This window comes from Methylobacterium sp. WSM2598 (assembly GCF_000379105.1).
Lineage (GTDB): Bacteria > Pseudomonadota > Alphaproteobacteria > Rhizobiales > Beijerinckiaceae > Methylobacterium.
Genome location: NZ_KB900609.1, coordinates 4897102 through 5009729, shown reverse-complemented (window position 1 = coordinate 5009729; position 112628 = coordinate 4897102). Strand labels below are relative to the sequence as shown.

The following is a 112628-nucleotide window of genomic DNA, read 5'->3' as shown; positions in this document are numbered from 1 at the left end:
CGAGCAGCGCGGCCGCATCCGCGACCGCCATCGCGCGGGTCCCGAGCCGGATCATGCCCCCGAGGGCGAGCGTCACCGTCAGCGCCGGGCCTTCGGAAGCGTCATGCATATTGAGACCGCCAGAACGGTGGTATACTGCCGATGCGCCCGGCGACGGGCGGCGCTGCGGACCGTGATGCCGGTGTCAAACGCGATCCCTCCCTCGCTCGATCAGGCCGCGGCGCCCGGGCCGTCATCCTTCGCAGCATCGCGGCGGGGTGGCCAGATCCGGGCGATTTCGTATGGCGGGGCCCCGGCGGAGGCGGGGCGGGACTCCTCGCGGCTGCCCTGCGGCTGGGTGCTCGACGGGGGCCTTCGCCTGTTCCGGGGCGACGGGGCGCGGGTCGGCCGCTCGGCGGCGGCGCTCAAGCTCCTCCTCGCCCTGGCCGTGACCGCGGAGGAGGACGGCTCGGCCCTGCTCTCCTGCGCGCAGCTCGCCGCTCTGGCGGGGCTCACGCAATCGCTGATCGTCTCGGGCAAGCGCCTCCTCGCGGATTACGGCCTCGTGCGCGTCGAGGCCGAGGGCCGGCGGACCCGCCTCGCCCTGACGCGCTACGGGCCGGACCATAGGGCCGCCCGCATCCGCCACGATCCCGCCTATCGGGCCAACCCGGCGGCCGAGATCCGGGGCCTGCGCGCCCTCTCCTGCCGCCGGAGCGGCCATCTCGACGCGCTCAAGCTCTACATCCTGCTCTGCGCCCTCGCGGGCGAGGAGGGCGCCCGCGAGGGCGCGCAGGGCGGCCCGGTCGCCCTGCCGGCCGGCCTCGCGGCGGACCTCCTGAACCTGACGATCCTGCGGCTCTCGGCGGCCCTCGCCCTGCTCCGGGACCAGGGGCTCGCGGAGCTCGGGGACGCGCGACCGGACATGCTCCTCGCGCGCCCGCTGCCGCTGCCGTGAGCCGGAGTCGCGCGGGCCCGGGAGGCCGGTCGTGATCGCGGCCGAGCGGCGGCTGCTGCGCCACCTCGCGCGGGCGGAGGGCTGGGTCGGCCTCGCGGACCTGAAGCGCCAGCGCCTCCTCGACGACGGCACCGGTCTCCTGGTACCCAATTTAATGGCGCGCGGCCTCGTGGATTACCGGGCGGACAGCCAGGACCTGCGCCTCACCGCGGCCGGCCGCGCGGCCGCCGCGGCGGCGTCCCCGGGCAGGGGCTGAGGACTGCCCCCGGGCGGGGCGAGCGCGCGACGGTCACAGGCCGGGCAAAGATCCGGCGCGAAGGAGGGGAGACGACCTGATGGATGCCGAGCTTGCCGAGTCGCTGCCGCGCCCGGGCGCGGCGCCGGGCCCGCTGTCGCGGGAGGCCATCGTCGCGCGGGCGGGATTCAACCGCTGGCTCGTGCCGCCGGCGGCGCTCGCGATCCACCTCTGCATCGGCATGTCCTACGGGCTGTCGGTGTTCTGGCTGCCGCTGTCGCGGGCGCTGAGCACCGGCCAGCCGGCCCCGGCGGCCTGCCCGGAGATGAGCCTGCTCGGCGCCCTCGTCACCACCACCTGCGACTGGCGCGTCAGCGACCTCGTGGTGGTGTTCTCGATCGGCATCGTGATGCTCGGCCTCTCGGCGGCCCGCCGGACATCGAAAGGGGCTCCGCCTCTCGGGAGGGGCCGGGCCACCGGTCGACGCCGACGCGGCAGAGCCCGGGCTCCGGCCCGCGCCGGCCCGGGCGCCCCTGCGGAACAGCGCCGGCCCCGGTCCGTTGGTCCGGCAGCATCCCCGCGGCGATCCCGGCGGGGACCCCGATTCCGGACCGAGGAGATTCCGCCATGCGCGCCCGCGCGGTCGGCCTTGTGCTCGCCCCCCTCCTGCTCGCGGCCGGTGCGGCGCTCGCGCAGCCGTCGGGGCCCTTCTTCGACGAGGACGGCCCCGCCGTCACCGGCAGCCTGCGGGGGGAACCCGGCTGGGGCTACTACCCGCCCCGCACGGGTCCGCGCGTCTGCCAGAAATGGTGCGAGGCCGACCTCGTGCCCTGCGACCCGCCGAACTTCAAGATCGCCGACGGCCGCTGCCGGCCGAATTCCGGCGGGCGGTTCTGAAGCCTGCATCCCCGGCCGCGGCCCGCCCGCCGCGGGCCCTCCCGCGTCGCGTCAGGAGCTGACCCCGCAATGATCGATTTCCCGAAGCCGCCCTTCAGCCGCCAGAAGCCGATCCCGATGCCCGGCCGCGACGCCGAGATGGATCCGAGGCCCGATTACGGCGAGGGCCACTATCGCGGCTCGGGCCGGCTGGCGGACCGCAAGGCCATCATCACCGGGGCGGATAGCGGGATCGGCAAGGCCGTGGCCCTCGCCTTCGCCCGCGAGGGCGCCGACGTGCTGATCAGCTACTACGACGAGCACGACGACGCCCGCGAGGCGGCGCGGCTCGTCGAGGAGGCCGGCCGCAAGGCGGTGCTGGTGCCGGGCGACATCAAGGACCCGGCCCATTGCCGGGCGATCGTCGAGAAGGCGGTGGCGGCCTTCGGCCGGGTCGACGTGCTCGTCAACAACGCCGCCCATCAGGCGACCGTGCAATCGGTCGAGGACCTCAGCGACGAGGAATGGGACGTCACCTTCCGCACCAACATCCACGCGATGTTCTACCTCGTGAAGGCGGCCCTTCCCCACATGCGGCCGGGCAGCGCGATCGTGAACACGACCTCGATCAACGCCGACACGCCGAGCCCGCAGCTCCTCGCCTACGCGACGACCAAGGGCGCGATCCAGAACTTCACCGGCGGCCTGGCCCAGCTCCTGGCCGAGAGGAACATCCGGGTGAATTGCGTCGCCCCCGGCCCGGTCTGGACGCCGCTGATTCCCTCGACGATGCCCAGGGAGAAGTTCGAGCAGTTCGGCAAGCAGGTGCCGATGCAGCGGCCGGCCCAGCCCTGCGAGCTCGCGCCGATCTACGTCATGCTGGCGGCCGAGGAGGCGAGCTACGTCTCGGGCGCCACGGTCGCCGTCACGGGCGGCAAGCCGCTGATCTGACCGCGGGAGGCGGCCCGTCGACAAGTCTCTCCGAGCCGCCGGGACGCCTCACGACTTGTGAGGAATTTGGCCTCTACCTCATCTGGATGATGACGGCCGGGGATGGATGCGGCGTCATCTGAGGGTTGCAACGAGAGTTCGTCGCGGGCGCGGCCCGATCAGGCGAACCGGCGGCGGGACCGCGCTCGCGACGGGCGCGGATCCGGCCGGCACCCACAGGAGAGGACACCCGATGCGCCTGATCCGCCTCGCTCCGCTCGCGCTGCTCGCGACCGCCCTCGCCGCCCCGGCCGGCGCCGAGGACCTGCCCCGGGAAGCGAGCTTCCGCATCACCTACACCTCCACCAACCCGGTCCCGGGCAAGCCGGTCCAGCTCGGGCCGACCCGCAGCCACGCGGTCGGCGTGAGCATCATGGCGGCGGTGAACCAATCCGGCGGCAAGCTCCTCCACAACATGGCCGGGCGCTGCAGCAGCAGCGCGATGTTCGACAGCGATGCCAAGACGTTCGAGAACCAGGGCTACTGCGACTACGTCGATGCCGACGGCGACCACGTCTACGAGCGCTACGCCTTCGCGCCGCAGCCGATGAGCGCGCGGCTGAAGGGGACCGGCGAGTGGATCGGCGGCACCGGCAAGTTCACGGGCCTGTCGGGCAGCTTCGACATCCAGGCGAGCCGCCTCTCGCCCCTCGCCGAGGGCGTCGCCCAGAGCGTGGGCGAGAAGACCGGCACCTACGTGATCCGGGACAAGGTCGCGGACGCCAAGTAGCGGACCTCAAGGAGCGGACGCCAAGGAGCGGACCTTGGGCGGCGCTCCCCCGAGAAGCGCACCCCTTCCGATACGCGAAGCGGCGCCGCAGCGATGCGGCGCCGCTTCGCGCGCGCTCAGGCGCGCAGGATCAGGACAGCAGGCCCCGCGCGTTCGCCGCCTCGGCCCGCGCGATGCTGCCGAGGGCGAGGCGCATCACGGTCTGGCCGGTCTCGTCGCGCACCTTCAGGGCGAGGTCGGCGGCCTGCCCGCAGGGGAGCGGGCCGCTCGCGCAGGAGCGCAGGGCCAGCATCGCCTCGGCATGCGCCGCCCGCACGTCCGCCAGGACGACCCCGACATCGTCCCGGGCGTCGAAACCCTCGGCTTCCAGGTCGAAGAAGTAGCGGTGCACGGCCATCCCCCAATTCGCGCTGCCATGGAAGCCCGGAGCGGCGGCCCTTCGCCTTCGCACAGGCTGACCTGCGCTGCGATGCAAGAGCCGTTCCGCGGCGCATCAATTGCTTAGGTAGCACGGCCGGGCGCCTCGGCGAGGGGCAGATAACCCCATCTTACCCGCGCCCAGTGAACCGCCCCGGCACCTCGCGGGCGCGGCCCTTTGCGGTAAGGTGGGGTTCGGCAGGAGGAGATCCCGGATGGTCTATCGCCACGTCGTCGGCCCTCGGACCTGGCTGTTCGCCGACCTCGCCGAGCTGATGGCGAAGGCGAGCCCAATCCGCTCCGGCGACCGCCTCGCCGGCCTCGCGGCGGGGAGCGCCGAGGAGAGCGTGGCGGCCCGCTGGTGCCTCGCCGAGGTGCCGCTCGCCGACCTGATCAACCGCCCGCTGATCCCCTACGAGGCGGACGACGTCACGCGCCTCATCCTCGACAGCCACGACGCGGCGGCCTTCGCGGCGATCGCCCACCTGACCGTCGGGGATTTCCGCGAGTTCCTGCTCACGGCGGACGCGGCCGCGCTGGCGCGGATCGCCCCCGGCATCACGCCGGAGATCGCCGCGGCGGTGTCGAAGATCATGCGCAACCAGGACCTGATCCTGGTCGCCCGCAAGTGCCGGGTGGTCACGCGCTTCCGCAACACGATCGGCCTGCCCGGCACCATGGCGGTGCGCCTCCAGCCCAACCACCCGGGCGACGATCCGGCCGGCATCACCGCGGCGATCCTCGACGGGCTCGCCTATGGCTGCGGCGACGCGGTGATCGGCATCAACCCGGTCTCGGATTCGGTGCAGGCGATCAGCCGCCTGCTCCACCTCCTCGACGACCTCATCGCCCGCCTGGAGATCCCGACCCAGGGCTGCGTGCTCACCCACGTCACCACGACCCTGGAGGCGATTCGGCGGGGCGTGCCGGTCGACCTCGTCTTCCAGTCGATCGCCGGCACGCAGGCGGCGAATGCCTCCTTCGGCGTCACCCTGCCGCTGCTTGCCGAGGCACGGGAGGCGGCGCTCTCGCTCAAGCGGGGCACGCTCGGCGAGGACGTGATGTATTTCGAGACCGGCCAGGGCTCCGCCCTCTCGGCCGACGCCCATCACGGCATCGACCAGCAGACCCTGGAGGCGCGGGCCTACGCGGTGGCGCGCGCCTTCCGGCCGCTCCTCGTCAACACGGTGGTGGGCTTCATCGGGCCCGAATACCTCTACGACGGCAAGGAGATCATCCGGGCCGGGCTGGAGGATCACTTCTGCGGCAAGCTGATGGGCGTGCCGCTCGGCTGCGACGTCTGCTACACGAACCACGCCGAGGCCGACCAGGACGACATGGACACGCTCCTGACCCTGCTCGGCGCGGCGGGCGTGAGCTACGTCATGGGCGTGCCGGGGGCCGACGACGTGATGCTGAACTACCAATCGACGTCGTTCCACGACCAGCTCTACCTGCGCGAGGTGCTCGGCCTGAAGCGGGCGCCGGAATTCGCCGCCTGGCTCGCGCGGATCGGGCTGGCGGACGCGGCCGGGGCGCTCCTGCCCGGGGGCGCCAGGCCGCTCCTCGCCGCCGCCCCGGGGCTCGCCGCGTGAGCGCCGACGAGACCGTGCGCCCCGCGCAGGCCAAGCCCCCGGAAGAGGCCGTGCCCCCGGAGGAGGCCAAGCCCCCGGAGGAGGCCCTGACCGCGGAGGAGGCCTGGGGCCGGCTCAAGGCCCTCACCCCCGCCCGGATCGGGCTCGGCCGCGCCGGTTCCGGCCTGCCGACCCGGGAGGTGCTCGCCTTCGCGCTCGCCCACGCGCAGGCGCGCGACGCGGTCCACGCGCCCCTCGACGCGGCGGCCCTGCGCGCCGGGATCGAGGGGCTGGGGCTGCCGGTGCTGGCGATCGCCTCGCGGGCGCCCGACCGCGCCACCTACCTGCGCCGGCCGGATCTCGGGCGGCAGCCCGACCCGGAGGACCTCGCGCGGCTCGCCGCCGCGGCCGGGGATCCGGTCGACCTCGCGATCGTGGTGGCGGACGGGCTCTCGGCCCGGGCGGTGCACGAGGGGGCGGTGCCGCTCCTCGCCGCCCTCGCCCCGGCCATCGCCGGCTCGGGCTGGAGCCTCGCGCCGATCGTGCTGGCCGAGCAGGCCCGGGTCGCGCTCGGCGACGCGGTCGGCGCGGCGCTCAGGGCCCGGGCCGTCGCGGTGCTGATCGGCGAGCGGCCCGGCCTCTCCTCCCCGGACAGTCTCGGGATCTACCTCACCCTCGATCCCCGCCCCGGCCGCACCGATGCGGAGCGCAACTGCCTCTCGAATGTCCGCGCCGCCGGCCTGAGGCCGGACCTCGCCGCCTTCAAGCTGCACTGGCTCCTCGGCGAGGCGTTCCGGCGCGGGCTCACCGGCGTGGCCCTCAAGGACGAGAGCGACCGGCTCCTCGGGAGCGACGCCGCCGCCCCGCTCACGGCGCCGCCTTGAACTCCCCTTCGAGCCGCAGGCTCACCTCGTCGCCGAGGGCCGGAAGGAAGGCCGTCATGCCGAATTCGGAGCGGCGGAGCACCGCCCGCCCGTCGAACCCCACCGTGTAGGTCTTGTCGACCGGGTGGATGCCGGCTTGGTTGAAGGTCACGTCGAGGACGATGGGCTTCGTCGTGCCCCGCAGGGTGAGGTCGCCCGTCACCCGCGCGGTGGTGGGGCCGGTCGGCTCCACGGCCCGGCTCTCGAAGGTGGCGGTCGGGAACCGCTCCGCGTCGAAGAAGTCCGGCCCGCGCAGGTGGGCGTTCAGCGCCTCGTGAAGCGCGTTCACGCTCGCGGTCGCGACCCGCACGCTGAGCCGGCTCTGGGCGGGCGCCTTCGGGTCGAGGCTGAGATCCCCGGCCACGTCGGTGATCTGGCCGTAATAGGTCGAGTAGCCGAGATGGCTCAGCGACCACGTGATCTTGCCGTGGGCGGCGTCGAGCCGGTAGTGCCCCGCCCGCACCTGGGTCGGGTCGGCGGAGGGCGGAGCGACGGCCTCCTCGGCCGCCGCCGGCAGCGCGAGCGCGACGAGGAGGCAGGCGAGCACGGTCGCACGCTTCATGCGGTCACCTTGTGGGTTCGGGCGGGGTCGCCGATATGGCCCGGATCCCATCCCACGAACAGGCCGGCGGCTCAAGGACGGGCCGCCCCCAACGGAACCCCATGATCGGCAAGCTGAAGGGTGTGGTCGATTCCTACGGCGAGGATTTCGTGATCCTCGACGTGCACGGCGTCGGCTACGAGGTACATTGCTCGGCGCGCACGCTGCAGCGGCTGCCGCCGGCCGGCGAGGCGACGGACCTCGCCATCGAGACGGTGGTCCGCGAGGACATGATCCGGCTCTACGGCTTCCGATCGGACGCGGAGCGGGAATGGTTCCGCCTGCTCCAGACCGTGCAGGGGGTCGGCACCCGGGTGGCGCTCGGCCTGCTCTCGGTGCTGGAGCCGGCCGAGCTCGCCACCGCCATCGCCACCGGCGACAAGGGCGCGGTCGCCCGCGCCCCGGGCGTCGGGCCGCGGCTCGCCGCCCGCCTGGTCGCCGAATTGAAGGACAAGGCGCCGGCCTTCGCCCCGGTCGATCCGGCGCTCGTGCGCCTCGCGGGCGCGGTCGAGGCGCGCACCGCGCCCCAGCCGGTGGCGGACGCGATCTCCGCCCTCGTCAATCTCGGCTACCCGCAGGCCCAGGCCTCGGCCGCCGTCGCGGCGGCCCTCCAGAGCGCGGGGGCCGAGGCGGAGGCCAAGACGCTGATCCGCCTCGGCCTGCGCGAACTCGCCCGGTAGCCGCCGTCGCGGGCCCGCCCGGACACGACAAGCCTCGCGGGGGGAGCCGGAATCAGGCCGCCTGCGCGGGCGCCTGCCGGGGCACGCCGGCCGCGGCGCGGGGGAGTTCCAGGCGCGCGGCGAGGCCCCGCGGGCTGCGATTGGCGAGGGTCAGGCGCCCGCCGTGGGATTGCGCGATCGCGTGCGCGATCGCCAGGCCGAGGCCGAAGCCGCCGGCCTCGTTGAGGGTGCGCGCCCGGTCGCCGCGCACGAAGGGCTCCAGCATCGCGGCCTGCTCCTCCTCCGGGATGCCCGGCCCCTCGTCCAGCACCTCCACGGCCACGGCCTGCGGCCCCGCCGGGACGAGGCGCACGGTCGCCCCGCCGCCGTACTTCACCGCGTTGTCAACGAGGTTCGTGAGCGCCCGCTGCAATTCGTCGGGGGCGCCCTTGACCAGGCTCGGCCGGAGCCCCTCCGCCCGCACCTCCTGGCCCACATCCGCGAAGCCGTCGCAGACCGTCTGCACCACCGAGGCGAGGTCGACGAGGGCGAGCCCCTCCCGGCTGCGCCCGTCGCGCACGAAGGAGAGCGCCGCCTCCACCAGCGCGTTCATCTGGTCGAGGTCGCGCAGGAACTGCGCCCGCAGGGTCTCGTCCTCCAGGAACTCGGCGCGCAGGCGCAGCCGGGTGATCGGCGTGCGCAGGTCGTGGCTGATCGCCGCCAGCATGTGGGTGCGGTCGTCGACCAGGCGCTTGACCCGGGCGCGCATGCGGTCGAGGGCCCGCGACACCGCCAGCACCTCCTCGGGACCCGCCTGCGGCAGGGGCGCGAGGTCCATGTCGGTCCCGAAGGCCTCCGCGGCGCCGGCGAGGCGCTGGAGCGGGGCGGCGAGCGCCCGCGCGGCCCAGACCGACAGCAGGGTGAGGCTGAGCGCCAGGAAGACCAGGGTGGCGATGATCGCCCCGGTGAGCGGCGTGCGCCGCTCGTAGCGGGGCGGCAGGTCGGCCGCGGCCACGAGGCCGCGGCCGCGGATCACGAGCTGGCGCGGGCGGTCGTCCCCGGGGACGATGCGCCCGACGCTCTCGACCCGCCACGCCTCCCCGAGGGCGCGCTGCAATTCCTCGGCCTCGGTGCTGTCGTGCGTCCGCGCCGGGGCGGCCTCGTCCGGCAGCACGGTCAGGCGCAGGCCGGTCGGGCCGCGGCCGGCCGCCTGCGCGATGGCGGGCCGCTCGCCCGGGCTCGCCGCGGCGAGCATCCGCACCACCAGGGCGAGGCGGTTCGCCAGCGCCCCCGGATGCTCCTCCAGCCGCCGCAGCTCGGGCCGCATCAGCAGGAAGGCCACCATCAGCACCACGTGCGTGACCACGATGGCGGCGACGACCAGGATGGCGATCTGCCCGGCGATGCGCCGGGTGAGGCGCACGGGCTCGCTCACGGCCGCCCCCTCACGCCCGCACCACGTCGGGCGTGAAGACGTAGCCGCCCGAGCGGATGGTCTTGATCATCTCCGGGTTGCGCGGGTCGCGCTCGATCTTCTGACGGATGCGGCTCACCAGCACGTCGATGCTGCGCTCGAAGGGGCCCGGCGCGCGGCCCTGGGTCAGGTCGAGGAGCTGGTCGCGGGAGAGCACCCGGCCCGGGCGCAGGCACATGGCGTGCAGGAGGTCGAACTCCGCCGCGGTGAGCGCCACCTGGGCGCCGTCCGGGTTGAGGAGTTGGCGCAGGCCGGCGTCGAGCACGAAGCCCGCGAAGGAGAGCCGGCGCACCTCCTCGTCCCGGGCCGCGCCGCCGTTGGCGCCGCCCCGGCGCAGCACCGCCCGGATGCGGGCGAGGAGTTCGCGCGGGTTGAAGGGCTTGGCGAGGTAATCGTCCGCCCCGAGTTCGAGCCCGACGATGCGGTCGATCTCCTCGCTCTTGGCGGTGAGCATCAGGATCGGCACGGACGAGTGCGCCCGCAGGCGCCGGCAGACCGAGAGCCCGTCCTCCCCCGGCAGCATCAGGTCGAGGACGATGAGGTCGACCCGCGAATCGGCCAGCAGCCTGTCCATCTCGCGGGCGTCGCCCGCGAGGGAGACGCGCAGGTCGTTGCCGCGCAGGTAGCGGGCGACGAGCTGGCTGATCTCGCGGTCGTCCTCGACGAGGAGAATATGCGGCGTGCTGGTCACGCCCACCTTATGCCCGAGGCGGATCCCGGCTTGAAGCAGCGGAATTGCGTCGGAGTGTTTCTGCGGCCTGCGCCGGACACAGAGCGAAAGAATCGGCCCGCCAAGTGGGCGATTAGGCCCGCCAAGCGGGCGATTCGGCCCGCCGAGCGGGCGATTCGGCCCGGGCGGATTGCGGGGCGGGCCGGTTTGTCCCATCTGCCGGGGACGGCCCGCGAGCCCAGGAGATCACCGTGCAGTCCCAGAACCGCTTGCTCGACGATTTCGCCCGCCTGATGACCGACGCCGCCGGGGCGGCCCAGGGCGTCCGCCGCGAGGCCGAATCGGTGGTGCGCGCTCAAGTTGAGCGCTTCCTGCGCGACATGGACGTGGCCTCCCGCGAGGAGGTCGAGGTGCTGCGCGACCTCGTGACGGCCCTGCGCGGGCAGAACGACGCGCTCGCCGCCCGCGTGGCGGTGCTGGAGGCGAGGGCCGGGATCGGCGCCGCCGAGGCGCCCTCCGCCGGCCCCTCCGCCGATCCCTCCACCAAGCCCCCCGGCGCCGCGCCCACCGCGTGAGCCCGGCTTATTCACAGAAAGCTTCGGTGGATGGCGTCGTGACGCCCCGCCTCCCCCGGAGTTTTCGCTTTGAGTCTGCCGAGTCCGCCGGGCTATAGTGGCCTCACGCCTGATTCGCCGTCGCCAAGGGGAGACAAGTCGGCCGTTAAGCTCATCGCCTGCGGGCCAATACGTGCCGGGGATGCGATCTGCTTTCACCTCGACGTCGCTGTCCGCGTCCCGTGACGCCCCTCCCGCTCGGACGAGCCAAGAACCGGATCGCCATGACCCAATTGCACATCGTCGACCTTGAGCGCGCCGAGCACCCGCTCGATGTCGTCGAACGCCTCGCCTCCCTGCGCGACTGGATCTTCGACCGGGCCGAGACCGACGAGATGTCGGTGGCGGTCGCGGGCAAGTGGGCGGAGTACCACGTGGCCTATACGTGGATCGAGGACGTGGAGGCGCTGCACGTCGCCTGCGCCTTCGACCTCAAGGTCCCGCCCCGGCGCCGGTCGGAGGTGCTGCAGCTGGTCTCGATGGTCAACGAGCAGCTCTGGGTCGGGCATTTCGACCTCTGGAGCGGCGAGGACGTGGTGATGTACCGCCACGCCCTGCTCCTCACCGGCGGCGCCGAGCCGACGCACCGCCAGTGCGAGATGATGCTCAAGACGGCCATCGACGCCTGCGAGCGCTACTTCCAGGCCTTCCAGTTCGTGGTCTGGGCCGGCAAGACCGGCCGCGAGGCCCTCGACGCCGTGCTGTTCGAGACCGAGGGCGAGGCCTGAGACGGGCCCGCCGCCCGGACCATCGATGCTTCGGTCGGACGCGCCGGAACCCGAAAGATCCTCGCCCTACCGGAAGGCCAGCGGCACCGAGAAGCTCTGCTGGGCCACGCTCACGCCGGCCGGCGCGGCCGGGACCGCGCTGCCCGGGGCGGCCGCCGCCAGGGCGGCGGCGTCGAGGCTGCTGTTGCCGCTGCTGCTCATCAGCGACGCGCCGACGATCCGGCCCGCGCGCGAGACCGTGAAGCGGATCGTCACCGTGCCGGTGCCGGCCCCGGCCCGCGCCCGGGCCTGGATCGCCCCGCGGATCTGCGCCCCCCAGGCGCGGAGCGCGCCCGGATCCGAGGCCGCCGCGGCCGCCTGCCCGCCCATCGGCACCCGCGCGCTGGTCGCGGCCGCCCGCTGACGGCGCTCCGGCTCGGTGGCGCGCTCGGCGGCCCGGGGCCGGGGCGCCTCGCGGGTCACCTCCCGGATCGGCTTCGGCGGCGGCTTGCGCGCCTGCTCGACGGGTTTCGGCATCTCCACCGGTCTGGCCACGGGTTTCGGGGGCACCGGCTTGGGCGGTACCGGCTTGGGCGGCACCGGCTTGGGCGGCACCGGCTTGGGCGGCATCGGCGGCTCGACCGGGCGCGCCACCACGGCGGGCGGGGCCGGGGCGAGCGGCGCCTGCTCGTTCGTCGAGGTGATGACCTGCTCCTCGGGCGGCTTCACCGCCTGGACCGCCTCCGGGGGCCGCGCCTCGGTCACCGCCTCGGGCGGCGGCGCCTCGGTCACGGCCTCGGCGGGCGCGGCCTCGGTCATCGGCTGGGGTGCCGCGAGCGCGGTCTCCGGCGGGGTCACCGCCTGGATCTCGGGCGGCGCCTCGGCCGTCGGGGGTTCGGCGGGCGGCTCGACGGGCTTCTGCTCCGCCGGCAGGTCGGCCGGGGGCGGCGTCGTCACGACGTCGTTGGCCTCGGTCGGCACCTCGACGGGCGCGGGACTCGGGGCGAGGTCGATGGTGATCTCGCTCTCGCCGGGCGGCGCCCCGCCGCGCCACGCCATCATCGCGCCGAGCGCCCCCGCGTGCAGGGCGAGCGCCACCAGGAAGGCGAGGGCGAGGCCGGGACCCGGCTCGTCGGGTCCCCGCGTGGTCGCGTGGCTGCTCATGCGGCTACCGGGCGGCGGGCGCCGGAGCGGCCGCCAGGGGAGCCCCGTTGGGGGCGTTGGCGATCAGCGAGACCTTGGCGAAGCCCGCCTGGCCGACGAGGCCCATCACCTCCATGACCTTGCCGTAGGGCACGTCCTTGTCGCCGCGCACCAGCACGGTCTGGCCGGGATCCTCGGCGGCGGCGGCCCTCAGCCGGGCGAGCGCCCCCTCGGGCGGCAGCGGCTCCTTGGCCAGGAAGGCGTTGCCGTCCTTGTCGACCGAGACCACCACCGGCTTCTTGGGCTCGGAGGTCCTGGCGGCGGCGGTCTTGGGCAGCTGCACCGGCACGCCGACCGTCATCAGCGGGGCGGCCACCATGAAGATGATCAGCAGCACCAGCATCACGTCGACCATCGGCGTGACGTTGATCTCGGAGAGCGGGGCGGCCTCGAAGCCGTCCTCGTCGGCGGCGCCGGACTGGAGCGGGCCCATGCCCATGGGGCGGCCTCCCTACTCTGCGGCGCTGCGGGCGGCGTGGGGGCCGCGGTCGCGGGCGAGCCGGTTGCCCAGGGTGCCGATCGCCGCCGCGAAGGTGGATTGCAGCTTGGCGAGGTCGCCCGAGAGCTTGTTGTAGGCGACGACGGCGGGGATCGCGACCACGAGGCCGATCGCGGTGGCGAAGAGCGCCTCCGCGATGCCCGGCGCCACCACGGCGAGGCTGGTGTCCTGGCTCTTCGCGATCGACGCGAAGGAATTCATGATGCCCCAGACGGTGCCGAACAGCCCGACGAAGGGCGCGGCCGAGCCGGAGGTGGCGAGGAGCGGCAGGCCGACCTGCAGGCGCTTGAGGTCGAGGGCCAGCGCCGCCCGCATGGCGCGCTCGATGCGCTCGCGCCGCTCGGCCCGCGTCTCGGAGGGATCCTGGTCGCGCCACGCCTCCTGGGCCGCCGCGACGACCCGGGCGGCGATGCCGCGGCCCGCCTCGAGCGGCCCGCCGGTCGCCACCATGCGGGCGAAGGCCCGCGCCTGGCGGCGCGCCGCGGCCAGCCGGATCGCCTTCTCGACGATCACCGTCCAGCACGCCACCGAGGCCAGCACGAGGAGGATCATCACCCCCTTCACGATCGGGTCGGCCTGCAGGAACAGGCCGAGGAAGCTGAAATCGTGGGCGGCCGGTGCGGCGGCGGTCGGATCCATCGCGGATCTCCCTGGTGTGCGGGGCGGGCAGGGCGGGCTCAGCGCAGGAAGGGGGCGGCCCCCTTGGCGGAGGCGGGCTCGATGCGCTCCAGGCAGGTCTCGCGGGTCAGGTCGCCGCCCTCGCAGGCCACCACGTCGTTGAGCAGCAGGCGCCCGACCTGGGCGCAGGGCGCGGCGGCGATGTCGAACTGGCGCAGCACGGTCTTGCGGGCGGCGACCGGCCCGAGCTCCACCAGCACCCGCTTCTGCGCCACGCCGTCCGTGTCGAAGGCGTAGAGGTCGAGCTTGAGCGACCTGATCGGCGCGCCCTTGCCGTTGTCGACGAGGAGCGTCGCCCGGCAGGCCTCCCCGACCGTGTCGAGCTTGTTGAGCTCGATCCGCATCGGCGTCTCGGGCGCCTGCGCCAGGGCGGAGGCGAGCATCACCCCCGACAGGACGAGGCAGAACAGCAGATCGAGCGCGAGATGCCCGAGGCGGGCGCGGAACCACGGCAGACCCTGCGTCGACACGACTAACTCCCCCTGCGGCACGGTTGGCGGAGGCGCGATCGGACGCGCCCCGCGTCGCGCCCCGGAGGGCCGCAGGTCCGCCCGCCGGTCGCCCGCCGGCCGATGTGATGGTCCGCTCCCGTTCCGGTCAGCCGCCTCGTGCCGCGGCGGGCCGGCCGGGATGCACTATCCCGGATGACGCCGCGGGATCAAGCCTTGCCGGGAAACTCAGAGGAATTCCAGACTGTTATTCGGACCAAAGGCCGACTCAGCCGCGCGCCGCCGGGCCCTCCCGGTTGCTGAAGCGGGCATTGCCGAGGCCGGTCCCGATGGTGAGCACGCCCCAGCGGGCGAGGTCGCGCTGGAAGGGCACCTCGCTCAGGCCCTGCACGACGGCGTCGTTGTGCACGACCACCATGGTCGGATGGCCACCGACCGAGGGCAAGGCATCGCGCAGGGCGCGCGGCAGATTGAAGCGGCTGCTCTCCCAATTGCCGGGGAGGTTCTGGCCGCCGCGGCTGATGCGGCCGTCCGGCTCGATCACGCCCGGGCAGCCGACCCCGACGAAGGGCGCGAGCCTGAGGTCGGCCCGCGCGGCCCGGGCCACGAGGTCCTCCAGCATGGCGGCGATGCGGGCCACGGCGGCGTCGCGGGTGGGGGGCGGGTCCTCGTCGCGGTGGCGCCACAGCTCGGCCCGCCAGATCGCCGCGCGGGAGAGGTCGGGCGCCTTGCGCAGGTTCGTCGCCACGATGCCGGCCCGGATGTTGGTGCCGCCGATGTCGATGGCGAGCAGGCTGTCGTGGCCGGAGAAGATCCAGGCGGGGGCGAGGTGGGCGGCACCGATCAGTCCGCCCTCGTCGTGATGGTGGCGGATCGGCACCAGCGAGAGGTCGAGCCCGGCGGCGCGCAGGAGCACGCCCGCCCGCCCGATCACGAGGCGCCCGACGTAGGAATCGCTCAGGCCCCCGCCGACCACGATCCGCTCGGTGTCGCGCCAGCCCTTCTGGCGCAGGAAGCGGCGCACCACGGTGGCGAGCTCCTGGGAGAAATCCTCGACGGCGCCCTGGATCACCCCGGCGGCCTCGGGCGGGCCCTCGCGCAGGAGGCGGTCGAGCCGCTTCTTCGGCAGGTCCCGGCTCGGCGTGTCGCCGAGGGGATCCTCCCCGAGCTTGCGCAGGCGCTCGCGCCAATCCTCGATCAGGTCCCGGAAGGCCCCCTTGGTGACCCGGTCGCCGAGGAAGCCCTCCTCGTCCGGCTGGCGCAGTTCGATGTTGTAGCTGTCGACCGTCACCGCCGGGAGCGTGACGGCGGCGTGCGGGATGTCGGAGACGCTCGGGGCGGGGCTCGTCGCCATGCGGGGAGACCTTCGGGGTGCGGAGGCGCGGATCCCGAGACAACGGCGAGGAGGGGGTTACGGTTCAGCTTCGACCGGCGGTCGATGCGGGGCGCCGTTCGGGGCGGGGCGGGCCCGGCTCCGGATGCCAAGCGCCGCCGCGGCCGCCCCCGCACGGCCCGGGCAGGACGGCGTGCCGCCGCCGAACCGGTGCCCCCCGGCGCACGACGCTCAGCGCCGTGCCCCCTTCGGCGTGCGCGCCTCCTCGACCGCCTCGGCCTTCTCCTCGTCGGTGTCGCCGCCCCGGCCGATCGTCCTGCGCGGATCGGCCAGCAATTCCCCCAGGATCGCGCTCAGCCGCGCGCAATCGGGCCCGTACCCGTAGGCGTCGAGGACGATCGCGGCGTCGCGCAGGGTGCGCAGGTCCCGCACGGTCTGCAGGTTGGCGGCCTCGCGCAGGGCCGGGGTCTTGGCGATCTCCTCCTCCAGCCGCAGCGTCAGGGCCGGGCAGCCGGCCGGCGCCTCGGCCGCCCGGGACGGACCGGCCGCGAGGAGGGCGACGGACAAGAGGATCGCGCGCATCATCATGCGGGGGCTCCGAACGCCGCGTCAGGAATGCCCGAGGATCCGGTTGGCCAGCGCCACCACGTCGCTCGGGTAGTAGGGCTTGGGGACGAAGACCGAATCGGCGACGGCCTCGCCCTCGGCCAGCCTATGCCGCCCTCCCGACGTGTAGACAACCGGGAGATCCGGGCAGCGATGCCGCGCCGCGCGGGCGAGCGTCACCCCGTCGGTGTTGCGCGCGAGGTCGATGTCCGTGAACAGCATGTCCACGTGCTCGCGCTGCAGGATGCGGCCGGCCTCCTCGGCGTCGGCCGCGGTGAGCACGCGGTATCCCTCGTCCGCGAAGGCGGCCGCGGTCATCTCGCAGATCAGCGCCTCGTCCTCCACCACCAGGACCGTGTCCGGCAGCAGCAGGCCCGAGGGCGGGAGGGCGGCGAAGGCAGGCTGGATCATGACGCAACTCCGAACCCAGGCGGCGACGAACGCCTCGACCGTCGCCTTATCGAGAACGGCCGCGCTCGGCGGTCGTTCGGGGCCGATCCGGCGAATTGCGCGGGTTTGGTGAGCGAAGCATTAACCCTGCCAGCCCGGCGGTGAATCACCGGGTCCCGCCCTCGCCCTTGCCAGCGGCGGACCCATGTGAGACGCGGTCTCCTCCTCCGCCTCCCGCAGGGTGTCATCCGCATGAGCGCCACCGCCGCCCCGTCCCTGACCCAGGCCGTCACCGGGATCGCGGCGGGCGCGCACGTGACCGCCGTGCACTGGCTCGGCCCCCGGGCCGCCTTCGCGCTCGGGGACGGGACCGTGATGCTCGCCGCCCCGGACGGGGACGCGGCCCGGGTCGCGGCCCATCCGGAGGCCGGCATCCTGGTGGCGGCGGGCGACGGGCGGCGCCTCGTCACCGGCGGCGACGACGGGCGCGTCGCCGCGACCGGGCCGGACGGGACCACCGAGACCCTCGCCAGCGCGAGGAACGGCGCCTGGATCGACGCGCTCGCCCTGCACCCGGACGGGGCCCTGGCCTTCGCGGCGGGCAGGCGGGTCGTCGCCCGCGACGCCAAGGGCCGCGAGCGGACGACCGAGGGACCCACGACCGTGCGCGGCCTCGCCTTCGCGCCGAAGGGCTACCGGCTCGCCCTCGCGCATTACAACGGCGCCACGCTCTGGTACCCGAACCTCGACGCCGCGCCGGAGGTGCTGGCCTGGAAGGGCTCGCATCTCGACGTGACGTGGTCGCCCGACGGCCGCTTCCTGGTGACTAGCATGCAGGAGAACGCCCTGCACGGCTGGCGCCTCCAGCCCGACCGCGGGCACATGCGCATGAGCGGCTACCCGGCCAAGGTGCGCTCGGTCTCCTGGTCGGCGGACGGGCACTGGCTGGCGACGAGCGGCGCCGAGGCCGCCATCGTGTGGCCCTTCGACAGCAAGGAGGGGCCGACCGGCAAGCAGCCGCGCGAGTGCGGGGTGCGCCCCGCCCGGGTCTCGCAGGTGGCCTTCCACCCGAAGGCGCCGGTGCTCGCCTGCGCGTACGAGGACGGCTGCCTGCTCCTGGTGCGCTTCACGGACGGGTCGGAGCTGCTGGTGCGCCCGGCCGTGAAGGGCAGCGCCGTGACGGCGCTCGCCTGGGACCGGACGGGCGAGCACCTCGCCTTCGGGGCCGCGGACGGGGCGGCCGGGATCCTCTCCCTGCCGCGCTGAAGCGATGGGCCTCCTCTCCGCCTTCCGCCGCCCGCGGCCGGATGCCGGCCGGCGCGAGCAGGTCGCCGCCTGGGCGCGCCGGCTCGGCGGCTTCGGGCCAGAGGTCGCGCTCACGGTGAGCGAGATCGTCTGCCCGGACCCCGCCTGCCCGGGAACCGAGACGGTGATCCTGATCATGGCGCCGGGCGCCCGGGCGCGGGCCGTAACATGCGCCAAGCCCGTCGAGGCCGTGACCGAGGCGGACGTGGCGGCGGCCCTGGGCTGAGACGGGATCCGCTTGATCGAAGCGGCTCCCGGATCGCGAGCCTGCGCGGCGCCTGAGCGCGGCACCTGAGCGGAGCCGACATCCGCATGGCCGAAATCGGAGAGGGCGAAGCTATCGACCGGATGTCGGATGAGACGGGTCCGGCATCCCCGCGCCGGGACGCCCGCCCGGCCGTCGCGGCGGGCCGCCCGGCCCGGAGTGTTGCATCGCATCTACAGCGCTGTGGCGTCCGGCTCACTAACCAGGAACGGAACGCGCGCCCCGCGCGCCCGAAGGCCCCCGCCCATGCCCCGCGCGGCTCCCTCCTCGCCCGATCCCGCCGTCGACGCGGCGGCGCTGCTGCGCCGCATCGGCTTCATCGGCCTCGTGGTGGCGGTGCCGCTCGCCGCGCTGGTGTCGCGCCGCGCCATCGTCATCCTGGTGCCGATCGCCGTCGTCATCCTGTGCCTCGCCACCGCCCTCGACGGGGCGGGGCGGCCGGTCGGGGCGGGGCTGCGGCGCGTGCTGCGCACCCGGGCCATGGCGGCGGGGGCACTGCTGGCGGGCTGGACGGCCCTGTCGATCGTGTGGTCGCCCTTCCCCGGCACCGCCTCCGAGCGGCTCCTCAACGTGGCGATCACCGTGGGGCTGACGCTCGCGGGCTACCTCGCCCTGCCGGACCGGATGCGCGCCGCCAACGCCTACCTGCTGCCGGTCGGCGTCGGCGCGGCGGCCCTGGCCGCGGTGGCGCTGGGGCTGTTCAGCGGCGCGGCCCTGCGCTTCGGCCTGGAGGACGATTCGACCCTGGAGCGCGGCGCCATGCTGCTCGCGCTGCTGGTCTGGCCGGCCGTGACGTGGCTGCGCTCGCGCCGCCGCGACGTCGAGGGCCTCGGCGTCGCGGTCGCGGTGGCGCTCGCCCTGGTGCTGGCGCCGAGCCCGATTCCCCTGCTGGCCCTGGCGGCGGGCGCGGTCGCCTTCGCGCTCGCGGCCTGGCGCCAGCAGCTCGGCGTGCGGATCGCGGCCGGCGTCGCGGCCGGCCTCGTGGCCCTCGGCCCCCTCGTGCCCTTCCTGCTGCGGCCGATCGTGGCGCCGCTGCTGGGGCCGCTCCACCCCCTGTCGCAGGCGCTGAAGACCTGGACCCGGGTGGTGACGAGCGAGCCGCTGCGCCTCCTCACCGGCCACGGCTTCGAGACGGCCCTGCGCGGGCGGATCGTCGGGATGCTGCCGCCGAGCGCCCCGACCTCGCTCCTGTTCGAGATCTGGTACGAGCTCGGCGTGGTCGGCGCCCTCGCGGCGGCCTTCGTGCTGTGGTCGGCGGTGCTGCAATCGGGCCGCGACCACCCGAGCCTCACCCCGGGCGCGATGGCGACCGCCATGACCGCCTTCGCCTCGGCCTGCCTCGGGATGAGCGTCACGGTGGTGTGGTGGCTGACCAGCGTGGCGGTGGCGGTGCTGGCCTTCATCGCGATCGAGCGCGGCCAGTTCCGCACCAGCCGGCCCAAGGCGAGCGCGCTGCCGGGGATCAAGGGGTAGCGGGGCGCCGGCCGCGCCCTACTCCGCCTGCGCCTCGATCCGGGCCATGTCGTCGTCCGACAGCCCGACATGGTGGCCGATCTCGTGCACCAGCACGTGGGTGACGAGGTGGCCGAGCGTCTCGTCGTGCTCGGCCCAGTAATCCAGGAGCGGGCGGCGGTAGAGCCAGACCATGTTGGGGAACTGGCCCGTCGCGAGGCTCGCCGCGCCCCCGCCCTGGGCGAGCCCGGTGCCGCGGAACAGCCCGAGCAGGTCGAACTCGCTCTCGCAGCCCATCTCGTCGAGGGTGTCCTCGTCGGGAAAATCCTCGACGCGGATCACCACCCCCTCGCAGAGCCGGCGGAAGCTCTCGGGCAGCCGCGCGAAGGCCGCCTCGGCCAGGGCTTCGAAGGCCGCGAGGTCGGGGGCGCGGGCGGCGCTCCAGTCGGGTCCGTCGCTCATCCCCACAGCCTCAGTTGCACGCCGAGCCACCACGCCATCGCCACGAGGGCGACGAGGCCGAGGCCGCGGCCGATGCGCCGGCCCCAGACCTCGATCGGGTCCGTCTCGGGATTCATCGGCGGGCGCTCACCGCGGCAGCGCCGGGGCGACCCGCTCGCTCAGGAAGCCCGCGAGGTCGTTGGTGATGTGGTCGATGTGCGGGGCCCGCACCGCCTCCTGCTCGGACGCGTCCCGGAACGGATCGACCGTGCGCGGCACCACCAGCACCGTCGCCATGCCGAGGTCGTGGGGCACGACGAGGTTCTTGGCGATGTCCTCGAACAGGGCCGCGCGGGTCGGATCGACCGCGTGCCGGTCGAGGAAGGTCTCGTAGGCCCGCCGCTCGGGCTTGGGCACGAAGTCGGAGGCCGCGATGTCGAACACGTCCTCGAAATGGTCGAGGATGCCGAGCTTGCGCGCCACGTTCTCGGCGTGCCGGCGCGAGCCGTTGGTGAGGATGAGCTTGCGGCCCGGCAGGGCCTCGATCGCCCGGCCGAGGGCCGGGTTGAGGGCGATGCCCGAATGGTCGATGTCGTGGGCGAAGTCGAGGAAGTCGTAGGGATCGACCGCCTCCTCCTGCATCAGCGCCCGCAGGGTCGTCCCGTAGCGGTGGTAGAAGTGCTTCTGCAGGGCGCGCGCCGAGAGCCCGTCGAGCCCGAACAGCTCCATCACGTAGAGGGTGATGCGCTCGTCGACCTGGGGCCAGACGCGGGCCTCGTGCGGGTAGAGCGTGTTGTCGAGGTCGAAGACCCAGGTCTCGACACCGGAAAAGCCGCGGGCGTCCGGGGCGGTGAGGTGGCTCTCGCTCGGAAGGAACACGGAAGCTCGGCCCATTCGACGCGAAGGGGGCCCCGCGGCCCCCGGGCGTCCAAGATAAGCATCTGGCTCCGGAAAGGAAGCGCCGATCGCCGTCAGGGTGCGCTGCGGCGGATCAGCGTGCCGGCGCCGTAATCGGTGAACAGCTCCAGCAGCACCGCGTGCGGGACCTTGCCGTCGAGGATGACCACCGCCTCGACGCCCTGCTCGATGGCGTAGATGCAGGTCTCGATCTTCGGGATCATGCCGCCCGTGATGGTCCCGTCGGCGACGAGCCGGCGGCAATCCTCGACCGAGAGTTCCGGGATCAGCTTCTTGTTCTTGTCGAGCACGCCCGGCACGTCGGTGAGGAGGAGGAGGCGCTTGGCCCGCAGGGCCCCCGCGATGGCGCCCGCGAAGGTGTCGGCGTTGACGTTGTAGGTCTGGCCGTCGCTGCCGACCGCCACCGGGGCGAGCACCGGGATCAGCTCGGCCTTCAGCACCGCGTCGAGCACCGCGCGGTTGACCCGCTCCGGCTCGCCGACGAGGCCGAGATCGACCTCCCGCTCCAGGTTGGAATCGGGATCGACGACGGTGCGGGTGGCGCGCCGCGCCTGCACCATGTTGCCGTCCTTGCCGCACAGGCCGATGGCCTTGCCGCCCTCGGCCGAGATCCAGCCGACGATCTGCTTGTTGATCGAGCCGGCGAGCACCATCTCGACCACCTCGACGGTGGCCGCATCGGTGACGCGCAGGCCCTCGCGGAACTCCGACTTGATGCCGAGCCGGTCGAGCATGCGGCCGATCTGCGGCCCGCCGCCGTGCACGATCACGGGCTTGAGGCCCGACTGCTCCAGCAGGACCACGTCCTCGGCGAAATCCTCCGCCGCCGCCCGGTCGCCCATGGCGTGGCCGCCGTACTTGATGACGACGATCTCCTCGTCGTAGCGCTGCATGTGGGGCAGCGCCTGCACCAGCACCTCGGCGCGCACGTGCACGTTGGGCAGCGCGTCCGTCTCGGATTGGCTCATCGTGACGAGGTCCTCTCGATCGGGCCCGGTCGCCCGCGGCGGCGGGTTCTAGCGCAGGATCCCGGCCGCCGGAAGGCGCGGCCGGAGGCCGGCCTTGGAGACGGTGCTCGTGCATCGCCGCGGTGTCGGGCACCAGGTGCACGTCGAGGTCGGCCGGCACCGCCGCCTCGATCTCGTCCGGGCAGCGGCGGAACGCGCCGGCGCGGTGACGCGGCCCGTTCACCGTCCCGGCCTTCACGTCGAGCGCGGCGAACAGGCTGGCGGTGCGGTGCCGGGCGTCGTCGTGGCTGCGCCGCTCGGCCGGCTGGCGCGGGGTGACCGGCGCGGCGACGGCGCCGGGCGGGACCTTCCAGGCCCGGCGCTCCCCCCTCGGATTCGGCACCGCGCTGGTCGGTTCTCGGTCCCGTGATCGGTCCTCGGGCGAGCGTGATCCTCGTCGACCATCACGTCCAACGGCCAGCGCAGGTGGCTCTCGATCTCCCCGTGCGCCCGAACAGGCTCCGCAAAGCGCGCCGGCGCCAGCGCGCCTGACCCGCTCGCCGCCGCACCGCCGTCTGCGACGCCGCGGCATCGGCCGGCCGCCGGAGGCGGAGGGGGACGAGCCGGAGCGTCCTCGCTTCAAGGCCTCTCCGCTCCGCCGCATCCGCATCGACATCGCCGCGGCGCACGGCCGGCTGTCCCCGTTCGCGGCGGCCGGAGACTTCCTCACACGCGTTCGCCCGCGAGACGGTTCGACACCATCTCGACAAACAGCTGCGTCCGCGCGGGCGTCTCCAAGCTCCCCGGCCACACAGCGCTGACGCGTATGGGAGGAGGCTCACACTGGGGAAGCACGAGTTCGAGGCGACCCTCGTCGAGGTCCTGTCTGACTTGCCAGAGCGGCGCGAGGCCGATCCCGGCTCCGAGGATCGTGGCCGCGTTGGCTCCGGCCGCGTCGCTGCACCGGAAGGCACCCTTCACCTGTGTTCGCACCACGACACCGTCGACCGACAAGGGCCACGCGTCGCCCTCCGGCCCGAAGGTGCGGACCACGCAGAGATGCGATGCAAGATCGTCGGGATCACGCGGCACACCATGGCGAGCAAGATAGGATGGCGCGGCGACCAGGACGCGGCGCAGCTCCGCGATCTTCTTCGACCGCAGGCTGATGGCGCCGAGATCTCCTATGCGAATCGCAACATCGAGCCGATGTTCGATGAGATCAACGACAGCATCATTCAATACCAAGTCTATACTTACTTCAGGAAACCTATTCATGAATGCCGTTGCGCATGGAACCACAAATTTCGGCGCAAATAGTACAGATGCGCCGATCCTAAATAGACCGTTTATTTTGGTTTTTTCGCTCTTCACCTGCAGGCGCGCATCTCCTATTTCTTTCAACGCTGTTCTCAGTCGCTCGTACAATATCATTCCCGCGGGGGTCGGCTGCAACCGCCGGGTCGTACGCCGGATGAGTTCGGTTCCCAGATCGGTCTCGAGTGCGGTCAGCGCACGGCTGACGGACTGCAGGGACCGGTTCAGCCTCTTGGCAGCGGCGCTCAGGCTTCCTCGCTCGATGATCGCGACGAGGACCTCGTACTGCTCCAAGCTCGCCATATCGTTTCGCCCACAGGAAGAGACATTCTCGATCAACGCCGATTATCACGGCTGCCCCAATGGTGCAGGACGGCGTGAGGTCAACGCAGTGAACACAAGGGCCGCCATGCACACCCACGCCCGAATGACCAGCGCGCCACCGCCCATCAGCCGATCGAACACAATGTCCGCCGGACTAACTGTCCTGTTCGCATGCGCCGTTGGCGTCGTCGTACTGAGCCTGTATGCGTCGCAGCCCCTGATCGGCTTGATCGGATCGTCATTTTCGTTAAGCACATCCGAAGCCAGTCTTGTATCGACACTTACTCTGCTCGGCTATGCGAGCGGCCTGTTCCTGCTCGTCCCACTGACGGATCTCGTCGAGAACCGGACGGTGATCGTTGTGACTTTGCTGGTTGACGTTGCTGCCCTGGCGGCGATCGCGCTTGCCCCGACGCCATTTCTCTTCCTACTGGCGTCGTACGTCGCCGGTGTGACCACCAGCGCGATTCAAATGCTCGTACCGGTGGCGGCTCAACTCTCTCCTGAAGCACATCGCGGTCGTGTCGTCGGCAACGTGATGAGCGGCCTCATGCTCGGCATCCTTCTTTCGCGGCCAGCCGCGAGTTGGGTTGCGGAGTTCGTCGGTTGGCGCTGGTTCTACGGTGGGCTCTCCTTGATCATCGCAGCCCTGAGCATGATCCTGGCCACCGTCTTACCGGTCCGCAAGCCCGCGACCGGCACGAATTATTCGGCGCTCATCGGATCGATGCTGACGATCCTGCGGGAGGAGCCCGTCCTTCGGCGCCGGGCCAGTTACCAGGCCCTGTGCATGGGCGCATTCGGGGTGTTCTGGACGTCGGTCGCCTTGCGCCTTTCCGATCAGCCATTCTCCCTCGGTCAGACCGGAATCGGCCTTTTCGCCCTGGCCGGAGCCGCCGGGGCGGTCATCGCCCCGATCGCCGGGCGAGCGGGCGACCGGGGCTGGACGCGCAGCGCAACGCGACTCGCCCACCTCGCGGTCATCGCCGCGATGATCCTCGCCGGCATCGGCGGCGACGTCCTGGTCGGCACGCCTTTCGCCCCGAGTTGGGCTCCTCTCGCGATCCTGGTCGCCAGCGCCGTCCTGCTCGATCTGGGGGTGATCGGCGATCAGACGCTGGGACGGCGCGCAATCAACCTGTTGCGCCCCGAAGCAAGAGGCCGTGTGAACGGGCTGTTCACAGGCCTGTTCTTCCTCGGCGCCGCGGCCGGGTCGGCCTTATCCGGATTGGCATGGGTCAGCTTCGGCTGGTTGGGTGTCTGCTCAGTCGGACTCGCGTTCGGATGCGTCACCCTCGTGCTTTCATCGTCTCAGCCGCAGGCAGCGGCGCGCTGACCGATCCAACGAATCGCGGCGGCCCTCGTCGGCGGCGAGCGCGGCGAAGGCTTTCGGGACAGCCTGTCACGTCGAGACATGAGCCGCGCAGTCTCGCCGGATCGAGGCGCGGCGTTCCCTACCTGTCGCGCGCGGAGCTTCGGATCGAGGCCGCGCCCCGCTATCAGCCAACCTTCTTGAATGCCGAACAGATAACACGCCTCCGTCTCAAGGCCGGGACCGGAACATTGGATTTCATGACCGATCTCTGGCCGCTCATCGCCAAGGAGGTGGGTTGGGTCTACCATCGTGGCTCGAGGGGCGGCTGCGCGACGGGACGATGGCGGGCGCCCCCGGCTCAGCGCAGCATCGCGAGCAGCCCCGCGAAGAGCCGCGCCCGGCTCACCAGGCTCGCCTCGTCGATCTGCTCCTCGAGGGTGTGGTAGCCGCGCCCGATCGCCCCGAGCCCGTCGAGGGTCGGGATGCCCATCGCCCCGGTGAAGTTGCCGTCCGAGCCGCCCCCGGCGCTGCGATGCGGCAGGGCCAGCCCCTCGGCCGCCGCGAGGGCGCGGGCGGTCTCGTAGAGGGCGAGGGTCTCGGCGTCCGGCTCCCAGACCGGGCGGGTGACCCCGCGCGTCACCGTGAAGGCGACGTCGTCCTCCGTGCCCGAGAGGGCGAGCATGCGCGCCACGCCCCGGTCGAGGTCGGCCTGGCGCTTGGCCATGCTGAGCGCCTCGCCCCGGCACCGCGTCGGCACGCAGTTCACCCACTGGCCACCCTGCACGATGCCGACGCTGAAGGTGCAATCCTCCCCCGACATCGCCTCGATCGCCAGGATCTTGCGGGCGAAGGCGCGCACCGCCGAGCGCCCCTCGCCGAGCCGCGCCCCGGCATGGCTCGGCCGGCCCGTGGCCTCCAGGACGAAGCGCGCGATCGCGTAGCGGCCCGTCACCACGCCGTTGTCCTCGTGGCCCGGTTCCGGCACCAGGACGTAGCGGTGGCGCGAGGCCTCCGCCTCGATCAGGTCGCGGGTCGAGGGACTGCCGATCTCCTCGTCGCCGGTGAGCAGCACCGTGACCGGCAGCGGCGTCGCGATCCCGGCCCGCCCGAGCGCCCGGATCGCCTCCAGGGCGAGGAGGTTGCCGCCCTTCATGTCGAGGATGCCGGGGCCGTGGACGCGCCCGCCCTCGCGGCGCCAGGGCAGGACCTCCAGCGTGCCCACGGGATGCACCGTGTCCATGTGGCCGAGCACCAGGATGCCGGGCGTCTCGGGCCGCGGGTGGGGGAAGCGGGCGCGCACGCAGTCGCCGAGGCCCATCCGGCCGGGCACGACCTCGATGCGCGCCCCCGCCACCGCGAGGTCGCGGGCGGCGAGCGCCATCATGCGGTTGACGGCCGGCGTGGCGAAGGTCGGGCTCTCGCATTCCACCCAGGGGCGGAGCGTCGCCAGCATCGCGTCGAGGTCGAGGGGCAGCCCGGAGGGAATCATGCGGCACCGAAGGGGTTGGGGTCGCGGGGCCACCAGGGCCCGGCCTTCTTGGTGAGGGGCAGGGCGGCGAAGTCCGGCGGCACCGCGCCCGGGGCCGCCACGTAGAGCACCGCGCTCGCGAGGCCCGCGAAGGCGGCGTGGAAGTGCTGCATCGACTTCACGACGACGAGGCGCTTGTCGTGCAGGGTGAGGCCGAGGCCCGTGAAGGCGTCCGGGTCGAAGGGCTGCTGGCGCTGGCTCGTCAGCACGAGGTGGATCCCGTCCGCCTCGACCCAGGCGCTCGGGCCGAGCAGCGCCCGCCCGCCGCTCAGGCCCGCCTGGCTGTGGTCGTCCGCCAGGCCGCGCACCGTGACGGCGAGATCGACGGGGTCGCCGGAGGTCACGCCGCACTTGCCGCCGACCCGCAGGGTGAAGCGCGCGCCGATCCCGGCCTCCCGGCAGATGCCGACCGCCCCCGGATCCCAGTAGAGGCCGCTCGCCGCGTCCCGGACGCCGCGCGCGACGAGGCGGCGCAGGATCGCCGTGTTGTCGGAGGGGGCGCCCGCCCCGGCATTGTCGGCGACGTCGGCGAGCACCATCGGGCGGGGATCGTCGCAGGCGAGCGCCCGGTCGATCGCCGCGTCGATGGTGACGTAGGGGGTCGCGGCCTCCTCGCGCATGGCCCAGACCTCGGCGGCGAGGCTGCGCGCGAGCGCCGCCGCCGCGGCCTCGTCGCCGTCGGCCACGACCAGCATCTTGGCGCCGACATCGGCGACGTCCGCCCAGGGGAAGCCGTGGCCGAAGGAGACCGACAGGATCCCGTCGCGGCCCTCCGCGGCGCTCATGCGGTCGACGAAGCGGCGCACGGGCGGGTCGGAGGTGCGCCAGAGGCTCACCATCCGGCAATCCGCGTAGGCCATCACCGGCCGGATCCGCCCCTCGGCGGCGGCGATCACCAGCGGGTAGAGGTCGCGGGCGCGCGCGACGATGTCGGTGTGGGGATATTCCTTGTAGATCACCATGACGTCGGCGGCCTGCCGCATCGTCTCGGTGAGGTGGCAGTGCAGGTCGAGCTCGACGCCGACCGGCACGCCCGGCCCGACGATGCCGCGCACCCGGGCGAGGGTGTCGCCCTCGCAATCGTCGTAGCCCTCGGCCACCATGGCGCCGTGCATGAAGAGCAGCACGGCGTCGACCGGCCCGGCGGCCTTGAGGTCGGCCAGGAGCGCGTCGCGCAGGTCCTCGTAGACGGCCCGCAGGGTGATCCCGCCGGGCTGGGCGAAGGTCGAGAGGCTCTCGACCACCTCGTGCCCGTCCGCCTCGGCGAGGCGGCGCCACGCGATCAGCCCGATATTGCTCAGGCGCGGCGGGTTGCGGCTGCCATCGCGACGGGCGTAGTCCGCCAGGAAGGCGGGCCGCCCGGTCGGCAGCGGCGCGAAGGTGTTGGTCTCGGTCGCCAGGGAGGCGATGAACAGCTTCATGCGGGGGGATCCTCCCGTGGCGGCCGGCGTGACGGTGTGGCCCGGGCCGCCCGCCGCGCGCAAGGGGCGCACCGGGCCGGGCCCTCAGGCCCCCGCCGCCTCGGCGAGCCGCTTCCTCTGCACCTTGCCGTTCGGCGTGCGCGGCAGCGCCTCCAGGAACACGATCTCGCGCGGGCACTTGTAGGCTGCGAGGCGCGCGCGGCACCACGCGAGCAGATCCTCCGCCTCCGGCGCGGCCCCGGGCCTCGGCACCACGTAGGCGGCGACGACCCGCACGTCCGCCCGCACGGCCCGCTCGGCGACCGCCACCTCCTGCACCTCCGGGTGGCCGATCAGCGCCGCCTCGACCTCGTTCGGCGAGACCCGGTAGCCGAAGGCGTTCATCAGGTCGTCGTGGCGGCCCTCGAACCAGACGTAGCCGTCCGCGTCGAGCCGGGCGAGGTCGCCGCCCGCGAACCACTCGCCCCGGATCACCGCCGCCTCCTCGTCGGGGCGGTTCCAGTAGCCGAGCATCAGCCCGGGATCGGAGCGGTGCACGGCGAGGAGCCCGGTCTCGCCCGCCGGCAGCGGCACGGGCTCGCCCTCGGGCGGGAGGATGGCGACGCGCCGCCCGGGCTGGGGCCGGCCCGGCGAGCCCGGCCGCACCGGCACGGTCGGGCCGGTCGAGACGTAGGTCGAGACCTCGCTCATGCCGAGCGCCTCGTAGAGGGGCTTGCCGGTCGCCGCCGTCCAGGCGGCGAGGAGCTCGGGGGAGAGCGCCTCGCCCGCCGTGATGCCGTGGCGCAGGCGCGACAGGTCGTGGGCGGACAAATCGGCGTATTTCAGGATCTGCCGGTAGAGGCTCGGCACCGCGGCGAACAGGGTGGCGCGCGTGCGGGCGATCAGGGCGGGCCACAGGGCCGGGTCGCGCGGGCCGGTGTAGAGCACCGCCGTCGCCCCGCGCGCCCAGGGATCCTGGATCCCGACGCCCAGCGTGTAGGTCCAGTTCATGGTGCCGGCATGCAGCACGACGTCGTCCCCGGTGAGCCCGAGCCAGTGGTCGTGCATCGGGCGCCGGCCCCAGACGGCGCGGTGGGCGTGCAGCACGCCCTTCGGCCGGCGCGTCGTGCCCGAGGTGTAGACGAGGGAGGCCGGGTCCTCGGCCGCGGTGTCGGCGTAGGCGGCGAGCGGCGTCCCGGCCCGCAGGCGCGCCACGTCGGCGGGCCGCAGCAGCGCGCGGCCGCGCAGGGAGGCGGGATCGAGGGGGCAATCCTCCGCCGCCACCACCGCGGCGGCTCCCGAATCCTCCAGCAGGAAGGCCGCCTCGGCGGGGGTGAGCTGGGGCGAGGAGGGCTGCGCCACCAGCCCGGCGGCCAGCGCCGCGAAGTACACGATCGCGTAATCGGCGTCGTTGCCCATGCGGATCATCACCCGGCTGCCCGGCGCGAGGCCGAGGGCGAGCAGGCCCGCCGCGACGGCGCGCACCGCCCGGTCGATCTCGCCGTAGCTCAGCACCTGCGCGGCCCCGCCCTCCCCCGCGAGGATCAGGGCGGGCTTGTCGGGATGACGGCGCGCCTGCGCCTCCAGGCAGTGGCGCGCGGCGTTGAAGCGGGTCGGGGGCGGGTCGGAGGACGGGCTGGAAGCGGACGGGGCGAGCACGGCGATCTCCGGGCCGGGGCGGATCCGCCGTCTTACGCATCCGCACGGCGGCCGTCATCCATCCGACAAACCGCCCCGCTTGCGCCCGCAGGGCTCCTTTTCGTGAGAAATCATCCCCCGGCTCGCCCATTCTTTCGCCTCCCCTGCGTCAGTCGCGCGGCGCCAGATCGGCGCCATGACGGCGATCAGATCCGGCACATCGATTCACGATGATTTTACTTCCTCGGTAGAAATCTGCCCGCATCCCGCATCAGGGGCAGGGTCATGGCGGTGTTCGCAAGTCTCCGGGCTCGTCTTCCGGCCATGACGGTCGGCCTCGCGCTCCTCAGCGCCGGCGCCATGGGGAGCCTGAGCTGGTACGCGGCCCGGGCGGGGCTGGTGGACTCCGCCCAGGAGCGCCTCGCCTTCGCGGCGACGGCCCGCAAGACCGGGATCGAGCTGGCGGCGGCGCGCCTCGTCGACGAGGTGCAGGCCCTGGCGAGCCTGCCGCAGGTCGCCGCGAACCTGCCGGACCTGATCGAGACCCTGGACCCCGGCAAGCCCGACTTCGACGCGGTGGTGAGGGCCTTCACCGCCCCCGCGACGGTCGAGGAGCGCCTCGCCCTCGACGGCGCCGGCACCGGGACGATGTACGGGCGCCGCCACGCCAAGGTGCAGGAGGCCGCCCGCCGCGTCGCGGCGCGCCCGGGCATCGCCGACGTGCTCTTCGTCGAGGAGGGCGGGCGGGTCGTCTACACGGCCGCCAAGGGCGCGGATTTCGCCAAGACGGTCTCCGACCCGTCCCTCGCCGGCACGGCGCTCGCGGGCCTCGTCGCGCGGCCGAGGGCGACCGGATGATGGCCGACACCATGCGCCGCTGGGGGCCGGTCCGGGGCGGCGGCGGGCGCCCGAACCCCTCCGGCAACCCGTCCAACGACGGCTACGATTACGGCAGGGGACAATCCGCCCCGACACTCTACAGCCCCCACCACAATGACAGCCCCTATTGAGGAAGTAAGCCCGCCGGCCTGCTCCCGCCCGGTGCGGGCGGAAGACCTGTCCCGGCCGGGGCCTGGGCCCGCCGCGCGGGCCCGCAGCCAGCCGGCGGGGCGCCGGGACTTGTCGGATTGCCGCCATTCCGCCGCTCCGCCGCGGCCCGGGCGAGAACAGCGCTTGAAGCGCGGCCGGTTCTCGCCAAAAGTTCCCTCCTCCGCTCGGATGCGCGAATGGCCGGCTGCGGGAGGGGGGGCCATGCAGGTTCGGTTCTTCGGGACACGGGGCTCCCTGCCGATCCCAGGTCCGCGCACGATCCGCTACGGCGGCAACACCTCCTGCGTGGCGGTGCGCACGGCGCGCGGCACGCTCGTGATCCTCGACATGGGCACGGGCGCCTACGCCCTCGGCCAGGAACTCGCCGCGGCGGGCCGGCCCCTGCGCGGCCACGTCCTCATCACCCACACGCACTGGGACCACATCCAGGGCGTGCCGTTCTTCGCGCCCTTCTTCGCGCCGGGCAACGAGTGGGACATCTACGCGCCGCGCGGCCTCGGGGCCTCCCTGCGCGAGACCCTCTCGGGACAGATGCAGTACAGCTACTTCCCGGTCTCCCTGGAGCAGCTCGGCGCCACCATCCGCTACCACGAACTCGTCGAGGGCGAATTGTCCCTCGGCGAGGGCGACGACGTCGCGGTCGAGACCCACTACCTCAACCACCCGGCCCTGACGCTCGGCTACCGCCTCACCGCCGACGGGGCGACGCTGGTCTACGCCCTCGACCACGAGCCCTTCTGCACCGCCGCCGCGGACGGCACCGCCCCGCCCGAGGGGCTCGACCGCCGCCACGCCGAGTTCCTGCGCGGGGCCGACCTCGTGATCCACGACGCGCAATACACCGCCGCCGAGTACCAGGCGAAGCTCGGCTGGGGCCACAGCACCGTCGAGTACGCCCGCCGCGTCGCCCGGGAGGCGGGGGCGGCGCGGCTCGCCCTGATGCACCACGACCCCCAGCGCGACGACGACAGCCTGGACGCCCTGGTGGCGCGGTACCGCGTCGAGGATCTCGACCTCTTCGCCGCCGCCGAGGGGCAGGCGATCGACCTCGCGGCGGCCCGGCAATCCGCGCCGGCGGCGGCCCGCGCCCGCTCGGCGCGCGAGGCGGTGGGCTCGGCGCTCGCGGCGCAGTCGGTGGTGATCGCCGCCGCCGACCCGGGCGAGGCCGAGCGCCTCGCCGCCCTCCTGCGCGGCGACGGCGTCGCCGTGCACGAGACGGCGCTCACCGCCGAGGCCGTGGCGCGGGCCGTCCGCCAGCACCGGCCGGCCCTGGCGGTGATCGAGAACGGGGCCGAGCCGGCCGAGCGCCTCGCCGCGCTCTGCGCGGCCGTGCGGGCCCTCGGCCCGGCCGGGCAGGACCTGCCGATCGTGCTGGTGAGCCGGTCGGGCGACCGGCGCGGCGACGAGGCGATCGGCATCAGCGACCGGCTCGTCACGCCCTTCACCCCGAGCTACGCCCGCACCCGCCTGCGGGCCTGGCTGATGCGCACCGCCTGCCGCTGGGCGCGCGCCGCCAAGCCGCCGCGGGAGGCCGAGCGGCTCGCCGCCCTGCACGGCCTCGGCCTCCTCGACACGCCGCCCGAGGAGCGGTTCGACCGGCTGGTGACCCTGGCCGCCCAGAGCCTCGCGACGCCCTTCGCGGCCCTCAGCCTCGTCGACCGGGACCGGCAATGGTTCAAGGCGAAGGCCGGCTTCCCCTTTCGCGAGACGCCCCGCGACGCCTCGCTCTGCGCCCACGCGGTGGCGGCCTCGGACGGGAGCGGCGCCCGCCTGCCCCTCGTGGTCCCCGACACGCTCCTGGACAGCCGCTTCGCCGACAACCCGGCGGTGGTCGGCCCGCCCTACCTGCGCTTCTACGCCGGGCAGCCGCTGATCCTGGCCCAGGGCCACTGCATCGGCACGCTCTGCGTCGCCGACACGCGGCCGCGCTTCCTCGACGCGGACGGGGAGACGCTCCTGCGCTGGCTCGCCGATCTCGCGCTTCGCGAGATCGAGCGGTCCCCGCCGGTCTGACGCCGTGGGCCTCCCCTCCGACCCCGCCGCGCGGCCGGCCCCGCCCCTGTCGGGCCTGCTGCCGCGCCGGCCGCCCCGGCGCGCGCGGCTCCGCGCCGGATGGGACGCCCTGCGCCGGCTGCCGCGGCGCTCCGCCTTCGTGCTGACCGCGCTGCTGCCGAGCCTCCTCATCCTGGCGGCGGCGGGCGGCCTCGTGCTGGAGATGCGCCAGCGCGCCCTCGACGACGCGCAGCGCGAACTCGCGACCCTGAACACGGTCCTGGCCGAGGACGCGGCGCGCACGCTCCAGAGCGTCAACCTCGTGCTCCAGAGCGTGATCGACCTCTACGCCGCCGAGGGCATCGCCACGCCGGAGGAGTTCGCCCGCCTCAAGGCCGGGCGCGACACGCACGATCTGCTGCGGGGCAAGCTCGCCGGGGTGCCGCAGCTCGACGCGGTGACCCTCGTGGCGGCGGACGGGCACCTGATCAACTTCTCCCGCGGCTACCCGATCCCGCCGATCAACCTCTCGGACCGGGACTACTTCGCGCACCTGCGCGACACGCCGCTGAGCGAGCCCTACGTCACCGAGCCGGTGCAGAACCGGGGCAACGGCACCTGGACCTTCTACCTCGCCCGGCGCCTCGCCGCGGCGGACGGGCGCTTCATGGGCCTCGTCCTCGGGGCGATCGACCTCAGCTACTTCGACCGCTTCTACCGCTCCCTCAACCTCGGCGGCCAGGCCGCGATCAGCCTGTGGCGGCGCGACGGCGTGCTGATGACCCGCGAGCCGCCGGTGCCGGGGGTGGGGCGCCAGTTCCGCATCCGGGCCTTCGAGGCCCCCTTCCTGGAGGCGCGGTCGGGCTTCTACGAGATATCCGACTCGATGGACGGGCTGTGGCGCCTCGTCTCGACCCGCTCGACCCGCGACTACGCCCTCGTGGTCAACGTCACCCGCACCCGCGACGAGGTGCTGGCCGGCTGGCACCGCGAGGCGATCCTGGTCGCGAGCGCGGCGCTCGCCTGCGTGGCGGCGGTGATCCTGATCGTGCTCGCCCTCAAGCGCCAGATGCGGGCGGACGCCGCCGCGGCGCTCGCCGCGACCGAGCGGGCGCGGGCGGTCACGGCCCGCGAGGAGGCGGAGGCGCAGCTGCGCCAAGCCCAGAAGATGGAGGCGGTGGGCCAGCTCACCGGCGGCATCGCCCACGACTTCAACAACCTCCTCACCGGCATCATCGGCTCCCTCGACATGATGCAGACGCGCCTCGCCCAGGGGCGGATCGACACGCTGGAGCGCTACGCGCGCACGGCGATGACCTCGGCGAACCGCGCCGCGGCGCTGACCCACCGGCTCCTCGCCTTCGCCCGCCGCCAGCCCCTGGACCCGAAGCCCGTGGAGGCGGGCGGCCTCGTCGCCGGCATGGAGGACCTCCTGCGGCGCAGCATCGGCGAGGCGGTGCGGCTGGAGATCGTCACCCCGGCGCATCTCTGGGTGACGCTCTGCGACCCGCCCCAGCTGGAGAGCGCGATCCTGAACCTCGCGATCAACGCCCGCGACGCGATGCCGGAGGGCGGGCGGCTCACGATCGAGACCGCCAACGCGGTGCTGGGCGCGGCGGAGGCCTCCCCCTGCGAGGTCCCGCCGGGCGAGTACGTCTGCATCCGGGTCGCCGATACGGGCACCGGCATGCCGCCCGAGGTGATGGCGCGGGCGGTGGAGCCCTTCTTCACCACCAAGCCGATCGGCCAGGGCACCGGCCTCGGCCTCTCGATGGTCTACGGCTTCGCCCGCCAGTCGGAGGGCTGCGTGGCGATGCGCTCGGAGGTGGGGCGCGGGACCGAGATCCGCCTCTACCTGCCCCGCTACCAGGGGCCCGACCTCGCGGAGGCCGGCGAGCGGGCCGCCGGCGCGATCCGCCGCGGGCGCGGGGAGACGGTGCTTATCGTGGACGACGAGACGGCGGTGCGCGGGCTGATCGTCGAGGTGCTGGAGGATCTCGGCTACCGGGCGCTGGAGGCCGCGGACGGCCCGGGCGGGCTCGCCATCCTGACCTCGGAGACGCCGATCGACCTCCTCGTCACCGATATCGGGCTGCCCGGCCTCGACGGGCGCCGCCTCGCCGACCTCGCCCGGGCGGCCCGGCCCGGGCTCAAGGTGCTGTTCATCACCGGCTATGCCGAGACCGCGGCCCGCGCCGGCGGCATGCTGGCGCCCGGCATGGAACTGCTCACCAAGCCCTTCCCGATCGAGACCATCGCGACCCGCATCCGGACGATGATCGAGGGCTGAGACGGGATCCGGTTGATCACGGCGGCTCCCGGATCGCGCGCCCGCGCGGCGCCTGAGCGAAGCCCGCCGGGCCATCCTGCGGCCACAATCGGCATCATACCGCACTGCCTCTCATTGCCTCAGTTGGTATGTTGCATACCAGGAATTTTAGTGCATTCTCCGCGCCGCGGGCGCCGAGCCCGACCAACAAGGGGAATCAGGGATGGAACGTCAGGACGCCTCGTCCGCGAAGTGGTGGCAGCTCGCGTTCGGCATCGTGTGCATGGCGATGATCGCCAACCTCCAGTACGGATGGACCCTCTTCGTCGACCCGATCGATGCCAAGTTCCACTGGGGGCGCACGGCCATTCAGTTCGCCTTCACGATCTTCGTGGCGACCGAGACGTGGCTGGTGCCGGTCGAGGCGTGGTTCGTGGACCGCTACGGCCCGCAGGTCGTGGTCTTCTTCGGGGGCGTGATGATCGCGCTGGCCTGGGTCCTCGACGCCTACGCGGAATCGCTCCCGCTCCTCTACGCCGGGGCGGTGATCGGCGGCATCGGCGCCGGCGCGGTCTACGGCACCTGCGTGGGCAACGCCCTGAAATGGTTCCCGGACCGCCGCGGCCTCGCCGCGGGCGCGACCGCCGCCGGGTTCGGGGCGGGCGCCGCCCTCACCGTGGTGCCGATCGCCAAGATGATCGCGACGAGCGGCTACCAGCAGGCCTTCCTGACCTTCGGGCTGATCCAGGGCGCCGTGGTGGTCGTGCTCTCCTTCCTGCTGCGCAAGCCCGGCGTCGCCGTCCCGGTCAAGCGCAAGAGCCTGCGCCTGCCGCAATCGCAGGTCGACCGCACCCCGGGCGAGGCGGTGCGCACGCCGGTCTTCTGGGTGATGTACGCGATGTTCGTCATGGTGGCCTCGGGCGGCCTGATGACGGCGGCCCAGATCGCCCCGATCGCCCACGACTTCAAGGTCGCGGACGTGCCGGTGAGCATGCTCGGCCTGCAGATGGTGGCGCTCACCTTCGCGATCTCGCTCGACCGCATCTTCGACGGCTTCGGGCGGCCCTTCTTCGGCTGGGTCTCGGACAATATCGGCCGCGAGAACACCATGTTCATGGCATTCGCGACCGCCGCCGCCGCCGTGATCGTGCTGCTTCTCTTCGGCCGGAACCCGATCGTCTTCGTCTTCGCGACGGCGGTCTATTTCGGGGTGTTCGGCGAGATCTACTCGCTGTTCCCGGCCACCTGCGGCGACACGTTCGGCTCGAAGTACGCCACGAGCAATGCGGGCCTGCTCTACACCGCCAAGGGCTCGGCGGCCTTCCTGGTGCCCTTCGCCAGCATGGTCTCGGCGGCCTATGGCTGGTCGGCGGTGTTCGCGCTGATCATCGGGCTCAACGTCACCGCGGCGGCGCTCGCCCTGTTCGTCCTCAAGCCCCTGCGGATGCGCTACCTCTCGAGCGCGGCGAGCACCGCGACCGCCGAGGCCCGGGCCGTCCAGATGGCCTGATCGCGCCGGGTCCGCCTCGCGCCGAAGCGGGCGGCGACGGGTTCCCCCGTCGCCGCCCGCTTTCGTTCGCGCCGGGCCGACCGGGCCATGCGGACCGGGCCATGCGGACCGGGCCATGACCGGCCGGGCCATGCCGAGGGCACATGCCCTCCCCCGTCCGGGCGCCGGGACCGGCCCCTGCCGTCCCTCGCCGTCCCCCGCTAGGGAGAAGGCTGGACAGGGAGACACGGACGATGCCGGCCGAGGTGCGGGACGCCCCCTTCACGCGCGAGACGCTCGACATCGGCGATCCGTCGGGCGGGCGCGTCGCGGCCCTCGCCTTCGGCCCCCCGGGCCGGCCGCCCGACGCCCTGCTGCTGCACGCCAACGGCTTCACGGCCCGCACCTACCGCAGCCTGCTCGCGCCGCTGGCCGGGGAGATGCGCCTCCTCGCCTACGACCAGCGCGGCCACGGCGCCACGACGCTGCCGGCCGAGCCGCGCGGCCGCCGCGGCTGGGACGACCTCGCGGCGGATCTCGTGGCCGTGCTCGACCGGCTCGGCGGAAAGCCGCTCACGCTGGTCGGCCACTCGATGGGCGGCGCCGCCGCCCTGCTGGCGACCGCGCGCCGGCCGGACCGGGTGCGCAACCTCGTGCTCCTCGATCCGGTGATCCTGCGGCGGCGCGACGCGCTCGTCGCCCGCCTGCCGGTGCTGCGCCGGCTGATCCGGCGCCACTCGCCGCTCGCCGACATGGCGCTGCGCCGGCGCCCGGTCTTCCCGTCGCGGGCGGCGGCGCAGGCCGCCTATCGCGGGCGGGGCGCCTTCCGCACCTGGCCGGACGCGGCGCTCGCCGATTACGTGGCGGACGGGTTCCGCGACCGGCCGGACGGCACGGTGGAGCTCGCCTGCGCGCCCGCCTGGGAGGCCTCGAACTTCCTCGCCCTCGGCCACGACATCTGGGGCGCCCTCGCCCGCCTCGCCCGGCCGGCCCTGATCCTGCGCGCCGCCCAGGACAGCACCTGCGCCCTCGACCGGGACCGCCCGCCCGGCCTCACGGTCGAGACCCTGCCCGGCACGACGCATTTCCTGCCCTTCGAGGCGCCCGAGCGGGTGCGCGCGGCGATCCGGGCGGCGGTCGGCTGAAGGCGGGAAGGGCGCGGCGCGGGAGGCTGGTCGCGCGGCCCGGTTCGGGATAGGTCTGCCTCGCGCCGAACCACCCGGATTTCACCCTCGAGGCTGGTATGGACCGGTTCCCCATGAACGCCTCCGATCTCCCCGCCTCCCTGATCCTCGTCGGCGCCGGCAAGATGGGCGGGGCGATGCTGGAGGGCTGGCTCGCGGGCGGGCTCGACGGGTCGCGCATCGCGGTCGTGGATCCCGGCGCCTCCGCCGACCTCGCGGATCTCTGCGCCCGGCGCGGCATCGCCCTCAACCCGCAGGGGCTGACGCCCCCCGAGGCGCTCGTGCTCGCCATCAAGCCGCAGGGGCTGGAGGCGGCCGCCCCCGCGGTCGCGCCCCTGGCCGGTCCCGACACGCTCGTGCTCTCGGTGCTGGCGGGCAAGACGGTGGCGAACCTCAAGGCCCGCCTGCCCGCGGCGCGGGCCGTGGTGCGGGCGATGCCCAACCTGCCGGCGAGCATCGGCAAGGGGGCCACCGGCGCGGCGGCGAGCCCCGAGACCAGCGCCCGGCAGCGCCGCATGGCCGACGCGCTCCTCTCCGGGATCGGCCTCGTCGAGTGGCTCGCCGACGAGAGCCTGATCGACGCCGTCACGGCGGTCTCGGGCTCCGGCCCGGCCTACGTCTTCCTGCTCGCCGAGGCGCTGGCCGAGGCCGGGGCGGCCGCGGGCCTGCCGCCGGAGGTCGCCGCCCGCCTCGCCCGCCAGACCGTCGCGGGGGCGGGCGCGCTCCTCGCCGAGAGCCCCCTCGATCCCGGCACCCTGCGCCGGAACGTGACCTCGCCGGGCGGCACCACGGCGGCGGCGCTCGCCGTGCTGATGGGGGCGGGCGGGCTGCCGGACCGCCTGCGCGAGGCGGTGGCGGCGGCCAGGACCCGCTCGGCGGACCTGTCGGGCTGACCCGCTACGACAGCCCGCCGCAGCGCCCCACCCTGCCGCCGCGCGCGGAACCCCCTACATGGAGGGGGAACCCGCATCGGAGCATCGCATGGCCCGCAAGCCCCTTTCCGACGACGCGCCGGCGGCCGCGCCCGCCAATCCGCGGGAGGCGATCGTCGAGGCGCTGATGCGGCTCGCCGCCGAGCAGCCCTGGAGCGACATCGAAATCACCGACATCGCCCGCGAGGCGGGGGTGAGCCTCGCGCAGTTCCGCGACCTCTTCCCCTCCAAGGGCGCGGTGCTCGGCGGCTTCTCGCGCATGATCGACAAGCAGGTGCTGGAGGGCACGGGCGACGACCTCGCCGAGGAGCCCGCCCGCGAGCGGCTCTTCGACGTGCTGATGCGCCGCCTCGACGCGATGACGCCCTACAAGCCGGCCCTGCGCCGCATCGCCTTCGCGCTGCGCGGCGACCCGCTCTCGCTCGCCGCCCTCAACGGCGTCGCCCTGAACTCGCAGCGCTTCATGCTGGCCGCGGCCGGGATCGACACCGAGGGGCCGCTCGGCCGCCTCAAGCTCCAGGGCGTGGTGATCGCCTTCGCCCGCACCCTGGAGACTTGGCTCGAGGACGACGACCCGTCGCTCGCCCGCACCATGGCCCGCCTCGACCGCGAGATCCGCAACGGCGAGCGGCTGATGGAGCGGGCCGAGGACCTGCGCCGCCTCACGGCCCCGTTCCGGGCGCTCGGCCGCTCGCTGGTCGAGCGCGGCCGCGGCCGCACCCGCCGGCCGCCCCGCGACGAGGCCGACGACGACCGGCTGGATACCGACCCGGTCGCGATCTGAGCCCGGCGCGGCCTCCGGTGACGGATCCGACACCGCGCGTTGTATAGGGGTGTCATAACAACCGGAGGAAACGCCATGGTCATGCTGGACCGCCGCACGCTGATCGGCGCCGCGGGCGTCGCGCTCGCGGGCTCCGCCGCGCGGGCCGCGCCCGAGCCGGCCGCGCCGCAACCGGCCGCGCCCCGCGACGTCACCCGCGCGCTGGCCCGCTACGTGACCACGGCGCGCTACGAGGACCTGCCCGAACCGGTCCGGCGCGAGGGCACCCGCACCTTCCTGAACTGGGTGGGCGTCGCCATCGGCGGCTCGCACCACGAGACGCTCGACGTCGCGGTCGCGGCCCTGCAGCCCTTCTCCGGCCCGCCCCAGGCCGGGCTGTTCGGGCGCGCGGAGCGCTTCGACATCATGAACGCCGCCTTCCTGAACGGCGTGTCGAGCCACATCTTCGATTACGACGACACGCACCTGAAGACCGTGATCCATCCGGCCGGCCCGGTCGCCTCGGCGATCCTGGCCCTGGCCGAGATGCGCCCGGTCCCGGGCCGGGACTTCCTCAACGCGCTGGTGCTCGGCATCGAGACCGAGTGCCGGATCGGCAACGCGGTCTATCCCAACCACTACGACGTCGGCTGGCACATCACCGGCACCGCGGGCGTGTTCGGGGCCGCGGCCGCCGCGGGCCGGCTGATGGGGCTCAGCGAGCAGCAGATGGTCTGGGCGCTCGGCCTCGCCGCCTCGCAGCCGGTGGGCCTGCGCGAATCCTTCGGCTCGATGAACAAGAGCTTCAATCCGGGCCGCGCCGCCGCCAACGGGCTCTTCGCGGCCATCCTGGCGTCGAAGAACTACACGAGTTCGGACGCGATGATCGAGGCCAAGCGCGGCTGGGCCAACACGATCTCGACCAAGCAGGATTACCGGGAGATCACCGAGGGGCTGGGGAGCCGCTACGAGGCACTGCTCAACACCTACAAGCCCTTCGCCTGCGGCATCGTCATGCATCCGGCCATCGACGCCGCGGTGCAGCTGCGCAACGAGAACCGCCTGACCCCCGGCCAGATCGCCCGCGTCGACCTCAAGGTCCACCCGCTGGTGCTTGAACTGACCGGCAAGACCGCGCCGCGCTCCGGGCTCGAGGGCAAGTTCAGCATCTCCCACGCGGTCGCGGTGGCGCTGGCCGAGGGGGCGGGCGGCGAGAAGCAGTTCAGCGACCGGGCGGTGCGCGACCCCGAGATCGCTTCCCTGCGGGCCAAGGTCGTCCCGACCGTGACGCCCGGAATCAGGCCCGAGCAGGTCGACATGACGGTGACGCTCACGGACGGCCGCACCCTGACCCGGCACATCGAGCACGCGATCGGCAGCGTCGAGAATCCGATGAGCGACGCGGATCTGGAGCGGAAATTCAACGACCTCGCGGAGGGCATCCTGCCGGAGGCGCAGGTCCGGCGGGTGATGGCCCTGGCCTGGGACGTGGCCAACCTGAAGGACGCGGGCGACGTGGCCCGGGCGGGGGTCCAGGCCTGAGGCGGGCACGGCGGGGGCGCTCCTGCGCCCGCCGCAGGGCTGCCCTGCGCGGCCCCCGCCGGGCCCTTGTCGTGGCACGCCAGTGGGTTAGCTCAGCCGCGAAGCGGGCGGCCGACGCGGCCCGCCGATCGGATCCGTCATGCCAGCACTCCCGACGACCCGCCGCCCCCTCGTGATCGCGGCGGTGATGGCCTCCATGTTCATGGTCGCCATCGAGGCCACCATCGTGTCGACCGCGATGCCCCAGATCGTCGGGGACCTCGGCGGGCTCGCCCTCTATTCCTGGGTGTTCTCCTCCTTCCTGCTCACCCAGACCGCCGCGACGGTGGTGTTCGGCAAGCTCTCGGACGTCTACGGCCGCAAGCCCGTGATGCTCGCGGGCATCGCCGTCTTCCTCGTCGGCTCGCTGCTCTGCGGCTTCGCCCGCTCGATGCCGGCGATGATCGCCTTCCGGCTGCTCCAGGGCGTCGGGGCGGGGGCGATCCAGCCGATCGCGCTCACCATCGTGGGCGACCTCTACAGCGCCCAGGAGCGCGGGCGCATCCAGGGCTTCCTGGCGAGCGTCTGGGCGACCTCCGCGGTGCTCGGGCCGCTCGCGGGCGGCTTCATCATCGAGCACGCCTCCTGGGCCTGGATCTTCTGGCTCAACATCCCGGTCGGGCTCCTGGCGGCGACGGGCTTCGCGACCTTCCTGCACGAGGGCGTGACCCGGGCCGAGCGCCGGATCGACGCGGCGGGCGCCGCCCTGTTCACGGTGGCGATCGGCGCCCTGATGGTGGCGCTCACCGAGGCCGGCTCCTCCGACAGCTGGGGCGCCATGACGGCGGCCTGCGTCGCGCTCGTCGGCGCGACCCTGTTCGTGCTGCAGGAGCGGCTGGCGCCCGAGCCGGTGATCGCCTTCTCGGTCTGGAGCCGCCGGCCGATCGCCGCCTCGAACGGCTGCTCGCTCCTCGCCGGCATGGCGCTGATCGGCCTCACCACCTTCCTGCCGATGTACGTGCAGGGCGTGCTCGGCCAGACGCCCCTGGTGGCGGGCCTCGCCCTGACCGTGATGGTGCTCGGCTGGCCGATCGGCGCCACGCTCGCGGCCCGCACCCTGACCCGGTTCGGCCTGCGGCCGATCCTCCTCACCGGGAGCCTGCTGCTGCCGCTCGGGGCGAGCGTGCTCCTGACCCTCGGCCCCGGCTCCGCCCCGGTCACGGCCGGCCTCGCCTCGCTGGTGATGGGCTTCGGGATGGGGCTCCTCAGCACCGCCGCCCTGGTGCTGATCCAGGAGATCGTGCCCTGGTCGCAGCGCGGCAGCGCCACGGCCTCGAACGTCTTCTCGCGCAACCTCGGCAGCACGCTCGGGGCGACGCTGTTCGGGGCGGTGCTCAATCACGGCCTCGCCCGGGCCGGAACCGGGGTGCATGCCGACCAGCTCCAGCACCTGCTCGCCAGCGGCGGCGGGGCGGGCCTGACCGAGATCCGCGCGACGCTGCAACAGGCGCTGCACCTCACCTTCTGGGCGATGTTCGGCATCGCCGCGGCGGCGGTGCTGCTCGCGCTCCTGGTGCCGCACGTGCCCCTCGGCCGGGCGCGCGAGACCCCGGCCGAGTAGCCGGTCAGGCGGCCTTCGGGGAGGCCTCGGGCGCCGCGAGGGCCGCCTCGCGGGCGAAGACCGCCTCGCGGGCGAAGACCGCCTCGAAGGCGCCGAAGGCGTCGAGGGCGCCGCGGATCACGGCGGCGCGCTCGCCCGGATGGCGGGCCCCGAAGGCGTCGAGGGCGGCCCGCAGCTCGGCCCAGAGCCGGCCCGTCGCCCTTCCGTGGCCGGCGAAGAACCGGGTGGCGGTGCCGAGGTCGAGGTCCGGGCGCCGCCGCAGCTCGGCCAGGATGAGCCGCCCGCCGAGCGCGGAGCCTTCGAGCACGTAGAGCCGCCCGAGGGCCTCCGCCAGGGACGCGCTCGGGGCGACCGGCGCGGCCGGGACCGGGGCGGCGGCCGCCGAGTCGGCGAGCAAGTCGGCGAGATCCCGTTCGAGCAGCGGGACGCGGGCGCGGGCGGCGGGGTCGAGCGCGAGCGCCTCCCAGCCCTCCTGCCGGGCGAGGTCGCGCTCGATCGGGCCCCAGACCGTGTGCATGGCGGCGAGGCAGGCCGCGTAGCCGCCCCGGTCCCGGATCGTCCCCGGCAGCCCGCTGAGCGCCTCCACCCGCGCGTGGGCCGCCTGCGTCTGCGCGCGCAGGACCAGCGACAGGGCTGCGTCGGGGTGGGGATCGGTCACGGGCGGCTCCAAGGGTGACGGGCTGGCGACGGGGGCACAGGATCAGGATCGCGGCAAGGCCCGATCCGTTCCCGGGGACGAAGCGCTCTCCGCCCCCGGGGCCATTCGGCCCCTTGTCCCGCGCGGGCGAAGGAGGCAAGTGCTGCGCATGAGCGAGGCATCCGCGTCCCCGACCCGCCGCCGCGACTGGCCCGGCCTCTTCCTGCGCGCCGTGCTGTCGCTGTTCCTCGGCCTGCCGATCGGCGGCGTGCTCTACGCCCTCGGGCTGGCGGCGCAGGCGTGGTACCTGCAGGATCCGATCCTGCAGCATCCCTGGCTGCTCCTCTTCCGCAGCCTCGGCGTCGCGGTGGGCTACGTGTTCATGGGCGGCTTCGCCTGGGCGCCCGAGACCGGCTACGAGAGCCTGCACGTCTGGTACGCGGCGGGCGTCCTCCTCGCCTTCGTGCTCCTGAGCCGGCCCTGGCGGCGCGAGCGCCCGCGGACGGAACCCTGGCCGCGGATGTCGTGATCCGGCGGATGGCGCGCGCCCGGTCCCATCGTGCGCGCTCGCGCCGCGGACGGGAACGGCTCCCATCAGGCTCGGTTGACCGGGCGATCCTCGGGCGCGGCCTGCCGCGCGGCGCGGCCTGCCGCGCGGCGCGGGCGCTCCTGCCGATCCGGCCGGAAACCTCGGGCAAATCCTCCTCGGCCGCCTCGCCGGCCGCGACCCTGCCGCCGCCCGCCCTCAGGCGCGGGGGAACGCCTCGCGAAGCTCGCTCAGCCCCTCCCGGATCGACTTCATGCCGAGCTTGGTCCCGACCGTGGCCAGGTAGTGCTGGGCCGGATAGCTCGACAGCCATCCGGCATAGCCGAGATCGATGACCTCCGGCAGGTCGTGGCGCAGCAGGGCACCGGCCACGGCCGAGAGCCGCGCCTGGAGCCGGTCGCCGATCCGATCGAGATCCACCGCATCCGGATCCGGGAGATCGGGCGCCGGGATCTCGATGGGCGTGAGCATCCGCGGGGTCAGGGGGATGATCGGGAAGGCCGGCTCCGTCCCCAGCCCGTCCACCGTCGAGGCGACGACGGCGTTGCGGGCCTGCGCGTCGGCACCGGGCGCGATGCTGCCCCGGCTGTCCGGCGGCTCCTTGACGTACCAAGCCTGCGCCGCCGCGCCGCGCCGCGCCCTGAACTCCTCGAACAGCGGGTTGCTCTCGGCGAGCATGAAGCTCCAGCGCAGGAAGGCCTGGGCGTTGCGCCGTCCGAGCAGGTAATCGTGCCGTCGGAAGGATTCGTGCAGGAAGCCGCCGAACCCGCCCAGGATGCCGCAGGCGATCGGATGTTTCGGGGTCGGATCCCCCGCGACCGGGCGGCTCGGGACCACGGCGAAGCGCGAGAACACGCGATCGTTCTGGGCGAGCGCGAGCTCCTCCGGCTTGAAGCGGGCTTGATCGATCAGGGTGCGGAGGAAGGCCGGTACGACGCTGAGGAGGCGCAGATCCCCCGGCGCGGGCCCGTCCGGCAGGGCGGCGTGGTTCGGAAAGGGATCGACCAGGATCATCGCCCGGGTCGCCCTGCTGGCATCGCGCCGGTTCGACGCGAGGCCCCCGGCGAGGTAGCGCCGCGCGATCTCGAAGGGCTCGTTGTCGATCACGCCGCCGTCCACGGCGACGAAGCCGAAGGGAACCGGAGGCGTGGCGACGTGCGGCGGGACCGTGCAGGTCTGGCCGGTCCCGTCCTGGTAGGTGACGCTCGGCACCGCGGTGTAGTCGGAGAAATCGCGCTGCAGCTGCCGGGCCTGCAGGCCGATCGGGAAGGCGCCGGTCGCCAGGGCGGCCTGCTTCAGCGCGAACCAGCGGTCCGACGCGTCGGGCGGGATCCGCAGGGGCAGGTCGTCGGTGTCGAGCCCGACGAAGCCCGGCACCGGCCGGGGTCTGCTGCCGACCATGAACCGCATGGCGTCGCCATGGTTCAGCATGCCGTAGAACTCGCTCTTGTCCTGGCCGAACAGCTGGAAGGCGTAGGGCACGCCCCGCAGGTTCGAGGCCGTCATGATCAGCGCGACATCCTGCGAGTCGCCGCGACCGAGCCAGGTCCGGCGGCGGGTGCGGCGCTGGGCCGTGAGGGTGTCGTCGACGATCCGTTCGAGGATGGCGCAGTTGAGCACCGAGAGCACGCCGCGGTTGAGCCCGCCCGGGTCGAGCAGCGGCGCGACGTCGATCTCCCGCACCCAGCTCGCGTAGAGGCGGTTCGCCTCCGGTCCCGGCGGTTCCCCGGGACCGACATGGGAGAGGTCCGTGAACCAGCACAGGCTGGTGATCGCGGCCGTCATGCCGCCCGCCGAGGCGCCCGCGATCACCGGGACGCGCACCCGGTGCGTCGGTCCGCTCCAGCCTTCCGTCTCGCGGACCGCCTCGTAGGCATCGATCGCCTCGGTGATGAAATCCATCACGCCGGCCGAATAGGCTCCCGCCGAGATCGCACCCGCCATGACGAAGCCGATCTCGAAATCCATGCCCATCGCGATCCTCCCCGATCACGGACAGATCGAGAGGATGCAGCATGTTCTCGTCACATGGCAATCTCTATCTGGTGTAGGCGTCTTATCTTCCCTGTACCGGATATTTTATCGTTCATTTGAAGATGAATACCTGGTCTGAGATGGCGGATGACAGAATGTCAGAAAGGACCAGGGATGTGCCGAGACAGGGATAATCAACTCTATAGCGCAATCATCGGCGATCATCTCAAACGGAAGTTGTGTGACGGGAACGCCTCGGCCCCCGGGGGGCACGGGAGACCGCGACAGCCTGGTCGGGCGTCCCGCGCTCAGGCCGCCGCCGCCTCCTCCCATTCCGGCCCCCAGACCTGGACCACGTGGCCGGGGGAGACCTCCCGGTAGGCCCGCTCCGGGGGGACGAAGTCCACGGCGCGGATCGGGCTGCGGATCTCGTCGGCGGAGAGGCCGTGGCGGGCGCGCCGGCGGGAGGGATCCGGCACCGGCACGGCGGCGAGGAGGCGCTTGGTGTAGGGGTGCTGCGGCGCATCGAAGATCGCTGCGCGCGGACCGATCTCCACGATCTCGCCCAGATACATCACGGCCACGCGGTGGCTGACGCGCTCCACCACCGCCATGTCGTGGGAGATGAACAGGTAGGCGAGGCGCAGGGATTCCTGCAGGTCGAGGAGCAGGTTCACCACCTGCGCCTTCACCGAGACGTCGAGGGCCGAGACGGATTCGTCCGCCACGATCAGGCGCGGCTCCAGGGCGAGCGCCCGGGCGATGCAGATGCGCTGGCGCTGGCCGCCGGAGAATTCGTGCGGGAAGCGGCCCGCCATCTCGGGCTTGAGCCCGACGCGCCCGAGCAGGTCCGCCGCGCGGGCCTCGGCCTCGCGCCGCGAGGCGAGGCGGTTGATCAGGAGCGGCTCGGCGATCGCCGCCCCGACGCTCATGCGCGGATCGAGGCTGGCGAAGGGGTCCTGGAAGATCATCTGCATGCGCCGCCGCCGCTGCCGCAGGGCCTCGGGCGAGAGCGCCAGGATGTCCTCGCCGTCGAGGAGCACGGAGCCGGCGAGCGGCTCGATCAGACGCAGGACCGAGCGGCCGGTGGTGGACTTGCCGCAGCCCGATTCGCCGACGAGCGCCAGCGTCTCCCCGGCCCGCAGGTCGAAGGACACGGTCTCGACCGCGTGCACGCGGCCCCGCACCCGCCCGAGCAGGCCGCCGCGGATGTCGAAGCGGGTGGTGAGCCCCTTCACCTCCAGCACCGGCCGCTCCGCCGCGGCGGGCCCCGCCGCGGCGGCCTCCTCGGGCGCCGGCACGGTCTCGCCGGTGGTGCGGTCCACGACGGGGAAGCGGGCCGGCCGCGCCCGGCCCCGCATGGCGCCGAGGGCCGGCACCGCGGCGAGGAGCGCCCGGCTGTAGGGGTGGGTCGGGCGGTGGAAGATGTCCTCCGTCGGCCCGCTCTCCACCGCCCGGCCGTCGAGCATCACCACGGTGCGGTCGGCGATCTCCGCCACCACGCCCATGTCGTGGGTGATGAACAGGACCGACATCCCCTCCTCGTCCTGCAGGGCCTTGATGAGGTCGAGGATCTGGGCCTGGATGGTGACGTCGAGGGCGGTGGTCGGCTCGTCCGCGATCAGGAGCTTCGGCCGGCAGGCGAGCGCCATGGCGATCATCACCCGCTGGCGCATGCCGCCCGAGAAGCGGTGGGGGTGGTCGTGCACCCGCGAGGCCGCCGCCGGGATGCGGACCTTGTCGAAGAGCCGCACGGTCTCGGCCTCGGCCTCGGCCCGGGAGAGGCCGCGATGGGCCATCAGCGCCTCGGCGATCTGGAAGCCGACCGTGAGCACCGGGTTCAGGCTCGTCATCGGCTCCTGGAAGATCATCGCCACGTCGCCGCCGCGGACCTTGCGCATCTCGGATTCCGGCAGGGTGAGGAGGTCGCGGCCCTGGAGGACCACCTCGCCGGTGATGCGGCTCGCGTCGCGGGGGGTGAGGCGCATGGTCGAGAGCGCGGTCACGCTCTTGCCGGAGCCCGACTCGCCGACCAGCGCGACGGTCTCCCGCGGGCCGATCTCGAAGGAGACCCCGTGCACCACCGGGCGCCAGCGCCCGTCCACCCGGAAGGCGGTGGCGAGGTTCCGGACGGAGAGGATCGGCGTCATGGGGGCTCCGGGTGGGGAGGGGGTGCGTCGTCAGGGGCGAGGGCCCGGCGCGCGGCCTCGGGCTCCCGCTCGATGATGCGCAAAGCCTGCATGGCGGCGTCGGGACGGCGGCGGCCCTGCTCGTCGGCCTCCATCGTCCGGGCGGAGGTCACGTCACAGCACCCGCCGCGGGTCGAGCGCGTCCCTGAGGCCGTCGCCGATGAAGTTGATCGACAGGACGGTCAGGAAGATCGCCGCGCCCGGGAACAGCGCCCAGTGCGGGGCGACGTCGAGGTGGTCCTTGGCGTCGAACAGGAGGCGGCCCCAGGTCGGGATGTCGGGCGGGAAGCCGAGGCCCAGGAAGGAGAGGGTCGATTCGGCGATGATCGCCGCCGAGACCTCGATCGTGGCCGCCACGATCACGGGTCCGAGCGCGTTCGGCAGGATGTGGCGCGTCACCTGGTGCAGCGGCCCCGCCCCCTGCGCGCGCGCCGCCTCCACGAATTCCTTCTCGCGCAGGGACAGGAACTGCGCCCGCACCAGCCGCGCCACCGGCATCCAGCGCAAGCCCCCGATCACCGCGACCACCATCACGAAGATGCCGCCCTCGATCCCGAAGACCTGCTTGAGCTGGTCGCGGAACAGATAGATCACGAGCAGCAGCAGCGGCAGCTGCGGCAGGGACAGGAACAGGTCGGTCACCCACATCAGGACGGGATCGAGCAGGCGGCGGGACATGCCGGCGATCGATCCCACCACCACGCCGACGAGGGTCGCCACCAGCATCGCCGCGAAGCCGACCGCGAGCGAGATCCGCCCGCCGTAGATCATGCGGGCGAGCAGGTCCTGGCCGAGATCGTCCGTGCCGAAGGGGTGCTGGGCGGAGGGGCCCTGCAGCATGGCCGAGAAGTCGATGTCGTCGATGGCGACCGGCCAGAGCAGCCCGCCGAACACGACCCCCAGCACCAGCACCGCCAGGATCACGCTCGACGCCACCGCCAGCCGGTGGCGGCGGAAGCGCCGCCACGTGTCCCGGCCGGAGGCGGCGGGCGCGGGCGCCGCCTCAGCCGAAGGAGATGCGAGGGTCGAGCCAGCCATACAGGAGGTCCGCGACGAGGTTGAACAGGACGACGAGGCAGGCGAACACGAAGGTCACGGCCATCACGACCGGCGTGTCGTTGGCGAGCATCGCGTTGATGAGGAGCGAGCCGATCCCCGGCACCCGGAAGATCTGCTCGGTGACGATGGCGCCGCCGAACACCGCCGGGATCTGGAGCGCCACGAGCGTCACCACCGGGATGAGCGCGTTGCGGGCGATGTGGCGCAGCGTCACCACCGGCTCGCTCAGGCCCTTGGCGCGGGCCGTCGTGACGTAGTCGAGCCGCGCCACGTCGAGGACCGAGGCCCGGACGTAGCGGGTGTAGGAGGCGGCCTGGAACAGCCCCAGCACCGCGATCGGCATGATCGCCTGCCGGAGATGCTCCCAGTACCATTGCCAGCCCGTCGCCGCGATGTCGGCGTTGTAGACGAAGGGCAGCCAGTCGAGCTTGAGGCTGAACAGCAGGATGAACAGCAGGCCGGTGAAGAAGGTCGGCAGCGAGAAGCCCACGAAGGCGAGCGTGTTCGCCACCTGGTCGAGGAGCGAGTAGGGCCGCAGGGCCGCCAGGATCCCGACCGGGAGCGCGATCAGCAGCGCCAGCACCTGCGAGGAGCCGACCACGAACAAGGTGGTCGGCAGGCGCTGCAGGATCAGGTCGTCGACGTTGACCCGGCTCGCGAAGGAGAAGCCCCAATCGCCCTGCAGCATGGCGAGGAACCAGTGCAGGTAGCGCACCAGGATCGGGTCATCGAGGCCGAATTTGGCCCGGAGCGCCGCCCGCACCTCGGGCGGCACGTTGGGGTTGGTGGCGAGCTCCCCGAAAGGATCGCCGGGCGCGAGCGCCAGCACGGTGAACAGGATCAGGCTGATCCCGACCAGGCTCGGGATCGCGATCAGCAGGCGGCGGAGGAGGTAGGCGCCCATGCGCGGCGCGTCAGCTCGGGGAGAACCGGCTCACGCCTCCTTGTACCAGTCGAACAGGAAGGCGAGCGAATTGTCCCAGCCGCTCGACGGCGCCTGGAGCTTGGCCCCGACCGCCGAGACCTGGGCCCGGTGGAGGAGCGGCATGACGTATTCGGAGGCCACGATGTCGTTCATCTTGATGAAGAGGGCCGCGCGCTTGACCGCGTCGAGTTCGCCCTGCGCCGCGCGGTAGCAGGCATCGGCCTCGTCGTTGCGCATCCGGCAGATGTTGCGGCCCTGCCACTTGTTCTCCTTGGTGGCCGCCTCCCAGGACACGTATTGCAGCATGAACACGCCCGGATCGGCCTGCGCCATGTTCCAGGTGTACATCTCCATGTCGGCGTAGAAGTGCGGGTAGGTGTCCGGGTTGGCGACGTCCGAGGAGAAGAACACGGAGCCGGGAATCGATTTCAGTTCCATGTCGATGCCGGCCTTTTGGGCAGCCTGCTTGACGATGGCCTGGGTCTTCTGGCGGGGGGCGTTGATGGAGGTCTGGTAGACGAATTTGAGTTTCTTTCCGTCCTTGGCGCGGATGCCGTCGCCGCCCTTCTTCCAGCCGGCCTCCTCCAGGATCTGCGCGGCCTTGTCGGTGTCGAAGGCGAAGCTGGTGTTCTTCGAGCGGAAGCGCTCGGGGCCGTTGAGCACGTTGGCGGTCGCCCGGCCGGTGCGGCCGTAGATGAATTGCTGCACCGCCGCCCGGTTGACGATCAGGTTCATGGCCTTGCGCACCGCCGGGTCCGAGAAGGCCGGGTGCTTGGTCTTGAGCGAGGCGCGCTCGCCGTCGACCTCGGTCCAGGGATCGGTGGCGTTGAGCAGGATGAATTCGAGGTTGCCGCCGTAGACGATCTCGACGCGGCCCCTGCCCTCGGCCTCGAGGCGCTTGAGGATCTCGTCCTCGACCTGCATGTTCCAGGCGTAGTCGTACTCGCCGGTCTGCAGCACGGCGCGGGCCGCCGAGACCGCGTCGCCGCCGCCCTTCATCTCGATCGTGTCGAAGGAGGGCCGGTTCGGCATATGGTAGTCGGGGTTGCGCACGCCGCGCACGATGTCGCCGGGGCGGAACTCCGCGAACTTGTAGGGGCCGGTGCCGACCGGCGCGAGGTTGGCGGGCGCGTCGCGCGACTTGTCGCCGATATAGGCCTCGAAATGGTGCTTGGGGATGATCATCCCGGCCGAGGACACGAAGGCATCGGCCCAGAACGGCGTCGGCTTGTCGAACAGAACCTTGACGGTGAGGTCGTCGACCTTCTCGACCTTGATGTCCTTGTAGCTGCCGGAGGTCACCGCCGCGGTGGCGGGGTTGGCGGCGTATTGCCAGGTGAAGACGACGTCGTCGGCCGAGAAGGGCTTGCCGTCGTGCCACGTCACGCCGGGTTTGAGCTTCCAGGTCACCGAGCGGCCATCCTCGGCGACGCCGCCGTTCTGGCGGCTCGGGATCGCGGCGGCGAGCACCGGGAACAGGTTGCCCTCGGCGTCCCAGGCGGCGAGGGGCTCGTAGAAGATGCGCGAGCCCTCCTGGTCCTTGGTGCCGACCGCGAAATGCGGGTTGATCAGGGTCGCGGCCTGCCAGAACAGCAGCTTGAGCGCCCCCCCGCCCCCGGCCTTGGCGGGCTTGTAGGCGGATGTCCCCTCGGCGGTCTGGGCGACGCCCTCCTGCGCCAGCATCATGCCGGCCATGGGGGCGGTGAGGCCGAGCGCGATCATCCGCTGCACGAAGTGCCGCCGGGAGAGCCGTCCGTCCTTCACCGCGCCGATCAGCGTCCGCAGGTCACGTTCGTTCATCAGCCTCGCCCCTTCCGTGCAGTGCCGGCAGCATGCACCAGACGCCCGCATCCGCAAGCGGCCCGCGGCCGCGGGCCACCGCTTTACAAGTCTCGCGCCACTTTGCCCGGTCGGGTATCCGCCGGGCGCCGGGGAGCCGTGCAGCGGGAGCGGTTCGCCGGCCGCTCCCGGGCCGGCATACCGGGCGGATGCGCGCAGCGACCGGGAGGCATCCATGGACAACCGCAACGCCGTGTGGCGGCAGGTCGACCTCCACAAGGACCGGTTGATCGCACTGAGCGACGCGGTCTGGGCCACGCCGGAGGTCTGCTACACGGAGGCGCGCTCGGCCGAGGCCCACGCCGCGGAGCTGCGCCACCAGGGCTTCCGGGTCGTGCAGGGCGTGGCCGAGATTCCGACCGCGCTCGTCGGCGAGGCCGGCGCGGGCGGGCCGGTGATCGCCTTCCTGGGCGAGTACGACGCGCTGCCGGCCCTGAGCCAGGAGGCGGGGGTGGCGGAGCCGCGGCCGCTGGTGCCGGGCGGGCCGGGCCACGGCTGCGGGCACAACCTGCTCGGCTCGGCGGCGCTGCTGGCCGCGACCGCCCTCAAGGACTGGCTCGCCGAGACCGGCCGGCCGGGCCGCGTGCGCTACTACGGCTGCCCGGCCGAGGAGGGCGGGGCCGCCAAGGCCTTCATGGTGCGGGCCGGCGCCTTCGCGGACGCGGATGCGGCGATCACCTGGCACCCGGCGAGCTTCTGGGAGGTGGCGCCCCCGCTGGCGCTGGCCAACACCCGGGCCGACTTCGTCTTCACCGGCCGGGCGAGCCACGCGGCGGCCGCGCCGCATCTCGGCCGCAGCGCCCTCGACGCGGTCGAGCTGATGAATGTCGGCGTCAACTACATGCGCGAGCACATGCCGAGCGACGCGCGGGTCCACTACGCGCTCCTCGACGCGGGCGGCATCGCCCCCAACGTGGTCCAGGCCCACGCGCGGGTGCGCTACTCGATCCGGGCCCGGGACCTCGCCGGCATGCGCGAGCTGGTGGCGCGGGTGCGCAGGATCGCCGAGGGCGCGGCCCTGATGACCGAGACCGCCGTCGAGATGCGCATCGTCAGCGCGGTCTCGGACCTCGTCGGCAACGCGCCGCTGGAGGAGACCCTGCACGCGGTGATGGAGGAGCTGGGCCCCCCGCCCTTCGACGAGGAGGACCGGGCCTTCGCCCGCGCGATCCGGGCGACGCTCGCGCCCGGCGACATTGCCGCGGTCTGGCGGGCGATCGGGATGCCGCCCACCGAGGCGCCGCTCGCCGACTTCCTCGTGCCCCTCGACGCCAAGCGCAACCCGGCGATCGGCTCGACGGATGTGGGCGACGTGAGCTGGGTGGTGCCCACCGTGCAGGCCCACGCCCCGACGGTCGCGATCGGCACGCCCTTCCACACCTGGCAGGTGGTCGCGCAGGGCAAGAGCCCGGCGGCCCACAAGGCCATGGTGCAGGTGGCCAAGGCCATGGCGGCGGCCGGCGCGGCCCTGATCGCCGACCCGGCCCTGCGGGAGGCCGCCTGGGCGGAACTGCGGGCGCGCACGCGGGACGGCTACGCCTCGCCGCTGCCGCCCGAGGTCGCCCCGCCCCTCGACATGTCGCGGGGCTGAGCGTCGCTCGCCGAAGCGGTCGCCGCTTCGGCGGCAGGAATGATGCGGGAACGAGAATCCGGGCGGACGCGCCCGACGCTATCCTGGCTGGGGCCGCGGGTCGCGGCCGGCGCCTAGGGGTTGCCGCGCAGGCCGCTCGCGAGTTCGCGGTTGATCCGGATCAGCGCGGTCAGCTTCTCGGCGTGGGGCTCGATCATCGCGTCGAAGGTGCGCGTGAACACGAAGGCGCCGAGCTGCGCCATGGACTGCTTCAGGTCGGCGGGGAGCGGCGCGTCGGGCTCGGTCGCGGCCGTGGAGAGGAGCGTCCAGACCTTCTGGTTGAAGGTGAGCGCCTCGTTCAATCCCGCCTGCTGGTCGGTCCAGTTGTCCTGGATCGCCTGGAGCCGTGCCGCCGCCTTGATGAGCACGGCCGCCTCGGCCTCCCGCGGCGTCAGGGCCGCCTGCGCAACCTTGGCGTAAGCGTTCGCTCCGTAACTCATCGGATGCAACTCCTCCGACCCTGCACAAGGGCGGTCGGCGGAGGCTCGCACCAGAGCGTTAAGCTTGGGTTGTGAGTGTCGCGGCGAGGAGGGGGCGCGGGGCGATTCGGCGCCCTGCCCTGAAACCGCTACGATGTCGGCTCATCCGTCGCCCGCTATGCTGAATTTCGTCCTCGGCGCCGTCGCGGGCGCCCTCATGGCCACCGTGGCGACGATCGCGGCCGTCCGGAACCCGGACGTCCAGGTCCGGATGGGGCTGGTGCGGCCCCAGCTGCCGGCGGTCGCGCTGCGCCGGCCGGAGCCCGTCTGCCCACCCCCCGCCGCGCCGCCGAGCCTCGCGGGCGTCGCCCCGGTGGGGCAGCCCGACATGCTGTTCGCCCGCCGCCGCTTCTGGTCGGTGGCGCCGCCCTGAGCGCGGCGCGTCCCGGCCCTCGTGTCCGGCGGCCTTCGGGTCCGCTCGCGCCGCCATCGCCGGTCCGGGGCGTCCGCATCGGGGAATCCGGTCTCATGCGCTGTCCGGACGATCACGTCCGGCCGGACGATCACGTCCGGACAGCGCATGGCAAGCCCGCGCGGCGCGGGAGCGAAGCCGACATCCGCCTCGCGACGCAATCCGTCGGATTTCGCATCAGAGCGTGCTGAGCAGGACCATCACGACCGTGGTGGCCGCCGTCGAGCCGAGGAAGCCGCAGAGCGCGGCCGCGAAGGAATGCGCGCCCGGGATGGCGGCATCGACGCGGGGGGCGGACTCGGTGCGGGCGGACTCGGTGAGCATGACGGTCTCCAGTGGCAAGCGGACTTCGTTGAGAGAGGGGATGCCCTCGCGCGGACGTGGCCGTCCGTGCGGGGACGCACCCGGGGGAGCGCTCAGTCGCAGCGGAAGGCCCGCTTCTCCAGGCGCACGCTGCGCAGTGCCCCGCGCAGGTCGATCGACGCGAGGCCCGCACCGCACGCCTCGAAGCGGTCCTGCGCGTCCTCGTAGCGGTCCTCGATGTCGCCCAGCGCGTCGCAGACCCGGTCGCGGTCGCCGATCCGGGCCTCCTGGCGGGCCTGGAAGCGCAGGGCATCGGCCTCCTGGAGCTTGCGGTGGGCCGGCGCGCAGGTGGCCGGCTGCGCGAGGGCGGAGCCGGCCGCGACGAGAAGCGCGGCCGTGAGCGGGAACAGGGCAGGGCGAAGCGGTCGGGTCATCGCTGAACTCGGTCGGGATGGTCGGCACCCCCTGCGGCGATAAGCCTCAGATCAGGAGGCTTGTCGCATGGCGCGGAGAGGCATCCCAGAAACGGCGACGCCCGGCCAGGGTTCCGGATTTTCCCGACCCCGAATTGTCCCGGCCCCGATGCGGGTCAGGCCGGCGCGGCGGCGCGGCGGCGCGAGGCCAGGATGGTGGCGAGCGTCACGGGCCGGTACGGGAAGGCGTCGACCCCGACGTCGAATTGCCGGGTCATCGGCTTCAGCCGGCCGTGGGAATGGCCGTGCAGGTCGATCACCCCGCGCCCCATGCGGTTCCAGGTGCGGAAGGCGTAGTGGCACAGGACCAGGCGGTGGCCGCCCTCGTCGATCTCGGCGTAGTGGGCGACCGAGGCCCAGCCCGGCGCGCCGAGCGTCGCCGGGCCGTCGTTGTTGCCGACGATCAGGTGCTTCTCGCCGTGGAGTCCCGCCAGGAGAGCGGCGACCCGCTCCGGCGGGGGCCCGAGGGCGAAGTCGCCGAGGTGCCAGACCGTGTCGCCCGGCCCGACCGTCGCGTTCCAGTTCGCGACCAGGGCCGCGTCGTGCTCGGGGATGCCGGCGAAGGGGCGCCGGTCGATGCGCAGCACCCGCGGGTCGCCGAAATGCGTGTCGCTCGTGAAGTAGACGGTCATGCGATCCGGGGACGGGCTCAGCGCGCCTGCATGCGCAGCGCCCCGTCGAGGCGGATGACCTCGCCGTTGAGCATCGGATTGTCGATGATCGCGAGCACGAGGCGGGCATATTCCTCCGGCCGGCCGAGCCGCGGCGGGAAGGGCACCGCGGCGCCGAGGGAATCCTGCACCTCCTGCGGCAGGCCCTTCATCATCGGCGTCTCGAACAGGCCCGGCGCGATGGCGCAGACCCGGATGCCGGCGGGGGCGAATTCGCGGGCGGCCGGGAGGGTCAGCCCGACGACGCCCGCCTTCGAGGAGGCGTAGGCCGCCTGCCCGACCTGGCCCTCGAAGGCCGCCACCGAGGCGGTCGAGACGATGACGGCGCGCTCGCCCCCCTCCAGCGGGTCGAGGGTCAGGGCGCCGGCCGCCACGAGCCGCATCAGGTTGAACGTGCCGATCAGGTTGATCTCGACGACGCGGGCGAAGGCGCGCAGGTCGAGGGGGCCGGCGCGACCGACGATCCGCCCGGCGGTGGCGACGCCCGCGCAATTGACCAGGATGCGGGCCGGGCCGTGCGCCGCGGCGGCGCGGGACACCGCCTCCTCGGCGCTCCCCGCATCCGAGACGTCGCAGGCGAGGGCGAGCCCGCCGGTCTCCTCCGCGACCGCCCGCGCGGCCTCCTCGTTGAGGTCGAGGAGCGCGACCCGGGCGCCCGCCGCCGCGAGGGCGCGGCCCGTCGCCGCGCCGAGGCCCGACCCGCCCCCCGTGACCACGGCCGCGATGCCCTGAACCTTCATGCGCGCCTCCCGTCGTTGCGCCTTCCGGCTTAGCAGAGGGCGGGGCCGCCCGTGAACCGCCGCGCTGCTGCCCCGTTGAGGGGAGCGATCCGGGAATCCCGAAGGGTGCTGCGCCTCATCACCTACAACGTCCGCCGCTGCCTCGGCACCGACGGGACCCTCTCCCCCGCGCGCATCGCCGCGGTCCTCGCCTCCTGCCGGCCCGACGTGGTGGCGCTGCAGGAGCTCGACGTCGGCCGCCCGCGCTCCGGGCGGATCGATCAGGCCCACGCCATCGCGGAGCATCTCGGCATGCGGGCGCATTTCCACGCGGCCCTGCGGGTGATGGAGGAGGCGTACGGCAACGCCATCCTCACCGCCCTGCCCTCCCGCCTCGTGCGGGCCGAGGCGCTGCCGGGCCTCGCCGGGCGCCCGCACCTCGAGCCGCGCGGCGCGCTCTGGGCGGCGATCGAGGCCGGCGGCACGGAGGTCCAGGTCATCGCCACCCATCTGGGCCTGCGCCGCCGCGAGCGCGCCCGGCAGGCGGAGGCCCTGCTCGGGCCCCGCTTCCTGGCCGATCCGGGCTGCCGCCCGCCCCTCGTGCTGGTGGGGGACCTCAACGCCGTGCCGGCCTCCGCCGCCTACCGGCGCCTCGCCCGGCATCTCCGGGACGCGCAGCGCGCCGCCGGCGTGCCGCGCCGCCAGCGCACCTTCCCGTCCGGGTTCCCGCTGCTGCGGCTCGATCACGTCTTCGTCAGCGAGGGGATCCGGGTGCGGCACGTCGAGGTGGTGCGCGGGCCGTTGGCGCGGGTCGCCTCGGACCACCTGCCGCTCCTCGTCGACCTCGACCTCGCCCCGGCGGCGGGCGCGCCGCGCCCCGACCGGGCGGAGGTGGCGTGATGGCGCGGCACGGGGCGGGGAGCGGGCGCCGCCGCCGCTGGACCCTGATCACCACCGCGCTCAGCGTCGCGCTCGGGGCCTACCTCCTCGTCCGCACCCTCTCGGGCTACGGCCTCGCGGAGCTGGACGCGGCGGTGCGGGCGATCCCGGCGGCCCGACTCCTGGGGGCGGGCGCCTTCGCGGCGGGCAGCTACCTCTGCCTCACGGCAGGGGACTGGCTGGCCCTGCGGGCGATCGGGCGCCCCCTCCCCTACCGGTACGTCGGCGTGGCGGCCTTCGTGGCGCTCGGCGTCGGCCACAGCATCGGCCTGTCCGGCCTGAGCAGCGGGGCGATCCGCTACCGCTTCTACGCGCGCCGCGGCCTGACGCTGGCCGAGAGCGCCAAGCTGGTCCTGTTCTGCGGCCTCACGGTCGCGCTCGGGCTGATGGCGCTCGGCGCGCTGGCGCTGCTGCTGCGGCCGCGGCTCGCGCAGGAGATCACGGGTCTGGGGCGGGGCGGCATCGTGGCGGCGGCGCTCGCCTGCCTGGCTGGGGTCGGGCTCTACCTCGCGGCCGCGGCCTTCCGGCTCGGGCGCCTGACCATCCGCCGCTGGTCGATCGAGGTGCCGCCCTGGCGCATCGCCCTCGCCCAGGTGGCGGTGGGGTCGGTGAACTTCGCCCTGGTCTCGGCCTGCCTGCACCAGGTGCTCGCGGCGGTCTCGGACGTGGCCTATCCGGGCGTCGCCTCGGTCTTCGTGATCGCGAACGCGGCGGTGCTCGTCACCAACGTGCCGGGCGGCGTCGGGGTGATCGAGAGCGTGGTGGTGCATCTCCTGCCCGGGACCGACGTGATCGGGCCGCTCATCGCCTTCCGCGTCGTGTACTTCCTGGTGCCGCTGGCGCTCGGGCTCCTGGTCTTCGCGGGGGCGGAGGTGGTGTTCCGGCGAAGGGGACGCGCCGGCCCGGCGCCCGGGCGGGACGCGATCGGCCCGGCGGCCTCGCCCGCCCGGTGAGGGCGCGCGCAGAGGGCGCGCGGAGAGCGGGTCAGATCACCTCGGCGACCGCCAGGGCGAGCACGAGCAGGGCCAGCGCCGCCACTTCCGACCAGTGCACGAGGGTGTCTGGTGCGATCCTGTTCATGAAGCGGAGCCTACGCCTGCTGTCCTGACAAGTATAGGGACAATTTATAGGGACAATTCGGGGCAGCGATCGCGGCCAAGTTCGACGCATCCACGCGGGTGCGCGCCGAGGGCGGCTCGTCCGAAGGGAGAGGGCCCCGGGCGCGCCGGGTGCGCCTGCCGGCCTCAGCTCCCGAACGGCCGCTCCGGGTCGAGGAGGTCCGCGCCGAGGAGGGGCTCGATCAGGCCCTCCTCGGGCGGCACCGCGAAGGGCCGCAGGCCCCGCGGGCCGGTGTTGAGCCGCTCCACCGCCCGCACGAGCGACCCCTCCGCCCGGATCGCCGCCGTCACGGCGGCGGGATCGGCCCCGAGATGCTCGGCCAGCAGCCGGTCGCGCAGGGCCGCGATGGTGGCCCGGGTCGCCGGGTCGGTGCCCCCGACGGCGAGGTCGCACTCGGTGTCGAGCGCGACCGAGCGGTTGTTGAGGTTGGAGGAGCCGACCCGCAGGGCGGTGTCGTCCACGATCACCAGCTTCGAGTGCACCAGGACCTGGCACTCGCCCGCCGGGCCCGGCACCGCCGGGTAGGCGAGGAGGAAGCGGCCGTGCCGGTCGGCGGCGCGCAGGCGGCGGATCAGGCGGTCGCGGGGCGCGCCCATGGCGACCCGCTCGGTGAGGTTGTGCGAGCGGCGGGTGAGCACGATCACCACGTCGGGCCCGTCCGGCCGCGCCAGCTGCGCCTCCAGCACGTCGCCGACGAAGCGCGCCGTGAGGTACTGCGCCTCGATGTAGACGTGGCGCCGGGCGCCGCGCAGCAGGTCGGCCGTGAGGGCGGCGGCCTCCTCGACCGAGGGCTGCTCGTCGAGGAGCGGCATGGTCCGGGCGATCGCCACCGGCACGTCCGTGAAGTCGGGGGCGAGGCCGCGCGGCCAGAGCGGCGGTCCCTCGGCGGGGGCGACCGCCTCTCCGGTCGCGTCGCGCCAGCGGGCGCGCACGAGGTCGCCGACCGCGCGGGCCGCCTCCCCGTCCACCACCATCTGGGTGTCGTGGACCGGCCCGTAGGGGGCGCCGTCCGGATCGACCCGGCGGGGATCCTCGGCCCGGTGCTCCTGCGTGTCCCAGCGCTGCACGGTCAGGTCCATGCCGCCCACGAAGGCGAGGCACTCGTCGACGCAGACGATCTTCTGATGATGGGCCGCGTAGAGGGGGTGGCGCGTGTCGAGCCGCACCCGGATGCGGGGATGGCGCTGCCACTCCGCCCCGAACAGCAGCGGCAGCGCCTCGCCCGGCCCGTGCAGCGTGCCCACGCTCCAGATCAGGATGCGCAGCTCCAGTTCGGGCCGCGCCTCCACGAGGGCGCGCAGGAAGGGGCCGAGCGGGGGCGAGGCCGCCTCCGGCGCGTCGGCCCGCAGGCGGATGCGGCCGTCGAAATCCCAGCCCACCAGGGTGATGCTGCGCCGGGCGCGCGCGAGCGCGTCCTCCAGCGCCGCGAAGTAATCCGCGCCGTCGACGAGCAGGGCGGCGCGGGCCGCCCGCGCCACCCGCCAGCAATTGCGGCCCGGCACGAACAGGGTCGGGGGCGGGGCGACCGGGACGGCCCCGGCCAACGCGTCATCCATTCTCATCGTGACGACCAACAATCTCCCCGATGCGGCGGGCGGCCCCGCCCGGGGCCGCCCGCCGCACCAGAACACGTCAGGCGCCCGAGCGTTGCAGCCTGCTCCTGCGGCACAGCGGACCCCGCCGCGCCGCACCGCACACGGCAAGTCCTGCCTCGAAGAACCAGTCTCGTTCGCACCCGCAGCACAGACGAGACGGAATAAGGACGCGCAAGAATGATGATCTCGATCGAACTTGCGGCCGCTCAACCCGTTTCAGGATCTGAACGGAATTGGAAAGGATCGATGATGCGGACGAAGCGGATGGCGCTCGCGGGCGCCCTGATGGTGGCCCTGGGCGGCGTGGCGGTGGCCCAGACCGCGGCGCCGGGCAGCGCCGAGGGCAACATGAACAACCCGGGCAGCGTCAAGAGCAACGCCGAGAAGGGGGGGCGCGACGCCGCCCCGGCGGCGGGCGTGGCGCCCGGGACGGCGCCGGCCGCGACCGGGACCGTGACGGGCGGAGGGAGCAGGACGGTCCCGAAGCCGAGCGACCCGACTCCGAGCCGCTGAGCCGGGCGATGCACCGGGGCGGCCGGAACGCGCGTTCCGGCCGCCCTCGGCGGTGGGCGGAGGCGGATCGCGGCTGGACGCGGGAATCCTGCACTCCCACTCTTCCGGCAGACCTCCGCCACCGGAGCCGCCGGACCGAGCCCGTGCACTACAGCAGATCCGACATCGTCGCGGCCTGCGGCCCCAACGCCACCCGCGCCGGGCAGAGCTACCTGCGCGAGGGGCGCGTTCTCGAAGCGACCCGAAACGGAGCCGGGATCTCCGGCGAGGTCCAGGGCAGCGACGACGAGCCCTACAGGCTGGTCGTCGATCTGCGGGAGCGGGGGAAGGGGCTGCGGATCGAAGGCACCTGCTCCTGCCCGGTCGCCCGCAATTGCAAGCACGTGGCGGCCGTCCTCCTCTCGCTCCTGGACGAGGCGTCGGAGCCGCCGGGCGATCCGGTCGCGCAGCGCCTGGAGCGCCTGCTCGCGCCGGCCCCGACGGCCCGCGGCGCGGCACGAGCGGGCCGCCCCGCGGCCCAGGCGGAGGCGCTGCCGCCGGCCCTGGCGCGGTGGGTCGCGCAACTCGACCGGGCCCAGGCCACCGCCGGGGAGGATTACCCACGCTCCATCAACCAGCGGCTCGTCTACGTGCTCGGCTCGCTCCTGGCGGGGGAAGGCCTGCCGCGCCTCGCCCTGCAGGTGATCTCGACGCGCCTGCGCAAGGACGGCACCTTCTCGGAGGGCGGCAGCCCCTATCTCCTGCAGGCGGGCGCATCGCCGGCCCGGTTCCTGCGCCCCTCGGACCTGCGCATCCACCGCCTTCTCGCCGGCCGGCAGCGCCACTCCATCGGCTACGGCCGGGCCTACGCCTACGATCTCTCCGACGAGGATGCGGCGGAGATCCTGGCGGCCCTGCTCGTCACCGGCCGCGTCCGCTGGCGGGAGCCGAACGGGCCGGCCCTCGCGGCGGGTCCGCCCCGGGCCGGGCGGATCGCCTGGCGGGAGGAGGCGGATGCCCTGCGGGCGGAGGTCACCTGCGAGGATCCCGGCGCGGTGCTGGCCGCGGCGCCGCCCGTCTACGTGGACGAGGCGGCCGGCCTGATCGGGCCGGTGGAGACCGGACTCGCCCCGCGCCTCGCCCTCGCCCTCGCCCGGGCGCCGCCGGTCCCGGCGGAAGCGGTGGCGGCGCTCAACGCCGTCCTGGCGGAGAAGGTCCCGGACCTCGCCGCCCACCGGCCGCCCTCGCCCGCGGCGGAGCCCCTCCGCGTCGCCCCGCGACCGGTGCTGCGCCTCACGACCGCCCCGATCAGGACGACCATCGGCTACGGCCCCTACGCGATGATCGACCACGAGACGGTGCCCATCGCGCGGCTGGCCTTCGCGTACGGACCGGTGCGGACGGAACTCGGCGAGATGCGAGCCGTGGTGCCGCGCCTCAGCGGCGGGCGCCTCTACGCGGTGGCCCGCGATCCCGAGGCCGAGCGCGAGGCGGCCCGGCGCCTCCTCCGGGAAAACTTCGTCCCGGTCTGCGAACGCTATCCCGCCGAGGCCGCGCATGACCGCGACTTCGTGCGCGAAGGAGGAACGGCCCAATGGGCCGACGCGCAATACTGGCTCCTGCCCCGCCTGCGGGAGGAGGGCTGGGAGATCGAGACCGCCGCCGATTTCCCCCTGCGGCTGATGCGGGCGGACGGCGCCTTCGACGCGGAGATCCGCGAGGGATCCGGCATCGACTGGCTCGAACTCCAGCTCGGTGTCGAGCTGGACGGGGAGCGGATCGACCTCGTCGGGCCGATCCTCGCGCTGCTGCGGCGGCCGGGCTTCGACCCCGCCATCCTCGACGGCCCGGAGGGGGAGAAGGCCCTCGTCCTGCCGCTTCCGGATGGGCGGATGCTGGCCCTGCCCCCGGGTCGGCTGCGCGGGATCCTGGCGGCGATCGCCGGATTGCTGATCGGCCGCGACGACGAGGGGCGGCTTCGCCTGTCGCGGGCCGACGCGGCCGGCCTCGCGGCCCTGGAGGAGGAGGGCGGGGAGCGCGTGATCTGGCGCGGCGGCGAGGCGATCCGCGCCATGGGACGGCGGCTTTCCGCGAGCGGCGGCATCCCGCCGGTGGAGCCCCCCGCGGCGTTCCGGGCGAGCCTGCGGCCCTATCAGGCGCAGGGCCTCGCCTGGCTCGCCTTCCTGCGCGAGACCGGCTTCGGCGGCGTCCTGGCGGACGATATGGGCCTGGGCAAGACCGTCCAGGCCCTGGCGCTCCTCGCCCTCGAGAAGGCGGAGGGCCGCCTCGACCGGCCCGCCCTGGTGGTGGCGCCGACGAGCCTGATGGGCAATTGGCGGCGCGAGACGGAGCGCTTCGCCCCCTCCCTCCGCGTGCTCACGCTGCACGGCCTCGACCGCAAGGAGCAGTTCGGGGCGATGGCCGAGCACGACCTCGTGCTCACCACCTATCCGCTGATCCCCCGCGACCACGCGGTGCTGACGGCGCAGGAGTGGCACATCCTTCTCCTCGACGAGGCGCAGGCGATCAAGAACCCGGACGCGCAGACGACCCGGCTGCTGCACGGGATCCGGGCGCGGCACCGCTTCTGCCTCACCGGGACGCCGCTTGAGAATTCCCTCGCGGAGGTGTGGTCGCTCTTCGCCTTCGCGTGCCCGGGCCTGCTCGGCGACCGCAGGCACTTCACCCGGGCGTGGCGCATGCCGATCGAGAAGCAGGGCGACCGCGAGCGCGGCCGGCTGCTGGCGCGGCGCCTCAAGCCCTTCCTGCTGCGGCGGACCAAGGACGAGGTGGCGGGCGAGCTGCCGCCCAAGACCGAGATCGTCGAGCGCGTCGACCTCGCGGCCGGTCAGCGCGACCTCTACGAGTCGATCCGGCTCGCCATGCATGCCCGGGTGCGCGCCGCCATCGCCGAGAAGGGATTCGCCCGCAGCCGCATCGTCATCCTGGACGCGCTGCTCAAGCTGCGGCAGGCCTGCTGCGATCCACGCCTGCTCAAGCTCGCACCTCCCCCGAAGGCGGGCTCGGTCAAGCTCGACCGCCTGGACGAGTTGCTGGAATCCCTGATCGCCGAGGGGCGCCGGGTGCTGGTCTTCTCGCAATTCACCTCGATGCTCGACCTGATCAAGCCGCGCCTCACGCTCGCCAAGACGCCCTGGCTCGAACTCACCGGCCGCAGCCGCGACCGCGCCGAGGTGGTGCGCCGCTTCGAGGCCGGCGAGGCGCCGGTCTTCCTGATCAGCCTGAAGGCGGGCGGGACGGGGCTCAACCTCGTCGCGGCGGATACGGTGATCCTCTACGATCCCTGGTGGAATCCGGCCGTGGAGGCCCAGGCGATCGACCGCGCCCACCGCATCGGCCAGGACAAGCCCGTCTTCGTCCACAAGCTCGTCGCCTCCCGCACCATCGAGGAGAAGATGGAGGTGCTGAAGGAGAGGAAGGGCGCGCTCGCCGATTCGCTGTTCGACCACGACGGCGCGCCCACGAGCGCCATGACGGCGGAGGATTTGGATCTGCTGCTCGGTGAGTGACTCTGGGGCACAAATCCGTATAATAGTCGCGCAATTTCCTCATCGCTGCATCGCAGCCTTCTGGTTGAATTTTTATGAAATTAGACGCATTTTTATTTCAAGTCATGATTTTGTTTCTGCCTGGAGTGATTTGGGCACGTATTGATATCGTTTGGGCAAGACAATCTAAAGCTTCAGATGTTGAATTTTTCGTCCTGAGTTTTCTCTACGGGCTTGCAAGTTATGCTGTCACATATGCTTTATTCGAGTTATTTGTCGGTGATTTCGAAGTCATAAGCATAGAAAAGCCGAATATTTTTAATTATTCTATTGCATATGAACTCATTTGTGCAACTTTCATCAGTTTTGCAGGAGGGATAGCCTGGCTTTATGCCTCGAATTACAAAATCATGGCACGCTTCCTGCAATTCATTCGAGCCACCAAGCAATATGGCGATGAGGACGTATGGGACTTTACATTCAACAGTCGATCGAAATCAGTCGGATTTATAAATTGGCGCGACTTCGAGCAGAAGCTAGGCTAATCCGGATACGTTAATACATTCTCGGAAAGCGGAGAAATCAGAGAGACTGTACTGCGAGATGTGTCGGTTTACGATTTCGAGGGCAATAAGCAATACGACGTTCCCTTGCTCTACCTAGCGTGAAAAGCGGAAAATATCCATATCGAGTTTCCGATCCCGAACACGGAGGCGAGTCAGGATGCCGGATAAATCGTTCACGAACCTGAAGGCGGAGGGCGGCTACTCGCTACCCCGGAGTGCTCCGCTGACCGAGAGCTACGTCCGCAAAGGCGGCGTCAACGCTCCCTCGGCGCAAGCCACCCGTCCCCCGCCTCCCCCGCCCCTTCGCCCGGCCACGGGGCCGAATGCGCCGTCGTCGGGCGGACAGGGCGGCTCCTCGCGGCAAACCTGAGGAGGGACCCGCGCGGGCCACCGTTCCGGCCCGTAGCGGCCGCTGCCGCGTCACTCCGGTCGAGGCGAGCTCACTCCCCCGGGGCCGCCGGGCTCGCCATGCCGCCGTGCGGGGGCGGGGCCGCCGCCTGGGCGGGGGCGGGCTTCGCTGCCCGGGCGCGCAGGCGCGCCGCCGCATTCTTCGGCAGGTCCGAGATCACGCAGACGAGGCAGAACACCGCCGGCACGAAGATCAGCGACAGGACCGTCGAGAAGAGCAGGCCGCCGATCACCGCGATCGCCATCGGTGCCCGGAACTCGCCGCCCGCCCCGATCGCCAGCGCGCTCGGGACCATGCCGGCCACCATGGCGATCGTCGTCATGATGATCGGCCGCGCGCGCTTGCGGCCCGCATCGATGATCGCCTCGTTGCGCGACATGCCGTGGCGCATCGACTCGATCGCGAATTCCACCAGCATGATCGCGTTCTTGGTCACGATGCCCATCAGCATCAGGATGCCGATCCAGACCGGGGTCGTGAGCTGCTTGCCGGTGACGAGCAGCGCCACCACGGCGCCGCCCAGGGAGAGCGGCAGCGAGAACAGGATGGTGATCGGGTGCAGGAAGGACCCGAACAGCATCACCAGCACGGCGTAGACCATGAGCAGGCCCGCCCGCATCACCTCGGCGAAGCCGTCCGACAATTCGGCGAGGTTCTCGGCGTCGCCCGACTGGTTGACCTGCACCCCCTTCGGCAGGTTCCTCATCACCGGCAGCTGATTGATCGCGGCCAGCACGTCGCCGAGGGCCGCGTCGCCGACGAGGTCCGCCGCCACGGTCGCCTGGCGCTCGCGGTCGTAGCGGGAGATGTTGGCCGGCCCGTCCTGGAAGCCGAGATCCGCCACCGCCGAGAGCGGCACCCCGCCCTTCGCGGCCGGGGTCGGGATGCGCAGCTGCTCCACGATCTGCCAGTTCAGCCGGGCGCTGTCGTCGAGCTGGACCCGCACCGGCACGAGGCGGTCGCCCGCGTCGAACTTGGCCAGCGCCGGCCCCACGTCGCCGATCGTGGCGACGCGGATCGTCTCGGAGAGCGTGTCGGCCGTGATGCCGAGCCGGGCGGCGAGGTCCATGCGCGGGCGGATGCGCAGCTCCGGCCGGTTCAGGGTCGCGCCCGAGATCACGTTGGCCACGGCCGGCAGGCGGCGCATCTGGTTGGCGAGCTCGTTGGCCACGCTCGCCACCGTGCTGCTGTCCTGGCCGTTGACCACGAGGGAGATCGCCCGCAGGCCGTTCTCGTCCACGAACCAGTAGCGGATGTCCGGGATCTGCCTCAGCCGCGCCTCGACCTGCTGCTCCAGCTGGCGCTGGGTGATCGTGCGGTGGGTCTTGTTGGTGTAGTTGAGGATGAGCGAGGCGCGCCGGACCTCGATCGTGCCGCCCGCGATGCGCCCGCCATCGACGAAGATGCTCTTCACCTCCGGGATCTGGCGCAGGTCCTTGACGATCACGTCGGTGACGCGCTGCGTGTCCGAGGCCTGGCTGCCCGGGGGCAGCTCGATCGAGAGCAGCGAGCGGGCGGTGTCCTGGGCCGGCAGGAAGCCCTGCGACAGGAGCTTCATGCTGAGGATCGAGGCCGCGAAGATCGCGATGCCGAGGATCACGGTGAGCCCGTAGAAGCGCACCGATTTCGAGACCAGCCAGACATAGGCGCGCTCGATCCGGCCCGGCGGCTTCTCCTCGTGGACGTGCGGCTTCATGATGTAGGCGGCCAGCATCGGCGTCACGAAGCGGGCCGCGAGCAGCGAGAACAGCACCTGCACCGCGATGGTGATGCCGAACTGCTTGAAGAACTGGCCCGCGATGCCGCCCATGAAGCTCGCCGGCGCGAAGATCGCCACGATGGTGAGGCTGATCGCGATCACCGCGAGCCCGATCTCGTCGGCCGCGTCGATCGCCGCCTGGAAGGGCGACTTGCCCATCCGGATGTGGCGCACGATGTTCTCGATCTCGACGATCGAATCGTCGACCAGGATGCCGGTCGAGAGCGTGACGGCGAGGAAGCTCACGAGGTTGAGCGAGAAGCCGAGCAGGTCCATCGCCCAGAAGGCCGGGAAGATCGACAGCGGCAGCGACACCGCCACGATCACCGTCGTGCGCAGGTCGCGCAGGAACAGGAACACCACGATGACCGCGAGCGCCGCGCCCTCGAACAGCGTCTTGATCGCGGCCTCGTAGTTGCCGAGCGTGTAGTCGACCGACGTGTCGATCAGCGAGAGCTTGACGTCCGGGTACTCGGCCTGGATCTGGTCGACCTTGGCCTGGACGGCCTTGGCCACGACGACGTCGCTCGCGCCCTTGGCGCGCTTGATGCCGATGGCGACGACCGGCTTGGCGTCGAGGCTCGCGAAGGTGCGCCGGTCCGCCACCGTGTCGGTGACGACGCCGAGATCCTGCAGCCGGATCTGCCCGCCCGAGGCGAGCGGGATCATGGTGCCCTTGAGCTCGTCGAGGCTGCGCGCGCCCGCGAGGGCCCGGATCGCGAAGTCGCGCCCGCCGAGCTGGGTGCGCCCGCCCGCCACGTCCACGTTGATGCCGCGCAGCCGGCGGCTCACGTCGACGGCGGTGAGCCCGTAGGCCTGGAGCCGGTCGGGATCGAGGGAGACCAGGATCTCGCGCTCGGAGCCGCCGATCGTCTCGACCTGCGCGACGCCGCGGATGCTCTGCAGGCGGCGCTTGACCACCGTGTCGACGAAGTAGGAGAGCTGCTCGGGCGTCTTGTCGGGGGCGACCGCCGCGTAGGTGACGATCGGCAGGCCGACCACGTCGACGCGCTGGATCAGCGGCGCCTCCGCCGAGCGCGGCAGGTCGGCCTGGATGCGGGTGATCGCGTCCTTGACGTCGTTGAGCGCCCGGTCGGTGTTGGTCTCCAGGCGGAACTGGACCGTCGTCACCGAGACGCCGTCGGTGACGAGGGACGCGATGTGGCGCACGCCCTCGACGCCCGAGACCCCGTCCTCGATGGTCTTGGTGACCTGCGCCTCCAGCTCCGCCGGGGCCGCGCCGAACTGCGCCACCGCCACCGAGATGATCGGGATGTCGGCCGAGGGCAGCCGCGTGATCGGGAGCTTCCCGAAGCTCATCCAGCCCAGGATGAGCAGGATCAGCGAGATCAGGATCGAGGGGAGCGGCTTGCGGATCGCCCAGGAGGAGACGTTCAGGGACACTTACGGCGCTCGCCTCGGTTGGTGTTGCATCGACGCCTCCTCCGCTCCCGGTTCAGAAGGCCGTGCCGGCCTTGGCCACCACGGTGTCGCCCTCTCCGACGCCGCTGCGGATCTCGACGTCGTCCTCCGAGGAGGAGCCGACGACGACGCGGCGGGTCTCGATCCGGCCGCCGCGCACCACCTGGACGCTCGTCGTGTCGCTGCGGCGCAGGATGGCGGCGCGGGGCACGGCGATCCCGCAGCTGCGCGCCGTGTCGATCAGGGCGCGGGCGAACATGCCCGGGCGCAGGTCCGCGTGGGCCGGAACCGACACGAAGGCCCGGCCGAACTGGGTCGCCGGGTCGACGTCGGTCGCCGCCATCCGCACCTCGCCCCGCAGCGCGAGGTCGTTGCCGATCAGGATCCGGCTCTCCGCCCCGGCCCGGATCTTCGAGATGTAGAGGCTCGGCACCTGCACCATCAGGTCGAGATCGCGGTCGAGGGCGATCTGGAACAGCGGGTCCATCTGGGGGCTGACGAGCTGCCCCACCTTGGCGGTGCTGCGCGTGACGGTGCCGGCCGCGGAGGCCTTCAGGGAGATCGAGTTGGGGAGCTTGGCGAGGTTCGACGGGGCCAGCATCTGGGCGACCGAATCGTCCGCCCCGATCTTGGCGACCCGGGCCAGTTCCTGGCCGGCCGAGACGGGGTCGCCCTCCTGCACCAGCACGTCCGAGACCCGGTAGCCCTCGATGTTGATGCTCACGTAGGCGGGGCGCCGGGGCATCAGGTAGCCGGTCACCCGCACGTTGTCGGAGAAGCAGGCCCGCCGCGCCCGCACCGTGTCGGTCGGGGCGTCCTCGGCCCGGGCCAGCCCGGGCGGGCCGATCAGGGCGAGCGTCAGGAGGGCGGCGCGGCCGAGCGCCTCCGGGGCGCGCGCGGGGCGCGGGCGGAGGGCCGTATCGCGGTCAGGACGCATCCATCGGCCTCGCATCGGCCTCGCCAGAATCGTACGCGGTTCGGGGGCGGGAGGCGGGCCCGTCCGGGAGGACGGGGCCCGCGCCGCGGGGTGAGGGCCCGGCCGCGGCCGGGCGGGCCGGCCGAAACCGGGCGGGCCGGCTTTGGCCGGCCCCATCTCAGTAGCGCGAGGCCGACTTCACGCCCGACATGTTGACCGTCGTCACGCGGCGGTTGACCGGGGCGTTCGGGTTCGCCGCGTCCTTGAGCTGCGTCCTGCCGTAGCCGACGCTGACGAGGTTGGTGGCGGGCACGCCGTAATTCTGGACGATGTAGTCCTTCACGGCCTGGGCGCGGCGCTCGGACAGGGCCTGGTTCGCCTGGTCCTTGCCCTTGCCGTCGGTGTGTCCGACGATCAGGAAGGTGTTGCCCTTGAGTTCCTGCCGGGCGAGGGCGGCGCCCAGGCTCTTGACCATGGGCAGGGCCTTCGGGCCGATCTTGGCGGAGTTGTAGTCGAAGGGGATCTCGAGGTCGATGCTCGGCTTGTCGGCCGAGACCGCCGCGAGCTTGCTGCGCTCGCTCGGGGTCAGCGAGGCGCGGTTGCGCAGCGAATCCAGGAAGCTGCGGTCCTCGCCGAGGGCGCCGGCGCTCGCCGCCTCGCCGCGGACGCTGGTCGAGAGGCTGCGGGTCGGCCCGGTCGCGACCGTCGCCTCGGCGGGTGCCCCGATCAGGGCCTTGGCGATGTCGGCCTCGCTCGGGGCCTTCTGGGCGAGGGCGCCGGCCGCCGAGCCGAGGGTCAGCAATCCGGCAAGGAGCGCGGCGCGGCTCAGGCGCCGCGAGAACGTGTTAGCAGATCCAGTCATCGTGATGCTCCTCAAAACGATCTCAGTCCAGTGCCAGACGTTCTTCGTTCGTATGCCGGTCGCTGCCCGGTCATCAGGACCGAGTGACGCCGTCTTTCCGCTCGCGTCGAGGCCGGCCGCGCGGCGCGTGGGCGGCCTCAACGGATTCCGTATTGGGCGAACTCTCTCTCGAGGCCCGGATCCATCCGGAGCGCATCGTTGATGTCGCTCTTCCCCTCCTCCGTCTCGCCGGTCCGAACCCGCGCCATCCCGCGGCCGTACAGGGACGAGGCCTGCTTACCATTGCCCTTCAACGCGGCATCGTAATCGCGGATGGCGAGACCGGGAAGTCCTATCTTGAGGTTGACCAGTCCACGACTGTCGAGAGCGTCCGGGAAATTGGGTCTGAGCTTCAGCGCCTCGTTGCAGTCGCGCAGTGCCCGGTCGAGTTCATCAACCATCGCGCGCACCCAGCAGCGGTTATTGAGCGCCTCAACGTCCTGTGGGTTGAGGCGGATCACCTCGTCAAAGTCCGCCAGCGCGAGCGCGTACTCGCGGTGGATCGCGTAGAGCTGGCCGCGCCGGTAGAGGGCGGACCCGTCGGCCGGGTTGCGCTCCAGGGCCTTGTTGAGCTCGGCCCGCAGGCGCTCGTCCTCGCGGGTGTAGGGCAGCGGGGTCTGGGGCACCTTCGGGGCGGCGACCTTGGCCTGCTCCTCGAACCGCTTCAGCTCGGCCCGGCCGCGCTCGCCCCAGGCGGTGCCCTGGAACTTGTCCGCGAAGCGCTCCATCGCCTCCCGGGTCCCGGCCTTTCGGGCGGCGGCGAACTCGGCGGACGGGTCGGCCTGCGGCTCCCGCGGCGTCTCGGGCGGTCGGCCGGCCACCGGCCCGGGCGGCGCCTCCTCGCGCGGGGGCCTCCTCCCGGCCTGCTGCGGATCCACCCAGGTCGGGCTCTCCTTCGGGGTCTGACCCTCCTTGGCAGGGAAGTCCTTGGCAGGGAAGTCCTTGGCAGGGAAGTCCTTGGCAGGGAAGTCCTTGGGAGAGTGGTCCTTGGCAGAAAGGTCCTTGGCAGAAAGGTCTTTGGGCGGCGGGGCGTCCTTCGCGAGGGCCCCCTCCCGCAGGCTCGAGTAGATCCAGGGGGGCTGCCCGCCCTGGCCCGCCGCCAGGGCGGAGCGGGTCCGGTCGAACACCGCGCGGCTGATCCCGTCGCTCTGGCCGAGCTGCCGGACCAGCTCCTCGGCGAAGGGGCTGCGGGCGCCCGTCGCCTGGCGCAGCATCTGGCCGGGCTGGGTCGAGTAGAAGACGAGCGCGTTCGGGGGAGCCTCGGCCGTCGCCGCGAGCCCGTTGGCGAAGCTGCGGAAGCGCCGCTCGAACGGGTTGCGGTTGGCCGCGTCCAGGATCACCACCTTCAGGTCCGCGCCGCGCTTCTGCATCTCGCTCAGGATGCCCTCGACGTTGAAGCCGTCCCGCCGCAGATCCGGCTCGGTCCAGATCTGGGCATCGACCGGTATCAGGTAATTCTGCTTGTTCGATTGGATCCCATACCCGCTGAAGTAGAGGAGCGCGGTCGAGCCCGCCTTGAGCTTGTCGTAGAAGCGCCCGAGCGCGCCCTGCAGGGCGACCTTCGCCATGTTCTCGCCGACGTCCACGGCGTAGCCCTTCTGCTGAAGGACCGCCGCCACGGCCCTGGCATCCGCGACCGGGGTCGTGAGGGCCGTGTCGCTGTCCGGGTACTGCGCGTTGCCGATCACCAGAGCGATCCGGTCGCCCGCTCTGCTTTGGGCGAAGACAGGTTGAATCGCCTGGCACGCGCTGAACGCGAGCACGATGCCGACAATCCACAACGCACGCATGCCGTCCTCAGAGAACTGCTCAGCAATCACAATCCAGCCGCGGAAGCTTAAGACCTCCGCCGCGGTCTGACAAGTTTAACGGTCGCGCACGACCGATTCCGATCGGCCGGACGAGGGACCTCCTTCCGCAATGCGACCACTGAATCGGCGTGACAAGCGCCAGTTTCTTCGCGTCATCCGCCAGAACCGGCACCGGACGGGCAAGTCTCGCACGGATGCGGGACCGGGTTTCGCCAGTCTCCTGGCAAGAGCCGCCCGATCGGAGCTTTCCGACGCTTCGGTTCTACCTGGGTGCCGGATGCCCGGGCGTGCGGGCGCGCACCGCCCGAGACGCGACGACGCCCCGGGCGGGGGCCCGGGGCGTCGTCGCGCGCCGCCTCGGGTGTGGCCGCTAGTCCACGGCGAGGCGGGTTTCGACGCGGCGGTTGGCCGGGTCGAGCGGGTTGTCGGTGAGCGGGCGGGACTTGCCGAGGCCGCGGGCGGTGAGTTGGGCGGCCGGGACGCCGCGGCCGGACAGGTACCGGACCACGGCGTCGGCCCGGCGGCCCGACAGGCCGAGGTTGAACTCCTCGCCGCCGCGCGCGTCCGTGTGCCCCTCGACCAGGAAGGTCGAGGATCTCAGGCGGTCGTCGCGTAGCGCCTTGGCGAATTCGTCGAGGTTCTGCTTGGCGGCGCCGGTCAGCTGGTCGGAATTGTAGTCGAAATTCACCACCAGGTCGAAGCTGCCGGTCGGCCTCGCCCGGGTCTCGACGCCGGCGTTGCACTCGCTGTGGGTGCCGATGCAGAGCCCGCGGGTCTTGCCCAGCGGATCGGCCGGCGCGAACTTCTTGACGATGTCCTCGGCGGTATAGGCCGGGCCGGCGACGGCAGCATGGCCGGCGCAGACCGCCGCGAGCGCGAGAATCGAGGCCGTAAACTTGCCGCGCATGTCCGAATTCCCCTGCAACGTTGCGGTTATGCCGCAGGATCAGTTTTTCGTCAATAGCCTGGGCCAGGTACGACTAGGTATCACTGATTCAAATTTTCGCTCCACAGTCGTTGCAAGACCTCGTCGCACACCAATCCTCGATACTCCTGCGTCGGGCCGGGGGCGCAGCGGCCTGGGGGCGGCGCCCGGCGAGCCCTTGCCGAAAGATCCCGCCTCGGTCAGGGTGACGGGGGCGCGCTTTCCAGGGGCCGGACCGGCCGCCGTCCCGCTCAGGCCGGTCCGCGCATCGGGCGCCCCCGCATGACCGGTCGGACCATGAAGACAGACGCCACCGAGCCGACGCCGCGGCCAGTCCGGGCCGCGCTGGACCTGGGCTCGGCCTGCCATGCGGGGCGCGTGCGCGAGTTGAACGAGGACCGTTTCCTGCTCGCGCCGGAGAGCGGGATCTTCGCGGTGGCGGACGGGATGGGCGGGCACGCGGGCGGCGAGGTGGCGAGCACCGCGGTGGTGGAGGCCCTGGCCGCGGTCGGGCCTGCAGCCTCGGCGGGGGACCTGCTCACCGCCCTGAAGGCGCGGCTCGCCGCCGCCAACGCGGACATCCAGAAGGTTGCCCGGGCGCGCGGCGCCGTCGTCGGCACCACGGTCGCGGTGCTGCTGATCCACGCGCCGCACTTCGCCTGCCTGTGGTCGGGGGACAGCCGGATCTACCGGGTGCGCGGCGGGGTGCTGGCCCAGCTCTCGCGCGACCACACCGAGATCCAGTCCCTGGTCGAGCGGGGGGTGATCACCCCGCAGGAGGCGCAGACCTGGCCGCGGCGCAACGTGATCACCCGGGCGATCGGCGTGCAGGCCCAGCCCGAACTCGACCTCGACCACGGCCTGCTGGAGGCCGGCGACCTGTTCATCCTGTGCTCGGACGGGCTCACGCGGCACGTGGAGGACGGCGAGATCCTGGCGGCGGCCTCGGGCCCGGAATCCGGCAGCGCCCAGGGGCTCTGCGACGCGCTCCTCGCCCTCACCCTGCACCGCGGCGCGGCCGACAACGTCACGGTCGTGGCCGTGCGCTATCTCGGGCGTCCCGCCGACGCCCCGGCCGACTCGCCCGCCGCCTCCGGGCCGCGCCCACCGGAGGGCCCGCGCGCATGAGCGAGGAGACGGTCTTCCTCCCGCCGCAGTCCCGGTCCTTCATCGCGCCCGGCACCCGCCTCAACGACATCTACGTGATCCGCAGCCTGATCGCGGCCGGCGGCATGGGCGAGGTCTACCGGGGCGAGGCGCTCGCCACCGGCGACGCGGTGGCGATCAAGGTGATCAAGCCGGACCTCGCCCGCAACGCCTCTGCGCTGGCCCTGTTCCGGCGCGAGGCCTCGGCCCTGCACAACCTCCACCACGAGGCGATCGTCCGCTACTTCGTGTTCTCGATCGACCCGAAGCTCGAACTCCCCTACCTGGCGATGGAGTTCGTGGACGGCGTGTCGCTCTCCGACCGGCTCAAGGAGGGTCCCCTCGACGGGCCGACGCTGCGGCTGCTGCTGCGCCGGCTCGCGGCCGGGCTGCAGGCCGCGCACGAGCTCGGGATCATCCACCGGGACGTCTCGCCCGACAACGTGATTCTGCCGGGCGGCAACGTGGCCCGCGCCAAGCTGATCGATTTCGGCATCGCCCGGGCGCCGAGCACGGACGGCACGGTGATCGGCGGGGGCTTCGCGGGCAAGTACGCCTACGTGTCCCCCGAGCAGCTGGGGCTCTACGGGGGCGAGGTCACCCCGCAATCGGACATCTACAGCCTCGGCCTGCTGATGGCGCACGCGGCGCGCGGCCGCGCCCTCGACATGGGCAGCAACCACGTCGACGTGGTCGAGAAGCGCCGGCGCGTGCCGGACCTGACCGGGATCGAGGAGCCGATCCGCGGCCTGCTGCAGGCGATGCTGCAGCCCAACCCGAAGGACCGGCCCGCCGATATGGCGGCGGTGGCGGCGCTGGCCGCGGCCGAACCGGCCGCCCCCCGGCGCCTGCCCGTCGCGGTGCTGGCCGCGGCGGGCGGGGGCGTGGCCGCCACCGCCGCCCTCGCGGCGCTCGCCTTCGCGGTGCTGCCGGCGCGCCGGGCGGAGGCGCCGCTCACCACCCCGGTGCCGCAGGTGGTCGGCCCGGCCGAGCCGGTGGTGACGCCGAGCGTGCCCGCCCCGCCGACCGAGCCCTCCTCGCGGGCCGATCCCTCCTCGCGGGCCGAGCCCGCGCGGCCGCCCTCGGCCACGAAGCCGCCGATCATCGCCCTGCCCGACCCGGGCGAGGATCCGGACGCGCCGCCCGCATCCCCCCGGGACCCCCGGCGCGAGCCCCCCGCCCCTCCCCCGCCCCCGGCCGTGACCACGACCGCCGAGGAGGTGGAGAGCTTCATCCGCAAGTACGACGGGGGCGACTGCTTCTTCATCACGCCGGTGACGACCCAGCCGCCCGACATCACGGTCGACGCCTTCGGGCGCTCGACGCAGCCCTTCCGGGATTTCGACCAGGCGTTCAAGAACGCGCTCGGGATCGAGTCGCAGATCACCCTGCGGCAGGTGAGCGAGGCGCAGTGCCCCGTCGTCGCCTTCCTGGCGCGCCACTACCCGCAGCGCGACGCGCGCGCGGCGAGCATCACCATCACGCAGGACCTGCTCCACAGCGGGCAGGACCTCGTCGGCACGGTCGAGACCCGCGGCGACCGCGCGGTCGACCTGCTCCTCGTGGCGGATGACGGGCGGGTGACCAATCTCAGCCGCTCCGCCAAGCGGACGGGCGAGACCCTGCGCTTCTCGCTGCGGATGGAGGGGAGCGGCGTGCCGCGGCCGCAGCTCGTGGTGGTCGTGACCAGCCAGAAGCCGCTGACGAGCGTGCGCTCCGGGATCAACGGCCGGGCCGAGCAGCTCTTCCGGCAGATCGGCGACGAACTCGACCGCGATCCCCGTCCGGCGGGGATCGCGGTCGCCTATTTCAAGCTCGGGAGCTGAGATCCTCCGGGCCGTCCGGCCCGGGGGCGCTCACGGCATCCGGGTCATCAGGCGCAGGCCCTCGATGTCGAAGCGCGTGAAGGGCCGCACGCCCGGCGCCAGCGCGCGCCAGCCGGCGGGAGCCGCCGGGGAGGGAGCGAAGACCTCGTCCGCGAAGGCGAGCTGCATCCGGCGCTCCGCGCGGGGATGGACGAAGGCGCATTCCTCGGGCGACAGGCCCCGGCACGGCGAGGCCTCGGCCGGCAGGGCCGCTGCGAGGGGCGCCACCAGGGCGAGGGCCGACAGGACCGGGGCAGCACGCAGCGTCATCAAGTCTCTCCATCCGTCTCGGGTTCGGCGAGGATCGTTCGGTCGTCGTGCCCCGAGATGGGATTCCGAACCCGCCGATGCAAGATAAGGCCCCTCCGTTCTGGACCTACTGCTAGGCTAACACTGTGCGCCCGCGCACCTGAACGCGGGATGATCGCGGTTTCAGCCGAGTTCCGGCGCGACCGGAGGAGCGAGAGAGCCTCGCCGTCTCAGTTGCGGCTCGCGACCTGCGGCGCCGACATGTTGACGGCGGTGACGCGGCGATTGGCGGCCGCGTAGGGGTTGGCGGCCTCCTTCAGGTGGCTCTTGCCGAAGCCGACGCCGATCAGGTTGCCGGCCGCCACGCCGTAATGCCGGACGATGTAGTCCTTCACCGCCCGGGCGCGCCGCTCCGAGAGCCGCTGGTTGCCGCGGTCGCTGCCCTTCCCGTCCGTGTGGCCGACGATGAGGATCGTGCTGTCGCGCAGTTCCGGGCGGGCCAGGCTGGCGCCGAGCGCGCTCACCTGCGCGAGCGCGCCGTGGCCGATCTTCGAGGAATTGTACGCGAAGGGGATGTCGAGGGCGATGCTCTGCTTGTCGGACGAGAGCGCGGCGAGCCGGTCGCGCTCGGCCGCCGACAGGGACGACCGGTTGCGCAGGGAATCCAGGAAGACCTGCTCCTCGCGCCCGCCGCGGTCCGGCACGACCAGGGTGAGGCTGCGGGTCTGGGGCCGCGGCATCAGCGCGCGGACGATGTCGTCCTCGGTCACGGTCTGCGCGCGGGCCCCGCCGGACCCGAGAAGCAGCGCGAGCGCGACGAGCGGACCGAACCCGGAAGGGCTCCGACGAGGGAACGCGACCATGGCTTTGCCTCAAGCAAGAGTGATCTGCGATCACACCCACGGACGCCGAGCACGGTGGCCCCTCCCGGTGCGTCAAGCAGAGCGATGCAGAGCCGATGTTGTCCGATACAGAATCACGGCCAACCTGCCAAGCCCGCAAATGCCCGCACAATCTCTCCGGTCGGACCGCTCCCCAACAACTCCGCGCGAGCCTCCGCAAGTCCCGCATCCCGGTGATGTTCCACGCAGGTCGGGGGACGGCTGTGCGCCAGCGCACGGCCGGGGAGAAGCGGCCGGCGGGCGCGGGACTCGTCCCGGCCGCGGGGCCCCAACGAGAAAGGCCCGGCGGAGCCGGGCCTCTCGTTCGTCGCGCCGCGCGGGCTTGGCATCCCAAAGCCGCTCGATCCCTTCGGGATGGCGGCTTTGGGCTTCGCTCAAGCGCCGCGCGGGCTTGGCGGACGCCATCCGGACGGATCGTCCGGCCGGACGTGATCCTCCGGACGGCGGATCAGAAGGTCGAGAACTGGTAGCGGATGCCGGCGCGGCCGCCGCCGCCGACGAGGTCGCCGCCGATCCGGTAATCGCCCCGGATGAAGCCCGACAGCCCGGTCTTGAGGTTGAAGAAATTGATCGAGGCCTGGACCTCCCCGCGCACCTTCCCCTCTTCCCGCAGGCCGGTCACCCCGGTGATCCCGTTGAACGCGCCCACCGTGCCGGTCTCGGTCAGCACGCTGTAGACGTAGCCCGTGATGCTCGGCTCGATCCGGATGTTGTCCTCGACCATCTCGGTCCCGATCCGCGCCCCGATCCGGCCGCGCAGGGCCTCGCCGTCCCGCAGGGGGACCGCCCCGACCGCCAGCGCCGGCGTGCGGTCGAACACCGTCGAGACGTATTCCAAGCCCGCCGTCGGCTCGACGTAGATGTTGTGCTCCAGCGGCACCCGGTAGCCGACATTGGTGGTGAAGTTGTAGTTCTGCAGGCCCGTGCGCTGCACCACGCCCGGCGCCCGGATGTCGAGGCCGAGCAGGTCGACCTTGAACAGCGCGTCCCAGAACCAGGGGCCGTTCAGGTAGGTGCCGTAGACGCCGACCGTGCCGCCCTCGTAATCCTGCCGCCCGGCATTGCGGTTGAGGTCGACGCCCGCCAGCGTGTAGCCGCCCATCACGCCGAGGATCAGGCCGTCGTCGGGCTTGGTCAGCCCGCTGATGACCACGTCCGTGCCGCCCAGGAAGCCGCCCGAGACCTGGCTGTAGCCGAGGTCGCGGGTGAAGTTGAGACCGCCGAAGGAGAAGTTGCTGAAGCCCGAGCGGCTCTCGATGTCGCCGTAGGCGCGGGCCCAGATGGCGGGCCGGGTGGTGGTCTGCGGCGCGGGCTCGGCGAGCTTGGGGGCGATCGGGTCCTTGGTCACGAGCGCCGAGTAGGCCGACAGGCCGTTATACTGCATCGCCTGCGGGATGGCGGTCTGGCCGGGCGCCGCCTTGAGGCTGTCGCGGACCTGGGTGAGCCGGTCGAGCACCGCCGAGCCGCCCTGGAAGGCGATGGTGCGGGCCGCGATCACGGCCGTGGAGGCCGAGAGGCCGACCGCGGTCGGCACGGTGCCGAGGGCCACGGAGGTGCCGCCCTGGCCGGTGGTCGCGACCAGGATCGCCTCGAGGGTGCCGAAATTCTGCGCCCCCGCGAGCGTGAAGGCGTTGGCGGCGCTGGTGCCGGTGACCGTGACGATCGGCGAGCCCGTGGTGAAGGGGACGGCCCCGGTCAGGTTGGTGACGGTGACGCCGGTCGTGCCGGAGGCGTTGCCGTTGATGATCAGGCGGTCGCCCGTGCTGGTCTGGGTGTTGAACTCCGCCAGCAGGCGCCCGTTCTGCCCGACGTAGTTGCCGTTGATGGTGAGCGTGTCGCCCGCCCGACCGTTCACGAGGCTGATCGTGCCGGCATTGACGAAGCTGGTGCCCTGAGTCTGGCTGCCGATGCTGCTGGTGCCGGTGGCGATGAGCAGGCCCGAGCCCTGGTTCTGGAACCCCGACAGGTTCTGCAGGCTGGTCGAGGCGAGCGAGATCCCGCCCGCGTTGGTGATCGTGCCGCCGCCGAAGCTGCTCGCGCCCGTGACGTTGACGCGGCCGCTCGCCGTGTTGGTGAAGGTCGAGCCGCTCGACAGGGCGAGGGAGCCGGTCAGCGTGCCGGCATTGGTCACCTGGCTGGCCACGGCGCTCGCCGCGGTCGTGATCGCGGCGCCCTGCACGTCGATCGTGCCGAGGTTGGTGATCGTCAGGGGTCCGGTGGCGGCGCCCGTCGCCGGGAGGCCGGGGACCGAGCTGAGCACCGCCGCGTCGATGCCGTTGGCGCCCGCGATGGTGCCGTTCGCCCCGTTCTCGATGCTGATCGCGCCGCCGGCGCGGGCGAAGATCGCCGACGGATTGGCGTTGGTCTGGAGGAAGCCGGCGATCAGGGTCGGCAGGCCGGTGGCGGGCGGGCCCGAGGCGGTGGCGGACTGGGTCAGCGCCCCCGCGTTGGAGATCACGAGCGGCGCGACCGCGCTGCCGCCCAGGATGCCGAACTGGCCGTAATTGACGGTGCCGGTGTTGGTCAGGGTGACGGTGCCGGTGAAGCCCCCGCCGACGAGGCCCGCGTAGGACGCGTTGAGGGTGCCGGAATTCGACAGGCCGGTGGTGGTGCGCGACGAGCCCGAGATGCCGAGCGGCGCGGTGATCGTGCCGGAATTCGCGACCGTGAGGGCGCCCCGGTTGGTGTCGGCCTGGATGCCCGCCGTCGCGGCCGTGATCGTGCCGGCGCTGGTGACGCTGCCCGCGCCCGTGCCGGAGCCGCTGTCGATCTGGATGCCGGCGCCGCCCGGCGCCGTGATCGTCGCCGAGGCGTTGACGTTGATCGCGACGCTGCCGGCCGGGCTCGCGCCGGTGGTCGCGGCGGTCGGCATCACCAGCACGGCGGCCGCGTTCTGCGGGCCGGCGATCGTGGTGTTGTCGAGGACGTTCAGGGTGAACTTGTCGAGCGGGGTGTAGAAGATGCCGCCCGTGTAGGCCCGGTTGGGGCCGCAATTGGCGATCTGCGTGGTCGAGGCGTTGTCCCCGGGCTGGCAGACGTTGGCCAGCATGACGACGCCGTTGCGGACCGGGAACAGGAACTGCCCGGGGACGCCGTTGTTCGAGCCCGCCACCAGCGAGTTGGGCCCGCCATCGATGAGCGCGCCGTTCACGAGGGAGCCGGGGAGCTCGAAGTAGCTGCCCGCCGCGCCGGTGCCGGCGGAGTAGCCGGCCGAGGCCGAGGTGCCGCCGAGCCCGTTCGTGCCGCCGCTGGCGTCGCCGGTCTCGAACTGGATGCGCTGGTAGTTGAAGTAGATGTCGAAATTGCCGCCGCCCGTATCGGCGCGGCTGGCCAGGACCAACTGGAAGGTGTTGGTCTTGTCGGCATGGTTCGAGAAGTAGCCGACCGAGGGCCAGGTCACCCCGAAGGCGGTCTGGCCCGCGTAGGTGCCGGTGCCGTAGGAGGTGATGCCGCTCGCCGGGTTGCGCGTGTCCACGTCGGAGAAGAAGGGCGCGATGATCGGCGCCCCGCGGTAATTGGCGCCGAGGCCGACCGGCGTGAACGTGCTCAGGGGCGTCCCGAACGTCACGTTGCCGTTGTTGTTGACGTAGAGCGACGAGTAGGTCGTGCCGAAGAAGTTGGCCGTGAAGGGCAGCGCCACCTCGCCGGTGGAGCCGTCGTCGTTGCGGGCGAGCTGATTGGCGTCGAAGCCCGGCACCACGCTCTGCGCGTAGGCCGCGCCGGCCAGCACCGGAAGCCCCGCGAAGGAGACGCCGATCATCAGCAGGCGCTTCATCCGCGCAAGGCCGCGCGCGCGGCCCGTTTCGTACCCCAGCGTCACCATCCCGCACCCCCGAACACGTCCCAGCGAGCCGGTCGGCGGGTCGCGCCCGCCCCGGCCCATGCCCGCCCCTCGCGGCGGCCGGCCCGACCCCGATCCCCGTCGGCGGCCGGTCCGGCGCGTGATCTCCGTCCGAAGACGCACATCAGGTCAGGCCTCTCGATCAGCATAACGGTCACGCTCGGCCAGCGTCTATTGCTAGACTGCCCGGCCGAGCACGCGAAACAACTCCGTTGCCGGGATGCCACAGCCGGCTTCCTCGCCACTGATTCGTTTCGAGTACAGCTGGCGATGAGCGTAAAGAGTTTCTTGCGAGATCGGCGCTCGACTCTGACCGGTATTCGTCCGATGCGGCAGATCTCGTTCCGGCCGGCGCCGGTCGAGCGAGGGATCTTGAGCGCATCAGAACCGGAACGGGATCGGTCGCGACGCGGATCGACTGGAGGCTGTTGTGGACCGGAGACGGGCGTTGTGTCGCGTCAGCGACGTCCGGCCCTGGCCAGCACGATTCCTGTCCCGGGTCGATCACGGCCTCTCGCCGGCCAGCGCGCGGCCGAAGGATTGGACGAGGCCGGCTTCGAGCTTGCCATCCATGCTCTGCAGGATGGTCATGGCCTCCCGCATCGGCATCGGCGTCTTGTAGGGACGGCGCTCGGTCAGGGCCGCGTAGATGTCGCAGATCGTCATCAGCCGCACCCCGTCGCTGACCGCCGCGCCCGCGAGCCTGTCCGGGTAGCCGGACCCGTCGAGGAACTCGTGGTGGTGGCGGACCACGTCGAGGGTGAAGGCGTCGCACTCGCCGCCGGCCTTCAGGATGTCGTGGCCGAGCGCCGCGTGGGTGCGCATCACCGCCGCCTCGTCGGGCGAGAGCCGGCCGGGCTTGTTGAGGATCGGGAGCGGGATCCGCGCCTTGCCGACGTCGTGGACGAGGGCGGCGCGCACGAAGCGCTGCTGGTCGTCGCGCCGGAAGCGCAGGTGCAGGGCGAATTGCGCGGCGAGGCCCGCCACCAGCAGGCAATGCTGGTAGGTGGCGTCGTCGTGCGTCCAGACCGTGTCGAGCCAGCGCGCCAGCCCGCCCTCCCGCACGGCGGTCAGGATCGGGGTCAGGCCCGCCTCGACGGTCTGCATGCGGATCCGGCTGCCCGCGCGCGCCTCCGCGAGCAGGCTGGTCAGCGCCTCCCCGGCCCGCGCGACGCCCTGGACCACCGCCGCCTCGCCCACCGGGCCGAACGCCTCGAGCTGGTTGAACAGGGCCGCCACCACCGTGTCGGGCGGCACGTAGGCCGGCAGGCAGACGGTGGCGCCGAGCGTCTTGGCGTGGCGCAGGGATTCCGTCGAGGTGCGGCGCAGGAGCCCGATCACCGGCAGCGCGCGGCCCCGGTAGCGCTTCTCCAGGGCCCGCAGGCAGGTGGACGCCTCGGGCCGGGTCAGGGTCAGGTCCGCGACCACGCCGATCAGCGCGGCGTCGCGGGTCCAGCGCTCGTCGGTCCCCACCACCTCGCAGCGCCCGACCGATCCGAGCGCCCGCGCGAGCGCGGCGCTGCGGTCCGGCCGATCGGTGACGAGGACGATGGTTCCCTCCGGCATGGAGGCACTCCCGACGGAACGGCCGCGACCTTGTCCGGTCGGGTATACTCCGAGTTCCGAAGAAATCGCTTACGGGATCCTCGAAGATCCGGCCCAGTCGGGGCGGGCGGCGCGGATCGATCAGATCACGCCCTGCCCCACGGGAGACGGGCGGCGCGAAGCCGGCTCAGTTCAGGGCCTGGCCCTCCCCGACGCGGATCGGCCGGACGAGGTCGCCCTCGCGCACGAAGGGGGCGGCGCGCACGACCACGAGGTCGTTCTCGGACAGGCCGCTGCGGATCTCGACCTCGTCCTCCGAGAACAGCCCGACCGCGACCGGGCGCGCCTCGATGTGGTTCTGGCTGACGACGTAGACCGTGGTGCCGTCCTGCCCGCTCACCAGCGAGGAGAAGGGCACGGCGATCCCGCAGCTCTCGCCGACCGAGACGGTGCCGCGGGCGTACATGCCGAGCCGCGCCTCGCCGATCGCGCTGAGCAGGATGCGCACCTGCCCGAGCTGGCTCGCCGCATCCGTCGAGGGGGAGACCAGCCGCACCCGGCCGCTGATCGGGCCGAGGCCGAGGGGCTTCACGGTCACGGGCTGGCCCGGGGCGATCTTCCCGAGCGCCGTGATCGGCGCGTCGGCCGCGAGTTCGATCTCGCCCTGCCCGATGATCACGAAGAGCGGATCGGAATGGGCCGGGGCGGGCCCGCCGATCGTGGCGGTGCTGCGGCCGACCACGCCCGCGACGGGGGCGCGGATCGGGATCGGGGTCGGGTTGACCGAGCCGTCGTCGGGGACGAGCTGGGCGAGGACCTGGTTCTGCCGCACCTCGTCGAGGGGCCGGACGGCGACCTGCTGCACGCGCAGCCCGTCCCGCTCGGGGCGGATCTGGACCTCCTGGCGGGCGGCGAGCACGCCGGTCACGTCGACCCGGTCGTCGAAGCAGCGCCGCTTGGCCGGCGCGACGCTGACGGCGAGGCCGGCGCTCGGCGCCGTCTCGGCCGCGACCGGGCCGGCGAGCGCCGCCCACAGCAGGGCCGCGAGCGCGGGCGCCGCGCGACGCGGCAGGCGATGGATGGGACGACGCGACACGACCTCGCTCCTCTCTTCGACGCGGCAACGGCCCGGGGCGGCGCCCGCCGGGCCGGGACGCGGCGGAACCGCCCCGGGCGGTTCCGCCGACACTTCTCGCTCTCGCATCATCCCCACCGGCGCGGGCTGACGCGGCGCCGGACGAGGGCGCGGGCGGGACCGGCCCTCACGGCCGCGCGCCCGGACGGGCGGGACCCGGCCGCAGGGGCGCGCGCGATCCCCCGCCGCCTCCGCCGCCGAACAGCGATTCCAGCATCCCGCCGAGCGGGTTGGCCTTGCCGCCCTCCAGCATCTCCGACCCGAGGGCGCCGAGATTCGACAGGGTCTGCCCGTTCAGCACGGCGCCGAGATCGACGCTGACCTGCGGCGCGTCCCAGGAGCCGCCGATGAGCACGGGCAGGCTCACGTCGAACAGCTTCGGGAGCGCGCGGGCGGCGGTGCGCGTCAGGCGGGGCTCGATGCGGAAGGCCAGGGTGCGGGCGGAGAGGTCGATGGTCCCGGTCCCCCTGGCGGTGACCAGGGGACCGGCGAGGGCGAGGTCCTGGGTCGTCGCCCGCCCGTCCGCGATGCGGAACCGGGACGAGATGCGGTCGAAGGCGGTGGCGTCCTGGCTGCGCAGCCGCGGATCGGGGGAGAGCTGCTGGGCGACCGACTGGACCACGCCCGGGATGTCGATCCCGGTGAGGCGCCCGTTCTCGACCTGGATGGCCGCCTCGCCCGAGAGGGATCTGGCGAGTTCGGCCTGGCTGCTGCCGCTCGCCTTGAGGTCGATGGTGGCGCCCGCCGTCCCGTCGAGGAGCGCGAAGCCCGAGGCGGCGGAGAGGAGCGGCAGGCTGCGGACCTGGGTGAGGTCGAGGTGGAGCGCGTGGCGGGGCGGCGCGCTCCCGCGCGCCTCCCGGGCGATGTCGGACCTGAGCGTGGCGCGCACCTGCCCGCCCGCGAGCCCGCCCTGCGTCAGGGCCGCCTCGATCCCCCCCTCCGTGAGCTTGCCGTCGAGGAGCGCCTCGGTGAGGGAGAGCCCGCCCGCCCGCAGGGCGCCGAGGCGGATCCTGGCGCGGCCGTCGAAGCTGCGCAGCAGGGCGGGATCCAGGGACGCGTCCCCGAGTCCCCCGGCGGCCGGGAGGTCCAGGCTGCCACCGGCGAGGTCGATCCGCACGAAGGGCTTGGCGGTGAGGTCGACCACCACCGCGCCCGTGAAGGGCACGGCGCCGACCTGGGCGGAGAGGCGCGCCAGGGTCAGGGCGGCCCCGTGCAGGGCCGCGTCGGCGCGGCCCTCAAGCGGCTCGGCGCCGAGCCCGGGCACCTGGCAGCTGAAGGTCAGGGGCGCGCTCTCCCCCTCCTCCGGGGGCGCGACGGACACGTCGCAGCGCGCCGCCCCGCCGCCGGTGCGGCCCCCCGCCTTGACCTCGTACCCGCCCGCGCGGGCCAGGGCCTCGGCGGAGAGATCCTCGACGGAGGCCACGACCGTGTCGCCCTTGACGAGGAGGAGCGCGCCCCCCGTCACCCGGACGCGTTCGGGCCGCGGCCCGGCGGGCCCGGCGGGCCCGGCGTGCCCGGCGTGCCCGGCGTGCCCGGCGTGCCCGGCCTGCTCGCGCGCGGGATCGGGTGCGGGATCGGGATCCGGTGCGGCGCCCGCTGCGGCTGCGGCGCCCGCGGGCGCGCCGGCGCGCCACCACTCGGCCGGCCAGCGCAGGACCGGGCGCTCGACCTCGATCGCGGCGAGGTCGCGCCCGGCGAGGAGGTCGAGGGGCGCACCGGTGACCCGCAGGCTGGCGATGTCGAGGCTCGCCGTGCCGACCCCCGGGTAATCCGTGCGGGTCCCGACGTCGCGCAGGACGACCGCAACGCGCGGCCACAGGGACAGGCTGGCCCCGCCCCGGACGGTCCAGGTCCGGCCGGTCTCGGCGGCGAGGCGCTCCTGCGCCGAGCGCACGATCATGGCCGTGCCGGACGAGGCGGCGACGCCGACCGCGAGGCAGCCCGCGGCGGCAAGCAGAAGGGAGAGGTTGCGCAGCTTCATCCTGTCCTCGCAACCCGCGGCACCGCGCGGGAAAGCAGAGCGCACTCTCCGCGCGAAATCAATCGGGCGGAACGACGTCCGCTCGTCTGATCGTTCGCGCGCTCGTCCGCGTCGTTCGCGCGCGCTCGTTCGCGCGCTCGTCCGCGCGTGCAGGCCCGCCGGCCGGGCGGGCCGCCGCGGGCCGATCCGGCGGGCAAGGGGCCGGCAGGAGAGTCCGGGCCCGGCGCGCCACCGTGCCCCGCCGCACGCGGCGGAGCCCCGTCTTCGACCAATCGCCCGCGCTCGCGGCAAGATCCTGTATTTTCTCGACTTTGGGTGAGCGGTAGCCCGTCCCGCCTGATCTCTCGCGGGTGCCCGGGCCCGGGGCCGTCGGACTGGTAAAGACCATGTCGAGACGGGAGACGATGTGTGCCGCGGCACTTGCCCGGGTTGGCCGGTGGCGTGTAGATTTGAGGCTATGAAACGGTCTCTCTCAGGATTTCTCGCTCTGCTGCTCACGCTGTGGGCAGGCATGGCCGTTTCGGCCCCGGCGGAGAAGCGCGTCGCCCTCGTCATCGGCAATGCCGCCTATGACAGTTTCGGCAAGCTGGCCAATCCCGGCAACGACGCCGAGGATCTCGCGGCCCTGCTGCGCAAATCCGGTTTCGACGTGATCGACGGCCGCGACCTCTCGCGCCGCGACATGGACCGGAAGCTCGCGCAGTTCTCGCGGCTCGCGACGGATGCGGACACCGCCCTCGTCTACTATGCCGGGCACGGTCTGCAATATCAGAGCCAGAACTACCTGGTGCCGGTCGACGCGCAGCTGCGGGACGGGTTCGACGTGCCGTTCGAGACGATCTCGGTCGAGTTCGTCATCTCGGCCCTCGACAACGCCAAGGGCGCCCGGATCCTGATCCTCGACGCCTGCCGCGACCTGCCCCTGAAGGACGTCGGCAACAACGCCGCCAGCCACGGCCTCGCGCGGGCGGTCGGCCGCAAGGGCCTGATCCTGGCTTACGCCACCCAGGCCGACAGCGTCGCCTTCGACGGCACCGGCCGCAACAGCTTCTTCGCGGGCGCGCTGCTGAAGGCCATGCAGGAGCCGGGCCTGGAGATCGGCCAGGTCTTCCAGCAGGTCGCCTCGACGGTGTCGGGCCTCACCAACGGCCGCCAGCTGCCCGAAATCACCCGGTCCTACCCGGGCGAGGTCTTCCTCAACCACGAGGAGACGGACATGCAGGCCTGGTCGCGGCTGCGCCGGAGCAACCAGCTCGCGGAGCTGCGCCAGTTCATCGCGAAGTACCCGAACAGCCTGCTGATCGACGACGCGATGACCCGCATCCAGCTGCTCGAGGCCCGGGCGACGCCCGACCGCAACGAGCAGCGCGAGCCCGCCCTGCCGCGCCAGGACATGGCCAGGGACACGGCCCGCCGCGAGGAGGAGGAGCGGCTCGCCGAGGTCGCCCGCCGCAAGCGCGAGGAGGAAGCCAAGCGCCTGGAGCAGGCCCGTCAAGAGACCGCCCGTCAAGAGACGGCCCGGCAAGAGACCGCCCGTCTCGAAGCCGCGCGCGTCGCCGAGCAGGCCCGGCTCGCGGCCGAGGCGGCCCGGGCGCAGCAGGCCGCCAAGCTCGACGCCGAGAAGGCCGCGCCGACCGAGACGGCGCTGGCGACGGTGCCGACGACCTACACGGCGCTGCCGACCGGCGAGACGGCGCCGAAGCCGGCCGCCGCGGGCGAGGCGCCCGCCGCCGCAAGCGAGCCCGCCGCCGCGCCGGTGGTGAAGACCGCGTCCCTGTCCCAGCCCGTGGCCGAAGAGAAGGGCGTTTCCGAGCGGGTCGTGCGCGCGGTGCAGCAGCGCCTCGTCGATCTCGGCTGCTACCAGGGCCGGCCGGAATCGTCGTGGGGCAGGCAATCCTCGGAGGCGCTCGACCAGTTCTACCGCCTGTCGCAGGCGAGCGACCCGGCGAAGACCCGCGCGGTCAAGATCGTCTCGCACATGCCCGATCAGGCGACGCTGGACGTGCTCAACACCTACAACCAGCGGATCTGCCCGGTCTCGTGCCCGACCGGGTCGGAGCCGAAGGGCGAGGTGTGCGTGAAGATCACCTGCCCGACCGGGATGGAGCTCGACGGGAACGAGTGCCACCCCCGCCGCAAGCCGATTCAGGCGACGCTGCCGGCCGAGACGACCAAGAAGGCCCCGGCCGCCGCCGCGAAGGAGACGGCCAAGCCGAAGCTGGCCAAGCGGCCCGAGCCCCAGGACGAGGAGGAGCCCGTCCAGAAGCCCAAGGCCAAGGCCAAGGCGGCGCCCGTGGTGCGGGAGACGCCGAAGGCCGCCAAGCCGGTGGTCCGCGAGGCGGCCCGCCCGGTGGCCCCGAAGGTGAAGGTGGTGGAGCCGATCCGGGTCCGCGCGCCGGTCCCCTCCCTCGCCCGCACCCCGCGCTACGCGCCGGGCCCGGCGGCGGCCTCGGCGGCGCCGAGCTACACCCCGGCGGAGATCGGGGCCTCCCGGATGATGAGCCGGATGCCCTGACCTCCCCGCGATCCGCCAGATCCCCGCGCGGCGCCGGCCTCCCCGGCGCCGCTCTCGTTTGGGGCGACGGCCGACCCGGCGGAGGGGGAGGGATCGGCGGCGCCTCGCGCGGTCCTCGGTGGGTTCGGTAGCGCCGTCCGAAGGCCGGGATCGGCTGCTCGGACCGCGAGATCCCGCCCCCGCTGTCCCGGACGCGGGACAGGCGATGACGGCCCTGGCCGATCTGCGTGCCGAACCGATCACCACCGATCCGCACGGCAGCCATCCGGCGCGGATCAGAACAAGACCGCCGAAATCCAAGGCAATGCCCGGGCGCGAGACGAGTCCGGACGGATCCGGCGGACACCGAAACGGTACGCGCTCGCCGCAATGAGCGAGGGGGCGGGATCGGTGGGCCGGCCGTGTCGGCGCGGAGCGGCCCCGCCCCGGTCGTCGCGGTGGAATCGGGCGTGCGCGGGAGGCCGCGCCGGTGTCGGCCCGCACCGGGAGGCGGGCCGCATGCCCGCCCGCCGCGCTACTCCGCCCCGCCCACCGTCAGGGCGAAATCGAGGGCGCTGGCGCGGTCGAGGCCGACCGAGCGGCCGATGCCGAGGGTGCCGACGTCGCGCAGCACCAGCTCCTCGCGGCGCATGCAGAATTCCTCGGCCCCGAACAAGGTCACGTAGGTCCCGTTCGTGCTGTGATCGACCAGCACCCACTTGTCGCCCCGGCGCTCGATCGTGGCGTGGCGGCGCGAGGCGTAGTCGTTGTCGACGACGATGTCGTTGGCCGATTCCCGCCCCAGCGAGACGCTGGCGTGGCGCTCGTCGAAGAGCCAGCGCCGGCCCCGGTAGGTGATGCGCAGGTCGTTGCCGGCGGGCGGGCGCTCGCCCGCCGCCGGCAGGAGCGAGAAGACCGTCTGGTTCTCGGCGAGGTGCCAGAGCACCTCGGCCACCCGCACGTCGTCGCTCGCCCCCTTCACGTAGACGCCGACGAGGCTGCGGGTCGCCGCCCGCTGCAGCGGCGGCAGGCTGTCGGCCAGGGCGCCGGTCGTGATGATCTGCCCGCCCTTGGCGATCGCCACCATCCGGGCCGCCATGTTCACGGTCGTGCCGAAGTAATCGTCGTTGGCCTGCACCGCCGGCCCGAAATGGAAGCCGATCCGCAGCTGCAGGTGCTGCCCCTCGATCTGCCCGACCCGGTCGTCCTCGAACCGGCGCTGAACCGCCACGGCGGCGTCGCACATGGCGCAGACGTCGGAGAAGACCGCCATGAACTCGTCGCCGATGGTCTTGACGATGCGTCCGCCATTGGCCTGGACCACGTCGGCGGCGCAGCCCAGGCAGCTTTCCACGATGCGCAGGGCCGCGTCATCGCCGAGATCGCGGTAGAGCCGCGTGCTCCCCGCGACGTCGCAGAACAGGACGCCGATGGAGCAGGGTTCGGTCGTGCTCATCTTGAGGAGCGATCCTCGAGGGGATTGCGCGACACAATGGCGCCAGTGCTCTCGTCTATGCAAGCGCCGCGCGCAGCGCGGAAGTCCAAAAACGATCCAGCGGGCGCGCCCGGTGCGCCAGCGCACCGACCTCCCCCGCCGGCGCGCGCCGGCGCGGGCGGTTGGTGGGATGCGAGCGCGGCCCTATGCTGGGCCCGCGCCGGGCGGAGAGGCCGGGCGGGGAGGATGAGGGCGATGCGGAGGAATGTGGCGCTGCTGTTCGGTGGGCGCTCGGCCGAGCACGAGGTGTCGATCGTCTCGGCCGGCAACGTCGCCCGGGCGCTCGATCCGGATCGCTACGCGGTGACGCCGATCGCCATCGACAAGGAGACGGGCGCGTGGCGGCTCTGCCCGCCGCTCGCGCCCGGCGAGGCGCCCGCGATGGTGCGGGAGGGGCCGCGCGTCGCCTTCCTTCCGGGCGGCGGCGGCCGGCTCGCGGTGCTGGGGGAGACGGCGAGCGTGTCGGAGCCCTTCGACGTCGTCGTGCCGGTGCTGCACGGGCCGAACGGCGAGGACGGGACCGTGCAGGGCGCCCTCGACCTCGCGGGCGTGCCCTATGTGGGGTCGGGGGTCATCGGCTCGGCCGCCGCGATGGACAAGGACGTGGCCAAGCGCCTGATGCGCGACGCGGGCCTGCCGATCGTGCCCTACCTGGTGGCGGGGCCGCGGCGCGGGGTCGCCTACACGGAGGCGGTCGAGGCGCTGGAGAGCCGGACGCTGTTCGTGAAGCCCGCCAATATGGGCTCCTCGGTCGGCGTCTCGCGGGTCGCCGATGCGGGCCAGTTCGACCAGGCGCTGGCCCACGCCTTCGCGTACGACGAGAAGATCCTGATCGAGCGGGCCGTGCCGCGGGCGCGGGAGATCGAGTTCGCGGTGCTGGAGACGGCGGAGGGAGAGGTGCGGGTGTCGCCGCCGGGGGAGATCGCCCCGGCCGCCGCGCACGGCTTCTACGGCTACGACGCCAAGTACGTCGATCCGGACGGGGCGGCCCTGCTGATCCCGGCGAGCCTCGCGCCCGCGCTCGCCGAGCGGATGGGCGGGCTGGCGGCCCGGGCCTTCGAGGCCCTCGCCTGCGCGGGGCTCGCCCGGGTCGACCTCTTCCTCGACCCGGACGACCCGGAGGGAATCTTCGTCAACGAGGTCAACACCCTGCCGGGCTTCACGGCGATCAGCATGTACCCGAAATTGTGGGACGCGGCGGGCCTCGCGCCGCCCGCCCTTATGGACGCCCTGATCGCCCACGCCCTCGCCCGCCACGCCCGGGCCGTCGCCACGGGCCGGGCTGCCCCGCGATCGGCGGCGGATGCGGCGTGGGCGCCGATGCGCGAGAGCATTTCCCGCTGACGTGGATGCCGGTTCGGCGTAGGACATGCGGCCAAACCGGAGACCTGGAGCAGGCTTCGGGTTTCGACCCGAGCGAAGCCTGCTCCAGGCACCGTGCGCCGAAGGGGCACCGGTTCGGAAAAAACGACGCGGGAACAAGAACCTGAGCAGAATCGCGGCGGACCGCTCTGCTCGGGCCGGCCCGTCGGATCGGGAGAGGGCGGGAGAGGGCGGAATGACGGGAGCGGCCGGACCGGTGCCGGTGGAGGCGGCGGACGGCCTGCCGCCGGCCGAGCGCCTCTGGGCCATGGGGGCGATCGGCACCGCCATGACCCTCGCGGTGCTGGACGGGGCCATCGTCAACGTCGCCCTGCCGGTGATGGCCCGCGACCTCGGGGTCAGCCCGGGCGCCGCGATCTTCGTGACGAACGGCTACCAGCTCGCCGTCACGGCGGCGCTGCTGCCGCTCGCCTCGCTCGGCGACATCCTCGGCTACAGGCGGATCTACGCGATCGGGCTCGCCCTGTTCACGGCGGCCTCGCTGGCCTGCGCGCTCGCCCCCACGCTGCCCCTGCTCATCGCCGCGCGGATCCTGCAGGGGCTCGGCGCCGCCGGGATCATGAGCGTCAACATCGCCCTGGTGCGGTTCATCTACCCGCACCGCCTGATCGGCCGGGGGGTCGGCACGGTGGCGCTCGTGGTGGCGATCGCCTCGGCGGCCGGGCCGACCGTGGCGGGCGCGATCCTGTCGGTGGCGCGCTGGCCCTGGCTGTTCCTCGTCAACCTGCCGCTCGGGCTGCTGGCGCTCGCGGCGGCGATCCGCACCCTGCCGGTCACACCCCGCAGCGGCGGGCGCTTCGATGCCCTGAGCGCGCTCCTCAACGCGCTCGTCTTCGCGCTCCTGATCACCGGGGTCGACGGGCTCGGCGACCCCGGGGAACGCGGCCTTGCGCTCCTCCTCCTCGGGGGCGCCCTCGTGATCGGCACGGCCTTCGTCTGGTACCAGGCGCGGCTGCCGGCGCCCCTCCTGCCGGTGGACCTCCTGCGCATCCCGGTCTTCGCCCTCTCGATGGCGAGTTCGATCTGCGCCTTCTCGGCCCAGATGATGGCCTACGTCGCCCTCCCCTTCTACTTCCACGACCTGCTGCACCGGACGAGCAGCGAGACGGGCCTCCTGATGACGCCCTGGCCGATCGCCATCGCGGTGATCGCGCCGGTGGCGGGCCGGCTCTCGGACCGGATCGCCCCCGGCCTCCTCGGCGGCGTCGGCATGCTGGGGATGGCGGCGGGCCTCGCCCTGGTGGCGAGCCTGCCGGCCGAGCCCGCCACGGGAGACATCGTCTGGCGGCTCACGCTCTGCGGGCTCGGCTTCGGGCTGTTCCAGTCGCCGAACAACCGGGTGATCATCACCAGCGCCCCGCGGGAGCGCAGCGGGGGCGCGAGCGGCATGCAGGCGACGGCGCGGCTCGTCGGGCAGTCGCTCGGGGCCGCGATGGTCGCGGTGATCTTCGGCCTGATGCACACGGGCGGCACCGTGGCGGTGCTGTGGATCGCCGCCGGCCTGTCGCTGACCGGGGCGGCGACGAGCGCCCTGCGCAATCCGGCGCGGACCTGAGGCGCCGCCTCCGGGCCGGAGGCGCCGCCTCCGGGGCTCCTCCGCGCGGACCGCCAAGCCCTGGACGTCCGGGATCGGGATCACATCTCCCGGGCGGGACGGCTGCGACGGAGGCCAGCATGGACATCGATCTCACCGGGCGGCGCGCCCTCGTGACGGGCTCGACCGCGGGAATCGGCTTCGCCATCGCCAGGGCGCTCGGGGAGCTCGGCGCCACCGTGGCGGTGAACGGGCGCACGGCCGGGCGGGCCGAGGCGGCGGTCGCGGCGCTCGCGCGGGCCGCGCCGAAGGGGCGCTTCCTGGCCGCGCCCGGGGACGTCGCGGACGAAGCGGGCGCGCGGGCCGTGCACGCCGCCGTCCCGGACGCGGACATCCTCGTGAACAATGCGGGGATCTTCGAGCCCAAACCCTTCTTCGAGATCCCGGACGAGGATTGGAGGCGCTTCTTCGAGGTGAACGTGCTGAGCGGCGTGCGCCTGTCGCGGCTCTACGTGCCCGGCATGACGGCGCGGGGCTTCGGCCGGGTCGTGTTCATCTCCAGCGAATCGGCCCTGCAGATCCCGGTGGAGATGGTCCATTACGGGATGACCAAGACCGCCCAGCTCGCGGTCTCCCGCGGCCTCGCCGAGACCGTCGCGGGCAGCGGCGTCACGGTGAACGCGGTCCTGCCGGGCCCGACCCTGTCGGAGGGCGTCGCCACCTTCATGAAGGAGATGGCGGCCGGCATCGCCGACCCGGACCTCGACGCGATGGGCCGCGCCTTCGTCCGGGAGCACCGGCCGACCTCCCTGCTCGGGCGGCTCGCCACGCCGGAGGAGGTGGCGAACCTCGTCGCCTATCTGTGCACCCCCGCCGCCAGCGCCACCAGCGGGGCGGCCCTGCGGGTCGATGGCGGGGTGGTGCGCGCCATCGTGTGACCCCGGCGCGCGCATCCGGCGAGGGCCGCGGAGGAGATTTCGCGGCCTTCGCCGAAGACAATTCAAGCGTGCGATTGAAAATTTACTCGCTTTTTTGAATCGTTCGGCCGCTCCTCTCGGCCATTTGGCCTATATCGAAAGGCATATTGCAGAACGGACACATCCGTTCCCTTACGGCAACTCACTGCCGACGGCTCCATGTACATTCACGGCCCGCTCAAATATTCCATTACCCATCGGAATCGGGGAAAGAAAAGGCGCGCCGTGCGACTCCTTCCCTGGGTAAAGGAGATGGTAAAGTGACGATGCAATCCGGAATGATGTCGGTGTCCGCGCGGTCGCTCCGCGCGGTCAAGGGCGTGCTCCTCGGTTCGGCGGCCGGTCTGGCCGTCGCCGGCGGGGCTCAGGCGGCCGATCTGCCGACCAAGAAGGCGGCTCCGGTCGAGTACGTGCGGATCTGCTCGGCCTACGGCGCCGGCTTCTTCTACATCCCGGGCACCGATACCTGCCTGCGCGTCGGCGGCCGCGCCCGCTTCGAGGCGACCTACGTCCAGCCGCTGATCCGCGGCGACAACATGGGCTATCGCGCCCTCGGCCGCCTGAACATCGACGCCCGCACGCAGACCGGCTACGGCACCCTGCGCGCCTTCGTCCGCTTCGAACTGGCCAGCCGCACCGGCGGCTTCTTGAAGTCCGGTACCCAGGAGCGCGCCGCCAACGCCTTCTCCGCCACCGGCGTCGACACGGCCGGGCGCGTCCAGCAATACGTGAACGCCGACAAGGCCTTCATCCAGTTTGCCGGCCTCACCGCCGGCCGCGCGGCCTCGTTCTACGACTTCTACGCCCACGATTACGAGATCATCGCCGGCACGCTCGGGTCGGACATGTCCTCGACCAACGTCCTCGCCTATACGGCGACGTTCGGCGAGGGCTTCTCGGCCACGATCTCGATGGAAGACCCGAACTTCCGCAAGAACCCGATCTTCGGTGCGCCGACCGCCAGCGTGGGCGTGAACCCCGTCGACGTGGTGCAGCGCTCGCGCATGCCCGACTTCGTCGGCGCCCTGCGCTACGACGCGGCCTGGGGCTCGGCGCAGCTCTCGGCGGCGGTCCACGAGATCAACACCGGCAACTTCACCTCGAATCTCCTCACGATCCCCCACGTGCCGAGCGAGTACGGCTGGGCGGTCCAGGGCGGCGTGAAGATCAACCTGCCCTTCATCGCCGCGGGTGACGGTCTCTACCTGCAGGGCTCGTACGGTGAAGGCGCGACGATCTATACCGGCATCTCCAACTACAACGGCACCTACTCGCTGACCGGCAACCCGATTGGTGGCCTGTTCAACACCTCCTACGCGGACGCGATCCTCGACCCGGTGACCGGCCGGCTGTCGCTCTCGAAGAGCTTCACGGTGGTGGGCTCGTTCCTCCATTACTGGACGCCCGAGTGGCGGTCGGCCATCTTCGGCAGCTACGGCGAGATCGAGTTCAACAAGACCGCCCGGGCCCGCACCGCGGCGGCCGGGATCGGCGGCCTCACCGTCGCCAACGCGGCGACCAGCGCCCTGCTGCGCGACGCGTCCCAGATCGTCGCCGGCGCGAGCCTGATCTGGTCGCCGGTGAAGGATCTCGATATCGGCGTCGAGGGTCTCTACACCCAGGTCGGCGTCAAGAACGGTCGCGTTCTCGACCCGAACCGGCCCGGCAGCACCACGGCGACCGTCAGGGACGGCGACACGTTCCAGGTTCGCATGCGCGTTCAGCGCGACTTCTGATCCCGACGGCGGATCGCGACGGAGGGCCCCGGCGGTGTCGGGGCCCTTTCCATTTTTGAGGACCGATGGGAGGGCGAGCGCCCCGCCCGGCCGGGCGCCTGCATCGGCAGGCGCGGGACGGGGCCGCGGGCAGCTGCCCGGTGGTTCGAGCCGGTCCGATGGCGGGATGGCCCCGAACGGGGCGGCCGATGCCCTCACGGCGTTTCCGGCACCGGCCCCATCCTCGCGTGCGTCGCCGCAACCCCGACCACGACGGCTCAGGACAGGGTTCGGGCCCGCACGCGGCCCGGCGCGATCTCTAGAGCCCCGGCCCATCATCGCCCGGCGAGGGGGCCCCAGCCATGCCGGGACCGTCGCGGAGGGCGGGGTCGAAGAGCGGCGCCGATGCGCCTCGGCGCGACGGGGACCGCGAGGCTCCGGTCCGAGACCGGCCGGCGCCGGACGCCGACGGGCCTCCGGCGGAACCCCGCGCGGGCCTCCGCCCTTACTTCAGGTGCTGGGCGAGATACTTGTTCATCTCGAACATCGTCGCCTTGTCCTTGCCGAAGACCTTCTTCAGCTTGTCGTCGGCGAGGATCTCGCGCTTGTTCTCGGGATTCTGCAGGGAATGGGTGCGGATGTAGTCCCACACCTTGCTGACCACCTCGCCGCGCGGGATCGGCTTGGTGCCGACGATCGCGCCGAGTTCCGGCGAGGGCTGGAGGGGCTTCTGCAGGGCGTTCGGCTTGTCGCCGCCCTTGGGCGCCGCCACCTTCTTGCCCTTGGCGGCGGATTCCTTGCCGGCGGGCTTCTCGGCCTCGGCCGCCTCGGCCTTCGGAGCCTCTTTCTTGGTCGTCTTGGTCGCCATCGCTCTCCTCCGGTGTCCCCTGGGGCCCACGTCGCGGGATATACGGCCCTGCCGGGCGCTTAGCGTCAACAACTAAGCCTTGCCGGCCCCGTTCCAAGCGGAAATTCGCGGCCGGAACGGGATCATCCACACCCGAAGGCGTAAACGAAAGCTCAAGCCCCGATTGATCGGGCATCCGTCCAGGTCTTGCGGCCCTCCAGGGGATAGGCCGGATCGGTGTAGCCGGGGGTCGAGGGATGGCCGGCCGGCACGAGCCGGTCGACCAGGGCTTCGTCCTCCGCCCCGAAGCGGTAGGCGAGCGAGGCCGCGTAGGCCTCCCACTGCGCGAAGGTGCGCGGGCCGGCGATGACCGCGGTGACCGCCCGGTTGTTCAGCACCCAGCCGAGGGCGAAGTCGATCGGCGAGGCGCCGCGGGCGGCCGCGTGGGCGGCGATCTCGCGGGCGATGGCGAGGCTCTCGGGGCGCCACTCGGTCTGCATCATGCGGGCGTCGCCGCGGCCGGCACGGCTGCCCTCGGGCGGCGAGGCGCCGGGATCGTACTTCGCGGTGAGCACGCCGCGGGCGAGCGGCGAGTAGGGCACCACGCCGAGCCCGAAATACGCGCAGGCCGGCAGGTGCTCGACCTCGGGCATGCGGTTGAGGGCATTGTAGTAGGGCTGGCTCGCCGCCGGTCGATCGATGCCGTAGTCGTCGCAGAGGCGGCAGATCTCGGCGACGCGCCAGGACCGGTGGTTCGAGACCGCGAAGTACCGGACCTTGCCGGCGCGGATCAGGTCGCCCACGGCCCGCACGGTCTCGGCCAGCGGCGTGTCGTGGTCCTCGCGGTGGAGGTAGTAGAGGTCGATCCAGTCGGTGCCGAGGCGCCGGAGGCTGTCCTCGCAGGCGCGGATGACGTGGGCGCGGGAGAGGCCGCGGTCGTTGGGGCCGGCCCCGATCGGGTTCCCGACCTTGGTGGCGAGCACGACGGCGCCGCGGTCGCGGGCGATGGCGCGGCCCACCACCTCCTCGGAGACGCCGTCGTTGTAGACGTCGGCCGTGTCGATGAAGTTGATCCCCCGGTCGCGGGCATCCGCGATGATGCGGGCGGCCTCGGCCTCACTGGTCTGGCCGCCGAACATCATGGTGCCGAGGCAGAGGGGGGAGACCTTGAGGCCGGATCGTCCGAGGGTGCGGTACTCCATCGCGTCGCTGTCCTCCGATGATGGCCGATCTTGGGCACTAAGTTCCTGTGGCGCGCACGTCTCGCCGCCGTGTGGATGCCGGGGTTTTCCTCCCATTCACCCTGTTCGGCAATCCCCCGTTAAGCACGCGGCCGCAGAACTCTCCGCATGTTCTTCGCCGCCATCTCCCTCGCCTTCGGCGCCGCCGGCGCCCTCATCCTCGGCCTGCGGGCCGCGGTGTCCTCCGAGATCCCCGGGGAGGGCCCGCATTCGCGGGGCTTCCTCTGAGATCCGGGTGGCCGGAGGGTGCGCCCTGCGGCGGGGAGCCGAGGGGCGGCGCCCCTCGGTCCTGATCCCGGGTCGGCCGGCGCGGGCGCCACGCCGCGAGGCGCCGCGCCGCGAGGCGCCGCGCCGCGAGGCGCCGCGATGCTGAGCCGCTTCCTCGTCGTCGCGGCGGCGCTCTATGCGGGCTACGGCGTCACGTCGCCCTACCTGCCGGCCTTCCTGGCCGAGCGCGGGCTCGGCGCGGACCAGATCGGGCTCGCGCTCGCGGCCGGCCAGGGGGTCCGGCTCGCGGCAGGCCCGCTGGCGGGGCGCCTCGCGGACCGGCGCGACGCCGCCCGCGGCGTGCTGGCGGCCTGCGCCCTCCTCTCCGCCGTCACGGCGCTCGCCTTCCTCGCCGGGCACGGCTTCGCGGCCCTCCTGGTGGTCGGGGTCGCGCACGCGGCCGCGACGGCGCCGCTCGCGCCGCTGGCGGACGCCCTGGCGCTCCCGGCCGCCGCGGCCGGCCGCTTCTCCTACGGGCTCGTGCGGGGTGCGGGCTCGGCGGCCTTCATCGCCGGCACGCTGCTCGCGGGGGCGGTGACGGCGTGGTCGGGCCGGCCGGCCCTGCTCGCCTGCGGGGCGGCGTTCTTCGGGCTCCTGGCGCTCGCCGCCCTGCGGCTCCCGGCCGGGGCGGCGCGGGCCGCGGGGATTGTGGATTCGGCCTCGCCGGGCCTCCTCCTGCGCTCGGCGCCGTTTCGCCGCCTCGTCCTGGTCGCCGCCCTGGTGGTCGGCAGCCATGCCATGCACGACGCCTTCGCGGTGATCCGCTGGCAGGCGGCCGGGATCGGTCCCGGCGCGGCGAGCCTGCTCTGGGCGGAATCGGTCGCCGCGGAGGTGCTGGTCTTCACGCTCGCCGGGCCGCCGCTCCTCGACCGGCTCGGCCCGGCCCGGGCGCTGATGCTGGCGGGCCTCGCCGCGGCGGGGCGCTGGGCCGTGGAGGGCGCGACGGCGGCGCTGCCGGCCCTGGCGCTGATCCAGGCCCTGCATGGGCTGACCTTCGCGCTCCTGCACCTCGCCTGCATGCGGGTGCTGCTGGCGAGCGTGCCGCCGGCGCTGGCGGCCACCGCCCAGACCCTCTACGGCACGCTCGGCCTCGGGCTCGCCACCACGCTGACGACGCTGGCGGCCGGGCCGCTCTACGGCCGGTTCGGGCCGGCAGCCTTCTGGGCCATGGCGCTGATGGCGCTCGCCGCCGTGCCGCTGGCGCGGGGCCTGCGCGCGCCGCCGGGCGATGCCCTGCCGGGCGATGCCCTGCCGGGCGATGCCCTGCCGGGCGATGCCCTGCCGGGCGATGCCCTGCCGGGCGATGCCCTGCCGGGCGATGCCCTGCCGGGCGATGCCCGGGAGGGCACCGCCCGCGGTGGGGCTTGACCCGGGCCCGCGCCGGGCGGAAGGCGGGCCCGCCGACCGGAGCCCCGCATGCCCGTTCCCGCCGACCTCTCGGCCCTCGATTCGACCGCGCACATCATCCAGGTGGCGCTGACGCCGGTCTTCCTGCTCAGCGGCCTCGCGACGCTGCTCAGCGTCCTGTCGACGCGCCACGCGCGGATCGCCGACCAGGTCGAGAGGCTGTCGGGCCGCACGAACGAGGTGGCGCGGCTCGCGGAGTTGCGGCGGCGCAGCCTCGCCCTGGACGCGGCGGTGGTGCTGGCGGCGCTCGCGGGGGTGGCGACCTGCGGGGCGGTGCTGACGCTGTTCGTGGGGGCGCTGCGCGACACGGGCGTGGCGAGCGTGCTCTTCGCCTTGTTCGGCGCCGCGATCGTGTTCACCCTGTGCGCGCTCGGGGTCTTCGCCGTCGAGATGACCCTGGCGAGTCGCGACGTGCGCAGCGCCGCCGCGACTCAGGCGGAGGAAGCCCGGGAGCGCTGAGGGGCCGCGGGCGCCAGAGCGCCCGCAGGCGCGGAAGCGCCCGGAACCGTCCGACGGGGGTCCGGTTCCCCAGGGGTGAGATGGAGAGACGAGAGATGCCGACCGACCTGCCGACCGAACGAAGCCTGCGCGCGCCGGGCTCGATGGAGCTCGACCCGACCGCCGAGGGCGTCGCCCTCGACGAGACCCGCCGGCTGATCGCCTCGAACAAGGTCGAGGGCACCGCGGTCTACAATCGCCAGGGCGAGAGCCTGGGTACGATCTACAACTTCATGGTCGATAAAGTGTCGGGGCAGGTCGCCTACGCGGTCCTGTCCTTCGGCGGCTTCCTCGGCCTCGGCGAGAGCTACCATCCGGTGCCGTGGCGGGCGCTGACCTACGATGTCCGGCTCGGCGGCTACGTGATCGACCTCGACGTGGACGCGCTGGCGGGGGCGCCGAGCCAGGGTCCGGGCGAGGACGCCTTCGCGGATCCGGGCTTCGGGCCGCGGGTCGACGCCCATTGGGGCCGCGGCCGGCCGGACCCGGCCTGAGGCCATGGAGCCGGAGGCGGTCGAGGGGGCGGTCGAGCGCGGCGCCGGCTTCTCAGTCGCGCCGGGGACGGGCAAGCGCCCCGGGGTGCTGGTGGCGATGCCCTTCGACCGCGACCTGATCGCGCGCTTCCGCGAGACCTTCCCGACCGCGAAGTTCCGCCGCGCGACGCGGCGCTGGTTCGTCCCGGGCACCACGGCCGAGCGGCGGGTCGACGCCTGGATCGGGCGGGAGATGTCGGCGCGCGACGCCCACGGCGACGCGAAGGGCCGCGACGCCTACGCCTTCGAGCCGCTGGTGAGCCGCTACCTCGACCCGAGCCCCGAGGGGCTGATCGTGCGCACCCCCTATTCGCGCACCGTGGTGGAGACCCTGCGGGGCATCTCCGCCGCCCATTGGGACCCGGCGGTGCGGGCGTGGCGGGTGCCGTGGCGGGCCTACGAGGCGCTCAAGGCGGTCTGGCCGGTGATCGAGGAGGCGGCCGCCCGCAACGAGCCCGAGGCGAAGCGCGCCCGCCGGGAGGCGGCCCGCGATCCCGCGGCCGAGCGCGAGCGGCGGCGCCAGCGTCACCCGGTGCCGATGGACGACCTGCCGCCCCTCGGGGTCCCGGTCGAGACGGCGGCCTACGGCGTGGTGGTGTTCGAGGCCCTCGACGCGGAGCCGATCGCGCGCGAGGACCTGCCGCACGCGGTGGCGCCCCTGCCGAAGGGCCGGACCTTCGTGTGGGGCTGGTGGCGGATGCCGGATTTCCGCGAACTCGCGGAGGTTCTCTCCGCCGCGCGCCCGGACGACGTGCGCCGCGGCTGGTGGCCGCCGACCCGGGAGGGGCTGGAGATGCGGCGGCGGCGCCTGCGGGAGGCCGAGCGGGCGCGGGCGACCCGGGCCGCCCGGCGCGAGGAGGCCGAGGTGCCGGCCGGCGAGGACGCGCAGGAGTGATCCGGGTCGGCCGGCGCGCCCGCTCCCGTCCTACGCCCCGGCCGCCTCCGGCGCGTAGGCCGCCGGATCGACCCGCTCGGGCCGTCCCGGCAGGGCGAGGGCGGCCGCCCGGGCGGGGGTGCGGGCCACCACCCGGCCGCGGCGGATCACCGCGAGCCGCGTCGCGCGCAGCCGGATCGCCTCGATCGGGTCGCGGGCCTGCAGCAGCACCAGATCCGCGTGGGCGCCGACATGCAGCCCATAATCCTCAAGCCCCATCACGGCGGCGGCCTGGGTCGTCACGGCCGCGAAGCAGGCCCGCATCGCGTCGCGCCCGGTCATCTGCGCCACGTGCAGGCCCATATGGGCAACGTCGAGCATGTCGGCCGCGCCGAGGCTGTACCAGGGGTCCATGCAGCAATCCTGGCCGAAGGCGACGGTGAGCCCCGCCGCCAGCGCCTCGGGCACGCGGGTGAGGCCGCGGCGCTTCGGGTAGCTGTCGTGCCGGCCCTGGAGCACGATGTTGATGAGCGGGTTCGCCACCACCCGCAGCTGCGCCTCCGCCATCAGGGGCAGCAGCTTCGAGACGTAGTAATTGTCCATCGAGTGCATGGAGGTGAGGTGCGAGCCCGCCACCCGCCCCTGCAGCCCGTGCCGCACCGTCTCGGCGGCGAGCGTCTCGACGTGGCGCGACAGGGGATCGTCGGTCTCGTCGCAGTGGATGTCGACGCGCAGCCCCCGCTCCGCCGCGATCCGGCACAGGCGGCGCAGGGATTCGGCCCCCTCCTCCGCGGTGCGCTCGAAATGCGGGATGCCGCCCACCACCTCGACGCCGCGGTCGAGGGCGCGCTCCAGGTTGCGCGCCGCGCCGGGCGCGCGCAGATAGCCGTCCTGCGGGAAGGCGACGAGCTGGAGGTCGAGGTACGGCGCGACCTGCTTCTTGACGGCGAGCAGGGCGTCGACCGCGAGCAGCCGGTCGTCGCAGACGTCGACGTGGGAGCGCACCGCGAGCAGCCCCTGCGCCACCGCGAGGTCGCAGTAGCGCAGCGCCCGCGCGATCACCGCCTCCTCGGTGAGGAGCGGCTTCAGCTCGCCCCAGAGGGCGATGCCTTCGAGGAGCGTGCCGGACAGGTTGAGGCGCGGGTGCCCGAGGGAGAGCGTCGCGTCCATGTGGAAGTGGCAATCGACGAAGGGCGGCGTCACGAGCTGGCCGGCCGCGTCGATCTCCTCGCCGGCCGGGCCCGGGATGCCCGGCGCGATCCCGACGATCCGCCCGCCCGCGACCGCGATGTCGTGGTCCCGGCGCCCGTCCGGCAGGGTCGCGCGGCGCAGGATGAGGTCGATGTCCATGAGGTCAGCGCTCTCCGCGGCGATAGGGGATCATCAGGGCCCGGGGCGCCCGGGCGTGGCGGGCCCCGACCAGGAGCGCCGCGATCGACAGGAGGTAGGGCAGCATCAGGAAGACCTGCCCAGGCACGATCCCGCCCGCGACCTGCTGCAGCCGGACCTGGAAGGCGTCGAAGGCGCCGAACAGCACGGCCCCGAGCAGCGCCTTGCCGGGCCGCCAGCCCGCGAAGACGGTGAGCGCGATGCAGATCCAGCCGCGCCCGGCCACCATCTCGAAGAAGAAGGCGTTGAAGGCCGACAGCGTCAGGAAGGCGCCGCCCACCGCCATCAGGGCCGAGCCCGCCACCACCGCGCCGGTCCGCAGGGCCCGCACGGGGATGCCCTGCGCCTCGACGGCGGCCGGGTTCTCGCCGACCGCCCGCACGGCGAGGCCGAGGGGCGTGCGGGCGAGGAACCACGCCAGCGCCGCCACGAGCGCGAGCGCCAACAGGGTCAGGGCGGTCTGCCGGAACAGGATCGGGCCGACGAGCGGCAGGTCGGACAGGAGCGGCAGGTCGAGGGGCGCGAAGGGCACGATGCGCGGCGGCGTGGCGGCGCCGGGCAGGGCGAGCCGGTAGCCGAACGAGGCGGCGCTGGTGGCGAGCAGGGTCACGGCGAGCCCGCTCACGTGCTGGGAGAGGGAGAGCCCGACCGTGAGCCCGGCGAGGAGGAGCCCGAGGAGCGCGCCCGTGAGCGCCGCGACCAGCACCCCGCCCCAGAGGCCGGCGCCGAGATGCACGGCGAGCCAGCCCGTCATGGCCCCGGCCGTCATGATGCCCTCGATGCCGAGGTTGAGCACGCCCGCCCGCTCGCACAGCACGGCGCCCGCGACCCCGAAGATCAGCGGCGTGGCGATGCGCAGGGCCGCGGCCCAGAAGGTGACGGTGAGCAGGATGTCGAGGAGGCTCTGCACGGGGTCACGCCCTCCCGATCCGCACCCGGTAGCGGGTCACGAGCCCGGCCACCAGCACGGCGATCAGCGCCATGGCGACGATGAGGTTGGCGATGTAGCTCGACACCCCGACCGCCCGGCTCATGGAATCGGCGCCGACGAACACCGCCGCCACGAAGACGGCCGCCGCCACGGTGCCGAGCGGCGAGAGCCCGGCCAGCATGGCGACGACGATGCCCGCGTAGCCGTAGCCGGGCGAGAGGTCGGCGGCGAGGAAGCCCTTCACGCCCGCGACCTCGCCCGCCCCGGCGAGTCCCGCCAGCGCTCCCGAGAGGGCGCCGACGCCGACGAGCGTCGCGCCGACCGGGAGCCCGACGAAGCGCGCCGCCGCGGGCGCGGCGCCGACCGCCCGGATCGCGTAGCCCGCGACCGTGCGGGCGACGAGGAGGTGGATCGCCCCGGCCGCCGCCAGGGCGAGGAGGAGCCCCGCGTGGAGGCGGGTGCGCGCGACGAGCTTGGGCCATTGGGCGGCCTCGACGACGGGCTCGGATTGCGGCCAGCCGAGGCTCATCGGGTCCTTCATCGGCCCCTCGATCATCATCTGGACGAGGAGCAGGACGACGAAGTTGAGGAGGAGCGTGGTGACGACCTCGTCGGCGCCGAGCGCCACCCGGGCGAGGGTGGGGCCGAGCATCATCAGGGCGCCCGCGAGCGCGCCGGCCGCGAGGACGAGGGGGATCATCAGGGCGGGCGGCCCCTCGACGGCCCCGGCCCCCACGGCGACGGCCGCGAGGGCACCGGTATAGAGCTGGCCCTCGGCGCCGATGTTGTAGAGCCGAGCCCGGAAGGCGATCGCGGCGGAGAGCCCCGTGAGGATGAGGGGGGTGGCCCGGGTGAGCACCTCGGCCAGCGCGAAGCGGGAGCCGAGCGCGCCCTCGATCAGGCTCGCATAGGCGCGCGGCAGCGGCGCGCCCGCGGCGGCGATCGGGATCGCCGCGAGCGCCAGGGCGACGAGGCCCGCGGCCACCGGCACGGCGAGGGCGAGGAGCGGCGGCGTCCCGCTGCGCGGCTCGAGGCGGATCACGGGGCGGGGCTCCTCGGCGGGGGATGGAATCAGGAGATCCGGCGCGGATCGGAGATACGCCCGGGAGCTTAGCGAAATCCGGGCCGCGGGACGAAGGGCGGGGATGCGGGCGACGGGCCTGACCCGGGCGACAGCCGCCGCCGCGCGACGTCGGCCGCTTCCGAACCTGCCGGATGCAGGGTCCATCCTGCTCGCAGCTTTTGGAAGGAGAGTACATAAATTAAATAATTCGAACAGGCGAGGCAGAGAAGGTTGAGTTTCACAGTGGGAACGGTGAAATTCCAACGAATTCGATCCATGATTATCTATCCTGGCTGTACAAACGCGAACAGGACCTGACGCATGACGGCACCTGCACGCCCGCCATCCTGAAGAAGAACGCCGCAGCCTCCTGAACCGGTGCGACGGCGAGCGCCCCGCGTCCGCGCGATGAGGGTGCCACCGGCGGCGCGCCGACCGGGAGGCTCACGAAGCGCGCCGCCGCGGGCGCGGCGCCGATCGGTCGGATCGCGTCGCCCGCGACCGTGCGGGCGACGCGGAGGTGGATCGCCCCGGCCGCACCCGCCCGGGCCGGCGCTCGTCCCGGACAGCTCCGTCTTGCAAAATCTCTTCCCTAAGGTCATTGAGCGTGACCGAGGCAACGCCGGACCCCTGCGCTGCCTCGCGGCGACCCTCAAGCGCACGGATCATGGCATCAGCCTGTCTCGGTCAGAGCGCGGCATCGGCACCGCGCCGCGCGGCATTCGCGTGAGATCGACGTATGACCCATCCGCTTTCCGCCGACGCTGCCTCCCGCATCTCCGCCGAACACGCCCAGCCTCGGCCTTCGCTTCCCCTGGTCATCGGCCTCGACGACGCGCTCCAGGGCGGCAGCGCGCTCCTGGAGGGCGCGCTCTCCCTCCTGCGATCCGACACCCCGGGGGTTCTCACGCTCCTGCTCCGGGGGCCAGGCGGGCGCGCCGTCCTGGAAGACCGCGTCGCGCGGGCGGCGGCCCTCGCCGGGGCGGCCCGGCCGCTCAACGAGGAGGCCCTGGCCTTCGCGGAGGCGCGGGCCCGGCGCGGGTGTCCCATCTGGCTCCTTACCGAGGACGATGCCCTGGCGCGGCGGGTCGCGGAGCGCCTCCCCGCCGGCACCCGCGTGCTCGCGCCCGACGCGGCGCTCGCGCTGCCGGGTGAGGCCAGGGCGGCGCGGCTGGCGGACCTGTTCCCGGAGGGGTTCGCGTATGCGGGCGCGGCCGGCGCGGACCAGCCGGTCTTCGCCCGCGCCAGGGAGGCGGCGCTCGTCGGGGCCGCCCCGGGCGTGGTGCGGGCCGTCCGCGCCCTCGGCCGCCCCGTCACCGCGATCGAGGGCCCGTCGCGACCGCGCGCCCTCGCGCGGGCCGCGCGGCTCCATCAATGGGCCAAGAACGGCCTCGTCGTCCTGCCCCTCGTGCTCGGCGGCAAAGCCGGGGACCCGGCCGCCTGGGGCCGTGCCGTCCTCACCTTCCTGGCCCTCGGCCTCGTCGCGTCGGCGAGCTACCTCCTGAACGACCTCTGGGACCTCCCCCACGACCGCGCGCATTGGTCGAAGCGCCGCCGGCCCCTCGCGAGCGGGGACCTGCCCCTCCCCACGGCCTGTTCGCCCTCGCGGCGGGCCTCGCGCTCGGCCTCGGGCTCGCGGCCGGGGCCGGTCCCGGGGTGTTCGCCGCCGTGCTGGCCTACCTCGTCCTCACCCTGGCCTATTCCCTGGCCCTCAAGCGCGCCCCCATCCTCGACGCGCTCGCCCTGGGGGGCCTGTTCACCCTGCGCCTCGCGGTCGGCATCACCGCCGCGGCGGTGATTTGGTCGCCCAGGCTGCTCTCCTTCTCGATGTTCCTGTTCACCTCGCTGGCCCTCGCCAAGCGGCACACCGAGCTGCGCGGCGCGGCCGAGCGCGGGCTGAGCGTCGTCGGCGGGCGGGGCTACCTGCCGGCCGACGAGCCGGTCGTGCTCGCGCTCGGCATCGCGGCCGGCCTCGCCAGCATCGTGATCTTCATCCTCTACCTGGTGCTCGACGCGTTCCAGACCGCCGCGCTGGCGGCGCCCCGGGCGCTCTGGGCCTTCCCGCCCCTCCTCCTGCTGTTCATCGGGCGAATCTGGCTGATCGCGGGGCGGGGCCAGCTGAACGACGATCCCGTGGTGTTCGCGCTCAGGGACCGCCCCAGCCTCCTGCTCGGGCTCGCCGCCGCCCTCGCCTTCGCGGCGGCGGCGCTCGGCCTGCCGGACGGGCCGCCGTGAGGGCCGGCGGCCCGGGACCTCTGCGTCGCGGGCCGGGCGCGGATCCCGGCCCGTCCGCTCCTCACAGGCGGTAGACGCTCGCGAGGAAGGCGAAGGCCGCGTTCGTGACCACGCCCCAGGTCACCAGAAGCGGCAGGGCCGCGAAGGCGGCCGGACGCGGGGCGCGCAGCATCAGGACCAGCAGGATGGGCAGCCAGTCGAGCGTGTAGCGCTGCGTGGCGATCTGCTCGGCGCCGTTCGAGTGGTAGAGCAGGGTGGTGCCGGCGATCAGGCCGATCACCGCCGCCCCCGCGGCGAAGACGCGGTCGATCCTCGCGCAGGCGGCGAGCAGGATCCACGGGCTCGACACTGCCAGCGCGACGCCGGCCTTGTCGAGTCCGATGATCTCGGTCCGGTACGGCCCCCCGAACTCGACATGCACGCCCTGGAGGAGGAGATAGACCGCGTTGAACAGCGCGTATTTGGGCGAGAAGAGCCCGATCTCGCTGAGGCGCCGCCAGATGAATCCCTGGCTGTCCGGGTTGTCGATGAAGGCGTAGCCGGTCTCGAGCGGGTTGCCGAAGCGGGCCGCATCGTAGGCGAGGACCAGGATGAGCGCGGCCGCGAGCGGGACGGCCCCGCGCGCGAGGGGGCCGGCCAGCCCGCGCAGGCCCGCGCGGAGCGGCGCCCCCGGCGGCAGCGCGACGGCCAGCAGGAAGAGCGGATACAGGATCGTCATCTGGCGGCACAGGAAGGCCAGGGCCGCGAACAGGCATGCCAGGGCGAACGAGCCCCGGCAGACGACCGCCCACAGGCTCAGGCTGGTCATCAGGAACCCGACCACCTGCGCGAAGAACCAGACGCCGTCGGCCCGCAGCGTCACCTGGAAGAGCGGGCTCGCGAAGGCGAGCGCCAGGATCAGCCAGGGCGCGTCGCGGCGATCGACGGCGAGCGCCCCGAAGATCCGGCTCCAGATCAGCAGGCTCAGCGTCGAGAGGGCGAGGCCCAGCAGCACGAATCCCTTGAAGCCCGGAAAGCCGAACCACGCCACGAACGGCATGGCGACGAGCGCCGGCAGGGGCGGAAACACGATGTAGGTGCGCCCGTCGAACCGCGCGCAGTCGATCTCCGGACAGGATTCGACCCAGACTCGGCCGTGCAGCAGGGCATCCGCCAGGGCGCCGTAGGAATTCGACCCGGCGTCGTGGAAGAGCCCCCTCCCGATCAGCATCGCGGCCATGCCGAGAGCCGCGAGGCCGGCCAGGATCGCCGGGGCGCGATGCTCCCGGTCACCGAACGGATGGTTCATCTGCCTGTCCCCGAATCCCGCGCATCACCGGAGCGCGGGACTCCGTGAGACTGCGACACGTCCTTCATAACTCTGCGTCACGGCTCGGGACAGCCCCGCGCGGGAGGCCGGGCGACGCCGTCGCGTGCGGGCCGGACGCGTCCACCCGGATCCCGCCTCCCGCGCGCGGCCGCGGCGCCCGGCTCGCCTCCACCTTTGACAACCTGCCCGCGTCCCGGGACAACCGGCAGCGGAGCGGGGCGCGGGACCGGCGGGATGGAGCGCAGACGGCTGCAACGGGTCGTGCGGGCATGGCCCATCCGCTGGCGCATCCTGGGCATCGCCGGGCTCAACTCGGCCCTCGCCCTGGTGCTGATCGGGCTGATCTGGGACGGGGCCACCGTGCTGTCGCGGGCCTGGAACGACCTGCGGCAGGTGCGCCAGTCCGAGCACCTGCTCGGCCAGCTCGACCGCGACACCGAGCGGCTGCAGAGCCTGATCCACCGCTCGATCAGCCAGGACGACCCCGACATGCTGTGGCGGATCGGCGACCTGCGCGACACGCTGATCGGCCGGCTGCGCGTGCAGGCGCGGCTCGACCCGCTCATCGCCCGGCCCTCGGAGACCCTGCGGGAGGTCACCGAGCGCTTCATCGCCGGGTTCTCGGCCCTGCGCGAGACGCGCGCCCGGATCTCGCAGATCTACGAGGGCCGCCTCGCGGGGCCGGCCCGCGAGATGTCGGGGCTCTACGCGCTCATCGAGGGGTCCGACGCGGCCGGTCAGGCGCCGATCGGGCCGCCCCTGTCGAAGTCGCGGGAATCCTTCCACGCCATGATGCTGGCGGCGAACGCCTTCTCGCTCTCGGCCGCGGAGGCCTCGGCCGCGGAGGTGCGCCGGGCCGCCGCCGCGATCCGCGGCACGGTGCCGGTGATGCGCGACCGCGCGGCGACCGACGTGCAGAGCCGCGCCCTCGACGCGCTCGACGCCCGCGCGCAGGCCGTCGAGGCGGGCGTCGCGGCGCTCACCGCCGAGTTCGCCGCCCAAGGTCGCCTGCTCAAGGAGGAGATCGACGGCAATGCCGACCGCATGACCGCCTCGATCGAGGCGATGGGCACCCATGTGCGCGCGGTCGAGCAGGCGGCCCAGGCCCGCTTCGACCGCACCCTGGAGAGCGCGGCGCTCAAGCTCGGGGGCGTGGCGCTCGCCTTCGTGGCCCTGGTGGCCGCGCTCGGCACCCTGGTGGCCCGCAGCATCAGCGACCCGCTGCGGGGCCTGAGCGGCGCCATGCTGGCGATCGCCGGGGGCGACTACGCCCGCAAGGTGCCGGGCGCCGAGGCCCGCGACGAGATCGGCGACATGGCGGCCGCCGTCGCGGTGTTCCGCGAGAACGCGCTGGCGCGGCTGCGGGCCGAGGCGGAGCTGCGCCGCGCCAAGGAGCAGGCCGAGGCCGCCCTCGCGGAGCTGCGCGAGACCCAGGCGAGCCTGATCGAGGCCGAGAAGCTCGCCGCCCTCGGCGGCCTCGTCGCCGGGGTCGCGCACGAGGTCAACAACCCGGTCGGCATCAGCCTCACCGTCGCCTCGACCCTGAGCCAGCGCTGCGAGGCCTTCGCGGCGGACCTCGCCGGCGGGCCCCTGCGCCGCTCGCAGCTCACGGGCTTCATCGAGGCCGTGCAGGAGGCCAGCAAGCAGCTCGTCGCCAACCTGATGCGGGCGGGCGACCTCGTGCAATCCTTCAAGCAGGTCGCCGTCGACCGCAGCCAGGACAACCGCCGCCGCTTCGACCTCGGCGAGACCTGCGCGCAGATCATCGCGAGCCTGCGGCCGGAACTGCGCACCGCCCGCATCGCCCTCGCCCTCGACCTGCCCCCCGGCCTCGTGATGGAGTCCTTCCCCGGCCCCCTCGGCCAGGTGCTGACGAACCTGTTCCTCAACGCCGTGCGGCACGGCTTCCCGGACGGGCGCGCGGGCACGATCCGGCTCGCGGCCGAGCCGCTGGGGTCCGACCGCGTCGTCCTCACCTTCAGCGACGACGGCGTCGGCATGAGCGAGGAGGTGGCGCGGCGGGCCTTCGAGCCCTTCTTCACCACGCGCCGGGACAGCGGCGGCACCGGGCTCGGCCTCCACCTCGCCTTCAACATCGTCACCCACCAGCTCGGCGGGCGGATCACGCTGCATGCGGCGCCCGGCGCGGGCAGCCGCTTCGTGCTGACCCTTCCGCTCGTCGCCCCCGTGCAGGAGCCCGGACGCAAGCGGCAGGCGGCGTGATGCGAACGGCTCGGCGACGATTCGAGAACGGACCCGACGGTCGCGTCGCGTGACCGTCGGGGTGAGCCGCAGGCCCCGGATGTCGGTCCGCCGCCGAGCAACGCTTCGATGAACCGGCAAATTGATTCAGATCACGGCGGCCTCATCCGCGCGATGATCCGGTGAGACCGGATCATCGAGAGGATCACCGCCATGGCGATGCGCTGCCTTCTGGTTCCGACGGGCCCCGATTGCGATGCGCGCCCGCGCCTCGACTTGGCCCTGGCGCTCAGCGACCGGCTGAAGGCGCATATCGGGCTGACCTTCCTGTCCCCGCCGGCCGAGGACGTGCTGGCGGCGATCCCCGAAGTGGCGATCGCCGCCGGGGTGACCCGCGAGCGCCTGGAGGAGGAGACGCGCGAGGCGATCGGGGCCGCGCGCGCCGCCTTCGAGACCTGGTGCACGGGGGCCGACGTGGCGGTGCGCGCCGGCGACGACGTCCGCCCGGGCGTCACCGACGCCTCCTTCACGGTGCGGCTCGGGCCGGTCGATGCCAGCCTCGCCCGGGCGGGACACCTGAGCGACCTGATCGTGATCGACCGGCCCGACTGGCAGGACCCCTTCGCGACGGTGGCCTTCGACGCCGCGGTCTTCGCCACGGGCCGGCCGGCCCTGGTGGTGCCGCCCGGCCCCGCGCCGGCCGACCCGCTGCGCAAGCTGCTGATCGCCTGGAACGGCAGCCTGGAGGGCGCGCGTGCGATCGCCCAGGCGATGCCCCTGATCGAGGCTGCCGGCGCGGTCGCGATCTTCTCCGCCCCGCGCCGGGACGAGGACGCGCAGGACGCCGCCGAACTCGCCGCCTATCTCGCCCGGCACGGCATCGCGGCCGAGCGGCTCGCGCCCCCCGACCCGACCCGCTCCGTCGGCGCCGCCCTCCTGGAAGCCGCGCAGGCGAGCGGCGCCAGCCTCCTCGTCATGGGGGCCTACACCCACAGCCGGGTGCGCCAGTTCTTCCTCGGGGGCGTCACGCGCCACGTCCTCGACCACGCCCCCCTGCCCGTGCTGATGACGCATTGACGGCGCGGGCCCGGACCCGGCCCGCATGCCGGGTCAGAACGCGGTCCGCATGCCGGGTCAGAACCCGGCCCGCACGCCCGCGAAGACGGCGCGGCCGTTGCCCGGGTAGAAGGCCGCCAGGGCCGCCGGCCCGCCCGCGACCTTGCGCGCGTCGGCGACGACCGAGATGTCCGAGACGAAGCGCTCGTCCGTCAGGTTGCGGGCGTCCAGGAACACCGACACGCCGTTCGCGACGTCGATCCCGGCTTGCAGGTTGACCAGCGCGTAGCCCGGCACGCGCAGGGTGTTGGCGTGGTCGGCGAAGGCCCCGCGCGGCACCCAGTCGAGGGAGGGGGCGACGTAGAACCCGCTCGGATGGGTGTAGCGCAGCACCGTGCGCAGCACGTCGTCCGGGATGCCGGCGATGCGCCCGTTGCCGAAGACCGGGTCGTGCAGGAAGCGGAAGTCGTTGTGCGTCCAGACCTGCCGCAGGACGAGCGCGTCGCCCTCCGCGGCGAGGTCGCGGGCGAGGTCGAGGCCGAAGGCCGCCTCGACGCCCTGGTGGCGGGTGCGCGGGGCGTTGAAGGTCGCGGCCGGGATGCCGAGCCCGGGCGCGATCGCGTAGTTGATGAGTTCGTCCCGCACCTCGGCCCGGTAGAGGGTCACGTCCCAGGACAGGCGGTCGATGCGGCCGCGCGTCCCGGCCTCGACGGTCCAGGCGCGCTGCGCGGCGAGGGGCACGAAGGTGGTCCCGAGCGCGTTCGTCTGCACGAGGTCCGAGAAGTCCGGCACGTCGCGCGAGCGGGTGACGTCGCCGAAGACCTGGATCTCCGGCAGCGGTTGCCAGAGCAGGCCGAGCTTCGGGTTGACGCCCTCGAAGGTCTCGTCGGCGAAGGCCGGGACGGCGCTCGGCGGGGCGAGCCCGCCCTTGTTGCTGTAGGTGCGGTTCGAGGAGAACAGCTTCGCCCCCGTCATCAGGGCGAGGTCGGGCAGGATCCAGAAGCGGTTCTCCGCGTAGGCCTCGTAGTTCGAGGCGCTCTGCACGGCGTCGAGCGTCTGCGCCCCGCGCCGGCCGGCCAGGTTCACGAATTGCCGGGCGGCGTTCCGCCCCGCGAAGGCGCGCAGGCCCAGCAGCAGGTCGTTGCGGTGGCCGCCGAGGTCGACGCTGCCGGCCCAGTGCGGCGCGATCCCGTAGGTCCAGCCGTCCTGGTCGATGACCTGGAAGATCGGGTGGTAGAGCGACTTGTGGATCGCCCAGGTGTCGATGTCGAGCTTGCCGACCTCGAGCACGAAGGAGGTGCGGTTGGCGATCCGCTCGGTCTCGACCTTGCGGGACTGGTTGCCGCTGAGCGCCGTCGGGCTCGCGGTCCGCGGATCGGTGAGGGCGCCGGACAGGGTCAGCGTGCCGGGCAGCTTCTGGTCGGTGAGGTAGGTCCCGAAGAAGAACCGGGTCTCGACGCCTGGCGCGAGCCGGTAGCCGAGATTGGCGTTGAGGTTGCGGGTCGCCTGCGCCTCGTGCTGCCGGTACCCGTCCGAATTCGTGACCGTGCCGTTGACCAGGATGTCGACCGGGCCGGAGATCCGCGAGACCTGGACGCTCTCCCGGACCGTGTTGAAGCTGCCGCCCTCGACGCGCAGGAGCGTGGGCGCGAGGGCGGTGTGGGCGGTGGGCGTGACGGCGTTGACGGCGCCCCCCAGGGTGGTGGCGCCGAAGGCGAACGCGTCGCCGCCCTTGTAGATCTCCAGCGAGCGCAGGGCCGGCAGGTCGATCTGGTAGAAGTCGCCGCTCCCGTCCGCGAGGTTGAACGGGATGCCGTCCTGCAGGAGCTCGATCCCGCGCAGGTGGAAGCCGCGGGCGACGCCCGAGCCGCGCACGGACAGGCGCAGCTCCTGGCCGTAGCGCTCCTGCACGGTGACGCCGGGCACGTCCCGAAGCACGTCCCGCAGCGTGTTGGCGTAGGTGTTCTGGTACTCCGCCGCATCCACGAAGCCGACCGAGCCCACGGTGGCGTTCACGGCCGCGCGCTGGGCGGCGACGCTCGGCACCGTGACGGAGCC

General features: G+C 73.1%; 98 protein-coding genes and 2 pseudogenes (2 of these 100 only partly in view). 49 read left to right on the top strand and 51 right to left on the bottom strand.

The window, feature by feature from the left end:
* Window positions 1-109, bottom strand: partial view of a substrate-binding domain-containing protein gene (locus tag MET2598_RS0123650; protein ID WP_012330810.1) — the 5' end (the start) only. 911 nt of this gene lie to the left of the window's left edge; the window shows 109 of its 1020 coding nt (coding positions 1-109); it begins with the start codon at window positions 107-109; the stop codon falls past the left edge of the window.
* A gap of 66 nt (window positions 110-175) precedes the next feature.
* Here MET2598_RS0123650 and MET2598_RS0123645 point away from each other — a divergent pair, with 66 nt between their 5' ends.
* From MET2598_RS0123645 to MET2598_RS0123620, 6 genes and pseudogenes are all read left to right on the top strand, one after another.
* Window positions 176-937: a hypothetical protein gene (locus MET2598_RS0123645; RefSeq protein WP_026190914.1), complete on the top strand. Its 762-nt coding sequence runs from the start codon at window positions 176-178 to the stop codon at window positions 935-937.
* Window positions 938-968: 31 nt separating this feature from the next.
* The gene (locus MET2598_RS0123640; protein WP_018262593.1) at window positions 969-1193 is read left to right on the top strand and encodes a hypothetical protein; all 225 of its coding nucleotides are present in this window, start codon (window positions 969-971) and stop codon (window positions 1191-1193) included.
* Window positions 1194-1272: 79 nt separating this feature from the next.
* Window positions 1273-1602: pseudogene (locus MET2598_RS43015) on the top strand (MFS transporter); the annotation flags it as partial.
* Between the two features lie 197 nt (window positions 1603-1799).
* Window positions 1800-2069, top strand: coding sequence for a hypothetical protein (locus tag MET2598_RS0123630; protein ID WP_012330813.1), 270 nt, complete (start codon window positions 1800-1802; stop codon window positions 2067-2069).
* A 69-nt stretch (window positions 2070-2138) separates the two neighbouring features.
* The gene (locus MET2598_RS0123625; protein WP_012330814.1) at window positions 2139-2999 is read left to right on the top strand and encodes a glucose 1-dehydrogenase; all 861 of its coding nucleotides are present in this window, start codon (window positions 2139-2141) and stop codon (window positions 2997-2999) included.
* Between the two features lie 232 nt (window positions 3000-3231).
* Complete coding sequence (locus MET2598_RS0123620) at window positions 3232-3768, top strand: hypothetical protein (RefSeq protein ID WP_012330815.1); 537 nt, start codon at window positions 3232-3234, stop codon at window positions 3766-3768.
* A 130-nt stretch (window positions 3769-3898) separates the two neighbouring features.
* Here MET2598_RS0123620 and MET2598_RS0123615 read toward each other — a convergent pair whose 3' ends face one another.
* Window positions 3899-4165, bottom strand: coding sequence for a DUF6894 family protein (locus MET2598_RS0123615; RefSeq protein WP_012330816.1), 267 nt, complete (start codon window positions 4163-4165; stop codon window positions 3899-3901).
* 235 nt (window positions 4166-4400) lie between these two features.
* On the opposite strand from MET2598_RS0123615, the gene MET2598_RS0123610 reads away from it, so the two are divergent.
* Both MET2598_RS0123610 and eutC read left to right on the top strand, forming a co-directional pair.
* On the top strand, window positions 4401-5780 hold the full coding sequence (locus MET2598_RS0123610) for an ethanolamine ammonia-lyase subunit EutB (protein ID WP_018262591.1): 1380 nt from the start codon (window positions 4401-4403) through the stop codon (window positions 5778-5780).
* Window positions 5781-5830: 50 nt separating this feature from the next.
* Entirely contained in the window at window positions 5831-6643 is an 813-nt protein-coding gene (eutC, locus tag MET2598_RS0123605; RefSeq protein ID WP_198293072.1) for an ethanolamine ammonia-lyase subunit EutC, read from the top strand.
* Here the strand turns inward: eutC and MET2598_RS0123600 are convergent.
* Window positions 6627-7244, bottom strand: coding sequence for a YceI family protein (locus MET2598_RS0123600; RefSeq protein WP_018262589.1), 618 nt, complete (start codon window positions 7242-7244; stop codon window positions 6627-6629). The genes eutC and MET2598_RS0123600 overlap by 17 nt on opposite strands.
* A 101-nt stretch (window positions 7245-7345) precedes the next feature.
* On the opposite strand from MET2598_RS0123600, the gene ruvA reads away from it, so the two are divergent.
* Window positions 7346-7963: a Holliday junction branch migration protein RuvA gene (gene ruvA, locus MET2598_RS0123595; RefSeq protein ID WP_012330819.1), complete on the top strand. Its 618-nt coding sequence runs from the start codon at window positions 7346-7348 to the stop codon at window positions 7961-7963.
* A gap of 52 nt (window positions 7964-8015) precedes the next feature.
* Here ruvA and MET2598_RS0123590 read toward each other — a convergent pair whose 3' ends face one another.
* Window positions 8016-9377, bottom strand: coding sequence for an ATP-binding protein (locus MET2598_RS0123590; RefSeq protein ID WP_018262588.1), 1362 nt, complete (start codon window positions 9375-9377; stop codon window positions 8016-8018).
* A gap of 10 nt (window positions 9378-9387) precedes the next feature.
* The gene (locus tag MET2598_RS0123585; RefSeq protein WP_018262587.1) at window positions 9388-10113 is read right to left on the bottom strand and encodes a response regulator; all 726 of its coding nucleotides are present in this window, start codon (window positions 10111-10113) and stop codon (window positions 9388-9390) included.
* Between the two features lie 224 nt (window positions 10114-10337).
* Here MET2598_RS0123585 and MET2598_RS0123580 point away from each other — a divergent pair, with 224 nt between their 5' ends.
* On the top strand, window positions 10338-10661 hold the full coding sequence (locus MET2598_RS0123580; RefSeq protein WP_018262586.1) for an accessory factor UbiK family protein: 324 nt from the start codon (window positions 10338-10340) through the stop codon (window positions 10659-10661).
* Window positions 10662-10924: 263 nt separating this feature from the next.
* Window positions 10925-11428, top strand: coding sequence for a YbjN domain-containing protein (locus MET2598_RS0123575; protein ID WP_012330823.1), 504 nt, complete (start codon window positions 10925-10927; stop codon window positions 11426-11428).
* 66 nt (window positions 11429-11494) lie between these two features.
* On the opposite strand, the gene MET2598_RS0123570 is transcribed toward MET2598_RS0123575, so the two are convergent.
* The 7 genes and pseudogenes from MET2598_RS0123570 to MET2598_RS0123540 all read right to left on the bottom strand — a co-directional run bounded on the left by MET2598_RS0123570 (window position 11495) and on the right by MET2598_RS0123540 (window position 16586).
* Window positions 11495-12571, bottom strand: a complete 1077-nt coding sequence (locus MET2598_RS0123570; RefSeq protein WP_018262585.1) for a TonB family protein — start codon at window positions 12569-12571, stop codon at window positions 11495-11497.
* Window positions 12572-12575: 4 nt separating this feature from the next.
* Window positions 12576-13049 (bottom strand): protein TolR, encoded by a 474-nt coding sequence (gene tolR / locus MET2598_RS0123565; protein WP_012330825.1) that lies wholly within the window; start codon window positions 13047-13049, stop codon window positions 12576-12578.
* A 111-nt stretch (window positions 13050-13160) separates the two neighbouring features.
* A pseudogene (locus MET2598_RS43875) lies at window positions 13161-13424 on the bottom strand (MotA/TolQ/ExbB proton channel family protein); the annotation flags it as partial.
* Window positions 13425-13786: 362 nt separating this feature from the next.
* Complete coding sequence (locus tag MET2598_RS0123555) at window positions 13787-14257, bottom strand: hypothetical protein (protein ID WP_018262584.1); 471 nt, start codon at window positions 14255-14257, stop codon at window positions 13787-13789.
* Window positions 14258-14504: 247 nt separating this feature from the next.
* On the bottom strand, window positions 14505-15590 hold the full coding sequence (locus tag MET2598_RS0123550) for a glucokinase (protein ID WP_012330828.1): 1086 nt from the start codon (window positions 15588-15590) through the stop codon (window positions 14505-14507).
* Window positions 15591-15800: 210 nt separating this feature from the next.
* Entirely contained in the window at window positions 15801-16157 is a 357-nt protein-coding gene (locus tag MET2598_RS0123545; protein ID WP_012330829.1) for a hypothetical protein, read from the bottom strand.
* A gap of 21 nt (window positions 16158-16178) precedes the next feature.
* Window positions 16179-16586, bottom strand: a complete 408-nt coding sequence (locus MET2598_RS0123540; protein WP_012330830.1) for a response regulator — start codon at window positions 16584-16586, stop codon at window positions 16179-16181.
* 231 nt (window positions 16587-16817) lie between these two features.
* Between MET2598_RS0123540 and MET2598_RS0123535 the strand changes: the two genes are divergently transcribed.
* The 3 genes from MET2598_RS0123535 (at window position 16818) to MET2598_RS0123525 (ending at window position 19608) form a co-directional block, all read left to right on the top strand.
* Entirely contained in the window at window positions 16818-17831 is a 1014-nt protein-coding gene (locus tag MET2598_RS0123535) for a WD40 repeat domain-containing protein (RefSeq protein WP_012330831.1), read from the top strand.
* Between the two features lie 4 nt (window positions 17832-17835).
* The gene (locus MET2598_RS0123530; RefSeq protein WP_012330832.1) at window positions 17836-18096 is read left to right on the top strand and encodes a hypothetical protein; all 261 of its coding nucleotides are present in this window, start codon (window positions 17836-17838) and stop codon (window positions 18094-18096) included.
* 285 nt (window positions 18097-18381) lie between these two features.
* On the top strand, window positions 18382-19608 hold the full coding sequence (locus MET2598_RS0123525) for a hypothetical protein (protein WP_018262583.1): 1227 nt from the start codon (window positions 18382-18384) through the stop codon (window positions 19606-19608).
* Window positions 19609-19626: 18 nt separating this feature from the next.
* Here the strand turns inward: MET2598_RS0123525 and MET2598_RS0123520 are convergent, their stop codons facing one another.
* The 3 genes from MET2598_RS0123520 to argB form a co-directional block, all read right to left on the bottom strand.
* The gene (locus MET2598_RS0123520; protein ID WP_012330834.1) at window positions 19627-20049 is read right to left on the bottom strand and encodes a metallopeptidase family protein; all 423 of its coding nucleotides are present in this window, start codon (window positions 20047-20049) and stop codon (window positions 19627-19629) included.
* Window positions 20050-20175: 126 nt separating this feature from the next.
* Entirely contained in the window at window positions 20176-20907 is a 732-nt protein-coding gene (locus MET2598_RS0123510) for a pyrimidine 5'-nucleotidase (protein WP_018262582.1), read from the bottom strand.
* Between the two features lie 92 nt (window positions 20908-20999).
* Window positions 21000-21914, bottom strand: a complete 915-nt coding sequence (gene argB, locus MET2598_RS0123505) for an acetylglutamate kinase (protein WP_012330837.1) — start codon at window positions 21912-21914, stop codon at window positions 21000-21002.
* Between the two features lie 94 nt (window positions 21915-22008).
* On the opposite strand from argB, the gene MET2598_RS41545 reads away from it, so the two are divergent.
* Entirely contained in the window at window positions 22009-22323 is a 315-nt protein-coding gene (locus tag MET2598_RS41545; RefSeq protein WP_157182256.1) for a hypothetical protein, read from the top strand.
* A 296-nt stretch (window positions 22324-22619) separates the two neighbouring features.
* Here the strand turns inward: MET2598_RS41545 and MET2598_RS0123500 are convergent, their stop codons facing one another.
* On the bottom strand, window positions 22620-23504 hold the full coding sequence (locus MET2598_RS0123500) for a LysR family transcriptional regulator (RefSeq protein ID WP_198293034.1): 885 nt from the start codon (window positions 23502-23504) through the stop codon (window positions 22620-22622).
* A gap of 115 nt (window positions 23505-23619) precedes the next feature.
* Between MET2598_RS0123500 and MET2598_RS0123495 the strand changes: the two genes are divergently transcribed.
* The gene (locus MET2598_RS0123495) at window positions 23620-24870 is read left to right on the top strand and encodes an MFS transporter (protein ID WP_026190909.1); all 1251 of its coding nucleotides are present in this window, start codon (window positions 23620-23622) and stop codon (window positions 24868-24870) included.
* Between the two features lie 337 nt (window positions 24871-25207).
* Here the strand turns inward: MET2598_RS0123495 and MET2598_RS0123490 are convergent, their stop codons facing one another.
* The 3 genes from MET2598_RS0123490 to MET2598_RS0123480 form a co-directional block, all read right to left on the bottom strand.
* On the bottom strand, window positions 25208-26338 hold the full coding sequence (locus MET2598_RS0123490) for a M20/M25/M40 family metallo-hydrolase (protein WP_012330840.1): 1131 nt from the start codon (window positions 26336-26338) through the stop codon (window positions 25208-25210).
* Complete coding sequence (locus tag MET2598_RS0123485) at window positions 26335-27798, bottom strand: M81 family metallopeptidase (protein ID WP_018262579.1); 1464 nt, start codon at window positions 27796-27798, stop codon at window positions 26335-26337. Before MET2598_RS0123485 ends, MET2598_RS0123490 begins: the two co-directional genes overlap by 4 nt.
* Before the next feature lie 84 nt (window positions 27799-27882).
* Complete coding sequence (locus MET2598_RS0123480) at window positions 27883-29436, bottom strand: class I adenylate-forming enzyme family protein (RefSeq protein ID WP_012330842.1); 1554 nt, start codon at window positions 29434-29436, stop codon at window positions 27883-27885.
* Window positions 29437-29700: 264 nt separating this feature from the next.
* Here MET2598_RS0123480 and MET2598_RS0123475 point away from each other — a divergent pair, with 264 nt between their 5' ends.
* The 10 genes from MET2598_RS0123475 (at window position 29701) to MET2598_RS0123435 (ending at window position 42236) form a co-directional block, all read left to right on the top strand.
* Window positions 29701-30273: a hypothetical protein gene (locus tag MET2598_RS0123475; RefSeq protein WP_036270506.1), complete on the top strand. Its 573-nt coding sequence runs from the start codon at window positions 29701-29703 to the stop codon at window positions 30271-30273.
* Window positions 30270-30425: a hypothetical protein gene (locus MET2598_RS41540; protein ID WP_157182254.1), complete on the top strand. Its 156-nt coding sequence runs from the start codon at window positions 30270-30272 to the stop codon at window positions 30423-30425. Before MET2598_RS0123475 ends, MET2598_RS41540 begins: the two co-directional genes overlap by 4 nt.
* Before the next feature lie 241 nt (window positions 30426-30666).
* A complete protein-coding gene (locus tag MET2598_RS0123470; RefSeq protein ID WP_012330844.1) occupies window positions 30667-32478 on the top strand; it encodes an MBL fold metallo-hydrolase in 1812 nt (603 codons plus the stop codon).
* Window positions 32479-32482: 4 nt separating this feature from the next.
* Window positions 32483-34747 (top strand): hybrid sensor histidine kinase/response regulator, encoded by a 2265-nt coding sequence (locus MET2598_RS0123465; RefSeq protein WP_018262577.1) that lies wholly within the window; start codon window positions 32483-32485, stop codon window positions 34745-34747.
* A 202-nt stretch (window positions 34748-34949) separates the two neighbouring features.
* On the top strand, window positions 34950-36236 hold the full coding sequence (gene oxlT, locus MET2598_RS0123460) for an oxalate/formate MFS antiporter (protein ID WP_012330846.1): 1287 nt from the start codon (window positions 34950-34952) through the stop codon (window positions 36234-36236).
* Between the two features lie 233 nt (window positions 36237-36469).
* Entirely contained in the window at window positions 36470-37360 is an 891-nt protein-coding gene (locus tag MET2598_RS0123455) for an alpha/beta fold hydrolase (RefSeq protein WP_012330847.1), read from the top strand.
* 98 nt (window positions 37361-37458) lie between these two features.
* Entirely contained in the window at window positions 37459-38292 is an 834-nt protein-coding gene (gene proC, locus MET2598_RS0123450; RefSeq protein WP_012330848.1) for a pyrroline-5-carboxylate reductase, read from the top strand.
* A gap of 88 nt (window positions 38293-38380) precedes the next feature.
* Complete coding sequence (locus MET2598_RS0123445; RefSeq protein ID WP_012330849.1) at window positions 38381-39115, top strand: TetR family transcriptional regulator; 735 nt, start codon at window positions 38381-38383, stop codon at window positions 39113-39115.
* A gap of 75 nt (window positions 39116-39190) precedes the next feature.
* A complete protein-coding gene (locus tag MET2598_RS0123440; protein ID WP_012330850.1) occupies window positions 39191-40636 on the top strand; it encodes an MmgE/PrpD family protein in 1446 nt (481 codons plus the stop codon).
* A 139-nt stretch (window positions 40637-40775) separates the two neighbouring features.
* Window positions 40776-42236, top strand: a complete 1461-nt coding sequence (locus MET2598_RS0123435; RefSeq protein ID WP_018262576.1) for an MDR family MFS transporter — start codon at window positions 40776-40778, stop codon at window positions 42234-42236.
* Window positions 42237-42240: 4 nt separating this feature from the next.
* Here the strand turns inward: MET2598_RS0123435 and MET2598_RS0123430 are convergent, their stop codons facing one another.
* The gene (locus tag MET2598_RS0123430) at window positions 42241-42894 is read right to left on the bottom strand and encodes a biliverdin-producing heme oxygenase (RefSeq protein ID WP_018262575.1); all 654 of its coding nucleotides are present in this window, start codon (window positions 42892-42894) and stop codon (window positions 42241-42243) included.
* Window positions 42895-43042: 148 nt separating this feature from the next.
* On the opposite strand from MET2598_RS0123430, the gene MET2598_RS0123425 reads away from it, so the two are divergent.
* Window positions 43043-43402 (top strand): hypothetical protein, encoded by a 360-nt coding sequence (locus MET2598_RS0123425; RefSeq protein ID WP_012330853.1) that lies wholly within the window; start codon window positions 43043-43045, stop codon window positions 43400-43402.
* Between the two features lie 216 nt (window positions 43403-43618).
* Here the strand turns inward: MET2598_RS0123425 and MET2598_RS0123420 are convergent, their stop codons facing one another.
* From MET2598_RS0123420 to MET2598_RS0123400, 6 genes are all read right to left on the bottom strand, one after another.
* Window positions 43619-45394 carry a patatin-like phospholipase family protein gene (locus MET2598_RS0123420; protein WP_020493672.1) on the bottom strand — a complete coding sequence of 592 codons (1776 nt, stop codon included), beginning with the start codon at window positions 45392-45394 and terminating at the stop codon, window positions 43619-43621.
* A gap of 308 nt (window positions 45395-45702) precedes the next feature.
* Window positions 45703-47544 (bottom strand): ABC transporter ATP-binding protein, encoded by a 1842-nt coding sequence (locus tag MET2598_RS0123415; protein WP_012330855.1) that lies wholly within the window; start codon window positions 47542-47544, stop codon window positions 45703-45705.
* The gene (locus MET2598_RS41535) at window positions 47541-47696 is read right to left on the bottom strand and encodes a hypothetical protein (RefSeq protein ID WP_157182253.1); all 156 of its coding nucleotides are present in this window, start codon (window positions 47694-47696) and stop codon (window positions 47541-47543) included. The genes MET2598_RS0123415 and MET2598_RS41535 overlap by 4 nt, the downstream gene beginning before the upstream one ends.
* A gap of 1 nt (window position 47697) precedes the next feature.
* Window positions 47698-48621 (bottom strand): ABC transporter permease, encoded by a 924-nt coding sequence (locus MET2598_RS0123410; protein WP_012330857.1) that lies wholly within the window; start codon window positions 48619-48621, stop codon window positions 47698-47700.
* Window positions 48587-49546 carry an ABC transporter permease gene (locus MET2598_RS0123405; RefSeq protein WP_012330858.1) on the bottom strand — a complete coding sequence of 320 codons (960 nt, stop codon included), beginning with the start codon at window positions 49544-49546 and terminating at the stop codon, window positions 48587-48589. Before MET2598_RS0123405 ends, MET2598_RS0123410 begins: the two co-directional genes overlap by 35 nt.
* A 30-nt stretch (window positions 49547-49576) precedes the next feature.
* Entirely contained in the window at window positions 49577-51367 is a 1791-nt protein-coding gene (locus MET2598_RS0123400; protein ID WP_012330859.1) for a peptide ABC transporter substrate-binding protein, read from the bottom strand.
* A 214-nt stretch (window positions 51368-51581) separates the two neighbouring features.
* Here MET2598_RS0123400 and MET2598_RS0123395 point away from each other — a divergent pair, with 214 nt between their 5' ends.
* Entirely contained in the window at window positions 51582-52997 is a 1416-nt protein-coding gene (locus MET2598_RS0123395) for an amidohydrolase (protein ID WP_018262572.1), read from the top strand.
* 113 nt (window positions 52998-53110) lie between these two features.
* On the opposite strand, the gene flaF is transcribed toward MET2598_RS0123395, so the two are convergent.
* Window positions 53111-53476 (bottom strand): flagellar biosynthesis regulator FlaF, encoded by a 366-nt coding sequence (flaF, locus tag MET2598_RS0123390; protein WP_012330861.1) that lies wholly within the window; start codon window positions 53474-53476, stop codon window positions 53111-53113.
* Between the two features lie 157 nt (window positions 53477-53633).
* Between flaF and MET2598_RS0123385 the strand changes: the two genes are divergently transcribed.
* Complete coding sequence (locus MET2598_RS0123385) at window positions 53634-53888, top strand: hypothetical protein (RefSeq protein ID WP_012330862.1); 255 nt, start codon at window positions 53634-53636, stop codon at window positions 53886-53888.
* 216 nt (window positions 53889-54104) lie between these two features.
* Here MET2598_RS0123385 and MET2598_RS42315 read toward each other — a convergent pair whose 3' ends face one another.
* The 4 genes from MET2598_RS42315 to MET2598_RS0123365 all read right to left on the bottom strand — a co-directional run bounded on the left by MET2598_RS42315 (window position 54105) and on the right by MET2598_RS0123365 (window position 56114).
* A complete protein-coding gene (locus MET2598_RS42315; protein ID WP_012330863.1) occupies window positions 54105-54251 on the bottom strand; it encodes a hypothetical protein in 147 nt (48 codons plus the stop codon).
* Between the two features lie 92 nt (window positions 54252-54343).
* The gene (locus MET2598_RS0123375) at window positions 54344-54664 is read right to left on the bottom strand and encodes a hypothetical protein (RefSeq protein WP_018262571.1); all 321 of its coding nucleotides are present in this window, start codon (window positions 54662-54664) and stop codon (window positions 54344-54346) included.
* A gap of 155 nt (window positions 54665-54819) precedes the next feature.
* Window positions 54820-55335 (bottom strand): metallophosphoesterase, encoded by a 516-nt coding sequence (locus MET2598_RS0123370; protein WP_012330865.1) that lies wholly within the window; start codon window positions 55333-55335, stop codon window positions 54820-54822.
* Window positions 55336-55352: 17 nt separating this feature from the next.
* Window positions 55353-56114, bottom strand: a complete 762-nt coding sequence (locus MET2598_RS0123365) for an SDR family NAD(P)-dependent oxidoreductase (protein WP_018262570.1) — start codon at window positions 56112-56114, stop codon at window positions 55353-55355.
* Between the two features lie 105 nt (window positions 56115-56219).
* Between MET2598_RS0123365 and MET2598_RS0123360 the strand changes: the two genes are divergently transcribed.
* Window positions 56220-56993, top strand: a complete 774-nt coding sequence (locus MET2598_RS0123360; protein WP_012330867.1) for an endonuclease/exonuclease/phosphatase family protein — start codon at window positions 56220-56222, stop codon at window positions 56991-56993.
* On the top strand, window positions 56993-57985 hold the full coding sequence (locus tag MET2598_RS0123355) for a lysylphosphatidylglycerol synthase transmembrane domain-containing protein (protein WP_018262569.1): 993 nt from the start codon (window positions 56993-56995) through the stop codon (window positions 57983-57985). Before MET2598_RS0123360 ends, MET2598_RS0123355 begins: the two co-directional genes overlap by 1 nt.
* Before the next feature lie 291 nt (window positions 57986-58276).
* Here MET2598_RS0123355 and MET2598_RS0123345 read toward each other — a convergent pair whose 3' ends face one another.
* Entirely contained in the window at window positions 58277-59707 is a 1431-nt protein-coding gene (locus MET2598_RS0123345) for a phospholipase D-like domain-containing protein (RefSeq protein ID WP_236728802.1), read from the bottom strand.
* Between the two features lie 285 nt (window positions 59708-59992).
* Between MET2598_RS0123345 and MET2598_RS0123340 the strand changes: the two genes are divergently transcribed.
* The 3 genes from MET2598_RS0123340 to MET2598_RS41530 all read left to right on the top strand — a co-directional run bounded on the left by MET2598_RS0123340 (window position 59993) and on the right by MET2598_RS41530 (window position 64292).
* Window positions 59993-60259, top strand: coding sequence for a hypothetical protein (locus tag MET2598_RS0123340; protein ID WP_018262567.1), 267 nt, complete (start codon window positions 59993-59995; stop codon window positions 60257-60259).
* Between the two features lie 143 nt (window positions 60260-60402).
* Window positions 60403-63768 (top strand): DEAD/DEAH box helicase, encoded by a 3366-nt coding sequence (locus MET2598_RS0123335; protein WP_018262566.1) that lies wholly within the window; start codon window positions 60403-60405, stop codon window positions 63766-63768.
* Between the two features lie 74 nt (window positions 63769-63842).
* Window positions 63843-64292 (top strand): hypothetical protein, encoded by a 450-nt coding sequence (locus tag MET2598_RS41530; protein ID WP_157182252.1) that lies wholly within the window; start codon window positions 63843-63845, stop codon window positions 64290-64292.
* A 461-nt stretch (window positions 64293-64753) separates the two neighbouring features.
* On the opposite strand, the gene MET2598_RS0123330 is transcribed toward MET2598_RS41530, so the two are convergent.
* The 5 genes from MET2598_RS0123330 to MET2598_RS0123310 all read right to left on the bottom strand — a co-directional run bounded on the left by MET2598_RS0123330 (window position 64754) and on the right by MET2598_RS0123310 (window position 72438).
* Window positions 64754-67885 (bottom strand): efflux RND transporter permease subunit, encoded by a 3132-nt coding sequence (locus MET2598_RS0123330; protein ID WP_012330873.1) that lies wholly within the window; start codon window positions 67883-67885, stop codon window positions 64754-64756.
* 52 nt (window positions 67886-67937) lie between these two features.
* Window positions 67938-68840: an efflux RND transporter periplasmic adaptor subunit gene (locus MET2598_RS0123325; protein WP_012330874.1), complete on the bottom strand. Its 903-nt coding sequence runs from the start codon at window positions 68838-68840 to the stop codon at window positions 67938-67940.
* A gap of 157 nt (window positions 68841-68997) precedes the next feature.
* Window positions 68998-69681, bottom strand: a complete 684-nt coding sequence (locus MET2598_RS0123320; protein ID WP_026190907.1) for an OmpA family protein — start codon at window positions 69679-69681, stop codon at window positions 68998-69000.
* A 137-nt stretch (window positions 69682-69818) separates the two neighbouring features.
* Window positions 69819-71510 (bottom strand): caspase family protein, encoded by a 1692-nt coding sequence (locus MET2598_RS0123315; RefSeq protein WP_026190906.1) that lies wholly within the window; start codon window positions 71508-71510, stop codon window positions 69819-69821.
* Between the two features lie 391 nt (window positions 71511-71901).
* Window positions 71902-72438: an OmpA family protein gene (locus MET2598_RS0123310; RefSeq protein ID WP_018262563.1), complete on the bottom strand. Its 537-nt coding sequence runs from the start codon at window positions 72436-72438 to the stop codon at window positions 71902-71904.
* Window positions 72439-72753: 315 nt separating this feature from the next.
* Between MET2598_RS0123310 and MET2598_RS0123305 the strand changes: the two genes are divergently transcribed.
* Window positions 72754-73584, top strand: coding sequence for a PP2C family protein-serine/threonine phosphatase (locus tag MET2598_RS0123305; RefSeq protein WP_012330878.1), 831 nt, complete (start codon window positions 72754-72756; stop codon window positions 73582-73584).
* Entirely contained in the window at window positions 73581-75428 is a 1848-nt protein-coding gene (locus MET2598_RS0123300; RefSeq protein WP_018262562.1) for a serine/threonine-protein kinase, read from the top strand. The genes MET2598_RS0123305 and MET2598_RS0123300 overlap by 4 nt, the downstream gene beginning before the upstream one ends.
* A 30-nt stretch (window positions 75429-75458) precedes the next feature.
* Here MET2598_RS0123300 and MET2598_RS0123295 read toward each other — a convergent pair whose 3' ends face one another.
* From MET2598_RS0123295 to MET2598_RS0123270, 6 genes are all read right to left on the bottom strand, one after another.
* The gene (locus tag MET2598_RS0123295; RefSeq protein ID WP_012330880.1) at window positions 75459-75737 is read right to left on the bottom strand and encodes a hypothetical protein; all 279 of its coding nucleotides are present in this window, start codon (window positions 75735-75737) and stop codon (window positions 75459-75461) included.
* 209 nt (window positions 75738-75946) lie between these two features.
* Window positions 75947-76579 (bottom strand): OmpA family protein, encoded by a 633-nt coding sequence (locus MET2598_RS0123290; RefSeq protein WP_012330881.1) that lies wholly within the window; start codon window positions 76577-76579, stop codon window positions 75947-75949.
* Window positions 76580-77066: 487 nt separating this feature from the next.
* Entirely contained in the window at window positions 77067-80441 is a 3375-nt protein-coding gene (locus tag MET2598_RS0123285; protein ID WP_236728801.1) for an autotransporter outer membrane beta-barrel domain-containing protein, read from the bottom strand.
* A 522-nt stretch (window positions 80442-80963) separates the two neighbouring features.
* Window positions 80964-82025: an HD-GYP domain-containing protein gene (locus MET2598_RS0123280; RefSeq protein ID WP_018262560.1), complete on the bottom strand. Its 1062-nt coding sequence runs from the start codon at window positions 82023-82025 to the stop codon at window positions 80964-80966.
* Window positions 82026-82191: 166 nt separating this feature from the next.
* Entirely contained in the window at window positions 82192-83100 is a 909-nt protein-coding gene (locus MET2598_RS0123275) for an efflux RND transporter periplasmic adaptor subunit (protein ID WP_012330884.1), read from the bottom strand.
* A gap of 166 nt (window positions 83101-83266) precedes the next feature.
* The gene (locus tag MET2598_RS0123270; protein ID WP_018262559.1) at window positions 83267-85120 is read right to left on the bottom strand and encodes an AsmA family protein; all 1854 of its coding nucleotides are present in this window, start codon (window positions 85118-85120) and stop codon (window positions 83267-83269) included.
* Between the two features lie 511 nt (window positions 85121-85631).
* Here MET2598_RS0123270 and MET2598_RS0123265 point away from each other — a divergent pair.
* Together MET2598_RS0123265 and MET2598_RS41525 are read left to right on the top strand one after the other, a co-directional pair.
* Window positions 85632-87635 carry a caspase family protein gene (locus MET2598_RS0123265; protein ID WP_018262558.1) on the top strand — a complete coding sequence of 668 codons (2004 nt, stop codon included), beginning with the start codon at window positions 85632-85634 and terminating at the stop codon, window positions 87633-87635.
* Between the two features lie 205 nt (window positions 87636-87840).
* Window positions 87841-88008, top strand: coding sequence for a hypothetical protein (locus MET2598_RS41525; protein ID WP_157182251.1), 168 nt, complete (start codon window positions 87841-87843; stop codon window positions 88006-88008).
* 141 nt (window positions 88009-88149) lie between these two features.
* Here the strand turns inward: MET2598_RS41525 and MET2598_RS0123260 are convergent, their stop codons facing one another.
* Window positions 88150-89070: an adenylate/guanylate cyclase domain-containing protein gene (locus tag MET2598_RS0123260; RefSeq protein ID WP_018262557.1), complete on the bottom strand. Its 921-nt coding sequence runs from the start codon at window positions 89068-89070 to the stop codon at window positions 88150-88152.
* Window positions 89071-89304: 234 nt separating this feature from the next.
* Here MET2598_RS0123260 and MET2598_RS0123255 point away from each other — a divergent pair, with 234 nt between their 5' ends.
* From MET2598_RS0123255 to MET2598_RS0123240, 4 genes are all read left to right on the top strand, one after another.
* Entirely contained in the window at window positions 89305-90453 is a 1149-nt protein-coding gene (locus MET2598_RS0123255) for a D-alanine--D-alanine ligase family protein (protein ID WP_012330888.1), read from the top strand.
* 214 nt (window positions 90454-90667) lie between these two features.
* On the top strand, window positions 90668-92047 hold the full coding sequence (locus tag MET2598_RS0123250) for an MFS transporter (RefSeq protein WP_018262556.1): 1380 nt from the start codon (window positions 90668-90670) through the stop codon (window positions 92045-92047).
* A 119-nt stretch (window positions 92048-92166) separates the two neighbouring features.
* The gene (locus MET2598_RS0123245) at window positions 92167-92964 is read left to right on the top strand and encodes an SDR family NAD(P)-dependent oxidoreductase (protein ID WP_012330890.1); all 798 of its coding nucleotides are present in this window, start codon (window positions 92167-92169) and stop codon (window positions 92962-92964) included.
* Between the two features lie 317 nt (window positions 92965-93281).
* Complete coding sequence (locus tag MET2598_RS0123240; RefSeq protein ID WP_018262555.1) at window positions 93282-94739, top strand: porin; 1458 nt, start codon at window positions 93282-93284, stop codon at window positions 94737-94739.
* Between the two features lie 484 nt (window positions 94740-95223).
* Here the strand turns inward: MET2598_RS0123240 and MET2598_RS0123235 are convergent, their stop codons facing one another.
* Complete coding sequence (locus tag MET2598_RS0123235) at window positions 95224-95586, bottom strand: SWIB/MDM2 domain-containing protein (protein ID WP_012330892.1); 363 nt, start codon at window positions 95584-95586, stop codon at window positions 95224-95226.
* Between the two features lie 152 nt (window positions 95587-95738).
* The gene (locus MET2598_RS0123230) at window positions 95739-96767 is read right to left on the bottom strand and encodes an aldo/keto reductase (RefSeq protein ID WP_018262554.1); all 1029 of its coding nucleotides are present in this window, start codon (window positions 96765-96767) and stop codon (window positions 95739-95741) included.
* Window positions 96768-97172: 405 nt separating this feature from the next.
* On the opposite strand from MET2598_RS0123230, the gene MET2598_RS0123220 reads away from it, so the two are divergent.
* The 4 genes from MET2598_RS0123220 (at window position 97173) to MET2598_RS0123205 (ending at window position 100406) form a co-directional block, all read left to right on the top strand.
* Window positions 97173-98441 carry an MFS transporter gene (locus MET2598_RS0123220; RefSeq protein WP_018262552.1) on the top strand — a complete coding sequence of 423 codons (1269 nt, stop codon included), beginning with the start codon at window positions 97173-97175 and terminating at the stop codon, window positions 98439-98441.
* A 48-nt stretch (window positions 98442-98489) separates the two neighbouring features.
* A complete protein-coding gene (locus tag MET2598_RS0123215) occupies window positions 98490-98939 on the top strand; it encodes a DUF2721 domain-containing protein (protein WP_012330896.1) in 450 nt (149 codons plus the stop codon).
* A 95-nt stretch (window positions 98940-99034) separates the two neighbouring features.
* Complete coding sequence (locus MET2598_RS0123210; protein WP_012330897.1) at window positions 99035-99472, top strand: PRC-barrel domain-containing protein; 438 nt, start codon at window positions 99035-99037, stop codon at window positions 99470-99472.
* 4 nt (window positions 99473-99476) lie between these two features.
* Entirely contained in the window at window positions 99477-100406 is a 930-nt protein-coding gene (locus tag MET2598_RS0123205) for a hypothetical protein (protein ID WP_018262551.1), read from the top strand.
* Between the two features lie 30 nt (window positions 100407-100436).
* Here the strand turns inward: MET2598_RS0123205 and MET2598_RS0123200 are convergent, their stop codons facing one another.
* From MET2598_RS0123200 to MET2598_RS0123190, 3 genes are read right to left on the bottom strand one after another with little or no spacing between them, the layout of a single operon-like run.
* Window positions 100437-101735 (bottom strand): amidohydrolase family protein, encoded by a 1299-nt coding sequence (locus MET2598_RS0123200; protein WP_018262550.1) that lies wholly within the window; start codon window positions 101733-101735, stop codon window positions 100437-100439.
* A 4-nt stretch (window positions 101736-101739) separates the two neighbouring features.
* Window positions 101740-102684: an ABC transporter permease gene (locus tag MET2598_RS0123195; protein ID WP_018262549.1), complete on the bottom strand. Its 945-nt coding sequence runs from the start codon at window positions 102682-102684 to the stop codon at window positions 101740-101742.
* A 4-nt stretch (window positions 102685-102688) separates the two neighbouring features.
* Window positions 102689-103747 (bottom strand): ABC transporter permease, encoded by a 1059-nt coding sequence (locus MET2598_RS0123190; protein ID WP_018262548.1) that lies wholly within the window; start codon window positions 103745-103747, stop codon window positions 102689-102691.
* 760 nt (window positions 103748-104507) lie between these two features.
* On the opposite strand from MET2598_RS0123190, the gene MET2598_RS37250 reads away from it, so the two are divergent.
* Window positions 104508-105566, top strand: coding sequence for a UbiA family prenyltransferase (locus MET2598_RS37250; RefSeq protein ID WP_051086526.1), 1059 nt, complete (start codon window positions 104508-104510; stop codon window positions 105564-105566).
* Between the two features lie 498 nt (window positions 105567-106064).
* Here MET2598_RS37250 and MET2598_RS0123180 read toward each other — a convergent pair whose 3' ends face one another.
* Window positions 106065-107291: a hypothetical protein gene (locus tag MET2598_RS0123180; protein WP_018262547.1), complete on the bottom strand. Its 1227-nt coding sequence runs from the start codon at window positions 107289-107291 to the stop codon at window positions 106065-106067.
* Window positions 107292-107546: 255 nt separating this feature from the next.
* Between MET2598_RS0123180 and MET2598_RS0123175 the strand changes: the two genes are divergently transcribed.
* Together MET2598_RS0123175 and MET2598_RS0123170 are read left to right on the top strand one after the other, a co-directional pair.
* Window positions 107547-109535 (top strand): sensor histidine kinase, encoded by a 1989-nt coding sequence (locus MET2598_RS0123175; RefSeq protein ID WP_012330904.1) that lies wholly within the window; start codon window positions 107547-107549, stop codon window positions 109533-109535.
* A gap of 192 nt (window positions 109536-109727) precedes the next feature.
* Window positions 109728-110591 carry a universal stress protein gene (locus MET2598_RS0123170; RefSeq protein WP_018262546.1) on the top strand — a complete coding sequence of 288 codons (864 nt, stop codon included), beginning with the start codon at window positions 109728-109730 and terminating at the stop codon, window positions 110589-110591.
* Between the two features lie 57 nt (window positions 110592-110648).
* Here MET2598_RS0123170 and MET2598_RS0123165 read toward each other — a convergent pair whose 3' ends face one another.
* Window positions 110649-112628: the 3' portion of a TonB-dependent receptor family protein gene (locus MET2598_RS0123165; RefSeq protein WP_018262545.1), read on the bottom strand. The gene runs 141 nt beyond the window's last position; the window shows 1980 of its 2121 coding nt (coding positions 142-2121); the start codon falls outside the window, past its right edge; its stop codon occupies window positions 110649-110651.

Excerpts from the sequence above, each read along its gene's own strand:
- MET2598_RS0123645 (WP_026190914.1), top strand. The coding sequence starts at position 176 with ATGCCGGTGTCAAACGCGATCCCTCCCTCGCTCGATCAGGCCGCGGCG.
- MET2598_RS0123630 (WP_012330813.1), top strand. The coding sequence starts at position 1,800 with ATGCGCGCCCGCGCGGTCGGCCTTGTGCTCGCCCCCCTCCTGCTCGCG.
- MET2598_RS0123625 (WP_012330814.1), top strand. The coding sequence starts at position 2,139 with ATGATCGATTTCCCGAAGCCGCCCTTCAGCCGCCAGAAGCCGATCCCG.
- MET2598_RS0123620 (WP_012330815.1), top strand. The coding sequence starts at position 3,232 with ATGCGCCTGATCCGCCTCGCTCCGCTCGCGCTGCTCGCGACCGCCCTC.
- MET2598_RS0123615 (WP_012330816.1), bottom strand. The coding sequence starts at position 4,165 with ATGGCCGTGCACCGCTACTTCTTCGACCTGGAAGCCGAGGGTTTCGAC.
- MET2598_RS0123610 (WP_018262591.1), top strand. The coding sequence starts at position 4,401 with ATGGTCTATCGCCACGTCGTCGGCCCTCGGACCTGGCTGTTCGCCGAC.
- MET2598_RS0123600 (WP_018262589.1), bottom strand. The coding sequence starts at position 7,244 with ATGAAGCGTGCGACCGTGCTCGCCTGCCTCCTCGTCGCGCTCGCGCTG.
- ruvA (WP_012330819.1), top strand. The coding sequence starts at position 7,346 with ATGATCGGCAAGCTGAAGGGTGTGGTCGATTCCTACGGCGAGGATTTC.
- MET2598_RS0123575 (WP_012330823.1), top strand. The coding sequence starts at position 10,925 with ATGACCCAATTGCACATCGTCGACCTTGAGCGCGCCGAGCACCCGCTC.
- MET2598_RS0123570 (WP_018262585.1), bottom strand. The coding sequence starts at position 12,571 with ATGAGCAGCCACGCGACCACGCGGGGACCCGACGAGCCGGGTCCCGGC.
- tolR (WP_012330825.1), bottom strand. The coding sequence starts at position 13,049 with ATGGGCATGGGCCCGCTCCAGTCCGGCGCCGCCGACGAGGACGGCTTC.
- MET2598_RS0123550 (WP_012330828.1), bottom strand. The coding sequence starts at position 15,590 with ATGGCGACGAGCCCCGCCCCGAGCGTCTCCGACATCCCGCACGCCGCC.
- MET2598_RS0123545 (WP_012330829.1), bottom strand. The coding sequence starts at position 16,157 with ATGATGATGCGCGCGATCCTCTTGTCCGTCGCCCTCCTCGCGGCCGGT.
- MET2598_RS0123540 (WP_012330830.1), bottom strand. The coding sequence starts at position 16,586 with ATGATCCAGCCTGCCTTCGCCGCCCTCCCGCCCTCGGGCCTGCTGCTG.
- MET2598_RS0123535 (WP_012330831.1), top strand. The coding sequence starts at position 16,818 with ATGAGCGCCACCGCCGCCCCGTCCCTGACCCAGGCCGTCACCGGGATC.
- MET2598_RS0123530 (WP_012330832.1), top strand. The coding sequence starts at position 17,836 with ATGGGCCTCCTCTCCGCCTTCCGCCGCCCGCGGCCGGATGCCGGCCGG.
- MET2598_RS0123525 (WP_018262583.1), top strand. The coding sequence starts at position 18,382 with ATGCCCCGCGCGGCTCCCTCCTCGCCCGATCCCGCCGTCGACGCGGCG.
- MET2598_RS0123520 (WP_012330834.1), bottom strand. The coding sequence starts at position 20,049 with ATGAGCGACGGACCCGACTGGAGCGCCGCCCGCGCCCCCGACCTCGCG.
- argB (WP_012330837.1), bottom strand. The coding sequence starts at position 21,914 with ATGAGCCAATCCGAGACGGACGCGCTGCCCAACGTGCACGTGCGCGCC.
- MET2598_RS0123495 (WP_026190909.1), top strand. The coding sequence starts at position 23,620 with ATGCACACCCACGCCCGAATGACCAGCGCGCCACCGCCCATCAGCCGA.
- MET2598_RS0123490 (WP_012330840.1), bottom strand. The coding sequence starts at position 26,338 with ATGATTCCCTCCGGGCTGCCCCTCGACCTCGACGCGATGCTGGCGACG.
- MET2598_RS0123485 (WP_018262579.1), bottom strand. The coding sequence starts at position 27,798 with ATGAAGCTGTTCATCGCCTCCCTGGCGACCGAGACCAACACCTTCGCG.
- MET2598_RS0123475 (WP_036270506.1), top strand. The coding sequence starts at position 29,701 with ATGGCGGTGTTCGCAAGTCTCCGGGCTCGTCTTCCGGCCATGACGGTC.
- MET2598_RS41540 (WP_157182254.1), top strand. The coding sequence starts at position 30,270 with ATGATGGCCGACACCATGCGCCGCTGGGGGCCGGTCCGGGGCGGCGGC.
- MET2598_RS0123470 (WP_012330844.1), top strand. The coding sequence starts at position 30,667 with ATGCAGGTTCGGTTCTTCGGGACACGGGGCTCCCTGCCGATCCCAGGT.
- oxlT (WP_012330846.1), top strand. The coding sequence starts at position 34,950 with ATGGAACGTCAGGACGCCTCGTCCGCGAAGTGGTGGCAGCTCGCGTTC.
- MET2598_RS0123455 (WP_012330847.1), top strand. The coding sequence starts at position 36,470 with ATGCCGGCCGAGGTGCGGGACGCCCCCTTCACGCGCGAGACGCTCGAC.
- proC (WP_012330848.1), top strand. The coding sequence starts at position 37,459 with ATGGACCGGTTCCCCATGAACGCCTCCGATCTCCCCGCCTCCCTGATC.
- MET2598_RS0123445 (WP_012330849.1), top strand. The coding sequence starts at position 38,381 with ATGGCCCGCAAGCCCCTTTCCGACGACGCGCCGGCGGCCGCGCCCGCC.
- MET2598_RS0123440 (WP_012330850.1), top strand. The coding sequence starts at position 39,191 with ATGGTCATGCTGGACCGCCGCACGCTGATCGGCGCCGCGGGCGTCGCG.
- MET2598_RS0123435 (WP_018262576.1), top strand. The coding sequence starts at position 40,776 with ATGCCAGCACTCCCGACGACCCGCCGCCCCCTCGTGATCGCGGCGGTG.
- MET2598_RS0123425 (WP_012330853.1), top strand. The coding sequence starts at position 43,043 with ATGAGCGAGGCATCCGCGTCCCCGACCCGCCGCCGCGACTGGCCCGGC.
- MET2598_RS0123420 (WP_020493672.1), bottom strand. The coding sequence starts at position 45,394 with ATGGGCATGGATTTCGAGATCGGCTTCGTCATGGCGGGTGCGATCTCG.
- MET2598_RS0123415 (WP_012330855.1), bottom strand. The coding sequence starts at position 47,544 with ATGACGCCGATCCTCTCCGTCCGGAACCTCGCCACCGCCTTCCGGGTG.
- MET2598_RS0123410 (WP_012330857.1), bottom strand. The coding sequence starts at position 48,621 with ATGGCTGGCTCGACCCTCGCATCTCCTTCGGCTGAGGCGGCGCCCGCG.
- MET2598_RS0123405 (WP_012330858.1), bottom strand. The coding sequence starts at position 49,546 with ATGGGCGCCTACCTCCTCCGCCGCCTGCTGATCGCGATCCCGAGCCTG.
- MET2598_RS0123400 (WP_012330859.1), bottom strand. The coding sequence starts at position 51,367 with ATGAACGAACGTGACCTGCGGACGCTGATCGGCGCGGTGAAGGACGGA.
- MET2598_RS0123395 (WP_018262572.1), top strand. The coding sequence starts at position 51,582 with ATGGACAACCGCAACGCCGTGTGGCGGCAGGTCGACCTCCACAAGGAC.
- flaF (WP_012330861.1), bottom strand. The coding sequence starts at position 53,476 with ATGAGTTACGGAGCGAACGCTTACGCCAAGGTTGCGCAGGCGGCCCTG.
- MET2598_RS0123385 (WP_012330862.1), top strand. The coding sequence starts at position 53,634 with ATGCTGAATTTCGTCCTCGGCGCCGTCGCGGGCGCCCTCATGGCCACC.
- MET2598_RS42315 (WP_012330863.1), bottom strand. The coding sequence starts at position 54,251 with ATGCTCACCGAGTCCGCCCGCACCGAGTCCGCCCCCCGCGTCGATGCC.
- MET2598_RS0123375 (WP_018262571.1), bottom strand. The coding sequence starts at position 54,664 with ATGACCCGACCGCTTCGCCCTGCCCTGTTCCCGCTCACGGCCGCGCTT.
- MET2598_RS0123370 (WP_012330865.1), bottom strand. The coding sequence starts at position 55,335 with ATGACCGTCTACTTCACGAGCGACACGCATTTCGGCGACCCGCGGGTG.
- MET2598_RS0123365 (WP_018262570.1), bottom strand. The coding sequence starts at position 56,114 with ATGAAGGTTCAGGGCATCGCGGCCGTGGTCACGGGGGGCGGGTCGGGC.
- MET2598_RS0123355 (WP_018262569.1), top strand. The coding sequence starts at position 56,993 with ATGGCGCGGCACGGGGCGGGGAGCGGGCGCCGCCGCCGCTGGACCCTG.
- MET2598_RS0123345 (WP_236728802.1), bottom strand. The coding sequence starts at position 59,707 with ATGGATGACGCGTTGGCCGGGGCCGTCCCGGTCGCCCCGCCCCCGACC.
- MET2598_RS0123340 (WP_018262567.1), top strand. The coding sequence starts at position 59,993 with ATGATGCGGACGAAGCGGATGGCGCTCGCGGGCGCCCTGATGGTGGCC.
- MET2598_RS41530 (WP_157182252.1), top strand. The coding sequence starts at position 63,843 with ATGAAATTAGACGCATTTTTATTTCAAGTCATGATTTTGTTTCTGCCT.
- MET2598_RS0123325 (WP_012330874.1), bottom strand. The coding sequence starts at position 68,840 with ATGCGTCCTGACCGCGATACGGCCCTCCGCCCGCGCCCCGCGCGCGCC.
- MET2598_RS0123320 (WP_026190907.1), bottom strand. The coding sequence starts at position 69,681 with ATGACTGGATCTGCTAACACGTTCTCGCGGCGCCTGAGCCGCGCCGCG.
- MET2598_RS0123315 (WP_026190906.1), bottom strand. The coding sequence starts at position 71,510 with ATGCGTGCGTTGTGGATTGTCGGCATCGTGCTCGCGTTCAGCGCGTGC.
- MET2598_RS0123310 (WP_018262563.1), bottom strand. The coding sequence starts at position 72,438 with ATGCGCGGCAAGTTTACGGCCTCGATTCTCGCGCTCGCGGCGGTCTGC.
- MET2598_RS0123305 (WP_012330878.1), top strand. The coding sequence starts at position 72,754 with ATGAAGACAGACGCCACCGAGCCGACGCCGCGGCCAGTCCGGGCCGCG.
- MET2598_RS0123300 (WP_018262562.1), top strand. The coding sequence starts at position 73,581 with ATGAGCGAGGAGACGGTCTTCCTCCCGCCGCAGTCCCGGTCCTTCATC.
- MET2598_RS0123295 (WP_012330880.1), bottom strand. The coding sequence starts at position 75,737 with ATGACGCTGCGTGCTGCCCCGGTCCTGTCGGCCCTCGCCCTGGTGGCG.
- MET2598_RS0123290 (WP_012330881.1), bottom strand. The coding sequence starts at position 76,579 with ATGGTCGCGTTCCCTCGTCGGAGCCCTTCCGGGTTCGGTCCGCTCGTC.
- MET2598_RS0123285 (WP_236728801.1), bottom strand. The coding sequence starts at position 80,441 with ATGGTGACGCTGGGGTACGAAACGGGCCGCGCGCGCGGCCTTGCGCGG.
- MET2598_RS0123280 (WP_018262560.1), bottom strand. The coding sequence starts at position 82,025 with ATGCCGGAGGGAACCATCGTCCTCGTCACCGATCGGCCGGACCGCAGC.
- MET2598_RS0123270 (WP_018262559.1), bottom strand. The coding sequence starts at position 85,120 with ATGAAGCTGCGCAACCTCTCCCTTCTGCTTGCCGCCGCGGGCTGCCTC.
- MET2598_RS0123265 (WP_018262558.1), top strand. The coding sequence starts at position 85,632 with ATGGCCGTTTCGGCCCCGGCGGAGAAGCGCGTCGCCCTCGTCATCGGC.
- MET2598_RS41525 (WP_157182251.1), top strand. The coding sequence starts at position 87,841 with ATGACGGCCCTGGCCGATCTGCGTGCCGAACCGATCACCACCGATCCG.
- MET2598_RS0123260 (WP_018262557.1), bottom strand. The coding sequence starts at position 89,070 with ATGAGCACGACCGAACCCTGCTCCATCGGCGTCCTGTTCTGCGACGTC.
- MET2598_RS0123255 (WP_012330888.1), top strand. The coding sequence starts at position 89,305 with ATGCGGAGGAATGTGGCGCTGCTGTTCGGTGGGCGCTCGGCCGAGCAC.
- MET2598_RS0123250 (WP_018262556.1), top strand. The coding sequence starts at position 90,668 with ATGACGGGAGCGGCCGGACCGGTGCCGGTGGAGGCGGCGGACGGCCTG.
- MET2598_RS0123245 (WP_012330890.1), top strand. The coding sequence starts at position 92,167 with ATGGACATCGATCTCACCGGGCGGCGCGCCCTCGTGACGGGCTCGACC.
- MET2598_RS0123240 (WP_018262555.1), top strand. The coding sequence starts at position 93,282 with ATGATGTCGGTGTCCGCGCGGTCGCTCCGCGCGGTCAAGGGCGTGCTC.
- MET2598_RS0123235 (WP_012330892.1), bottom strand. The coding sequence starts at position 95,586 with ATGGCGACCAAGACGACCAAGAAAGAGGCTCCGAAGGCCGAGGCGGCC.
- MET2598_RS0123230 (WP_018262554.1), bottom strand. The coding sequence starts at position 96,767 with ATGGAGTACCGCACCCTCGGACGATCCGGCCTCAAGGTCTCCCCCCTC.
- MET2598_RS0123220 (WP_018262552.1), top strand. The coding sequence starts at position 97,173 with ATGCTGAGCCGCTTCCTCGTCGTCGCGGCGGCGCTCTATGCGGGCTAC.
- MET2598_RS0123215 (WP_012330896.1), top strand. The coding sequence starts at position 98,490 with ATGCCCGTTCCCGCCGACCTCTCGGCCCTCGATTCGACCGCGCACATC.
- MET2598_RS0123210 (WP_012330897.1), top strand. The coding sequence starts at position 99,035 with ATGCCGACCGACCTGCCGACCGAACGAAGCCTGCGCGCGCCGGGCTCG.
- MET2598_RS0123205 (WP_018262551.1), top strand. The coding sequence starts at position 99,477 with ATGGAGCCGGAGGCGGTCGAGGGGGCGGTCGAGCGCGGCGCCGGCTTC.
- MET2598_RS0123200 (WP_018262550.1), bottom strand. The coding sequence starts at position 101,735 with ATGGACATCGACCTCATCCTGCGCCGCGCGACCCTGCCGGACGGGCGC.
- MET2598_RS37250 (WP_051086526.1), top strand. The coding sequence starts at position 104,508 with ATGACCCATCCGCTTTCCGCCGACGCTGCCTCCCGCATCTCCGCCGAA.
- MET2598_RS0123180 (WP_018262547.1), bottom strand. The coding sequence starts at position 107,291 with ATGAACCATCCGTTCGGTGACCGGGAGCATCGCGCCCCGGCGATCCTG.
- MET2598_RS0123175 (WP_012330904.1), top strand. The coding sequence starts at position 107,547 with ATGGAGCGCAGACGGCTGCAACGGGTCGTGCGGGCATGGCCCATCCGC.
- MET2598_RS0123170 (WP_018262546.1), top strand. The coding sequence starts at position 109,728 with ATGGCGATGCGCTGCCTTCTGGTTCCGACGGGCCCCGATTGCGATGCG.